The organism is Flavobacterium tructae (assembly GCF_001853485.1).
Taxonomy (GTDB): domain Bacteria; phylum Bacteroidota; class Bacteroidia; order Flavobacteriales; family Flavobacteriaceae; genus Flavobacterium; species Flavobacterium tructae.
In genome coordinates, this window is the sequence record NZ_MIKE01000023.1 from 173,014 (window position 1) to 288,356 (window position 115,343).

103 protein-coding genes, 1 other RNA gene and 1 riboswitch (2 of these 105 only partly in view) are annotated in these 115,343 nt (G+C 34.7%); of the genes, 65 read left to right on the plus strand and 39 right to left on the minus strand.

Annotated features, from left to right (window positions below):
* Together BHE19_RS11675 and BHE19_RS11680 are read left to right on the plus strand one after the other, a co-directional pair.
* On the plus strand, window positions 1-1,399 hold the 3' portion of the coding sequence (locus BHE19_RS11675) for an acyl-CoA dehydrogenase family protein (protein WP_017496105.1). 407 nt of this gene lie to the left of the window's left edge; only the last 1,399 of its 1,806 coding nucleotides appear in the window; its start codon lies beyond the left edge, outside the window; it ends in the stop codon at window positions 1,397-1,399.
* 228 nt (window positions 1,400-1,627) lie between these two features.
* The gene (locus BHE19_RS11680; RefSeq protein ID WP_070907269.1) at window positions 1,628-2,722 is read left to right on the plus strand and encodes a glycoside hydrolase family 18 protein; all 1,095 of its coding nucleotides are present in this window, start codon (window positions 1,628-1,630) and stop codon (window positions 2,720-2,722) included.
* Between the two features lie 74 nt (window positions 2,723-2,796).
* Here the strand turns inward: BHE19_RS11680 and BHE19_RS11685 are convergent, their stop codons facing one another.
* The 3 genes from BHE19_RS11685 to BHE19_RS11695 all read right to left on the minus strand — a co-directional run bounded on the left by BHE19_RS11685 (window position 2,797) and on the right by BHE19_RS11695 (window position 4,348).
* Window positions 2,797-3,285 (minus strand): hypothetical protein, encoded by a 489-nt coding sequence (locus tag BHE19_RS11685; protein WP_070907270.1) that lies wholly within the window; start codon window positions 3,283-3,285, stop codon window positions 2,797-2,799.
* Between the two features lie 73 nt (window positions 3,286-3,358).
* Complete coding sequence (locus BHE19_RS11690; RefSeq protein WP_017496108.1) at window positions 3,359-3,877, minus strand: DUF4251 domain-containing protein; 519 nt, start codon at window positions 3,875-3,877, stop codon at window positions 3,359-3,361.
* Window positions 3,878-3,910: 33 nt separating this feature from the next.
* The gene (locus tag BHE19_RS11695) at window positions 3,911-4,348 is read right to left on the minus strand and encodes an META domain-containing protein (RefSeq protein ID WP_026109947.1); all 438 of its coding nucleotides are present in this window, start codon (window positions 4,346-4,348) and stop codon (window positions 3,911-3,913) included.
* A 209-nt stretch (window positions 4,349-4,557) separates the two neighbouring features.
* Here BHE19_RS11695 and BHE19_RS11700 point away from each other — a divergent pair, with 209 nt between their 5' ends.
* Both BHE19_RS11700 and BHE19_RS11705 read left to right on the plus strand, forming a co-directional pair.
* Window positions 4,558-5,085, plus strand: coding sequence for a superoxide dismutase family protein (locus BHE19_RS11700; RefSeq protein ID WP_070907271.1), 528 nt, complete (start codon window positions 4,558-4,560; stop codon window positions 5,083-5,085).
* Window positions 5,086-5,201: 116 nt separating this feature from the next.
* On the plus strand, window positions 5,202-6,404 hold the full coding sequence (locus tag BHE19_RS11705; RefSeq protein ID WP_070907272.1) for an LETM1-related biofilm-associated protein: 1,203 nt from the start codon (window positions 5,202-5,204) through the stop codon (window positions 6,402-6,404).
* Between the two features lie 36 nt (window positions 6,405-6,440).
* Here the strand turns inward: BHE19_RS11705 and can are convergent, their stop codons facing one another.
* From can to BHE19_RS11725, 4 genes are all read right to left on the minus strand, one after another.
* Entirely contained in the window at window positions 6,441-7,076 is a 636-nt protein-coding gene (can, locus tag BHE19_RS11710; RefSeq protein ID WP_017496112.1) for a carbonate dehydratase, read from the minus strand.
* A 117-nt stretch (window positions 7,077-7,193) separates the two neighbouring features.
* Complete coding sequence (locus BHE19_RS11715; protein ID WP_070907273.1) at window positions 7,194-8,846, minus strand: SulP family inorganic anion transporter; 1,653 nt, start codon at window positions 8,844-8,846, stop codon at window positions 7,194-7,196.
* An 80-nt stretch (window positions 8,847-8,926) separates the two neighbouring features.
* The gene (locus BHE19_RS11720; RefSeq protein WP_070907274.1) at window positions 8,927-9,211 is read right to left on the minus strand and encodes a hypothetical protein; all 285 of its coding nucleotides are present in this window, start codon (window positions 9,209-9,211) and stop codon (window positions 8,927-8,929) included.
* A gap of 133 nt (window positions 9,212-9,344) precedes the next feature.
* Window positions 9,345-9,824 carry a Dps family protein gene (locus BHE19_RS11725; RefSeq protein ID WP_070907275.1) on the minus strand — a complete coding sequence of 160 codons (480 nt, stop codon included), beginning with the start codon at window positions 9,822-9,824 and terminating at the stop codon, window positions 9,345-9,347.
* 107 nt (window positions 9,825-9,931) lie between these two features.
* Here BHE19_RS11725 and BHE19_RS11730 point away from each other — a divergent pair, with 107 nt between their 5' ends.
* Window positions 9,932-10,876, plus strand: a complete 945-nt coding sequence (locus tag BHE19_RS11730; RefSeq protein WP_070907276.1) for a LysR substrate-binding domain-containing protein — start codon at window positions 9,932-9,934, stop codon at window positions 10,874-10,876.
* A gap of 34 nt (window positions 10,877-10,910) precedes the next feature.
* Here the strand turns inward: BHE19_RS11730 and BHE19_RS22955 are convergent, their stop codons facing one another.
* Both BHE19_RS22955 and mnmD read right to left on the minus strand, forming a co-directional pair.
* Window positions 10,911-11,108: a hypothetical protein gene (locus tag BHE19_RS22955; protein ID WP_017496117.1), complete on the minus strand. Its 198-nt coding sequence runs from the start codon at window positions 11,106-11,108 to the stop codon at window positions 10,911-10,913.
* A gap of 166 nt (window positions 11,109-11,274) precedes the next feature.
* Window positions 11,275-11,940, minus strand: a complete 666-nt coding sequence (gene mnmD, locus BHE19_RS11740; RefSeq protein WP_070907277.1) for a tRNA (5-methylaminomethyl-2-thiouridine)(34)-methyltransferase MnmD — start codon at window positions 11,938-11,940, stop codon at window positions 11,275-11,277.
* Between the two features lie 318 nt (window positions 11,941-12,258).
* Here mnmD and BHE19_RS11745 point away from each other — a divergent pair, with 318 nt between their 5' ends.
* Window positions 12,259-13,329, plus strand: coding sequence for a branched-chain amino acid aminotransferase (locus BHE19_RS11745; protein WP_070907278.1), 1,071 nt, complete (start codon window positions 12,259-12,261; stop codon window positions 13,327-13,329).
* A 62-nt stretch (window positions 13,330-13,391) separates the two neighbouring features.
* On the opposite strand, the gene BHE19_RS11750 is transcribed toward BHE19_RS11745, so the two are convergent.
* Entirely contained in the window at window positions 13,392-13,772 is a 381-nt protein-coding gene (locus tag BHE19_RS11750; RefSeq protein ID WP_017496120.1) for a pyrophosphohydrolase domain-containing protein, read from the minus strand.
* A gap of 430 nt (window positions 13,773-14,202) precedes the next feature.
* On the opposite strand from BHE19_RS11750, the gene BHE19_RS11760 reads away from it, so the two are divergent.
* The 4 genes from BHE19_RS11760 (at window position 14,203) to BHE19_RS11775 (ending at window position 16,863) form a co-directional block, all read left to right on the plus strand.
* Complete coding sequence (locus tag BHE19_RS11760) at window positions 14,203-15,336, plus strand: SRPBCC family protein (protein ID WP_026109949.1); 1,134 nt, start codon at window positions 14,203-14,205, stop codon at window positions 15,334-15,336.
* A gap of 61 nt (window positions 15,337-15,397) precedes the next feature.
* Window positions 15,398-15,940 (plus strand): RNA polymerase sigma factor, encoded by a 543-nt coding sequence (locus BHE19_RS11765; RefSeq protein ID WP_017496123.1) that lies wholly within the window; start codon window positions 15,398-15,400, stop codon window positions 15,938-15,940.
* 33 nt (window positions 15,941-15,973) lie between these two features.
* Entirely contained in the window at window positions 15,974-16,387 is a 414-nt protein-coding gene (locus tag BHE19_RS11770; protein WP_017496124.1) for a hypothetical protein, read from the plus strand.
* 17 nt (window positions 16,388-16,404) lie between these two features.
* Entirely contained in the window at window positions 16,405-16,863 is a 459-nt protein-coding gene (locus BHE19_RS11775) for a hypothetical protein (RefSeq protein WP_017496125.1), read from the plus strand.
* Window positions 16,864-16,928: 65 nt separating this feature from the next.
* Here the strand turns inward: BHE19_RS11775 and BHE19_RS11780 are convergent, their stop codons facing one another.
* Window positions 16,929-17,990 (minus strand): VPS10 domain-containing protein, encoded by a 1,062-nt coding sequence (locus BHE19_RS11780; RefSeq protein WP_070907279.1) that lies wholly within the window; start codon window positions 17,988-17,990, stop codon window positions 16,929-16,931.
* Window positions 17,991-18,107: 117 nt separating this feature from the next.
* Here BHE19_RS11780 and BHE19_RS11785 point away from each other — a divergent pair, with 117 nt between their 5' ends.
* The 3 genes from BHE19_RS11785 (at window position 18,108) to BHE19_RS11795 (ending at window position 22,790) form a co-directional block, all read left to right on the plus strand.
* Complete coding sequence (locus tag BHE19_RS11785; RefSeq protein WP_070907280.1) at window positions 18,108-19,319, plus strand: hypothetical protein; 1,212 nt, start codon at window positions 18,108-18,110, stop codon at window positions 19,317-19,319.
* Window positions 19,320-19,452: 133 nt separating this feature from the next.
* Window positions 19,453-21,426, plus strand: coding sequence for a KUP/HAK/KT family potassium transporter (locus BHE19_RS11790; RefSeq protein ID WP_017496128.1), 1,974 nt, complete (start codon window positions 19,453-19,455; stop codon window positions 21,424-21,426).
* Window positions 21,427-21,569: 143 nt separating this feature from the next.
* Window positions 21,570-22,790: an RsmB/NOP family class I SAM-dependent RNA methyltransferase gene (locus tag BHE19_RS11795; RefSeq protein ID WP_070907281.1), complete on the plus strand. Its 1,221-nt coding sequence runs from the start codon at window positions 21,570-21,572 to the stop codon at window positions 22,788-22,790.
* 81 nt (window positions 22,791-22,871) lie between these two features.
* Here BHE19_RS11795 and BHE19_RS11800 read toward each other — a convergent pair whose 3' ends face one another.
* Both BHE19_RS11800 and BHE19_RS11805 read right to left on the minus strand, forming a co-directional pair.
* On the minus strand, window positions 22,872-23,912 hold the full coding sequence (locus tag BHE19_RS11800) for an AMP-binding protein (protein ID WP_070907282.1): 1,041 nt from the start codon (window positions 23,910-23,912) through the stop codon (window positions 22,872-22,874).
* An 11-nt stretch (window positions 23,913-23,923) separates the two neighbouring features.
* Window positions 23,924-24,856, minus strand: coding sequence for a CPBP family intramembrane glutamic endopeptidase (locus tag BHE19_RS11805; protein WP_070907283.1), 933 nt, complete (start codon window positions 24,854-24,856; stop codon window positions 23,924-23,926).
* Window positions 24,857-24,969: 113 nt separating this feature from the next.
* On the opposite strand from BHE19_RS11805, the gene arsC reads away from it, so the two are divergent.
* Both arsC and BHE19_RS11815 read left to right on the plus strand, forming a co-directional pair.
* Window positions 24,970-25,320, plus strand: a complete 351-nt coding sequence (gene arsC, locus BHE19_RS11810) for an arsenate reductase (glutaredoxin) (protein WP_070907284.1) — start codon at window positions 24,970-24,972, stop codon at window positions 25,318-25,320.
* Window positions 25,321-25,409: 89 nt separating this feature from the next.
* Window positions 25,410-27,881 (plus strand): outer membrane beta-barrel family protein, encoded by a 2,472-nt coding sequence (locus BHE19_RS11815; RefSeq protein WP_070907285.1) that lies wholly within the window; start codon window positions 25,410-25,412, stop codon window positions 27,879-27,881.
* A gap of 492 nt (window positions 27,882-28,373) precedes the next feature.
* Here BHE19_RS11815 and BHE19_RS23030 read toward each other — a convergent pair whose 3' ends face one another.
* Window positions 28,374-28,499 carry a hypothetical protein gene (locus BHE19_RS23030; RefSeq protein WP_262487649.1) on the minus strand — a complete coding sequence of 42 codons (126 nt, stop codon included), beginning with the start codon at window positions 28,497-28,499 and terminating at the stop codon, window positions 28,374-28,376.
* A 68-nt stretch (window positions 28,500-28,567) separates the two neighbouring features.
* On the opposite strand from BHE19_RS23030, the gene fumC reads away from it, so the two are divergent.
* Window positions 28,568-29,953, plus strand: coding sequence for a class II fumarate hydratase (gene fumC, locus BHE19_RS11820; RefSeq protein ID WP_070907286.1), 1,386 nt, complete (start codon window positions 28,568-28,570; stop codon window positions 29,951-29,953).
* Between the two features lie 206 nt (window positions 29,954-30,159).
* Here fumC and BHE19_RS11825 read toward each other — a convergent pair whose 3' ends face one another.
* Window positions 30,160-31,362, minus strand: coding sequence for an NAD(P)-dependent oxidoreductase (locus tag BHE19_RS11825; RefSeq protein ID WP_070907287.1), 1,203 nt, complete (start codon window positions 31,360-31,362; stop codon window positions 30,160-30,162).
* A 240-nt stretch (window positions 31,363-31,602) separates the two neighbouring features.
* Here BHE19_RS11825 and BHE19_RS11830 point away from each other — a divergent pair, with 240 nt between their 5' ends.
* The 3 genes from BHE19_RS11830 (at window position 31,603) to BHE19_RS11840 (ending at window position 34,064) form a co-directional block, all read left to right on the plus strand.
* Window positions 31,603-32,805: a serine hydrolase domain-containing protein gene (locus BHE19_RS11830; RefSeq protein ID WP_017496138.1), complete on the plus strand. Its 1,203-nt coding sequence runs from the start codon at window positions 31,603-31,605 to the stop codon at window positions 32,803-32,805.
* 235 nt (window positions 32,806-33,040) lie between these two features.
* Window positions 33,041-33,437: a transfer-messenger RNA gene (gene ssrA / locus BHE19_RS11835) on the plus strand.
* 222 nt (window positions 33,438-33,659) lie between these two features.
* Window positions 33,660-34,064 (plus strand): helix-turn-helix domain-containing protein, encoded by a 405-nt coding sequence (locus tag BHE19_RS11840; protein WP_070907288.1) that lies wholly within the window; start codon window positions 33,660-33,662, stop codon window positions 34,062-34,064.
* A gap of 194 nt (window positions 34,065-34,258) precedes the next feature.
* On the opposite strand, the gene BHE19_RS11845 is transcribed toward BHE19_RS11840, so the two are convergent.
* Window positions 34,259-34,531, minus strand: a complete 273-nt coding sequence (locus BHE19_RS11845) for a hypothetical protein (RefSeq protein ID WP_070907289.1) — start codon at window positions 34,529-34,531, stop codon at window positions 34,259-34,261.
* Between the two features lie 193 nt (window positions 34,532-34,724).
* Here BHE19_RS11845 and BHE19_RS11850 point away from each other — a divergent pair, with 193 nt between their 5' ends.
* A complete protein-coding gene (locus tag BHE19_RS11850; protein ID WP_070907290.1) occupies window positions 34,725-35,462 on the plus strand; it encodes a hypothetical protein in 738 nt (245 codons plus the stop codon).
* A 367-nt stretch (window positions 35,463-35,829) separates the two neighbouring features.
* On the plus strand, window positions 35,830-37,536 hold the full coding sequence (locus BHE19_RS11855) for an amidohydrolase family protein (RefSeq protein WP_070907291.1): 1,707 nt from the start codon (window positions 35,830-35,832) through the stop codon (window positions 37,534-37,536).
* Between the two features lie 224 nt (window positions 37,537-37,760).
* Here the strand turns inward: BHE19_RS11855 and BHE19_RS11860 are convergent, their stop codons facing one another.
* The 7 genes from BHE19_RS11860 to BHE19_RS11890 form a co-directional block, all read right to left on the minus strand.
* Window positions 37,761-38,339: a DUF4833 domain-containing protein gene (locus tag BHE19_RS11860; protein WP_070907292.1), complete on the minus strand. Its 579-nt coding sequence runs from the start codon at window positions 38,337-38,339 to the stop codon at window positions 37,761-37,763.
* A 17-nt stretch (window positions 38,340-38,356) separates the two neighbouring features.
* Window positions 38,357-38,788 carry a GtrA family protein gene (locus tag BHE19_RS11865; protein WP_070907293.1) on the minus strand — a complete coding sequence of 144 codons (432 nt, stop codon included), beginning with the start codon at window positions 38,786-38,788 and terminating at the stop codon, window positions 38,357-38,359.
* Between the two features lies 1 nt (window position 38,789).
* Window positions 38,790-39,476, minus strand: a complete 687-nt coding sequence (locus tag BHE19_RS11870) for a CDP-alcohol phosphatidyltransferase family protein (protein ID WP_070907294.1) — start codon at window positions 39,474-39,476, stop codon at window positions 38,790-38,792.
* 153 nt (window positions 39,477-39,629) lie between these two features.
* A complete protein-coding gene (locus tag BHE19_RS11875) occupies window positions 39,630-40,436 on the minus strand; it encodes a phytanoyl-CoA dioxygenase family protein (RefSeq protein WP_070907295.1) in 807 nt (268 codons plus the stop codon).
* A 231-nt stretch (window positions 40,437-40,667) separates the two neighbouring features.
* A complete protein-coding gene (locus BHE19_RS11880) occupies window positions 40,668-41,456 on the minus strand; it encodes an SDR family NAD(P)-dependent oxidoreductase (protein WP_070907548.1) in 789 nt (262 codons plus the stop codon).
* Between the two features lie 252 nt (window positions 41,457-41,708).
* Window positions 41,709-42,692, minus strand: coding sequence for a hypothetical protein (locus tag BHE19_RS11885; RefSeq protein WP_070907296.1), 984 nt, complete (start codon window positions 42,690-42,692; stop codon window positions 41,709-41,711).
* Between the two features lie 247 nt (window positions 42,693-42,939).
* Complete coding sequence (locus BHE19_RS11890; protein ID WP_070907297.1) at window positions 42,940-43,770, minus strand: M57 family metalloprotease; 831 nt, start codon at window positions 43,768-43,770, stop codon at window positions 42,940-42,942.
* Between the two features lie 567 nt (window positions 43,771-44,337).
* Here BHE19_RS11890 and BHE19_RS11895 point away from each other — a divergent pair.
* Window positions 44,338-47,052, plus strand: coding sequence for a S8 family peptidase (locus BHE19_RS11895; protein WP_070907298.1), 2,715 nt, complete (start codon window positions 44,338-44,340; stop codon window positions 47,050-47,052).
* A gap of 335 nt (window positions 47,053-47,387) precedes the next feature.
* On the opposite strand, the gene BHE19_RS11900 is transcribed toward BHE19_RS11895, so the two are convergent.
* Window positions 47,388-49,586 carry an alpha-galactosidase gene (locus BHE19_RS11900; RefSeq protein WP_070907299.1) on the minus strand — a complete coding sequence of 733 codons (2,199 nt, stop codon included), beginning with the start codon at window positions 49,584-49,586 and terminating at the stop codon, window positions 47,388-47,390.
* Window positions 49,587-50,433: 847 nt separating this feature from the next.
* On the opposite strand from BHE19_RS11900, the gene BHE19_RS11910 reads away from it, so the two are divergent.
* On the plus strand, window positions 50,434-52,449 hold the full coding sequence (locus BHE19_RS11910) for a hypothetical protein (protein ID WP_070907301.1): 2,016 nt from the start codon (window positions 50,434-50,436) through the stop codon (window positions 52,447-52,449).
* Window positions 52,450-53,044: 595 nt separating this feature from the next.
* Here the strand turns inward: BHE19_RS11910 and BHE19_RS11915 are convergent.
* The 4 genes from BHE19_RS11915 to BHE19_RS11930 all read right to left on the minus strand — a co-directional run bounded on the left by BHE19_RS11915 (window position 53,045) and on the right by BHE19_RS11930 (window position 61,647).
* The gene (locus tag BHE19_RS11915) at window positions 53,045-53,689 is read right to left on the minus strand and encodes a hypothetical protein (protein ID WP_070907302.1); all 645 of its coding nucleotides are present in this window, start codon (window positions 53,687-53,689) and stop codon (window positions 53,045-53,047) included.
* Window positions 53,686-57,243 (minus strand): DUF6443 domain-containing protein, encoded by a 3,558-nt coding sequence (locus tag BHE19_RS11920; protein WP_070907303.1) that lies wholly within the window; start codon window positions 57,241-57,243, stop codon window positions 53,686-53,688. Before BHE19_RS11920 ends, BHE19_RS11915 begins: the two co-directional genes overlap by 4 nt.
* Window positions 57,244-57,255: 12 nt before the next feature.
* The gene (locus BHE19_RS11925) at window positions 57,256-60,489 is read right to left on the minus strand and encodes an RHS repeat domain-containing protein (protein WP_070907304.1); all 3,234 of its coding nucleotides are present in this window, start codon (window positions 60,487-60,489) and stop codon (window positions 57,256-57,258) included.
* A 198-nt stretch (window positions 60,490-60,687) separates the two neighbouring features.
* Complete coding sequence (locus tag BHE19_RS11930) at window positions 60,688-61,647, minus strand: autotransporter outer membrane beta-barrel domain-containing protein (protein ID WP_070907305.1); 960 nt, start codon at window positions 61,645-61,647, stop codon at window positions 60,688-60,690.
* Between the two features lie 376 nt (window positions 61,648-62,023).
* Between BHE19_RS11930 and BHE19_RS11935 the strand changes: the two genes are divergently transcribed.
* The 7 genes from BHE19_RS11935 to BHE19_RS11965 all read left to right on the plus strand — a co-directional run bounded on the left by BHE19_RS11935 (window position 62,024) and on the right by BHE19_RS11965 (window position 67,925).
* Entirely contained in the window at window positions 62,024-62,377 is a 354-nt protein-coding gene (locus BHE19_RS11935) for a hypothetical protein (RefSeq protein ID WP_083342528.1), read from the plus strand.
* A gap of 159 nt (window positions 62,378-62,536) precedes the next feature.
* Complete coding sequence (locus tag BHE19_RS11940; protein WP_070907306.1) at window positions 62,537-62,917, plus strand: heavy-metal-associated domain-containing protein; 381 nt, start codon at window positions 62,537-62,539, stop codon at window positions 62,915-62,917.
* Window positions 62,918-62,980: 63 nt separating this feature from the next.
* Window positions 62,981-63,469, plus strand: coding sequence for a TlpA family protein disulfide reductase (locus BHE19_RS11945; protein ID WP_233431376.1), 489 nt, complete (start codon window positions 62,981-62,983; stop codon window positions 63,467-63,469).
* Window position 63,470: 1 nt separating this feature from the next.
* On the plus strand, window positions 63,471-63,998 hold the full coding sequence (locus tag BHE19_RS11950; protein ID WP_123923531.1) for a heavy-metal-associated domain-containing protein: 528 nt from the start codon (window positions 63,471-63,473) through the stop codon (window positions 63,996-63,998).
* Window positions 63,999-64,000: 2 nt separating this feature from the next.
* Window positions 64,001-64,807, plus strand: coding sequence for a hypothetical protein (locus BHE19_RS11955; RefSeq protein ID WP_070907308.1), 807 nt, complete (start codon window positions 64,001-64,003; stop codon window positions 64,805-64,807).
* A gap of 48 nt (window positions 64,808-64,855) precedes the next feature.
* Window positions 64,856-66,829: a protein-disulfide reductase DsbD family protein gene (locus tag BHE19_RS11960; RefSeq protein WP_070907309.1), complete on the plus strand. Its 1,974-nt coding sequence runs from the start codon at window positions 64,856-64,858 to the stop codon at window positions 66,827-66,829.
* A gap of 349 nt (window positions 66,830-67,178) precedes the next feature.
* Window positions 67,179-67,925 (plus strand): HesA/MoeB/ThiF family protein, encoded by a 747-nt coding sequence (locus BHE19_RS11965; protein WP_070907310.1) that lies wholly within the window; start codon window positions 67,179-67,181, stop codon window positions 67,923-67,925.
* A 66-nt stretch (window positions 67,926-67,991) separates the two neighbouring features.
* On the opposite strand, the gene BHE19_RS11970 is transcribed toward BHE19_RS11965, so the two are convergent.
* On the minus strand, window positions 67,992-68,972 hold the full coding sequence (locus BHE19_RS11970; RefSeq protein WP_070907311.1) for a hypothetical protein: 981 nt from the start codon (window positions 68,970-68,972) through the stop codon (window positions 67,992-67,994).
* 25 nt (window positions 68,973-68,997) lie between these two features.
* The gene (locus BHE19_RS11975) at window positions 68,998-69,729 is read right to left on the minus strand and encodes a hypothetical protein (RefSeq protein WP_123923529.1); all 732 of its coding nucleotides are present in this window, start codon (window positions 69,727-69,729) and stop codon (window positions 68,998-69,000) included.
* Window positions 69,730-69,769: 40 nt separating this feature from the next.
* Here BHE19_RS11975 and BHE19_RS11980 point away from each other — a divergent pair, with 40 nt between their 5' ends.
* Window positions 69,770-70,066, plus strand: coding sequence for a JAB domain-containing protein (locus BHE19_RS11980; protein WP_083342529.1), 297 nt, complete (start codon window positions 69,770-69,772; stop codon window positions 70,064-70,066).
* A gap of 91 nt (window positions 70,067-70,157) precedes the next feature.
* On the opposite strand, the gene BHE19_RS11985 is transcribed toward BHE19_RS11980, so the two are convergent.
* Together BHE19_RS11985 and BHE19_RS11990 are read right to left on the minus strand one after the other, a co-directional pair.
* Window positions 70,158-71,075, minus strand: a complete 918-nt coding sequence (locus BHE19_RS11985; RefSeq protein ID WP_070907314.1) for a hypothetical protein — start codon at window positions 71,073-71,075, stop codon at window positions 70,158-70,160.
* Between the two features lie 54 nt (window positions 71,076-71,129).
* Window positions 71,130-75,248 carry a glycoside hydrolase family 108 protein gene (locus BHE19_RS11990; protein WP_070907315.1) on the minus strand — a complete coding sequence of 1,373 codons (4,119 nt, stop codon included), beginning with the start codon at window positions 75,246-75,248 and terminating at the stop codon, window positions 71,130-71,132.
* A 340-nt stretch (window positions 75,249-75,588) separates the two neighbouring features.
* Between BHE19_RS11990 and BHE19_RS11995 the strand changes: the two genes are divergently transcribed.
* The 11 genes from BHE19_RS11995 to BHE19_RS12045 all read left to right on the plus strand — a co-directional run bounded on the left by BHE19_RS11995 (window position 75,589) and on the right by BHE19_RS12045 (window position 85,751).
* Window positions 75,589-76,650: a hypothetical protein gene (locus BHE19_RS11995; RefSeq protein ID WP_070907316.1), complete on the plus strand. Its 1,062-nt coding sequence runs from the start codon at window positions 75,589-75,591 to the stop codon at window positions 76,648-76,650.
* Window positions 76,650-77,711 carry an NHL repeat-containing protein gene (locus tag BHE19_RS12000; RefSeq protein ID WP_070907317.1) on the plus strand — a complete coding sequence of 354 codons (1,062 nt, stop codon included), beginning with the start codon at window positions 76,650-76,652 and terminating at the stop codon, window positions 77,709-77,711. The genes BHE19_RS11995 and BHE19_RS12000 overlap by 1 nt, the downstream gene beginning before the upstream one ends.
* 98 nt (window positions 77,712-77,809) lie before the next feature.
* Complete coding sequence (locus BHE19_RS12005; RefSeq protein ID WP_070907318.1) at window positions 77,810-79,879, plus strand: hypothetical protein; 2,070 nt, start codon at window positions 77,810-77,812, stop codon at window positions 79,877-79,879.
* A gap of 384 nt (window positions 79,880-80,263) precedes the next feature.
* Entirely contained in the window at window positions 80,264-80,458 is a 195-nt protein-coding gene (locus BHE19_RS12010; RefSeq protein WP_070907319.1) for a hypothetical protein, read from the plus strand.
* A gap of 27 nt (window positions 80,459-80,485) precedes the next feature.
* Window positions 80,486-80,956 carry a hypothetical protein gene (locus tag BHE19_RS12015; RefSeq protein ID WP_070907320.1) on the plus strand — a complete coding sequence of 157 codons (471 nt, stop codon included), beginning with the start codon at window positions 80,486-80,488 and terminating at the stop codon, window positions 80,954-80,956.
* Window positions 80,957-80,970: 14 nt separating this feature from the next.
* Window positions 80,971-81,528, plus strand: a complete 558-nt coding sequence (locus BHE19_RS12020) for a DUF6046 domain-containing protein (protein WP_070907321.1) — start codon at window positions 80,971-80,973, stop codon at window positions 81,526-81,528.
* On the plus strand, window positions 81,521-82,819 hold the full coding sequence (locus BHE19_RS12025; protein WP_070907322.1) for a hypothetical protein: 1,299 nt from the start codon (window positions 81,521-81,523) through the stop codon (window positions 82,817-82,819). Before BHE19_RS12020 ends, BHE19_RS12025 begins: the two co-directional genes overlap by 8 nt.
* A gap of 12 nt (window positions 82,820-82,831) precedes the next feature.
* On the plus strand, window positions 82,832-83,764 hold the full coding sequence (locus tag BHE19_RS22895) for a hypothetical protein (protein ID WP_070907323.1): 933 nt from the start codon (window positions 82,832-82,834) through the stop codon (window positions 83,762-83,764).
* A 3-nt stretch (window positions 83,765-83,767) separates the two neighbouring features.
* Entirely contained in the window at window positions 83,768-84,412 is a 645-nt protein-coding gene (locus BHE19_RS12035; RefSeq protein WP_070907324.1) for a DUF4280 domain-containing protein, read from the plus strand.
* Complete coding sequence (locus BHE19_RS12040; protein WP_070907325.1) at window positions 84,403-85,293, plus strand: hypothetical protein; 891 nt, start codon at window positions 84,403-84,405, stop codon at window positions 85,291-85,293. The genes BHE19_RS12035 and BHE19_RS12040 overlap by 10 nt, the downstream gene beginning before the upstream one ends.
* A complete protein-coding gene (locus BHE19_RS12045; protein ID WP_070907326.1) occupies window positions 85,290-85,751 on the plus strand; it encodes a hypothetical protein in 462 nt (153 codons plus the stop codon). The genes BHE19_RS12040 and BHE19_RS12045 overlap by 4 nt, the downstream gene beginning before the upstream one ends.
* Window positions 85,752-85,803: 52 nt before the next feature.
* Here BHE19_RS12045 and BHE19_RS12050 read toward each other — a convergent pair whose 3' ends face one another.
* Window positions 85,804-86,625 (minus strand): XRE family transcriptional regulator, encoded by an 822-nt coding sequence (locus tag BHE19_RS12050; protein WP_233430780.1) that lies wholly within the window; start codon window positions 86,623-86,625, stop codon window positions 85,804-85,806.
* 263 nt (window positions 86,626-86,888) lie between these two features.
* Between BHE19_RS12050 and BHE19_RS12055 the strand changes: the two genes are divergently transcribed.
* The 21 genes from BHE19_RS12055 to BHE19_RS12160 all read left to right on the plus strand — a co-directional run bounded on the left by BHE19_RS12055 (window position 86,889) and on the right by BHE19_RS12160 (window position 103,541).
* Complete coding sequence (locus tag BHE19_RS12055; protein ID WP_017498029.1) at window positions 86,889-87,464, plus strand: hypothetical protein; 576 nt, start codon at window positions 86,889-86,891, stop codon at window positions 87,462-87,464.
* Window positions 87,465-87,560: 96 nt separating this feature from the next.
* Complete coding sequence (locus BHE19_RS12060; RefSeq protein ID WP_017498028.1) at window positions 87,561-87,740, plus strand: hypothetical protein; 180 nt, start codon at window positions 87,561-87,563, stop codon at window positions 87,738-87,740.
* A gap of 287 nt (window positions 87,741-88,027) precedes the next feature.
* Window positions 88,028-89,347, plus strand: coding sequence for a DUF2586 domain-containing protein (locus tag BHE19_RS12065; protein ID WP_070907328.1), 1,320 nt, complete (start codon window positions 88,028-88,030; stop codon window positions 89,345-89,347).
* Window positions 89,348-89,485: 138 nt separating this feature from the next.
* Complete coding sequence (locus BHE19_RS12070; protein WP_008461938.1) at window positions 89,486-89,911, plus strand: hypothetical protein; 426 nt, start codon at window positions 89,486-89,488, stop codon at window positions 89,909-89,911.
* 249 nt (window positions 89,912-90,160) lie between these two features.
* Window positions 90,161-90,505 carry a hypothetical protein gene (locus BHE19_RS12075; protein WP_070907550.1) on the plus strand — a complete coding sequence of 115 codons (345 nt, stop codon included), beginning with the start codon at window positions 90,161-90,163 and terminating at the stop codon, window positions 90,503-90,505.
* A 37-nt stretch (window positions 90,506-90,542) separates the two neighbouring features.
* On the plus strand, window positions 90,543-91,415 hold the full coding sequence (locus BHE19_RS12080; protein WP_070907329.1) for a hypothetical protein: 873 nt from the start codon (window positions 90,543-90,545) through the stop codon (window positions 91,413-91,415).
* A gap of 10 nt (window positions 91,416-91,425) precedes the next feature.
* Complete coding sequence (locus BHE19_RS12085) at window positions 91,426-91,923, plus strand: hypothetical protein (protein ID WP_070907330.1); 498 nt, start codon at window positions 91,426-91,428, stop codon at window positions 91,921-91,923.
* A 146-nt stretch (window positions 91,924-92,069) separates the two neighbouring features.
* Window positions 92,070-92,555 (plus strand): hypothetical protein, encoded by a 486-nt coding sequence (locus tag BHE19_RS12090; protein WP_070907331.1) that lies wholly within the window; start codon window positions 92,070-92,072, stop codon window positions 92,553-92,555.
* A gap of 196 nt (window positions 92,556-92,751) precedes the next feature.
* Window positions 92,752-93,063 (plus strand): hypothetical protein, encoded by a 312-nt coding sequence (locus tag BHE19_RS12095; RefSeq protein ID WP_017498022.1) that lies wholly within the window; start codon window positions 92,752-92,754, stop codon window positions 93,061-93,063.
* A 430-nt stretch (window positions 93,064-93,493) separates the two neighbouring features.
* Entirely contained in the window at window positions 93,494-93,799 is a 306-nt protein-coding gene (locus BHE19_RS12105) for a hypothetical protein (protein ID WP_070907333.1), read from the plus strand.
* 388 nt (window positions 93,800-94,187) lie between these two features.
* Window positions 94,188-94,670 (plus strand): M15 family metallopeptidase, encoded by a 483-nt coding sequence (locus BHE19_RS12110; RefSeq protein WP_070907334.1) that lies wholly within the window; start codon window positions 94,188-94,190, stop codon window positions 94,668-94,670.
* A gap of 5 nt (window positions 94,671-94,675) precedes the next feature.
* Window positions 94,676-95,146 carry a hypothetical protein gene (locus BHE19_RS12115; RefSeq protein ID WP_070907335.1) on the plus strand — a complete coding sequence of 157 codons (471 nt, stop codon included), beginning with the start codon at window positions 94,676-94,678 and terminating at the stop codon, window positions 95,144-95,146.
* Window positions 95,147-95,150: 4 nt separating this feature from the next.
* On the plus strand, window positions 95,151-95,483 hold the full coding sequence (locus tag BHE19_RS12120; protein ID WP_070907336.1) for a hypothetical protein: 333 nt from the start codon (window positions 95,151-95,153) through the stop codon (window positions 95,481-95,483).
* Window positions 95,484-95,707: 224 nt separating this feature from the next.
* Window positions 95,708-95,995 carry a hypothetical protein gene (locus BHE19_RS12125; RefSeq protein WP_070907337.1) on the plus strand — a complete coding sequence of 96 codons (288 nt, stop codon included), beginning with the start codon at window positions 95,708-95,710 and terminating at the stop codon, window positions 95,993-95,995.
* On the plus strand, window positions 95,982-96,284 hold the full coding sequence (locus tag BHE19_RS12130) for a hypothetical protein (RefSeq protein ID WP_017498015.1): 303 nt from the start codon (window positions 95,982-95,984) through the stop codon (window positions 96,282-96,284). Before BHE19_RS12125 ends, BHE19_RS12130 begins: the two co-directional genes overlap by 14 nt.
* Before the next feature lie 196 nt (window positions 96,285-96,480).
* Window positions 96,481-97,470: a hypothetical protein gene (locus tag BHE19_RS12135; RefSeq protein ID WP_070907338.1), complete on the plus strand. Its 990-nt coding sequence runs from the start codon at window positions 96,481-96,483 to the stop codon at window positions 97,468-97,470.
* Between the two features lie 15 nt (window positions 97,471-97,485).
* On the plus strand, window positions 97,486-98,151 hold the full coding sequence (locus BHE19_RS12140) for a hypothetical protein (protein ID WP_070907339.1): 666 nt from the start codon (window positions 97,486-97,488) through the stop codon (window positions 98,149-98,151).
* 84 nt (window positions 98,152-98,235) lie between these two features.
* Window positions 98,236-100,482 (plus strand): fibronectin type III domain-containing protein, encoded by a 2,247-nt coding sequence (locus BHE19_RS12145; protein ID WP_070907340.1) that lies wholly within the window; start codon window positions 98,236-98,238, stop codon window positions 100,480-100,482.
* Between the two features lie 74 nt (window positions 100,483-100,556).
* Complete coding sequence (locus tag BHE19_RS12150) at window positions 100,557-101,021, plus strand: hypothetical protein (RefSeq protein WP_070907341.1); 465 nt, start codon at window positions 100,557-100,559, stop codon at window positions 101,019-101,021.
* Window positions 101,022-101,036: 15 nt separating this feature from the next.
* On the plus strand, window positions 101,037-101,510 hold the full coding sequence (locus BHE19_RS12155) for a phage holin family protein (protein ID WP_233430781.1): 474 nt from the start codon (window positions 101,037-101,039) through the stop codon (window positions 101,508-101,510).
* Between the two features lie 42 nt (window positions 101,511-101,552).
* Entirely contained in the window at window positions 101,553-103,541 is a 1,989-nt protein-coding gene (locus BHE19_RS12160) for a hypothetical protein (protein WP_070907343.1), read from the plus strand.
* Between the two features lie 206 nt (window positions 103,542-103,747).
* Here BHE19_RS12160 and BHE19_RS12165 read toward each other — a convergent pair whose 3' ends face one another.
* From BHE19_RS12165 to BHE19_RS12180, 4 genes are all read right to left on the minus strand, one after another.
* Complete coding sequence (locus BHE19_RS12165; protein WP_070907344.1) at window positions 103,748-106,012, minus strand: T9SS type A sorting domain-containing protein; 2,265 nt, start codon at window positions 106,010-106,012, stop codon at window positions 103,748-103,750.
* A 24-nt stretch (window positions 106,013-106,036) separates the two neighbouring features.
* The gene (locus BHE19_RS12170; protein WP_070907345.1) at window positions 106,037-107,248 is read right to left on the minus strand and encodes a cell surface protein; all 1,212 of its coding nucleotides are present in this window, start codon (window positions 107,246-107,248) and stop codon (window positions 106,037-106,039) included.
* 110 nt (window positions 107,249-107,358) lie between these two features.
* Window positions 107,359-108,504, minus strand: coding sequence for a YncE family protein (locus tag BHE19_RS12175; RefSeq protein WP_070907346.1), 1,146 nt, complete (start codon window positions 108,502-108,504; stop codon window positions 107,359-107,361).
* Window positions 108,501-110,549, minus strand: coding sequence for a TonB-dependent receptor (locus tag BHE19_RS12180; RefSeq protein WP_070907347.1), 2,049 nt, complete (start codon window positions 110,547-110,549; stop codon window positions 108,501-108,503). The genes BHE19_RS12175 and BHE19_RS12180 overlap by 4 nt, the downstream gene beginning before the upstream one ends.
* Window positions 110,550-110,664: 115 nt before the next feature.
* Window positions 110,665-110,865: riboswitch (cobalamin riboswitch) on the minus strand.
* Window positions 110,866-111,307: 442 nt separating this feature from the next.
* Here BHE19_RS12180 and BHE19_RS12185 point away from each other — a divergent pair.
* Window positions 111,308-112,291: a beta-ketoacyl-ACP synthase III gene (locus BHE19_RS12185; RefSeq protein WP_070907348.1), complete on the plus strand. Its 984-nt coding sequence runs from the start codon at window positions 111,308-111,310 to the stop codon at window positions 112,289-112,291.
* Window positions 112,292-112,512: 221 nt separating this feature from the next.
* Here BHE19_RS12185 and BHE19_RS12190 read toward each other — a convergent pair whose 3' ends face one another.
* A complete protein-coding gene (locus BHE19_RS12190; protein ID WP_070907349.1) occupies window positions 112,513-113,880 on the minus strand; it encodes an amidohydrolase in 1,368 nt (455 codons plus the stop codon).
* Window positions 113,881-113,976: 96 nt separating this feature from the next.
* Window positions 113,977-114,849 (minus strand): AraC family transcriptional regulator, encoded by an 873-nt coding sequence (locus tag BHE19_RS12195; protein WP_070907350.1) that lies wholly within the window; start codon window positions 114,847-114,849, stop codon window positions 113,977-113,979.
* 403 nt (window positions 114,850-115,252) lie between these two features.
* Here BHE19_RS12195 and BHE19_RS12200 point away from each other — a divergent pair, with 403 nt between their 5' ends.
* Window positions 115,253-115,343, plus strand: the beginning of a protein-coding gene (locus BHE19_RS12200) for a glycoside hydrolase family 88 protein (protein WP_070907351.1). Its footprint extends 1,112 nt past the window's final position; the window shows 91 of its 1,203 coding nt (coding positions 1-91); its start codon is at window positions 115,253-115,255; its stop codon lies beyond the right edge, outside the window.

Sequence of the window (115,343 nt, forward strand, 5' to 3'; positions counted from 1 at the left end):
ATACGTTCCTAAATTGGCTTCAGGTGAATGGTTTGGAGCTTATTGCTTAACAGAGCCGGGAGCAGGATCTGATGCTAACTCAGGAAAAACGAAAGCAGTTTTATCTGAAGATGGAAAATACTACTCGATCACAGGACAAAAAATGTGGATTTCGAATGCAGGTTTCTGCAGCGTTTTCATCGTTTTTGCCCGTATTGGAGATGATAAAAACATTACTGGTTTCATCGTAGAAAATGATCCGTCAAACGGAATTTCTATGAATGAAGAAGAGCATAAATTAGGAATCCGTGCTTCTTCTACACGTCAGGTTTTCTTCAACGATACAAAAGTTCCTGTTGAAAACATGTTGTCTGAAAGAGGAAACGGTTTCAAAATTGCGATGAACGCTTTAAACGTAGGTCGTATTAAATTAGCTGCTGCTTGTTTAGATGCTCAACGTAGAGTTACTACTGGAGCTGTAAAATATGCTAACGAAAGAATTCAGTTTAATACTCCGATTTCAAGCTTCGGTGCTATCCGTTCTAAACTGGCTGAAATGGCAACTAATGCCTACGCAGGAGAAAGTGCTTCTTACCGTGCTGCAAAAGACATCGAAGACAGAATCGCTGCCCGTGAAGCAGAAGGAACTTCTCATCAGGAAGCTGAATTGAAAGGTGTTGAAGAATATGCTATCGAGTGTTCTATACTAAAAGTAGCTGTCTCTGAAGACGTTCAAAGCTGTTCAGATGAAGGAATTCAGATTTTTGGCGGAATGGGATTCTCTGAAGACACTCCAATGGAAAGCGCCTGGAGAGATGCTCGTATCGCACGTATCTACGAAGGAACAAATGAAATTAACAGAATGCTTTCAGTGGGTATGTTGATCAAAAAGGCTATGAAAGGTCATGTTGATTTATTAGGGCCAGCTATGAAAGTTCAGGAAGAATTAATGGGAATTCCATCTTTTGATACTCCTGATTTCTCTGAATTATTTGCGGAAGAAAAAGGAATCATCGCTAACCTGAAAAAAGTTTTCTTAATGGTTGCCGGAAGCGCTGTTCAAAAATACGGACCGGATTTAGATTCTCACCAACAATTATTGATGGCAGCTTCTAACATCTTAATCGAGATCTACATGGCTGAAAGTACTATTTTAAGAACTGAAAAATTAGCCAAAAAAGAAGGAGAAGCTAAAGTACAAGAGCAAATTGCAATGGCAAAATTATACTTATACAAAGCAGTAGATATCGTTAACCTAAATGGTAAAGAAGGAATCATTTCTTTTGCAGAAGGTGACGAACAACGTATGATGTTAATGGGACTTAAACGTTTCACAAAATACACAAACAATCCAAATGTAGTAGCCTTAAGAGAGGTTATTACTTCTAAATTAGTTGCAGAAAACGAATACTGCTTCTAATACAAAAATAGTTTTTAGCTTTTAATTTGTTTAAACCCGCACTAATCCGAAACAGTGCGGGTTTATTTATTTATTTTTTTGACTAAATCGAAGGAAGGAGCTTTCGCAATATTTTTGCAACGATTTGCAAAATATTCGTTAAAATTAACTCTTAGACCCCTATAGAATAGTTAAATATTGGCGGTATTACTTTATATTTAGCATTCTAAAAACTTTAAAAAACATAAAATGAAACAAATTAACCTGTTTGCCCTGATTCTATTGTGCAACTTTACCACAAGTACATTTGGGCAAAAAAGCAAAAAAATGGACATCATAGCCTATTATACAGGTGATGACAAGCTAATTAACGAATACGAAGTAAGTAAACTAAACCAAATCATTTTTAGTTTTTGCCATTTAAAAGAAGGGAAACTAAGTGTTGATTCTGCAAAAGATTCTACCACGATTAAACATTTGGTTTCATTAAAAGCATCCAATCCACAATTAAAAATTATTCTTTCACTTGGTGGCTGGGGAGGTTGCGAGCCTTGTTCTGCTGCATTTTCAACAGCCGAAGGAAGACTTACTTTTGCCAAATCAGTAAAAGAAGTAAGCCATTATTTTAAAGTAGACGGTTTAGATTTAGATTGGGAATATCCGGCAATTGAGGGACTGCCAGGACATTTGTTTCAGCCGGCTGACAAGCCAAATTTCACCGAACTAATCAAAATTTTACGTTCAACTTTAGGTAAAAAATACGAATTGAGCTTTGCTGCCGGAGGTTTTCAAAAAGCCTTAGACGAATCGATTGACTGGAAAAAAGTAATGCCTCTAGTAAACCGTGTAAACATTATGAGTTATGATTTAGTGAACGGATACTCAAAAGTTACCGGACACCATACGCCTTTATACAGCACTAATCCAAAAGAAGAATCTACAGACAGAGCGGTTGAATATTTATTGAAACTGGGAATTCCTGCTGAAAAACTAGTTATAGGAGGTGCTTTCTATACCAGAACCTGGAAAAATGTAGAAAACATCAACAATGGTTTGTATCAGTCAGGTGAGCATGTTCAGGGAGTTTCTTTTAAAGATTATAGCACTTTTTATACAGAAGCCAATGGATGGAAATACTTTTGGGATGAAAAAGCCAAAGCACCTCACTGGTACAATGAAAAAGAAAAAACATTTGCCACAGGAGACAATCTGGCGTCTATAAAAGCAAAAGCAGAATATGCGAAAGCTAAAAACTTAGGCGGAATTATGTTTTGGGAATTGCCTCTGGATGCCACACGTAACGGAATGGTCAATACAATTTACGACGTTAAAATCGCTAAATAAAAAACTTTAGATCATAAAAAAACGGCAGCTGTTCAAAAAATAGCTGCCGTTTTGCTTATCGTAAAAATTTAAAACTAAATTTTAACTTTACTCTTATCCAGTTCGCCTATAAAAGGAATTGTCTCCAGAATTTCTGCTCTGATTATCGTCTGCAAATACACTTCTAACTGAATGAACTTCGCAGCATTAATGGCACCTATCACTTTTTTGGCCTGCGTATAGGTTTTAGAATATAACTTTTCATATCCAATATGGTTTCTTAAAGTTCCCTTTGCCAGCTCATCGGCTTTTTCATCGGTAAGCGTTGCATAATTCACCGCATAATCATTAATCAATTGAAATTTAGTTTGCCCGAGACCCTTGCGATCCGCTTCATAACTATCATACACTTTTGCAAATGCTGCAGCCTGGCTATCGGATAAATTCATATACTCTTTTACGAGATCCCCTTTTGATTTTCCGTAAATACTTTGCACAACATCCACATCTTCTTTAAATGATGATTGAGCGTAAGAAGAAAATGAAGCAATGGCCACGATAAGAATAAGGCTTATTTTTTTCATAGTTCTGATTTTAAATTTGTTTTATCAATTCATCCGTTATAAAAAAATACTTCTAGATTCTAAAAAAGAAAGACTACTTATTCTCCACCGCTTTTGGCGCTCTAATTACGCCATCATAAGAAATGGACGCCCTATTGTTACTGTTGACTGAAAGCGTCGTACTTCCGTTATTGAAAATAGTGAAAAGCAAATTATATACATCATCTTTTCCCCTAACGGTAGTTCTTAAAATGTAACTTTTCTTTTTCTTTTCGACTTTAATATCTTCCGGTGCTCCTTCAAATTTTATTCCGCCGTCTCCCCCATACGCAACGTTGAATGCACGCCCAAAAAAAGGCAGATCACAAATAATTTTATCGCTGCTAAATCTTAAAAAATAAATATTATAATCCAGAATAATGAGCCTTCCTCCTTGCGGATTTAATTTCTGCGCTTCAAAATCGAACTTTTTAGAATCAATCAATGCTTCTGTTTCTTTCTGTTGCTGTAAATCTCTTTCTGCCCTTAGCTCCTTCTTCGTCTTATCCTGTGCAAAAACTGAAACATTCAAAAAACAGCACAGTAACAATAAAATGGATAATTTAGTCTTCATAAAGTGCAAATTTTAGATTAGAAAAGAAGAGTACTATTTTCTGGTAAATCGCATCAATGCAATGTCTCCTGAGATAAAATGAAGCGTTTTCCCTTCATCTGTAATATCATAGGATGTAATTTTAGGCAAAGTACCCATAAAAAGACGTTCCCCTTCCTGTGCTTGCGGACACATCTTTTTGGTTACAGCCATTGGGCCTGTCAGATCGATTTTATGACCAGTTACCACAAGTGCTCCGTTGAAAGAATTACATCCGTTATTTCCGGATACTCTTTTTTCAATTTGATTAAAATTAATAGTTGGCTTATTATTGGGATACAAAGCATCAAAATCAACACTTGAACCGGAGATATAATTAAGTTCCCAATTTCCTTCAAGTTTAGAAGCATCGCCCCCTTTTGCTCCTTTAGAGCAATTACAGGAAGTTAAAACAATTCCTAAAAAAACGAAAGATAAAATACTCTTGATCATAATATTTAAGATTAAGTTAAAAAATAAAACCCTTGATTTTCAAGTAAATAAACTCATAATTACACGAATTTACGTAATATTTTTGGGTTCATCAGCTAAAGTTGCTTTAAATTCCGATCAATAGTTTTAGTTTTTTTTAACGATCGGTACCAATCCATGTCAGTATTTTATGTTAATTTTACTTAAACTATAATAAAAAAGACTCTTCTATGAAAAAAATAATCGTTTCCTTCGCCATAATTACAGCTTTAATCATTGGCTGTAAAACCAGTACAAAATCAAATGATGCCAAAACCTTAAGGGTAGCTTTAGAGCCAAAAAGCAAAAGTACAGTAGCAGGAACAGCCACTTTTACCGAGAGAAAAGGAAAAGTAACTTTTGCTGCAAAAATAACGGGTTTACAGCCGGGAGTACATGCAATTCACATTCATGAAAAGGCAGATTGTAGTGCTGCAGACGGAAGTTCGGCCGGAGGACACTGGAATCCAACTTTTAAAAAACACGGAAAATGGGGTGTTGCCGAGTACCACAAAGGAGATATCGGAAACTTTACCGCTGATGCAAATGGTAACGGGACTATAACACTAACTACTGATGAATGGTGCATTGGCTGCGGAGATGAAAGCAAAGATATTCTGGGAAAAGGATTAATTGTTCATCAGGGATCTGATGATTTCACAACACAGCCTACAGGAAATGCGGGCGGAAGAGTTGCCTGTGCCGGAATCATTAAATAAAAAACATAAAACAGTAATAACCACTACATTTTCACAAAATCTAGTGGTTATTTCATTTTAAATTTACACTAAAACAAGAAAAAGATATAGCTTTGCAGCTATAAATTATAAAGTTAATGATTAACCCATCGGCACCAGGCTGGATAGATAAGTTTTTTAGCGAACAAAAGTTTTCAGAAGCTATTCCTTTTGAGACTGCTGAGTCGTTTTACCATAAAGTCAGAGAAACCGGTTTTATTTACGGTCACATCATCGCTATAGATTCTCAGATTCCAATCCCTATAAAAGGCTGGTTCAAAACCGAAATCTCCAAAGTAGCTTTATTGAATACTTTGTATGGTGTTTTTTGTTTGGAAAAAAGAAGCTCAGAGCCTAATAATTTTATTTCTGAAGTTCTAAAATTCTATAAGGAAATGAGCCCGGAAGGTTTTAATATATTTAAAATTCTGCTTCCAAAGGACACTCCTTCTCTTTCTTTAGAAAACATTATAGATCAGCGTGTTCAGACAAATGATAGCATAATCAGTAAAAACTTTTCGCATTTAGTAACCAATGCGCTTTTGTTTATTGATGTTCTGGCTTTCAGACAATATTTAGAACATGGGACAATTCCTGAAAAATACTTAAAACGAATCGAAGAAACCGTTATGGGCATTGTGGCTCTGGCTTTAAAAACCAAGACCATAAAATCTCAGCACGACGATTTACTGATTAAACTTTTTGAAGCTTCCATCCGATACTCAAAATTTTCAAAAGTTACCGTTGATACTTTAGAAACTTTACAATTGGACTATTACAACCATAAACTGGAACATTACTATTTCATTGATATGGCCGGAATGGCTTTGTGGAGCGATGGTGTTGTCGAAAATGAAGAGGCCTACTTTTTGTACTCTTTAGGATCAATGATGGGAATTTCTGATGATTTTGTAACTAAAAGCATTGAAACGACCAACACGTTTATCACTACTCACAAAAAGAAGATCCCTTATTTTAATTACTCCAATCCTGTAAAACATTTTTACGACCAAATGACCCATAGTGTGGTAAAACTGATTGTAAGAAACAAAAACAGATTAGTGAAGGAAATCATTCAAAGTAAGGAGTTAATGGTTCTGCTGGCTTATTCTACCACCAGAGATCTGGATGCTAAAGAAAAGAAAAAGGTAAAAAAACAACTTTTAGACATCTGTAAAACTATTCCGTCGCTCACCATATTTTTACTGCCCGGAGGAAGTTTATTACTACCGATTCTTATCAAATTTATTCCAACTTTACTCCCGTCTGCTTTTAATGAAAATCTGGACGAAAACGAATAAAAAAAATCGCCCTTTTGGGGCGATTTCTTTTTTATATTATAGATCTAACTGATAAACTTCATCAAGCTCCTCATTTGAGGCAATATTCACATTTAAATCGGTTACAAAACCGGAATTTAAACCGTAAACCCATCCGTGAAGCATCAAATCTTGTCCGTTTTTCCAGGCTCCCTGAACGATAGATGTTTTAGCTAAATTGTAAACCTGCTCTTTTGCATTGATTTCAACAAAAGCATTGAAACGTTCTGTTTCATCTTCAATTGAATTCAGGTACTTATCGTGTAGACGGTATTCATCTTTAATGTGACGAATCCAGTTGTCGATAATTCCAACAGACTGATTCCCCATAGCAGCTTTAACACCACCACAGCCGTAATGTCCGCAAACAATAACATGTTTTACTTTCAATACATTTACCGCATAATCTAAAACACTCAACATATTCATATCAGAGTGTACTACCATATTAGCAATATTACGGTGTACAAAAACTTCACCCGGTTTAGCTCCAATAATTTCATTTGCCGGAACACGACTGTCTGAACAGCCAATCCACAATAATGGCGGTGTTTGTCCTTTTGCAAGATCTGCAAAATAATTAGGATCTAATGCTAATGATTTTTCGACCCACTGTCTGTTATTTTCAAGTAACTGCTTATAAAACTCTCTCATTTTTTTGTTTTTTGTATGGTAATCCCGTTTGCTTAAATCTACTAAAAAAAAACTTCTCGTAAAGTTATCTAATTTTAATACTTCTCACAATCAAGAAATACCTTAATTAATTATAATTTATTTAAAATTCTCTTTTACCTTTTCTTTTTGAACTAAAGTTCTTTTCGCAACATCATAATAATGCTCTATCGATACATGATTATTAATGTCCGGTGAATTCTCAAGTTCATATGCTTTCTTGAATCCTTTAAGCTTTACTTTAATATTTTCGTCAATTGCTCGTGTCTCTTTAAACTCACGGATCAAATCTAAAACATCATGCGCAATATACTCTGTATCTGCAGCATTGATAATTACTTTAGAGTTTTCCGGAATTTCACTTAAAGTAGACTTAATCGCAGCCTTATTCAAGAATGAAACTTCCTGTGCTAAATCGATATGGATGACATCACCATCTTCGTATTCTTCTTTTTTGAAACTGTACGCTCTTTTCAGATTTCCTCTCAATACAAAAATAATACTGATCACAATTCCTAAAGCAACTCCTTTAAGTAAATCTGTTGCTACAACAAATACCAAAGTGGCAATAAACGGTACAAACTGATATTTTCCTTTTTCCCAAAAATGTTTGAAAGTGGCAGGTTTCGCCAGCTTATATCCTACTAAAATTAAAACGGTTGCCAAAGTTGCCAATGGTATTTTATTTAATAATGCCGGAATTGATAAAACACTAATTAGCAAAAGTACACCATGAATAATGGCCGACATTTTTGATTTTGCTCCTGCATTATTATTGGCAGATGATCTTACTACAACAGATGTCATCGGCAAACCACCTAAAAGTGAACTTACTACATTACCAATTCCCTGCGCTCTAAGCTCAACATTGGTATCGGTATAACGTTTTTGAACATCCATTCTGTCAGACGCCTCTATACACAACAACGTCTCAATAGAGGCAACTATCGCGATTGTAATCGCCACCACCCAAACTTGCGGGTTGGTAACCGCAGCAAAATTTGGCAAAATTATGATTGATTTAAACTCATCAAAAGATTTTGGAACCGGCAAAGAAACCAAATGCTCATTTGCAATTGCCAGTGAACTTCCTGTTGAAGTAAAAAACTCGTTTAAAATTATTCCGGTAATAACTGCAACAAGTGCTCCCGGAATTAATTTCATTCTTTTTAAGAAGGGAACTTTCTCCCATGAAATTAAAATCACTAAAGAAACAAGTGAAACCACAACCGCTCCTAAATGTATGTGATTTAAAACATCGAATAGAAAAGAAAAAGAGTTGCTTCCGTCATTTTGAATAAATGCCTGATCTCCTTCAAAATCGGCATCGTAACCAAAAGCATGTGGTAATTGTTTCAGAATAATAATAATTCCGATACCCGCCAACATCCCTTCAATAACGTTGGTAGGAAAATAATTGGAGATACTTCCGGCCTTTAGAAATCCTAATGCTAATTGAATTAATCCAGCAATAAAAACAGACATTAAAAACACATCGAATGCACCTAAATCTGTAATAGCGGTTAAAATGATGGCGGTCAGTCCTGCCGCCGGTCCGGAGACACTAATATGAGACTGGCTTAAGTAACCTACCACAATACCTCCAACAACACCTGCAATAATTCCCGAAAATAACGGTGCTCCGGAAGCCATTGCAATACCTAAACACAATGGAAGAGCCACCAAGAAAACCACTAAACCTGAAGCAAAATCAGATTTAAGGTTGGCAAAAAGATTGATTTTTTTTGTCATAGCACAATACTAAAAAAATTATTCATTAAAGACTTACTGCAATTATCAAAATGCAGTTCAATTCAAAATAATCGGAAGTATTATGCCAAGTTAGGAGGTGGAGCAAAAATGCTCGGAGAAATATTGTCTAATTTTACAATATTTTCAGACACAATGGTCTTTTTTTCAATATAAACTGGCATAACAACTTCATGTTGAAGTATTGCCGGATAAACAGCAGCCTTAAGTTCTTTATGTGAATGTTCCTCTTCAGAAAAACTGAAAAATATCGACGCATCGTTGCTTTTCTTCATTACCGTCACAATAGTTGGGGTAGATAAGAAGGCAATAAAGATGAATAATAATATGCGAGCGACTAATTTCATTGGAACAAAAATAGTGTTAAACAGCTAAAATCAAAGCGAGAGGCCAAAAAATTTAAACAAATTTAACAATCATAAAAAACAGAATGGTCAAACCCGACCATTCTGCTATAGTAATCAATTCAGAAACAACATATTAAAGTTCTTCTTCAAGCCATGCATTCATCATCCAAATTGTTTTTTCCTGCTCTGCAATGAAGTCACTCATCATCGAATTTGTTCCTTCATCATTAATTTCATCCGATTGTTTTAAAATTCCTCTTTCGATTTTCAATAAATCCGTTAAAGAATTTACAATTAAGTGAACCGCTTTTTCATCATTTGAAATATTTTTTCCGACAGCTAATTTGTTATTTTTAATGTAATCTTCAAAAGTATGTAAAGGAGTTCCGCCGATAGTTAAAACCCTTTCTGCAATCAAATCAATTTTCAACTGGGAATCTGTGTACAATTCTTCAAACTTTACATGCAAATCAAAAAAACGTTTCCCACGAATATTCCAATGCAACCCCCTTAAATTCTGGTAATATACCTGAAAATTTGACAACAGAACATTTAATTCTTTTACTAACAATTCTGACTCCTTTACCGGTAAACCTAAAATATTTGTTTTCATAGTTCTCATTTTATAATGTGATTACTACAAATTTAAAATAAGTTCTCCTAAAATAATATAAAAAAAAGTTATATTTTCTTATTTTTGCATCAAAAATTACTATCAAGATGACTATAACTCAATTGCAATATGTATTAGCTGTTGCCGAGCATAAAAATTTTACCCTTGCTGCCGAAAAATGTTTCGTTACCCAGCCTACACTGAGTATGCAGATTCAAAAAATCGAGGAAGAACTTAGTATTCAAATTTTTGACAGAAGCAAAAAACCCATTCAACTTACAGATATTGGTCAGAAAATCGTAAACCAGGCCAAGAATATTGTAAATGAAGCTGATCGTATTAAAGATATTGTAGAGCAGCAAAAAGGTTTTATTGGAGGAGAATTCCGTTTGGGAATTATTCCAACCATTATGCCAACACTTTTACCGATGTTTCTAAACAATTTCATTAAGAAATACCCAAAAGTAAAACTCTTAATTGAAGAGCTTAACACGGATGAAATTATCCTGAAGTTAAAAAATGGTCATTTGGATGCTGCTATTGCTGCAACTCCGCTTGAAGACGAAAAAATAAAAGAAATCGTCTTGTATTTTGAGCCTTTTGTGGCTTATATACCGGAACATCATGCCAGTTTTCAAAAAGAAGAAATTGAAGTTGCGGACTTAAACATTAATGAAATCCTGTTGCTTCAGGACGGGCACTGTTTTAGAGACGGAATTTTAAATTTGTGTAAAAATGCCAGCGACCTGGATCAGAATAATTTTCAGATACAAAGCGGAAGCTTCGAGACCCTGATAAAATTAGCCGACGAAGGTTTGGGTACAACGCTACTTCCGTACTTGCACACCTTAGACTTAAAAGATTCCGACAAACAAAAACTGCGTAACTTTAAGGAACCTAAACCCGCTCGTGAGGTAAGTTTGATTTACCCTAAGAGCGAATTAAAAATGCAGATCATTGATGCCCTAAGATCCACAATTGCGGGAGTTGTTAAAGGAGCAATTGTTTTTCAGAACGTTCAGATCATCAGTCCGCTACAACAAAAGAAATAAAAATAAAAAAGGAGCCAATTTGGCTCCTTTTCTTTTATACTTTAATTAGTAGTAGACTTTGCTTTAATTCTGGTTTTTCAATAATGAAATTTAATAACCATTCTTGTAATTGTTCCATTTCGTACGGTAACAGTGTTTTGATAGCTTTTTCTAATTCTTTGCAGAAAAGTATCGGGTCGAAACTCACTCTCTCAAGTATTGATTTCGTGTAATCAAACATCATTTTTGACATAATAAAATAAGATTTTTTGGGGTTATCTATATTTTTAAACTCGCAACAAATTTAAACAAATATCAATCACTAGTATTGATTTTAACTTATTATTTTAAAAACTTTAGCAGCGAATACGATTTCTTAATGCATATAAATCAATATAGAATCATTCTAAACAACTCATTTAAACCTTTTTAAAGGCTCTAAACATTTCTCTTTTTCCGGGAGGTCCTGCCAATTTTTCGACAGTAAATCCTACCTCAATCATACTTCTTTTAACAACTCCGCGAGCAGCATACGTTACCAAAACTCCATTGGGCTTTAAACTTTGGTACATTTTTCGAAAAATTTCGGTACTCCACAGCTCCGGCTGCACCCGATATCCGAAGGCATCAAAGTAAATCAAATCAAAAATTTCAAAATCATCAATTTCATCAAAAAATTGTTTCCTTTTGGTTAACCTGAAATCGGCACTGATAACCTCTTTCTGATTCCACTCGCACTCGTGCATTTTTTCGAAAACATCCTTATAATTGTCCGCCTCCAATTCAGCAACATAATTCATTTCAAGCACCTCTTTCGCATCAACCGGATAAGCTTCTACTCCAACATAATCAATTTGCTGCTGTTTTTGCATGGATTCCAAAAAAGTAATAAACGCATTCAACCCCGTTCCGAAACCTATTTCAAGAATACTTACCGGAGCAGCATCAAATAACGAAAGACCGTTTTTTATAAATACATGTTTGGCTTCCTGAATCGCTCCGTGTTTGGAATGGTAAGACTCATTCCATTCCTGCAAATGAATTGTAGTTGAGCCATCTAGCGTTTTAATTATTTCTCTTTTCACTTTATTTCGGAATTAGCAATCTTTCTCTATTGATATATCGGGCATTTTAAGTGCCAAATTTAGTCAAAACAAATGCGTAAAGCCTTAAAAAACGGTTCGTTTTTCATAAATTCTTTATAAAAATGTCTTAATTTTTTCACTTTATTATAAGATATATAAATCTCAGTTAAAGGGCATAAATAATGCAGTTTTACCAAGCAAATTATATATTTTTACTTAATTTTGCATTGAGAAAAATCTATCATTCACCAAATCATAGCTTTAGATTTTCTTTAATTATTAATGCTAATTACATAAAAAAAACTTTACATATTAATTATGAGTACAACTCAAACCAACAAAATTGAAATCAGAAAAGCAACTTCGTCAAAAATAAGCGGAGTAGACTTTCAAAATTTAAGCTTTGGTTCTGTTTTTACAGACCATTTATTCGAGTGTGATTTTAAAAATGGAGAATGGCAAAATCCTGTCATTAAGCCTTATGCTCCAATTTTAATGGATCCGTCTTCAAAAGTCTTCCACTACGGACAAGCCATTTTTGAAGGAATGAAAGCTTATAAAGATGACAATAATGATGTTTGGTTGTTCAGACCGGATGAAAACTTCAAACGTTTTAACAACTCAGCAGTTCGTATGGCTATGCCGGAAGTTCCTGAAGCTGTTTTTATGGACGGTTTGAATGAATTATTAAAAATTGATCAGGAATGGATTCAAAAAGGAAACGGAAGCAGTATGTACATCCGTCCTTTTATGATTGCAACCGGTGCCGGTGTTGTAGCAAATCCTTCTGACGAATATAAATTCATGATTTTACTTTCTCCTGCACAATCTTATTACGGAGGTGAAGTGAAAGTAATTATCGCTGAACATTACAGTAGAGCGGCAAACGGAGGAATTGGAGCTGCCAAAGCTGCCGGAAACTACGCTGCACAATTTTACCCAACCAATCTGGCCAACAAAGATGGTTTCCAACAGGTAATCTGGACAGATGATGCCACACACACTAAACTGGAAGAAGCGGGAACTATGAACGTTTTCTTCAGAATCAATGATACTTTATTAACCGCTCCAACAAGCGAAAGAATCTTAGACGGTATTACCAGAAAAAGTTTGATCGCTATCGCAGAAAAAGAAGGACTTAAAGTTGAAGTTCGTCCTGTTATTGTATCAGAATTGGTAGAAGCGGCTAAAAACGGATCTTTAAAAGAAATCTTCGGAGCAGGAACTGCTGCTGTAGTAAGTGTAATTAAAGGTTTCTCTTATCAGGATGTATATTACGAAATGGCACCTCTTGAGAATTCTTATGCTTCTTTATTAAAAGAAAAACTAACAAGTCTTCAAAACAAACTTTCTGAAGATACTTTTGGCTGGACTGTAAAAGTACAGTAAACAAAAGACACCTCTATATAAAACAAACCCGACAGGCTATAAAACCTGTCGGGTTTTTTATGCTAAAGCAATTTTGAAAAATCAGGCTTAAAGTAGTTTGGCCCTTTCATTACTTTTCCGTCTTCTCTGTAAATTGGCTTACCGTCCTCTCCTAATTTACTCATATTACTGCGTTGAATCTCATCAAAAACAGCTTCGATTTTGTCCTGCAAACCGTGTTCAATAATAGTTCCGCACAAAATATACATCATATCCCCCAAAGCATCAGCAATTTCAACTAAATCGTTATTCTGAACCGCCTCCAGATATTCTTCGTTTTCCTCTTTCATTAAATTATAACGAAGCAGTTTTTTTGTCTCTCCCAAATCAGCAATCGGTTCAAGGCTATGTCCTATTTTAAAAGCAGTATGAAACTCAGTCACCGCATCAAGTTGTTTCTTCATGATATTATTTTGATTAAATGAAATACCAAATTAGCAACAATTCGTATACAATTCTCTAAATTTGCCAAAAATTATTTTCAACTATGTTTAGTCAAGGACAATTAATATTCGGACTCTGTTTTTTTATTGCATTCGTAATCGTAATGATATTCGCTTATCGAAAAGATCTTGCCTTACACAAGGTTTTTTACAAAGGCAATTATAAAGTACTACTCGTATTTTTACTTTTTATTGCCATTTTATTTGTAATTAAATTTTTCTTCAAACGATAAGACCGAAAAGAAAGTTTTCGATTTCAAATAAAACCTTTTTGAGTACATTTTATTTGATTTTCTCTTCCGATAATGGTATAAAATGTACTTTTACCAAAGTGTTATTAGTGCGACTAGTAATAAATTTATAACTTTACGACTCCAAATAAACCACTACAATGAAGATTCTTAAATATTTATTCCTACTACTATTATTAAGCCTTGTTGCCCTTACCGTTTTTGTTGCCACACAAAAAGGAATCTTTTCTGTGGAAAGAAGCAAAGTGATCAATTCACCAAAAGCTACGGTATACAATTACCTTAATGATTTTAGAAATTATGAAGATTTTGAATCCTGGTCTGTTGAAGATCCTACGATGAAGATGACCTTTCCTAACAAAACAGTCGGAAACGGAGCTTCTTTTTATTGGACTGGATCTGAAGGAAATGGAAACGCAATTACTCTAAAAACAAAAGACGGAGAAAGCATACAGCAAAAAATGAAGTATGACGGAACCGAAGCCGATGTAAACTGGACTTTTAAAGATACGTTGGCCGGAAAAACAAAAGTAACCTGGAAAGCATCCGGAACGATGAGTTTTTTATTTAAAGTTTACGCTGCTCTAAACGGAGGCTCGGACAAAGTAATTGGAACTATCTACGAAAAAAGTCTTGCCAATATTGACAAAAACTTAGATTACGAAACAAAAACATACGCTATAAAAGTTAACGGACTAGTAAGAAAGACTGAAACTCCTTATATCAGACAAACCTTTACGAGTGAAATTGGAAAAGTTGGTAAAAATGCCAAAATCGTTATTCCGAAACTAATCGAATTCAGCAAAAATAATGGGTTAGCCACGAATGGAAAACCATTTATTATTTACCATACTTACGACATTACAACAGGACTGGCTAAAATTTCGATTTGCTTACCTACCAGCCGCGAAATCGTAACTACTTCCGGAAGCGATATTTCAGGAGGAAAACTAAACGGATTTGAAGCCGTAAAAACCACTTTAAAAGGTGATTATTCGCATCTTAACGAAGCTTTTAAAAAAACAACTACTTTTATCAACAACGAAAAAATCACACCTGATTTAAGCTGGTCACATCTTGAAATCCTGACCATGAGCAAACTGGATGTAAAAAGCCCGTCTAAATTAATGACTGAAATTTACTATCCAACAAAACCTAAAGTAGTTCCGGTCGCTAAAGTTCCTGTTTACAGACCAGCCACTACCGATCCGGCAGTAGCAAAACCTGTAGAAACACCTAAAAAGCCGGCAGAAGAAGAACAGTCAGAATTCTAAAATAATTTGGTTCATTAAACCTTTTGTTCAAAATTCATTCTAACACCATAAATAACGGAATTTGGCAGACGAGAAGGAATTTATTCAACAATTATTAAATCCTGCAACGCAAAATACCGCGTTTCAAAAGCTCGTATCTGATTATCAAAAACCGCTGTATTCCCATATTCGAAACATTGTATTAAATCATGATGATACAGATGATGTTTTACAGAATACTTTTGTAAAAGTCTTTCAGTATTTAAAAAACTTCAAGGGAGAAAGCAAGCTTTTTTCCTGGATGTATCGAATTGCAACCAACGAAGCTTTGACCTTTTTAAGTCAAAAAGCAAAACTGAACGGAATAACTTCCGAAGCACTACAAAATAAAGCCATCGACAATTTAAAAGCCGATGTTTATTTTGAAGGAGACGAAATTCAGATCAAACTTCAAAAAGCGATTGTAACCTTACCGGAAAAACAACAATTAGTTTTTAAAATGAAATATTTTGAAGAATTAAAATACGAAGAAATCGCTGAAATTCTGGGAACTTCAGTCGGCGCTCTGAAGGCATCCTATCATCACGCAGTAAAAAAAATTGAAATATATGTTACCTCAAATTAAACCTTTTGTAATAACAACTGTCTAATAGCTACTATGAAAACATTTAATTTAGAAAACGAACCGAAAATAAAAACCGGATTTAAAACTCCGGAGAATTATTTTGATACTTTTTCAACAAAGGTTTTACAGCAAATAAACGAAGAGAAAGAAGTAAAAGTAATACCGCTTTACAAGCGTAAAAAAGTACTTTCGATTGTGGCTGCCGCAGTTGTTTTTGCAGCTTTACTGATTCCTGTGATCAACCATTATAATACATCCAAAGATCTTGACGAAGACACTCTGGAAACCTACTTATCTTATCAGTCCAACTTAAATCAATACGATTTAATTCGTGAACTGGACACAAAAGACATTGATAAACTTGGTAAAAACGTTGCTCTTGAACAGGAAACTCTTGAAGACATCCTTGCCACCAACCCTAATATTGAAAATTTAATTTCAGAATAAAACTAAAATTTCAAAAGATGAAAATTAAAAATATACTTCCGATACTTCTATTCTTTATTACATTCTCCTTTTACGCACAGAATGACAAAACAGACGAAAAGCGGGAAAAGATTAAAGCTTACAAAGTTTCTTTTTTAACAACAGAATTGGAACTCACCTCCACAGAAGCCGAGAAATTCTGGCCCATTTACAATACATACGATGACAAACAATATGAATTGCGTCACGAAAAAATGAAAATGTATTTGCGTAAACTAGATGATGACAACATTAGTACCATGTCTGAAAAAGAAGCAGCTTCACTCCTGTCACAAATGGAAAGCGCAGACAAAGAATTATATACACTGAGAGACAAATACAACAGCAACTTAAAAAAGATCCTTTCTGCAAAGAAAATCTTAAAGCTTAAAAAATCAGAAGACGACTTTAACCGCAAACTATTAAAACAATATCGCGATAAAGCCGGAAAAAACTAGAATAGTTAAAAACAACAACAGCGAAAACCCCATATAATAACTTGCTTTATTATTTGGGGTTTTTATTATTTAAATCTAATTCTGATTACTTTATTATGGCCTGCTGCAATTGCAGTATTTCTATTCAAAAAACGAATGGTAAACAATTTTGTATCCGTCGATAATTGCGTCCAGTTCTCTCCTCCATTTTGCGAATACTGGATTCCTTCAGAACCTACACAAATAATTTCTTTACCATTTCCACCCGGAACGTATTGCACGCACGAAGCATATCCAAATCCCATACCCTGACCAATTAGCTGCCAGGTTTTTCCTCCGTCAGTAGTAAAAGCTTTATTGTCCTTTTTTTGTTCTGGAAATTCGTAATCACCACCAGCGATAAATCCGTGTTTTGAATCGTAAAAATCGGCTGTAAAAATACCGGTCATTGTTTTTCCCTGCACAATTGGTGTTTCAACTGCCTTCCAGGTTCTTCCTTTGTCCGGTGAATAAAAAACACGCGCCTTTTTTCCTCCCGAAACCAGCCAGGTATCATTTCCTTTTATTACTATATTTGAATTACTGGCTGCAAAAGCCGCTTCACCCTCTGCATTGGTTGGTAATTTATCCGATAAAATTTTGGTCCAGGTTTCACCCCCGTCACGTGTCACGATAATTGAAAAAGTATCTTCTGTAGGATCACCAATCGCAATTCCTTCTTTATCGTTCCAAAACTGCATACTATCGTAAAACACCTTCGAATTTACTTCTTTGTAAACTAATTTTACTTTCTGAGTTTTTTTAGACACCTGATAAAGCAATGCAGGATTTCCTACACTCAACAAAAAAATATTATTTGCATTCTGAGCAATACTTCTAAATTCCAAATTCAACGTATCGCGGTAAATATGATCTTCAAATTTTTCTTTTTTATCCAAATCATAAAACCCAAAACGGGAGTTATCAGCTCCATACCAAATTTTATTTTTATCGATTGAGATGGCTCTGATACTAATTTTATCCTGAAATAAAGTATCTATCTGAATTGATGTAAAACCCGTATTAAAAATCCCTTTACCATTATTATTCAAGGTTTTAAAAGACATTAACAAAATTAAAGCACCAAAAAAGAATATTACTTTTCTCATAAAATTAGTTTTTTAGCGCTAAAATACAATTATTTATAACACTTGAAATAAGTTTCGCTTTTTTTTCTGGCACAGTAATTGGATACCTCAAAATATTAATCATAATAAGATTTAAAAATGAAAACGAAACTACTTTTTATAGCCCTCCTGGCAATAGGTTTGAGTTCTGTACCGGTACAAAGCCAAACTACTGTTTACGCAAAAAGCTCAGACATAAGCGATAACTTAGATTTAAGAGCTGTTGCGTCTATTTTTGGAGAATCAGCTAATCTGCAAGATTTTGAGAGACGTTTGAACGACTCTAAATATCAAATTTCCAATCTTGATTTGAACGATGACAATCAGGTCGATTATTTACGTGTAATCGAATCTGTAGAAAACAGAACTCACGTTGTAATTATTCAGGCGGTTTTAGATCGTGATGTTTATCAGGACGTTGCCACCATTGATGTGGAAAGAGACAACTACAACAGAGTAAATGTACAGATCGTAGGGAACAGCTACTTGTATGGAGCCAACTACATTTACGAGCCTGTTTACAATGTAGCTCCGGTAATTTACACTTCATTTTGGGTAACCAATTACAGACCGTATTACTCTAGCTGGAGTTGGAATTACTATCCAAGATATTACTACGCCTGGAGACCTTACCCAATTTACAGATACAGAAACAACATTAATTTGTGTATTAATGTAAACAATAGCTACAACTATGTAAACACGAGAAGAAGTTACAGAGCTCCTGTTATCTATGAAACAAGACGCACGTACGGTTACGAAACCAGACGTCCTGATTATAGTTTTGCACAAAGAAATTCGAATGCTACTAACAGATATGATTTAGATCAAAGACGTGTTACCACCAGAGATTACGGAAGAAATCAAAATACATACACGACAAACAGATCCAATTCAGATAGAGTATCTACTACAGACAACAGAACCTCAACCAGAAATTATGGAGAGAACAGAACAACATCTGACAGAACTTATACTACAAACAGAACCTCTTCTAACAGCAGAGACAATTCAGGCATAAGCACAAATCCTGTAAGAGTTGAAAATACCGGCAGAAGAGATTACGGTCAAAACAATTCGAATGTTTCTAGACGAAATTCACAAAGCTATGGAACTACGGAAAGAGTTGCGACTCCTCAAAGAAATGAGTCTTCCAGAAGTTATTCAGAAAACAGAGGAAATTCAGAGAGACAGAGTTCGCAAAACACGCAACGTTACGAATCTCCAAGAGCAACTCAGGAATCCAGAGGCAGTGAACCACAAAGAGAGAGCGGTTCTAACGGAAGAAGTTACGGCGGTAGACGAATTTAATACCAAATTTCCAATCTTATATAAAATGAAAAGCACAATTTAACGATTGTGCTTTTTTTTATCTTTTTAGTTATAAGTGAGGTTAGTTTATTATAAAACGTTAAATTTGCAACCGTCTTTTATAAAAATATACATGAGCGCATCGCATAAAAACTTACATAGTAAGTTGTCTATAGGGGGTTTACTGATAACATTGGGAATTATTTATGGAGATATTGGTACTTCTCCATTGTATGTAATGAAAGCCATTCTTGGTGATTACGCCATTAATTCTGATATCGTTCTTGGTGGAATTTCATGCGTTTTCTGGACTTTGACTCTTCAGACTACAATAAAATATGTACTGATCACGTTAAGTGCCGACAATCATGGTGAGGGTGGAATTTTTGCCTTATATGCCCTGGTCAAAAAAACCAAAATCCAATGGCTTATTGTCCCCGCGATTATTGGAGGAAGTGCCTTATTAGCTGACGGGATTATTACCCCTCCAATTTCTATTTCTTCCGCTGTAGAGGGAATCCGGGCGTTTTATCCGACTATGCAAACGGAGACTATTGTTTATATTGTTATCGCAATTTTATTCATTCTTTTCACCATACAACAATTTGGAACCAAACTAGTTGGAAAGTTTTTTGCTCCAATGATGCTGATCTGGTTTGCTATGTTGGGAACTCTGGGAACAATTCAAATTCTAAAATTTCCTGAAGTAATTAAAGCGGTAAATCCGTATTATGCTTATCATTTATTATCCATTCACCCTGACGGTTTCTTTGTACTTGGTTTCGTGTTTTTATGTACGACAGGTGCCGAAGCTTTGTACTCTGACATGGGACATTGCGGAAGAAAAAACATCAGAATTAGCTGGGTATTCGTAAAAACTACTTTGGTTTTAAACTATTTCGGACAGGCTGCTTACTTAATCCATCATGAAGGAAGTACACTGCAACAACTAGGTGGAGAAAATGGAAATCCTTTTTATCTGATTATGCCACACTGGTTCCTTCCGTTCGGAATTGTGGTAGCTACTTTGGCAGCGGTAATCGCTTCTCAGGCACTTATCAGCGGATCATTTACTTTGATCAACGAGGCTATGCGACTGAACTTCTGGCCAAAAGTTAAAATTAAATACCCTACCGAAGTAAAAGGACAATTGTATATTCCATCGATCAACTGGTTATTGTTTTTTGGTTGCGTTGGAATTGTTTTACACTTTGAGAAATCAGGAAATATGGAGCATGCCTATGGTCTTGCCATTATTCTGTGTATGATCATGACGACCATTTTACTGAATTACTATCTCATCATGAAACGTGTAAAATTGTACCTGATGGTACCGTTAATCACTATCTATTTACTGATTGAGTTTAGTTTCCTGATTGCTAACATTACTAAATTTGCCGAAGGCGGTTACGTAACTTTAATTATTGCTATTGCTTTAATCTCTATCATGACGATATGGTACCTGGCTAAGAAAATCAACAAAAGCTACACCAAAATCATCAAAATTGATGACTATAAAAAGGTATTGATGGAACTAAGCGAAGACTTATCTATCCCAAAATACGCTACTCACCTGGTTTATATGACTAATGCTAATCGCGTTGATGAATTAGAAGAAAAAGTAATTTATTCTATTTTACAAAAGCGTCCAAAAAGAGCTGATATTTACTGGTTTGTACACGTAAACATTTTAACGGAACCGTACAAAACACAATACAAAGTTACCGAAATAGCTAAAGACGATATTTACAGAATCGATTTTAATTTAGGATTCAGAGAGCCTACAAAAATTAATTTAATGTTTAGAGAAGTAATTCGCGATATGGTAAAACGTGGCGAAGTAGACATCACCAGCCGTTACGAATCTTTAAACAAAAACAATATTATCGGAGACTTTAAATTTGTTTTATCAGAGAAATTCCTATCTAACGACAACGATCTAAGATGGCATGAAAACATTATCATGAGTTCTTATTTCTTCATTAAAAAACTGAGTTTATCTGAAGAAAGAGCTTTTGGTTTAGACAGTAGTTCCGTAAAAATTGAAAAATTCCCAATGGTGCTTCACGCTCCTGAAAATATTGGACTGACACGTATTACGAAATAAATCATTCCAAAATATAATTAACAAACACTCTTTTAAACTTTATTAGAGTGTTTTTTCTTTTAAAAAGAAGTTAAACGAACAATCAAAATTAAAAATTTAACTTTCAATCAATTAATAGTACCTTTGCAACTCAAATAATTAAAATGAGATTACACAGAAATTTAGTTTATACTACCATCGATTCTTTAAATGCTATTTTCAATGAAGGAGAATATGCAGACAAAGTGGTAGCCAGAGCCTTAAAAAAAGATAAACGTTGGGGAAGTTCCGACAGGAAGTTTGTTGCTGAAACGATATACGAAATTGTTCGCTGGAAGCGACTATATGCAGAAATTGCAGAAGTAAAAGAACCATACGACAGAGATAACTTATGGAGAATGTTTGCGGTTTGGGCAGTTTTGAGAGGATATCCTATTCCGGATTGGAGACAATTGGAAGGAACTCCTGAGAGAAAAATAAAAGGTCGTTTTGATGAGCTTTCTAAAATTAGAGCTTTAAAAGAATCTATTCCGGACTGGATGGATGAATTAGGAGTAAAAGAATTAGGAGAAAAAGTTTGGGCAAAAGAAATTGCTGCTCAAAATCAGCCGGCTAAAGTTATCTTAAGAACCAATACGCTTAAAGGCACCAAAGAAAACTTGAGAAACACGTTGATGGATTTAAATATTGAAACGGAATATTTAAAAGATCAGCCTGAAGCTTTAGTTTTAAAAGAAAGAGCCAACGTATTCTTAACGGATGCTTTTAAACAAGGACTTTTTGAAGTTCAGGATGCCAACTCGCAATTAGTAGCTGGTTTTCTGGATGTAAAACCTGGAATGCGTGTGGTAGATACCTGTGCAGGAGCGGGAGGAAAAACATTGCACATTGCTTCGTTAATGGAAAACAAAGGGCAGTTAATTGCAATGGATTTGTACGAAAGCAAACTGAAACAATTGAAATTAAGAGCCAAAAGAAATGGTGCTTTTAATATCGAATATCGCATAATTGACACTACAAAAGTGATCAAAAAATTACATGAAAAAGCAGACCGTGTTTTAATTGATGCACCTTGTAGTGGTTTGGGAGTTTTAAAAAGAAATCCTGACTCTAAATGGAAACTGCAACCAGAATTTATTGATAACATTCGAAAAGTACAGGCTGAAGTTCTGGAAAGCTATTCGAAAATTGTAAAACCGGGCGGTAAATTGGTCTATGCCACTTGCTCCGTTTTACCATCGGAAAATCAGGAACAGGTAGAGAAATTCTTAAAGACCGAAATCGGAAAGCAATTTACATTTATTAAAGATCGCAAAATACTAGCCTCAGAATCTGGATTTGATGGATTCTATATGGCTTTATTGGAAAGAAAAGCAACTAATTAATTTCTTTAAAATTCCAAAAGAATCAAATTCCAAATTCCAAACTGTACTGTTGGAATTTGGAATTTCTTTTTTGGAATTTTATTAAACTAAACTAGGCTTTCGCAACAGCTTCCCATTCTCATTTTCTTTAAACTTCGGAACAAAAACAATTTCCTTTGGTTTTTCATATTTGCCCAATACATCAAAAAAATCAGAAGCAAACTCTTGTTTTTCTCCTTCAATCACCAGAATTAGTTTTTCTCCTAAAGTAGTATCCGGAACTCCGGTTACAAAAAACCTGCTGTTTATCTTCCCTATCAGCTTACTTTCGATTTGTTCCGGAATTAACTTTACTCCTCCACTATTCACTACATTATCAATTCTTCCTAAAAATACAAACTGATTTTCATTAACCAGCTCCACCAGGTCATTTGTAACGATAGGTTCCTTAGAAACCGAAGCCAGATGAATTACCAAACAGTCACGATCATCCTTGTCGATTTTCACATTTGGAAGAATCGAGAATGCCTTTTCTCCTACTCTTTTGGCAGCGATATGTGTAATGGTTTCCGTCATCCCGTAGGTCTCGTAAATCTCGGTCTTTAGCGGAAGTAATTGCTCTTCAAGCGCACTATCGATCTTAGCCCCTCCAATGATAAGTTTCTTCACATTTTTCAATTCTTCAACAGAATTTTGAACCTGCAAAGGAACCATAGCAACAAAATCATATTTAGTTCTATTTAAAGCCAAAGGTGTTGTGCTTGGAGAAACAACATCAATATCCAACCCCAAAATCAGACTTCGAACCAACATCATTTTTCCGGCTATAAATTGTACAGGCAAACAAAGCAAGGCTTTATCACCGGGTTTTAATCCGAAAAAATCACCTGTTGCCAAAGCGGACTGAATCATCGCCTGTTTTTCGAGACGTACTAATTTCGGGAGTCCGGTCGTGCCGGAAGTTGTCATTTCAATAAATTCTTTTTTATCGAACCAATCCAGCAAAAACTCACCAATAGCTTTTTCGTATACATCTCCTTCTTTGATGTAACTGTAACCTATTCGGCATAAATCTTTCCCATTTAAATGATAACCATTTAACTTAAAGTAATTATGGACATTTTTATGTGTTAATTTTGACATGACTGTGTGTTTTAATTTAAAGATTCTACAACATTTATTTCCCCTGTTAATTTTTCTTTCCAGTTATTCCAATTGTACTTCTTACTAAAAATAAAAAGCAGAACAGGATAAACTACAGCCACCGGCAATAGTACATCTACACCGGCCGAAGGCTCTGATATATCAATAAAAAGTGAATGCGTTTGAAAAACCGACCAATCAGAGGTTACCAACAAAGCTCCGACCAGATTATTAGCAGCATGAAAACCCAATGCCAGTTCCATTCCCTCATCCATTAAGGTAATCACTCCTAAAAACAAACCGGTTCCAATATAATACACCATCACGATATACCCCATCTTTACAACTTCAGGATTAAAGACGTGCATCGAACCAAATATAACCGAAGTCATCAGTAAAGGAAACCACCTGTTTCGCGCTAAATTGGCAAATCCCTGCATGAGATACCCCCTAAAGACATATTCTTCGGTAGAGGTTTGTATCGGTATTAACACCGTTCCGATTATCACTAAAATTAAAAAAGGCACTAATTTAAAATTCCAAACAAAACTCTCAGGAGAACTAAAATACAATACCACAAAACTCAAAACAGAGAACAAAGACCATAATAAAAAAGAAAAAGCAACTCGTCTCCAATCTACTTCTGCTCTTGAAGTAGTAACGGATAAAAGAGTCTGACGGTGCATATATTTTACCACATAATAAATCCCAACAAAGGCGAAAGCAAAAGAAATCATTACCAGAAACAAGGTCAAATTGGGTTCAAACATTTTCATAACCGCTGCATCATTAGAGGGAAACCCCTTGCCGGAAATCCAACTCTTGTAAAACACCGCAAGAGAAAAAGGAATCTGACCGATAAAAGATGCTATAATAATTAAAACGGATCCTAAAAGATACAACCAGAACTTATTATGAGGTTTAATTCCTTGTTCTAAAAACATATTGATAATAATTTAAAAAATGAGAATTCGATTTAATAACTAAATCTTATTTTTGGCACTGCTAAAATACCTATTTCGGTTTAATTATCTTACAACATTTTAAATATAACAAAATGATACAAATTTATCACAACCCACGCTGCGGAAAATCAAGAAATTGCCTGGCTTTTATTGAAAATACAAAACAGGAATATCAAATTATCCCTTATTTGACCGAAACGCCGAACTTTAATGATTTAAAAAAACTTCTTGAAAAACTAAACCTTAAACCGCTGCAATTGGTTAGAATTAAGGAAAAAATCTGGATTGAAAATTACAAAGGAAAAGAACTGACCGATGACCAGATCATTGAAGCTATGGTCGAAAATCCTATTTTGATCGAGCGCCCGATTGTTGTAAAAGACGACAAAGCAATCATTGGCAGAGACCCTGAATTAGTAGCTTCTTTTTTAGATCAATTATAAAGAACCATATTAACAAATTTTTGTGATTTTTCTCTTTAAACCAAAAGTTACATTTGCCGTCTAAAGAACAAAAGAAACCAAAAATCACAATGAAGAAAATCAAATTTGCTGTATTACTTGTATGCCTGCTTACAAGTTTGTACAACTATGCACAACAGGCACCTCCTGCCAGAAACAAGGTAAAGGTTACCGGTAAAGTTCTCGAAAAAGTAAGCAAACAACCTCTTGAGTATGCTACCATTTCGATCACAGCCCCAAATGACACCAAAGTTATTGCTGGTGGAATCACCAATCCAAAAGGAGAGTTTGATGTGGCTATTGCCCCCGGTACTTACGATATAAAAGTTGAATTTATTTCGTTTAAACCTACTTTTATTAAAGGAAAAACAATTTCCGGAGACACTGCTTTAGGTGTTGTAAATTTATCAGAAGACGCTGCACAATTAAGTGAAGTTGTCGTTCGTGCCGAAAAATCAAGTGTCGAAATAAAACTGGACAAAAAGGTTTATAATGTCGGACAGGATATGATGGTTAAAGGCGGAACAGTAAGTGATGTTTTAGATAATGTTCCTTCTGTTTCTGTTGATTCTGAAGGAAACGTAAGCTTGCGAGGCAGTGACAATATCCGAATTTTAATTGACGGACGTCCTTCAAATGCGATCAATGTGGCCGAAGCTTTACGTCAGCTTCCAGCAGATGCTATTGACAAAGTAGAAGTAATCACCAATCCATCGGCACGTTATGACGCAGAGGGAGGATCAGGAATCATCAATATCATTCTTAAAAAAGGAAAAAATCAGGGGTTCAACGGAACTTTCATAGCTTCTACAGGACTTCCTGAAACTTATGGTTTGAGTGCCAACTTAAATTATAAAACCGAAAAACTCAACTATTTTACTACTGCGGGTTACAACTACAGAACCAATGAAGGTATGGGTTTAACCAATACTTCTTATTATAATGCTGATGGATCTCCAAAAGGTTATTTAGATGAAGATCGTGATACCAAAAGAATCCGAAACGGTTTTAATGCAAGAGCAGGTATGGAATGGACGGTTGCTCCTAATACTTTCTGGACAAATGCCATTAATTATCAAAAAAACTCGGGCGAGGATAAAGATTATATTAACTACAATAATTTTGACGCCGCTCACGCTTTTACAGGAATTACCAATCGTTTTAACAATGCCGATACCGGAAGCGAAAACGTAGAATTCACTTCGAACTTAATCAAAAATTTCAACGATAAAGGACACAAACTTACTGCCGATTTATCGGTTTCCAGAAATACAGACGATAGTGACGGGCTTATTACCGCTTTACCTACTTCTAATACCACGTTGAATGATCAGGTACAAAAACAAATATTACTTCAGACAGATTATGTTCTTCCATTAGGAAAAGGAAGTCAGTTTGAGGCGGGATACAAAGGAAGTTTTGGAGATTTAAACAACGAGTACAACGTTACAAATCTTTTAAATGGAGAATATGTTATCGATCCAAAAAAATCAAATACTTTAGAATACAAAGAGAACATCAATGCACTTTATGTACAGTATGGACTGAAAGTCAATAAATTCTCTTATTTATTTGGTTTACGTTGGGAAGACACTAATATTCAGGTGAACTTATTAGACAATAGTGTTTTTAACACCAAAAAATACAACAACTTGTTCCCAAGTGCTTTTGTTAGTTATGAAATTTCAGATCAGAGTAACTTCACTGCCAGTTACAGCAAACGTTTATCAAGACCGAGAGGACGTTTCATGAATCCGGCTCTTAATTATGCCAGTAACATTAATATTTTCCAGGGAAATCCTGACTTAGATCCATCGTTAACCGATAAATTTGATGTAGGATATATTAAAAGATGGGAAAAAGTAACCTTTAGTTCTTCAGCTTATTTCGAAAATACAAAAGATGTTTTCAGCTTTGTCAGAACTCCAAATGGAGATAAAGTAGACGGAATTCCAGTTATCCTAAGCCGTCCTATCAACTTAGGAAAAGAGCAAAAATATGGTTTCGAATTCACCTTCAATTACAGTCCGTATAAATGGTGGAAAATAAACAGTAACTTCAACCTTTACAATGTAAAAACAACCGGGGAGAACACTTATACAGACACAAACAATAAAGTGATTGTACAAAATCTGAACAATCAGGCCAACACCTGGTTTGCCAGAATTAGTTCAAAAGTTACATTGCCATACAAAATTGACTGGCAGTTAAGCGGTACCTACAATGGTTCACAAAAGACAGCACAGGGTAAAATTCTAGACCAATTTGGAATGAATACTGCTTTCAGTAAAGATGTATTGAAAGACAAAGCAACAATTGCGTTTAATATCAGTGACATTTTTAACTCAAGAATCATGAGATCGTATACTTACCTTCAAAATGACACCACTCTTGAAAGTCAAACATCTTACGGCGAAATGCAATTCCGTAAACGTCAATTCAATCTATCGTTTACGTACCGCTTCAACAAACCAAAAAGTGACAGAGAAAAACCGGGCGCACCTAAAAATGATGGTGACGGCGGAGGAGAATTCCCTGGATAATCTCATTTAAAATCCAAACTAAAAAATCCAAATTCCAATTAAGTTTTACAAAATTGAAATTTGGATTTTTTTTTGGAATTTGGAATTTGAATATTGTTTATTAAAATTTCATTTTTCAGCATAAAAAAAGGACTCGCAAAACGAGTCCTTTTTATTGAAATCAACTAAAATTTAAGCTGATTGTTCTTGCTTTTTCTTTGCTCTTTTCTCTTTGAACATTTCCCAGCTAGCACCCGTAACCCAATAAGATACGAAACCTACTAAGAAAAACATCAACCAAAACCCTATAGTTAGTATGGTCAAGAAAAGTAAAAAACCTAAGTACTGTGAAAATTCAAACATGTTTTCCGGAATTTTTGAATGTAAGGACAAATGTAAGCCTTATATTTTTCGTTACCAATAAAATCCAAATCAATTTTCTGGAAATAACATTTATGCTTATATTTATACTCATTTTAAATAAGCTTTTTTTTCTTATGGATAACCGCCATTTTACTGAACAATCTCATCCACAAGAACATGAGAATCTTCAGAAGCTAATTCCTGCTGTCCGCTATATCTTTTGTCCCGAACCCCGGCACAAAAGGATGCCGCTGCCATCAGGGCTAGTGCATTCATTTTCATAAGAAATTTCAGTTTTCAGGAAACATTTTACACTTTACAAATAACTTTTTACATACAACATAATGAAATACAGAATAGAAAAAGACACGATGGGTGAAGTACAGGTTCCGGCAGATAAATATTGGGGAGCACAAACGGAACGTTCCAGAAACAACTTCAAAATTGGTGCAGCAGGATCTATGCCACAGGAAATCATTGAAGGCTTTGCTTATCTTAAAAAAGCAGCCGCTTATGCCAATTACGATCTGGGCGTTTTACCAATCGAAAAAAGAGATGCTATAGCAGCAGTTTGTGACGAAATTCTTGAAGGAAAGCTAGACGATCAGTTTCCCCTTGTCATCTGGCAAACCGGTTCAGGAACTCAAAGCAATATGAATGTTAATGAAGTAATTGCCAATCGCGCACAAGTACTGAAAGGATTTAACATTGGAGAAGGCGAACAATTTATAAAAGCAAACGACGATGTAAATAAATCACAGTCTTCTAACGATACTTTTCCAACCGGAATGCATATTGCTGCTTACAAAATGATTGTGGAAACCACCATTCCGGGAGTTGAAAAACTGCACGCTACTTTGGTAAAAAAAGCAACCGAATTTAAGGATGTGGTAAAAATCGGTCGTACACATCTTATGGATGCTACCCCCCTAACTCTTGGACAGGAAATTTCAGGTTACGCCGCTCAATTGTCTTTTGGATTAAAAGCCCTGAAAAACACCTTGGCACATTTATCTGAAATCGCTTTAGGCGGAACTGCAGTTGGTACCGGATTGAATACTCCAAAAGGATATGATGTGAAAGTAGCCGAATATATTGCAAAATTTACGAATCATCCCTTTGTTACTGCCGAAAACAAATTTGAAGCTTTGGCTGCACACGATGCAATTGTGGAGACTCACGGGGCTTTAAAACAATTGGCAGTTGCTTTAAACAAAATTGCCAACGATGTGAGAATGTTAGCATCAGGACCACGTTCAGGAATTGGCGAAATTCATATTCCCGAAAACGAACCAGGATCGTCTATCATGCCCGGAAAAGTAAATCCAACCCAATGTGAAGCTTTAACCATGGTTTGCGCTCAAGTGATTGGAAACGACATGGCAATCGCTGTTGGCGGACTGCAAGGACACTATGAACTAAATGTTTTCAAACCGGTTATGGCAGCCAACTTCCTGCAATCGGCAAGATTATTAGGAGATGCCTGTGTTTCGTTTGATGAACATTGTGCACAGGGAATCGAACCCAACTACAAACGCATTAAAGAACTGGTAGACAATTCACTGATGTTGGTTACAGCTTTAAATACTAAAATAGGCTACTACAAAGCTGCCGAAATTGCTCAAACCGCTCACAAAAACGGAACTACACTTAAAGAGGAAGCCGTTCGTTTAGGATACGTTAGCCCGGAAGATTTTGATGCCTGGGTAAAACCGGAGGAGATGGTCTAGTTAATTATTAATTGTGAATTATTAATTGTGAACTGTTTCAATCTTTGAATATTACAATGTCACATATAAGAAAAAAGAGCTTTCTAAATTTTAGAAAGCTCTTTTTTTATAAAAATATGTTTGAAATACTCATTTATGACTCGCATTTCACAATTACCATTTTACATTCCACAATTAACAATCAACAATCAACCATTAACAATTAATTATTTCCCGTCTACATAATCCTGCAGGTAACTAAATCGTTCTGTTAGTTTTCCTTTCTCGGTTATTTTAGCACGTTTTAAGATTCCGTCTTTATCACCATTGAAGAAAGCCGGAATTACATGTTCCATAAATTGCTCTCCGAAACCTTCACTTGCATCTTTCGGAATTTCGCACGGTAAATTATCAACCGCCATCACTGCTACTGCTGCAGGATGAAAAAGATCCACTTCTATATCTTCTAAAGGAAAATAACCGTACAAAGGATCGGCAATTGTCGAAGATCTTAACGTGCAGGCAATTGGACCGTTAACATCACAAGAAATATCGGCAACTACTTTTAACTTACAGTCGTTCGCATTCAGCATTTCACGTGTTAAAATCATCGGTGCTCCCGTCGCATAAAAATGACCTGCGAAATAAATATCTGTTACTTTTGTAAATTTTTCAAAATCAGAAACATATTCCTCCGGATGCGCTACAAAATCTTTAAAATCAACCACCTGACCGTCAATACGCTTGTTGTATTCTAAAACATCTAACTGTACATAAACAGCCTGCGCATAATTTTTAGTCAGATAATTATCAACTGTTACCTCTTTTACTTTTATAGCATCCAAAATCTCTTTGGCACCACTCCCTACCTTACCCGTTCCGGTAATCACAAATTTCAAAGCGGGCATGGTAATACGCTTCAAATGTTTGATTAGAGCCTCTTTTCCGTCAAGTGTTTCTGCTTTTGGCAGCTTAAACAACTCAAACTTAATCCCAAAAGCACGAATTCCGTTGTAAACACCAACCATTCCTGCGTATCTTCCAAAACCAATTAAACGGCGGTTGTGAGCATCTACTATGGTTTCATGATCGTATAAATCAATATTTTTTTCCAAAATAGCCTGTAACAATTTTCGATTATAAGGCTGTTTCTTAATGGTATGCGAAAAGAAGAAGTAAGCCTTATTCGAAATCAAATTCTCAACCGGAACTTCTTTTACTCCAAATAATACATCACAATTAGAAACATCTTCCGTAACGGTGATTCCCATACTCTTATATTGTATATCCGAAAAAATCCTGATATCAGAACTTTCTACCTCAACTACTGCTTCGTGATAAAGCTGTTTGAGTTTTGTAAGTTCATTAGGAGCAAAAACAACTCTGCGATCCGGCGGGGTTTTTCTTTCTTTTATGATTCCAAATTTCATTTAAACGGGTTTAAAATAATTATTAATATAACTTTTTACATCTTATTTGTTTCAAATATAACAAATTTAGTTAAAATTTTGTTGAAAAAATACAATTTAGAATGTTTAAAAACCGTTAAAAGCTGACAAACAACCAAATAAATAAACAAAATCTTAATTTTTTGTTAAATCATGCTTTTGAAGCCTCTCAAAACAGCCAAACATAAATATTGAATTCTATATATTTGTTTTTAAAGAATGATGAAAATGAGCCTCCTTAAAAAAACAAATATACCACAAATACTTTTTCTGTTATTAGTTTTAAGTTCTTGTGGTAATGATAAAAAAACAACCGCCGATACTACCACTACAACAGAAGATACTTTACCGAAAATGAAACCGTTAGGTCCTGAAAAAAGAATTTCGCAGGCCTATATTAATTCAGTTGCAGGAAGAATAAATCACTTTTACAATAAAAACTGGCCCAACAATACAATGAACGGAAGTTTTTTGGTCGCCCGAAACGGTCAGATTATTTTTGAACGCTATAATGGTTTTGCCAATAAAAACGAAGGCACCAAAATAACCGCAGAAACTCCTGTTCAGATTGCTTCTGTAAGCAAGGTTCTGACTGCTACAGCTGTTTTAAAACTGGTTAATGCCGGTAAGATCGATTTAGATCAAAAGGTAAATACGATTCTAAAAACCTTTCCGTACGAAGACTGCACGATCCGAATGTTGCTCGACCATCGTACCGGAATGCGCAATTATGCCTATTTTACAGACAGAGACAAATCGGTTTGGGACAGGCACAATCAGCTTACCAATAAAGATATCCTGGACATTTTAGCCACCAAGAACATTGGTTTGGAATCCAGAACCGGAACGCGATTTAGTTATTGCAATACCAACTATGCGATGCTGGCTCTAATTATTGAAAAAATTACAGGCTTAACGTATAAAGAAGCCATGCACCAAATGATTTTCAAACCTTTGGGAATGAAACACACCTACGTTTTTGACGATGATAAAGACAGAAAGAAAATTGTTCCTTCTTATAAAGGTAATGGTGTAGAAATTGGTTTTGATTATCTGGACAATGTTTACGGGGACAAAAATATTTTTTCAACAGTGCGAGATTTATTAAAGTTTGACCGCGCCAGAAATTCACCTGATTTTTTAAAACCTGCCTTACTGAAACAAGTTTATACCGGATACAGTAATGAGCGTAAAGGAACCAAAAATTACGGATTAGGAATCAGAATGATCAATTGGGAAACCGGACAGAATTTTTATTTCCACAATGGCTGGTGGCATGGCAATACTTCTTCTTATATTACTTTAATGAAAGAACACGTGACCATTATTGCCTTGTCGAACAAAATGACCCGAAATACCTATGCGGTTCGCAAACTGGCACCAATTTTTGGAGATTACCCGTTTAACTTCAAGGACGAAGAATAATACAGTAGTCGAAAGTCAAAAGTCGTAAAGTCGAAAGTCTTAAAGACCTAAAGCAGTTGTCAATATTGGCTTTGATTTTTTTTAAACACCATCAATTGTGAGAAAACAAAAAGTAAGCATTTGACTTTAAAAACTTTACAACTTTCGACTTTCGACTAATACTGAATAATAAAATTTTCTGAAAAATTTATTACAAAGCTAACTGCAAATAGTATAAATTTGCAAACTCATTTTTGGGGTCGACTGGTTTTGACAGCAAGTCGAATTGAAAAGTAAGCACGTCGAGCATTGAGACCTTGCTCGTAAATATAAGATCTTACAATTTTACACGGCGAAAATAACTACGCTTTAGCTGCATAATCCGAATTATAGTAAGATTGCGCCACGTTCCTACAAGGTAGGAAAGCTGGATTCTCCTTGAAAGCCTTGGTTTGTGGCGGTCAGTACAGGGGAACCGTAAAAATAAACCTAGATTTCCATGAGCTTCGGGTGGATATCGAAATTAAGAAGATAAGTGTTGAGTGGTTGTTCCTGACCTAGCTTAACATCGAAAATCCAATCAGGAAATAAACGTGTAGAAAGCTCTTTAGTTGCTTGTTTGGACCCGGGTTCGATTCCCGGCGACTCCACAAAAAAATCGCAATAATCTAAACTTAGATCATTGCGATTTTTTGTTTATAAGGACTTTTCGAAGAGCGGGGATTCTATTCTTCCAGAAGAATAGTCTATTCTAAAAACAGACATAATATCTGACAAAAAAGAATGTTTTACTGGATATTTTTTTATCTTTGAAATTCAGGTTTTTTAATCAAAATCGGTTTATCTTTGAGCTTTTAGAAATATTGATACGCATTATGGAACAGAAAATACATCAGGGAAGAAACGTAAAACGCTTCAGAGAAATGCTCAACATCAAGCAGGAAGCATTAGCTTATGATCTGGGCTCAGACTGGAACCAAAAGAAAATTTCTATGCTGGAGCAAAAAGATGTAATTGAAGACAACCTGCTGAAACAAATTTCAACGGTATTAAAAATTCCTGTTGAAGCTTTTAAGAATTTTGATGAAGAACAGGCAGTAAATGTTATTTCTAATACTTTTGGCGATAATAGTATTGGATATCAAAAAAATGACAACCCTACTTTTAATCCTATAGAACAAGTACTAAAGATGCACGAAGAAAAGATTGCATTGTACGAGCGTATGTTGAAAGAGAAAGATGAAATGATGGCGAGACTTGAAAAATTGATTAAAAAATAATTATTTATAGATATATAATTTTACAAAGAGACTCGAAAGTCTCTTTTTTTGCATATAATCAAATAATTCCCCTGCTATTCTTTGTAATCGAACACCTTTCCATGGTTTCGGATGATTTTTTTTCAGAATCAATATAAGCTTTTAAATTTTCAGATATACTGATGTTGTGAAAGCTAAACTGCAAACCATCTATTTCAATAGGCACAAGGATTTTTATTCTTTGTATCGACGTAAAAATCGCAATCGAAGTCTTTTAAATCAATTTGCAACATATAATTGAGCAATCTTAAAACCTTTGGCTTTAACACCCCCATAATGAATAATAGTATCTTCCTTTCTTTGCTTCTATATTCTTTACTTTTAAGTGCTGCATTAATGAGGTTCATAGAATCAACTACATACAATAATTCGGCATTATTTTTTGGTAGTATTTTGAAGTATTCTTTTGCATGCTGTACTTGCTCCATACTAATATTTGATTAAAATTCTTCATTATTGGAATATTGAATTAAATCACCTAATTCATTTACCATATTGTATGTGCAATTTTGTGTTTAAAAAAAATCAATACTTTGCTTGTTAAATTTAAATCAAATAACTTATTTTTATCATTACTTATCTTACTAAAAGTCATTAAGTCTTTATCAAAACTTTTTTATTATGAAAACAAAACTACTTATTATTTTTTTATTTTATTCAGTTGTATTATCAGCGCAATTTCTTTATTTCAAAGAAACAGATGATAAAAATGACAAGACTCATCTATTAAAAAAATCAAATAATTTTTTGCAACTTAGTGCACCAGAAGAAGGTTTCAAATTATTTCAATCAAATGTATTCCAATTTCAATCAAATGAAGTAAATTTTTATACTGAATTAGTTTCTGATAAAATAGGAGCTTTTCGTGTTAGTTTAGGTTCTCACATAAATTCTGCCAAAGAAAATACAGTTGAAAAGCAAACAATTGCGTCTTTATTAAATGGTGGTGGTAATGGTGTTTTAAATGCTACTACTATCGTTGGATATTACAAAAGTAGTTGGGGTACATTTTGTTTAGCATTAAATCCTAAGCTTGGTTTTCAACTCCCTGCTCTCGGATCATTAAGCAATGAAGCTACATTTAATTTTCAATTAGGAGGTCAAATGTATATAGATATATTTGGTGGAAATGACAAACTTAAATTATTTAGTATTATAAGTGCATATGAAATAGTTGGTTCTAAAGATTTATATGAAAATCTAGATATTGAAAATAAACCTTTCTTTTTGTCTCAATTAAATTTTGGCATAATTGTTAAAAATCAATGGCGTATAATGGCAAGTTGTCCTTTGGCTTCAACATATGATAAATTTGTTAGACAACCTGTTTCAGTTGGCACTCAAATTATTATAGATTAAATGTTCTTGGTATTTGTGCAAACCTCGAAAAGCATTTATTATAGAATAACCTAATTGCGAATTTGAAATCCTTGCCCGCAATCCAAATCAAAAAAGCCATTCTTAACTAGATTGGTTTTTGGTTTTATCATTAATATTTAAACTATATAAAAGAAACAGGTAATAATCACACCATTTTGTAAAAAATAACAGTTTCATCATTCAAACTCAGTACTAATAGCCCAACGATAAAATCTAGCAACACTCTTAAAGCTTTTTTTAATCAAATTCATGTTAAAAAATATCAAACAATTTTCAAAAAAAAGCATATCTTATTGACTAACAATTAAATACACTTATCAAGCTAATTTTTAAATTTATATAATCAATGAGTCAAAGCAGAAGAAATTTCATAAAAACAACCAGTTTAGCTTCTATTATATTGGTTCCAGGTATTGGTTTTTTTGTTCAATCTTGTAATAATAAAGATAAAGGAGGCTCAAAAGACAAAGGCACTTCGAATCTAACGAGAGCTATCCCTATAAGACTAGTGGATGCCCATATTCACCTTTTTAATGCAAGATATTTACCGCTTAAAGCAATTATTGATAATGTACCAATACTAACATTAATAGCAGGACCTATTGCAAATTTATTATATGCACTGACAGACGATTTTGATAGTCAAGCTTCTTCATTTGTTCTTGAAGATGATACCCTTAAAACTATGCAACCTGACAAAATCATAGATTGGTTCATAGATAGAACATCAAGAAAGCTGGACTACGAAGCGAATAAAACGAAATCCGATAAAACTAATAAAAATCTAGAACAAAGTGAATTACTCAATTCAATTGCCGACTTAGCAAAAGAAATGGATAAGGAACAAAAAAGCATAAATTCATTTAATCAAAATGTTTTTCTGCAAAAATTTGCTGAGCAATATAGTCAAGCCAATGCAATAGTACCAGACAACGATGCAAAATTAAAATACAAAAAAATGTATAGTGACCCTGTGCGTTGGGCTTTAAAAAAATTATCTCTACCAAATGTTGATGCAGAACTTCAACAATATGTAGATTGTGATGGAATTCCTGTTATAAATTTTCTAGCTATTATGATGACAGATGAAGTCAAAATTTACCAACAAGCAACACGTGGTTATGGAGGCGCAAATTTAGCATTACAGATACATTATATGATGGATATGCAGGCTTCATACACTAACGGAAGAACTTATTATCCATTCCATCCCGTTCAGACGGCAAATATGATGCAACTTGTCAATAATTCAAAAGGAAAATTACTAGGTTTTACTGCTTTTAATCCCAAAAATAAAAATGCAATGGAATCTTTTAAAATGGGAATTGCTGCGGGAAACATTGGTGTCAAATTTTATCCACCTATGGACTACAAGCCTTTTGGTGATGACGATGCTGTTGTAAGAGAAAATGTCAAAGATTTTTTTACTTATTGCGAAACACATCAGATTCCAATATTTACCCATTGTACTCCTGTGGGCTTTCAAGCTAAAAAAGGTTCGGGATTGAATTCTGATCCAAAATATTGGGAAATGGTTTTAAAAGAGCATAAAAACCTAAGAATATGCTTTGGCCATGCTGGAGGTGGAGATCCTAAAGTCAAAGATCATGACTTTCATGGTTGGTATTCAACACCTAAACAATGGTCAAAAATCGACTGTTATGCAAAAAAAGTAGTTGAGCTTTGCGAAGAATATGAAAATGTATATTGTGAAATAGCACATTTAGGAAATATTATTAAAAAGGTCAAAGACCGCCAAAGATTTACCTATAATTTAATTGAAAATTTCAATCGTTCAGAACCACCTTGTAGACTTAAAGATAAGATTTGTTTTGGCACTGATTGGAATATGATAGGGATGATTAACGAACAGCAACATTATTATGATGTGCTAGTAGACATTTTTCAGCATCCCAAATTAATAGGCAATATTGACAATTTCTTTTCTGAAAACTTTATATCTTTTCTAAATATAAAAAAATTTATTTCTAATAATGAAAGTGATTACTTAACTCAAGAAAGTAGGAGTTATTTAGAAGGTCTATTAAATTAAATCAAATAAATTTATAATATTAATTGGAATAAAAACTTGATTACTCTGTTTTGCAAACTATACCTATTACAACAGTCAAGTCCAGAAGAATTAATTCTTGGTCATGAAAAAAAAGGATTCCAAAATAATATTCACGTTTCAAATACCACAGGCAACCCCTGCTCTCGAAAGTGTTCTTCTTTACGCTACGCATCTATGAGAACACTTCCGAGAACTAGGATATCTTATTTCAACAACATCCTTTCGGTAATGGTTTTATTGGAGAGAGCATCAATTCCGGTAACTTCGGCATACTTTACATTGGGTAGCCAGAAAGAACCTCCTTCAATGCGCACAAATATTTTTTCTACCTGTATTTTTTTCTGATTTACATTTGCAAAAACATGATATTTTTGATCCGCCTCTATCTTCTTTAAGGTTAAGGCCAACTTTTTATACGACACAAATTTAAACTCAAACTCTTCATTTTCCAGCGTTTTAGTTTCTATTCCGTACGCAAATTTGCGCTGTAAATAATTGAAATCTTTTTTTTCTCCTTTTTCAGCATATCGAATCCAATAGGCTTTTATAGGATTGCTTTTGTTTATTTTTCCATTTTCCTCGTAGTTTATGGCATAAATAGCCGTGTTTATATTGGGATCTCGCTGAATATAGAATAGCATATTATCTATATTCTTAGGTGTTGGAAAATTTAATGGCGATGGATTTTTGGATTGAGCCAATAGATTTCCTGAAATTATATGTACTAAGATCGTTATAACGATCAGTGATTTTGTAAAATCCTTAAAAGATAATTGATTCATAAAAAAACATTTATATACTAATTTGATTCGGCTATGTTCTGCTTTTTATTAGCTCTAAAAACCCAATATTTTATCAGCGGGTAATTAAATCCGTAAGAGACAAAACTATCTGTGATTAATCTTCCAATTCTATAATCGATTTGAAATACTTTCTGAAAAATAAGGGTACCAAATGATTTCAAGGAAATACTCCCTAATACCACCAACGCAAACTTAAAAAGCTGACCATTGATGCGGCTGCTATAACCCGATTGATTTTTAAATACCCAAAATCTATTGATGCTGAAATTGATAACTGCGCCAACGGTTCCGGAAATTAAAATAGAAAAGGCAAAATGCAATTGAAACACTTCTGTCAATAAAATCATTAAGCCATAATCGGTAATGCCCCCTAAAAATGCCGCGACTTGTGCTTGTAGAAAAGTAAAAATAGATTTTTTACTGAACATATCAGTCTTGGTTTTTATCTCTTAAATCACCCAATTTTAAAAGTCTTACACTATCTATAGTATTAATTACAAACAATATAATAGTAATTAAGCCTGCCAAATAGGTGATTGATCCATGAAATAAAATTTCTATAATTAAAATTAAAGCAATAATAAATCGAAGCTCGGTTGGGCCAACAAAACCGGAATCGATACTGTATTCATTTGTAATTTTATAGCGTAACTGACTGATGATGATAGACCAACCGTACAAGGCGACAAAAGCAAAGGCTACTATTTGTGTACCATTTTTAGCATAAATGTAGTAGCCAAAACCTATAAATACAATACCAATCCAATCGGCAATAATATCGAGTGCAAAACCGTACCAACGGCGTGGAATATTTCTATAATAGGCCAATCTTCCATCTAAAGAATCGCCTAACCAATTTATAATCAATCCGACAATAGCCAAAAGCAAATACCAATCGGTTAGGTAAGCACCTAAAACAAAGGCTAAAAAAATCAATCCCGAGCCAAGTGTACCAATTAAAGTGAGCACGTTTGGCGAAATGAATTCAGGTACCTTCGGAAGTAAAAATACAATCGTTAACTGTTCTGCTTTTTTTAAAATATTAGTCCGCTTACGGTCTGAAAATGCTCTTTGTACAATTGCAGTATACTCTTCAACTTGTGTTTCTTTTCCCATTAATAGCGCAATATTTGTAAGCCTGAGAGTATCGCTAATTCCAGTTTAACCATTTTTAATTTTACTTTTCTTGGCGTATTTTTAAAAAAATCGGCAGTTCTTTTTAGCTTACCTGATCTAACCAGATAACTAAATGCGAGGACAAACAGCATACTACTTAACAATTCCCGCAAAACGTTGATAAAAAACCGTTGGGCTATTCTCGTTTTTAGGAGCGTATTTCCCTGCTATTATTGGAACATAAATAACTCTCCTTCTACTCTCTTCGCCACGGATAGAGGATTCTGCCACTCTGTGCCACAAACGGCCATCATGAATGGTTAAATCTCCTGCCTCCGGAATGATGGAAACTTCCTCGGAATCGGCGTTATGATCTAAAAAGTATTTTTTGCGAAAAAGCATTTGGTAAATACTTTGCTTATGAGTACCCGGAATGATTTTAAGGCCTCCGTTTTCGGGTTTCAAAGTGCTTAAGTGAATGCCCACATTTAACATCGGGTTTAGTTTTGCACCATAAAAAATATCTCTCAAACCATCTGTATGCCAGCCCATTTTAGTAAACTTACTTTCCGGCCCATTGATATAATGATTGAAAACCATTCCGTCTTTTTCTTCGGTGCCTAACCTCGCGTCATCGCCTGCTAATTGCAGTAAACTATCAAATCTTGGATCCAATAAAAGACCGCTTAAGGTTTGGTGATGCTGATTGATAAAAGCAAAACGCTGCACAATAGGAGAACCATCCAAATCTTTTCCGTATTTAATTGGAACGCCATTTACTTTTTTAAGGTCATTGTCAATCCATTTTTGCTGTACTTGTTTCGAGGCATCGATAATTGATGAAACTGTTTCCGGATTTATAAATTTTTTGAAATGGATAAAGCCATATTCGTTAAAAAAGTCAATTTGCTCAGCAGTTAATTGTTCTGTAAGGGTAAAGGTTTTATAAGAAGATACCATGATAAATATATTTAATAAATGAAATAATAGTGTTTGTAATTTTATCTAAAAGATTAGCGACAGCAACAACAGCGACACATTCGCATGTTGTTTACTTGCATTCGTTCTTTCGGAAAACTAAACATATTTCTTTTATTAGACATACTCTATAGAATTAGTAGATATTAAAACGAAGGTAATAATAATTTATCTTTTGCAAAGCATATTTTCTTACTTTTTTTTGAAAAAAAATTAAATTTTATAAATTCCGGCGGCCGTTTTTTCGATAAATCCCTTTGGCAGCAAGCGGTTGGCGTACACCGAAATGATATTTGTAAAACCCGGAATAACTTCTGATTTTTTGCTGAACATGGCTTTTACAGCCATTTTTGCAACTTCATCAGGCTGCATATTGAACTTTTCAGCCATTTTATTAAAAGGATTTAAACCCGCTCTTGCAGCAAAACCGGTATCAACCGGACCCGGACTAAAACAAGTTACTGAAATTGAACTTTTACCGAGTTCGAAACGCAAGGCACGGGTAAACGATAAAACAAAAGCCTTTGTAGCGGAATAAACCGCCAGCGTAGGCACCGCCTGATAGGCAGCAGTACTCGAAATATTTAAAATGTAGGCTTGTTTTTCCTGTGAAAGTATCGGCACTAATAAATGCGAAAGTTCTACAATTACATTCATGTTAAGCTGCATCATGCCAAGCTGATCCGTCAGCGAAGACTCACTAAAATTGCCCCATACGCCATAACCGGCATTGTTAACTAAAACACCAACCGGATAATTATTCATTTTTATCCAATTGGTAACTGTTAGCGATGCACCAGCTAATGAAAGATCAATTGACAAAATTGGAGCGTTGATACCGTATTTCACCTGAAGATCATCAGAAAGTGCTTTTAATTCGTCTTCTCCTCTTGCCACTAGCAATAGCGGATAACCTTGTTTAGCCAATTCATAAACAATCGATTTTCCAATGCCTTTGCTGGCACCGGTTACTAAGGCATACGGTTTACTATTTTCGTTCATTTTATTCATTTAATTCTCAAATATAAAAATTAATTACTCCCAACGGATTAATTCTTACCTATTAACTCATAAGATAAAAAATACAATCCCCGCTTTCTCCAAAACTATTCTTTTGATATTCTGCCAACCTTCAAGGAAACCACTTGCAATTCAAAAATAGGTATCGGTTGTTCAATCGTAACTCCGATGGCTCCACAAAAAAAGGAAGATATTGAATACCTTCCTTTTTTAAATGTCCTTTTTTTCAATAACCTAAAGATGCTTTCTAACATAGTTGATAATATCCTTAATTATCTCGTCTACGGCATTTTCTTCAGGGCTAAATTTACTTCCGTCAAAATATCTGGCATCAGTACCATTTCCTGTTGGAGAGCAATGATGTACATCAATAGAGTTTCTCCAAAATTCAGCATGATTTTTCCACTCCTCCTTATTGACCAAAGCGGGTTCTGTAAACCAAAGATTCCATGACAAGGTATTTCCCGGCTGAAGCATATTTCCTGAACCAATATTAAAAGCTTTCATTATTAATTGGTTAAAATCATCAACTACTTTATCTTTTGTCAGCTTAATATCTCCAATTTCAACGGCAAGATAAGCGGTGGCAAATGCTTTACCCTCATGTAATGCAAACGGAGGATTTTCAAATTCAGGATTTAATCCGTGGATCACTTCAAAGATGGGCTGATCAGGATCATTTTGCTTGTGTGTAGTAACTCTTATGGCATTATCTTTATTCAAAGGAAACTTTGGAAAACTATATTCCAATAGCGGCCAAATCTCTTTTATCTTATCACCTTGTTGTTCATTAGGTGTCAGCCAAATTTTACCTTCAACAGTCATGTCTATGGCGATCTCTTTTGTTACTTCGTTCACCCAGCCTCTTTGTCCGGTAACCGTAACCTCAACATTGATACAAATTTCATCTTTAAGCCAGACTCCCTGTTGAGGGCAGATAACAGAATATACCCGACCTTCATCAGTATAACCTGCTCTGGAAATGTAAGGCGCAAATTGTTGGTAACATCTCCTTTTATTAGGACTGTCTTTTTGGGTTTCCCAACTAAACTCAGGCCATCTTACACCAAGTTGACGTTGTAAAAAACTAATATTATCCATATTACTCAACATCGGTAATGAGGAAAGATCCCGGGTTGGATACAACATAGGTGAACCTGCTGGTGGAAATCCACCAACCCATCCTATTGGAATGGGTGAATTTTCATTGTTTTGCATGATTTGTCGATTATTAGGGTTTAAGTAATAAATCTAGTACAAAATACAATCTTACAGCTACGTAGAATTACCCGTTTTACTTTTAATGTACTGTTTTAAATTATCCAAAAAAAGTCCGGATGGATACAAGGTATTTAATCCTCCTATCCATCATAAAAAAGTCTAAGCAGTTACTAAAAACAAAGTGAGGCTGCTCCAATTACGGAACAGCCTCGAATATTTTGCAAAGAACGCCTTAATTCAACTTCTAATATAGATAGTTCAGAGCAGTAATGTCATTACTATTGAAAGCTCCTGTTTCATTTGAGCTGAAACAAGCTCTCATGTATGAAGTTGAATCATATCCTGTAGGAGTTCCCGGAATATGAATTGCTCCAACACCAGCAGCTCCTTCGTTTGAATTTTGTCCACAGCTTTGACGGCTAAAATAGTCTGTATGACGTAAACCAATACAGTGACCAATTTCGTGTGCTGCTACGTGAGCATTTACATTCACAGAATAAGTATCTAATCCAGAATACAATGTAACTGAGTTATAAGGATTTCCTCCAGTAGGGAATCCGGCTACTCCACCGGCACCTCCGGATTGTCTTCTTACTACTATGTTTGCACCTGTAGTACTTGATCCGAAAGTTAGTGTAAAGTTAATTGTCAATCCTAAACTATTGTATCTGTTTACTGCTGCACGTAATCCGGCTTGCATATTAGCAGAAAGAGCTGTTGTACCTGTTCCGGTTAATCCAACAATTTTAATAGTTCTTGGAGCACCTACTAAATTAGTAGTACGGTATTGCTCTGAAGTGATACCTCCATGAAGATCCATTTGTTTCAATTGTGCATCAGTGATGATGATGTCACCTTCAACCAGGTAAGCATCTTCAGTGGTACCGTCTAATTTGGTATTTTTAATTACCTGAACATCATTAGTGTTCAATGCAAGTGAGTTAATTTTATCTAACACATCTTGTGATACTGTTAGAGCTTCTTTGTTTGGTTGAGTTACCTCATCCTCTTTATTACAAGACAATAGCGATAGCGCTATACACGACAAAAGTAAGGTTGTTTTAATTGTTTTCATTTAAAAGTGTTTTGGTTAGTTAAATAAGTTGATATTTTTAGGGTCTTTACAAAATATTACTACTTTATTGCCAAAACTACATAGATTTAGTATTAAAATACTTATAAAAACAATAATTTAACAAATTAAATGTATTTTGTTAAATTATTTTCCTATTTTTTATGCGGTAATCGCATAAAATTCACTATTAGCCCAATAAAAACAAGCAATCGATTACAAATCAACGTATTACCCTAAAACAATTCCTTCAAAATTATTAATTTTAGATTTCGTATACTTCGCGGGTGAAAACGAATCTGATAAACTTTCAACAGCTTTGAAATACAACTGAAAACTCTTAAAAGTGGACTTAACCTTCTAAAATCACGAATTCCGAACGAAATAAAAAGGAATAAAATTTTTACAAATATTTTGATAACTTTGATTTTTTAGCGGCGATATTTAATTCAATTAGAAGTGTTTAAAAAAGATTTCTATCTTAAACTAAAAAGTAATATATCGCTAAAAAAGGCGGTTTTGTCAAAATATTGATCAAAATGGCTGCAATTGCCCTAACACCTACAGTAAATGAAGATAAAAATTACGTTTTTCCTTTTTATAATAACGACAATCTGTTTGTCGCAAAACTCCAAAAAATGGGAACAATACTTAAAGAAAGAAAGTGATGGAACATTTGAAAAATACTCTCTTACCCCTATAGAAAATGCACATCGCAATCAGTATACTATTGTAAAAAAATTAGATGCTACCTATTGTATTGTTGAAAATAAAAGTTCAAAATACAATCGATCGTTGAAAGAGATACTTCCCGTTAATAATCTGTGGAAATTACCATCGGATTTTTCAAATCATCACGAACGCAAAAAATACATCATAGCCACTGATGCCATTGAATCATTGCTTGCTGATTTGAAGCTGGCGAACATTTCTGTTGTTAAAATACTTGATGATCATCTTGTAATCCTGGAAAGTGATTCCAAAACGATTCTTGATAAGGTTATTCCCTTGAGCAGCGTCACTGCTGTTTCACAAGAAGCGCTTCAACCTGAAAGCGAGTCTAAAATAGCAGATCAAAACTTTACACTCAATGCCATAAATAAAGCGCTTATTAATTTTCCTCTTCTCACAGGTGAAAATCAAATTGCCTCTATCAAAGATGAGCTTTTTGACCTAAAAGATGTTGATCTCTTCCTTAAACATATTCCTTCCTCAACACAGTCTTCGACGATATCAAGCCACGCAACTGCCATGGCCACTATAGTTTCGGGATTGGGGAATAGCTCTGTTTTAGGAAAAGGGGTCGCCATAAAAGCAAAATTGCAATCGTCTGACTTTTTGAATCTCTACCCCGACGAAATAGCAACTTTACAAGGTGCCACCACTCAAAATCATTCTTACGGTACAGTGATTGAGAATTTTTATGGTTCACTCGCAAATGCTTACGACAATCAATTGGCCTTAAATCCCGACTTGACTCATTGTTTTTCATCCGGTAATAAAGGATTGGAGGGCTATAAATCTATTACCGGTAATTTCAAACAATCTAAAAACAGTATTGCCTTTGGCTGTATAGATCAGAATGAGGTCATCCTGTCTTTTTCGTCAAAGGGCCCTGCTTATGATGGCAGAATAAAACCGGAGTTAGTCGCTTACAGCTCGCAAGGGACATCAAATTCTACTGCATTGGCCACAGGGATTATCACTCTTATGAAGCAACAGTATAAAACGATACATAATACTGCTTTGTCTAATGCCTTAACGAAGGCCATTCTAATTAATAGTGCAAAAGATTTGGGTAACCCCGGTCCTGATTTCACCTATGGTTATGGTAATATCAATGCTTATAAATGTCTGAAAACGATTAGTGAAAACAGATTTATAACCGATAAATTGGCTTCCGGTCAAACGAACTCACATACCATTACAGTTCCTGCTAATGCGAAAAACTTAAAAATAACATTAGTCTGGAACGACTTACCCGCAGCTATCAACAGTAATATAAGTTTGGTAAACGATTTAGATCTCGAAGTTATTTCGGCCGATCCTACTACTTTTTTACCCTGGGTTCTGAATCCTGAAAATCCTCAGCAACCTGCCACTAAAGGAAAAGATAAACTGAATACTATCGAACAGGTATCGATTGAAAACCCTACATCCGGATCCTATACTATTGCTGTTAACGGCGTATACGTCTCAAATGCTTCTCAGGATTACAGTATCGCCTATGAATATGAAACGAAAAATGGTTTTGAATGGAATTATCCAGTTGCTAATGATAATTTTCCTTATGATGGGAAAATAATTTCTCCTTTCAAATGGAGTTCTTCCTTTTCCGGTACCTCTGGTCAATTATCGATCAGTTATAATGATGGTCAAACCTGGGAAATTATAGCAAATAGTATCAATCTGGATAGTGAGCAGTTTAATTATACTCCTGCAGAGAAAAAATTCTCGAAAGCAAAACTGAAAATGACCATTGGCAATACAGATTACGTTTCGGATCCCTTTACGGTTTCTTATGATTTAAACATTAGAACCAGTTTAGTATGCGATGGCACAACAGAAATTAATTGGGACAAACCTGCGGATGTCGCTTCGTTTAAAATTTATCAATTGACAAATGACCGTTTAGAGTTTAAAGAACAAATAACGAACAACAATTATGTCTATACTGACGCGAAAATTTATACGGTTACTCCTGTGATAAATGATAGTGAAGGAATAAAAAGCGAGTCGACCTTACAGTATGATCAAAACTCAAATTGTTACTTCGAATTGGCTTCAGCGGAAATTTTCGAGGAGGATCAAATAAAGGTCAGTGCCAGTATTTTTAGCTTGTACAACATCAAAAGAATAGATTTAGTCAAGATTAATAATTCAGCCGAAAGTGTGATCAGTACTCTAAACGACATCCAATCAAAAACACTTTCTTTTCTGGATACAGCTCCAATAAAAGGCAATAATAAATATAAAATCAATATACTATTAGGGAGCAATACTACCGTAAGCTCCCAAATTATTGATGCTAACTATTTAGGTGATGATTTGTTTTTGATTTACCCAACCCTACTAAGCAAAAATGAAGAATTAAATATTGAAGCCAAAAAAGAGGAAGCTGCTACTTTTTATCTCTACAATGTTAGCGGACAAAATATTATTACTTCTTCGTTTCTTTCTAAAATCAATAGTATCAATTTAAAAAATACGCCTTCGGGAATTTATCTCTATAAAATAATAACAAGTTCCGGCGGGATACAAACCGGAAAGATTGCAGTTTTTTAAACTGCTTCCTTATAATCTATGATGCTTTTTTACATTTGATAGTTAAACCCGACAGGTTATAAAAACCTGTCGGGTTTAAATGTTTCTATGTCTAAGATTTTTTTTCACACGCAGATCTTACAGATTGCTTCGCCTGTTCGCTATCGCTCGAGTCTGCAGATTTTCGAATCTTTTTAATCCGCTAATCTGTGGCTATTACTTTTCAAAACACCCAACTGGTTATAATTATTCATTTGAAGCTATTTCCTTTCTGCTTCACTATTAAAATAAAAAAGCCCTTCAAAATGGAGATTTTCCATCGAAAGGCTTTTCGTCTATACAAAAAACTAATTTAACTACAATTCAGTAATTTCGAGAACAATGCTGGTTTCGACCTTAGACGAAGAAACCCGTAAACCAACATTCATTAAATAATCTCCCGTAAAAGATTCTCCGGATTCTTCGACTGATTTCTTTGCCTCGGGCATTAGGTTTATTTCTTCTACTTTATAAGTTTTATTTGGATCTAAACCTTGAAAACGAACCGGATTATATTGCGGATCATAAAGTGGATGAAGCGTGTAGGAGAACAAGACCGCTTTACTTTTCGACTCGTTCACATACATCAATACCGCACGGCTTTCCTCATAAGGAGAAATCATTCGGTACAGGTCACCGTGCCAAATTACCGGACTCAATCGTTTGTAATTAACTACGGCTTCCTGGCAATATTTCAATTCTTTTTCTTTCAGTTCTTTTACATTAATATCAAAACCTAATTTACCCATCATCGCCACATCTGTCTTGAATTTGATGGATTGATTTCCCCAGGAAGTTACATGGTTACAAATTGAAAAGGCCGGAAAAAACTGCGAATACCCCCATTGTATGAATACTCTGTTGAAAGGATCGGTATTGTCGCTTGCCCAGAACTCTGTAAAATATTGAAGTAATCCGTAATCGGTTCTGCCTCCTCCTCCGGCACAAAGCATCATGGGTAAATTTGGATATTTCGTTTTAATGCGGTCCAAAACTTTATACAAACCTCTGGTGTATTCAATAAACAAATGTGACTGCTGATTTTTCAGATAGGCAGAATAAGCATTAGTCATCATTCGGTTGCAATCCCATTTAAAGAAAGCTACCCCTTGTTTTGTCTGCATAATATCGTCTACTGTTTTGAATACGAAATCCTGCACCTGCGGATTACATAAATCTAAAACCAATTGGGTACGGTAATAACTTTCCGGTCGATTAGGCAATTTCAATACCCAATCCGGATGTTTCTCGTACAATTCACTTTTCGGATTCACCATTTCGGGTTCGATCCAAATTCCGAACTTTATTCCCGTTTTTTCAGCCTCCTGCATGAGGAAACCAATACCATTTGGCAGCTTTGTTTTGGTAGCCTGCCAATCTCCAAGTCCTGATTTATCACCACTTCTTGGATATTTATTTCCAAACCAGCCATCATCCAGTAAGAACATGTCAACGCCCAACGTTTTGGAATCGGCAAACATCTCGGTCAATTTTTTTTCATCAAAATTGAAGAAGGTTGTTTCCCAATTGTTCAATAAGGTCAGACGGGATTTTTCTCCATCTTTCACTCCGTATTTTTTGGCCCATGAATGCAGGTTTCTACTGGCCTGCCCCTTCCCTTTATTCGAAAAAGTATAAATAAAAGACGGCGTTGTAAATACTTTCCCGGGCTGAAGATTATACTCAGAAGCAAACGGATTGATTCCGGAACTGATTCGAAGCGAATTTTTATTGTCCAATTCAAAAGCAAACTTAAAATTTCCAGACCAGGCAATCGTTCCTGCCACAAGCTCACCCGAATTCTCATTGGCTTTAGCATTTAAAGACAGAAAGAAAACTGGCGTTTGATACATATCGGTACGAACCCCTAATTTCGAATCAATTACTTTGGTACCACTAGTTAGCTCACTTTCCTGCATGCGAGCTTCTTTAGCCCAATCTCCATGAAATTGAGTCAGCCAATAATGATCGGCATCAAAATGCAGCATCGATGACGCATAATTGTATAAGACAACCGATTTCTTTTCATTGTGTACAATTTCAGTCCATTGTTCTATTGTATTCTCGTTATAAAAAGCCTTATAATGCAGTGTAACTTCTACCGGATATACAGAATCTTTAAGTTTGATAATAGTTTCAGTCGTGTTAGCATCTAATTTTTGCGTACTATGGCTTACATAGTTTAATTCCAGAGAGGGATTACCGTCATTATGAGTCATTCGGATTGCGGATTCAAACAAATTCTCTGTTCCAAAAGTCGGGTAAGCCTGATGCCTTAAATTGACCAGCGGATTTCCGTCGTTAACGACAAATGTTTTGGTACTCTCTTTCGAAACCGCATTGTATCCAGAATTATCTCTTAGTTTCGTCCCTAAATAAGACTGATAAAGCAAACCGTTCTTTCCTACCTTTAAAATCAAAGCCGTATTTTGAGTTTCGATCTGAATTTGTTCCTCCTGCGCATTAACTTTACAAAACAGAAATGTAAAAACTAATAGAAATAGTATTTTTTTCATAAAAAGGGTTCGATAATAGTAAATGGTTGTTTCTTATGGTTGGTTTGTGGTATTCTTTATTTTATTCCTTTAATCTAAAGTGAGTTTCAAAAGTATAACAATCAAGCATCCGTACACACCGGTACCTACCAGTTTGTTCTGATCTATTCCAAAAAGCATTTTTCTTAAACAACATTATACCTATAATTATGATATTATATTACCCTGTTTTTATTCTATAAAAGACCATCACTATTAATAAAGTAAAAAATCTAATGAAATATCATTTTATATTCTTCAAAGCAAAACCTATATTTCTCCTAACTCAAAAAGCGGATTTTTCAAACCCGGAAAACAACCGCACAACAACAGTATTTTTAATCTTTTAACTTTACTATTTTCGGTCCTTTTTGTACTGTAAGCAACCTCAACTTTTTTCCTCACTGTTGAACAATCCGATTGGTTTCTATTTTCGTAAAACGTAAAAAATCCTTCATCGCAAACCAATCTTAACTTTTTAATACCTAATCCTATATTACCCACTTTACTTTTCCTGTTTGTCTCTGCTTTCTAAGCATCCTTAAAAAAAACCGGTAGGAACTGTTCCCTTAAAGAATATAACATTTATACTTTTGGGTTAAACAATAGCTATAAAACTATACTCCTAAATAATGAAAATTACCGTCAGTAGAAAAAAGATGACATCGAAAATTACCGAACAGTTGTTAATTCAGGACAAAAAGCAACTACGTCTTTAAAACAAAACCAATAAAAAATTTATCTAAAAACAACACAAACAAATACTACTAAAACGATAAATAACAAGCTGCTGGCGGTAATTATTCAACATCCATAAAAAACAATTCTAATGAAGAGATTCTTTGAGAAAAAACAAAAACACATTCTATTCGTCCTTGTCGCTTTTTGCTTCGTAGCAGGCAAAGCATTTTCGCAGGAAGACCGACGCTGGCTCATCAATCCGGACGGTACTATTTCCTGGCAGATCAACAACAATATTCCGCATGACGATCATATCGAAATGAGTGGCAAGAAGATTTCGGCCGTTCTGAGGTATGGTGTTGCAGCGGATGGTTCGTTCCATGCTACCCGTAGCTTGATATGGCCCATGCTCAGAACCATCCCTAATAATACTCATGCCAGTTTAACACGAAGGTTTGCACAGGACGGTTTTAATTTGGTCACCGTAAACTACAAACCGATTGTGGCAGAAAAAGTGACTTCACTAACTCTGGACGGAACCTTACTCGTTAAGAGTAAAGTCGGCAATACACTGGAATTGACCCGACAATTTTTCCCGTCGACAACTTTAGCCGGTTATTTTGAAATTTATACCCTTAAAAACATATCTGAAAAAACCTGTGCCGTAGAAATTCCAAAATCGAATACTGTTTATACCACAGATCCGGAAAAAGGAACGGAAGGCAGTTATACTTTACATGTTGACCTCGCTAATTCCGGCAGTTTTAATCTTAAGACCAATGAAGTCGTTCGTTTTTCTGTTTTCTACTCGGGTGTCAAAACAAACGAGCAGGTTCCTGTTGTAAATGCCGAAGAAGAAAAAGAAAAACGTACCCAATTCATTAATCAAATATGGAGTAAACTGATCTTAGAAACACCGGATCCTGTTTTAAATACTGAATTTGCTTTTGCTAAAATCAGAGCTTCCGAAAGTATTTTTGAAACCAAAGGCGGTCCAATGCACGGCCCCGGAGGAGAATCTTACTATGCTGCTATCTGGGCCAATGATCAGGCCGAATATATAGGTCCGTTCTTTCCTTTTTTAGGATATGAATATGGTAATCAAGCCTCCTTAAATGCTTATTTGCAATTTGCAAAATTTATGAACAAAGAATACCAGCCTATTCCGAGTTCGATTGTGGCCGAAGGCACTGATATTTGGGCCGGAGCCGGTGATCGTGGCGACGGAGCAATGATTGCTTACGGAGCCGCGCGTTATGCGCTTTCGAGAGGAAATACAAATGAAGCCAAACAATTATGGCCCCTGATCGAATGGTGCCTGGAGTATTGCCATAGAAAATTAAATTCGGATGGTATTGTAACATCCGATTCTGATGAGCTCGAAGGCCGTCTTCCTGCCGGAAAGGCCAATTTAAACACCTCTTCTTTATATTATGATGCTCTAAATTCTGCTGTTTATTTGGGCAAAGCTTTAGGAAAAAACGAAGCACAGCTTAAAACCTATAAAGCAGAAGCTGAAAAATTAAAGGCAGCTATTGAGAAGTATTTCGGGGCTAAAGTCGAAGGTTTTGAAACCTATAAATACTACAAAGAAAATGATATTCTAAGAGCCTGGATCTGTACCCCGCTGGCGATGGGTATTTACGACCGAAAAGAAGGAACAATTGAGGCCTTATTCTCACCAAGGTTATGGACAAAAGACGGTCTTGCCAGCATTGCGGGTGACAAAATTTTCTGGGACCGTTCGACTTTGTATGCCCTAAGAGGCGTTCTCGCTGCTGGTGAAACAGACAAAGCGCTGGATTTTCTGCACTATTATTCAAACCGTCGTTTGTTAGGAGATCATGTTCCCTACCCTGTAGAAGCCTATCCCGAAGGTGATCAGCGTCATCTTTCGGCAGAAAGCGGATTGTATTGCCGAATTTTCACCGAAGGATTATTTGGTATCCGACCTACAGCACTGAACTCGTTTGACTTCACGCCACGTCTTCCTAAATCCTGGCCCATGATGAAATTGCGCCACATCAATGCATTTGAACATGATTTTGATATTACAGTGGAAAGAGTCGATAAAAAACTAAAAATAACAATCTCTGAAGGCAGAAAAATAATAACCAAAAAAATTATTGAAGATGGAAGTACAATAAACATCAGTCTTCAATAAAGTAGAACCAAGATTAAAAACGAGTCTTTTTTAGCAGAACTTTCCTCTGTCCAAAGCTTTTAAAAACTCAAAACCTCGCCATCCAGCGAGGTTTTGCTTTTTTATACTTTAACGAAACTTGCAGGTGCGAAGTTGGCGAGATTAAAAGAACGCTTCGCATAACGAGCTAAGTTAATCAAGCATCTACTCAATAAATACTAACAAACTTTCAAAAGTGTAGCATTTTATCACTTTTTTCAAAAATATTTTTCTGGATGGCTAAATCAGTGTTCCTAAATGAGACACTGGTCAGGGAAATTTCAAAAATTGTGGAATTTTCGCTTAAAGCATCGATGGTAGTGGTTGAAGTTGATGTTCTTCTCATCATCATGGGAAAGTAACTTGATACTAAAAATCTCGATTTTTGGTATCAAAACAACCGATACAGTGAGGGAGGGCTTGTCAATTCTGATTACTAATTTTTCTAATTGCTACCCAGCAGAAACAGGATAATCTAAGCTCAAAATTAACATTTTTAGTACATTTAAAATTGCTATAAAAGCAAAAGCCACTCCGCAATGAAGTGGCTTTTGCTTTTATAGCAGATTATTAAAATTTACCAAATTATGCTCCAATAAATAACAGTATTTTTAGTTTTGTTTATTGCAACACCCTTTGAGAATCCATTTTCCCATCCTTTTGGCATTTGTGGATTAGGTTGTAATTCGAATTGTTTAAAATAATTTCCTGATTCTGCAGTTAAAACATAAATTTTGAAACTTTTATCTTTCCAGAAATCAACATTATTTGAAATCGAAAAATCGATGAAATTTGGAACAGGCAGTAGTTTTTTATAACATGGTTTGTCAATCAAAGAAGAATCTCTTATTTCTACCATTTCAAGACTATCTTTCGTTCTTTCAGTTTCAAATCTATTTACTATCAAAAGGCACAAATCTTTATTAGTGTAAACACTCTTGTAATTCTGAATAATTTTTTTCTCTAAGTCCTTTATACTTTTTGAGGATAAATTATATTCGAACAAAAATAATCCAACATCATTTTTTTCGGAATTTGTATTAGCAACTGCAAAGTTGTCAGACGAATTGAGTGTAGTGGGAAAATGATTAACCAAAGTAGAATCAAACTTGCTTTTTAATGTCAAATATCTTTGATTTGTTACATTATTAAAAGTTTTTCTATCATTACAACTATTTAAAGTAACGACTAATGCTACCAATAATACATTAATTTTTATCATTTTTTCATAGATTGAATTACACCTTGAGCAATTTGAATAAAAGTATCTAAAATTTTTAATCCAGTACCGTAATCAGTATGTTTATTTCCATAATACTCCGCCGTTTTTGCATTGTCCTGTCCTGCTGGTTTCGTTAAAGTGTAAGTGGTACTTCTTGCGGAACTCCATGAACTTTGTCCACTTGTTTCCGCTAACACTTTCTTCTCATTCATTTGTTCAGGTTTAGCATATGTAACTTTAGATTCACCAATTTGTGCCATGTCTGTAATTGTTGAAGTTATTTTTTCTTCACCAATAGCGCCTCCACTAACAAATTCTCTTTCCTTTATATTTACTTTTTCTGCTTTTTCATAACCTTGTTTCTTCATAAAAATTTCAGGATTTTCGACTTTGCTGGCTCCTAATTCCCTAATATTATTAGCTTTTTCATTATTATTTCCAAACATATTATCAGCACCAAGTCTATCATATTTTTTTGCATCTCCAGCTCCAATTTTATTTGCAGTTGCTTGTGTTAGTTTTGATTGACCTTCAACATGAACTACCGCGCCAGTTTCTCTATTAACAAACCAATCAGGAGGAGTTGCTATCATACCGTCTGGATCTATAAAATAGACCGGATTATTAAGAGCATATGTGTATGGATTAAATCTTCGAGATTTTTCTGCTAGTGGATCAATGTTCATCCAGCGACCAACTGCAGGATCATAATTACGTGCACCATAATCGTAGAGATTAAGCCCCAGTTCGTCTTGCAATTCTTTCGAATTATACTTGAACTTATTTTCTACACCAGTTTTAACATTATTATAACCTTCATGTTTTAACCCAAACGGATAATAATTGTTTTCTTCTTTAATGGCCAGTGTTTTATCATAACTCAAACGAACATTACCTAAATGATCTTTGTACTGGTAAATATATTTATAAGAACCTGCTGAAGGTTCTACGTAGCCTTCAACTGTTGGAAAAAACTTCAAAACACTATTGTCATACTGGTAACCGCCCAGATAATCTGTTTTTATAGCAGTTTTTCCGGTTTCGTTTACAATTTTCTGTAATTTTTGTCCCGCAGCATTGTAAATGTACTCAATATTTCCAGTGGTCGCAAAGGTTATTTTTTTGGGTAGATTTAAGTGGTTATAGGTAATAGCCGTAATGTTTTTATTGGCATCAGCAGTCATATTACCATTAGGATCATAGCTATAATCGTCAGTTGTGGCGGTGTTATCTTTAAAACCTATCGTTTTATTGCTAATGTCGATAACTTTCACCAACTGGTTGCTGTTATTGTTATTGGCATAAGTGTAGGCCAGATCATCAATCTGCTGGAGGGTTTCACTGTTTCCGTTACGGGTAAGTTTTACAATGTTTCCGTTTTTGTCGTATAATAAAGCTTCATTATAGGCATTGCTTAATGCTGTGGCTTTTTTGTAAGTACCTTCTTTTAAGCGGTTCAGATTGTCATATTTATATCCATAAGATCTTATCATCCCGGCAGGGTCAGAGTTGGTTGTCCAATGTGTTTCTGAAATGTTTCCATTGTACAGCGGTGTTGCTCCTACAGTAGGGGTGTTGTAATTGATCTTAAAAGCAAATAAATCTTTTGGATCGGTTCCCTGAACTAAAGCCCCTACTTTGTTGATTTCTTTAAGCCATCCGCGAATGTTGTAGGCATAATCTATTTTTTGAGTATTACCACCTACTTTCTTAATAATCAACTGCCCTAATTCGTCATAACTATTATCCAATAAGACTTCAACAGCACCGTTGTTTATTTGATGGGTCTGCGTGAGCAAACGATCTTGAGGCGAATACGTAAAAACCTCTTTTGTCATCAGTTCCGCATCAGTAGCGGCTCTTTTGTGTCGGGTAATGCTGTACTGTAATTGTCCTGAAAAAGGATCCAGCTTGCTGTCAGTATAGGTATAACCTCCTAAATAATTTTGTGTATAAGTTCTAACAGGTCTTGCCTTTGGCTCATAAAAAGTAGCCGTGGTTTCTCCTGCTGTACTGGTACTTGTAGTAAGTACTCTTGTCCAGGAAGCTGTTGTGAGCCCTTTTACCTCGTTTGTAGTTAAAGTAGTCTGTCCCTCTACAGTTGTTGGTATTGTAATACCCCCAGTTGGAAAGGTATAGTTGTCGTAATAATTAACGGTAAGAAGTTTGAATGCAACAGGTGCTACTACATTGGTATAATAAGCCGCAATACCATCCAGAGTTCCACTGCTTTGCTTGCTTTCGTTAATAGTGATAAGAGCAGGATTATTCTGAGCAGCTTGCAGGGTTGCTCTTCCGGCAGCAGTTGCAGCAGTAGCGCTCATCCATCCGGTATACACAGCCCTGTTAAAAACATCGTATTTGGTAATAATCCATCCCGGGGAAGTGATATCCGAAAAAGGAGAATTTACAGGTCCTGTGGCGACCACTCTATCGAGTTTGTCGTACACGATGAACTCCCATTGTTTACCCGGCAGTTTTTTCTCCACCAGTCTGTTACGGTGATCGTATTTGTACTGATAACAAAGATTGTCTAAAATTCCCTGAGTTCCAGGATCGATAACGGCACTAAAAGTACTTCCTGTCTGAGCATGAAATCCAGCTGACAATTGAATTGAGTTGGTTGCTTCTAGTGATAAAGAAGTTCCCGGAGTTACAACAGCTACAGAGGTAAGATTGGTCTGCATACCTGTAGAGGTACCTATCAGATCTACTGCTTTTGGAGGAATCACATAAGTAAGGTTGCCGTAACTATCATAAACATAATAGGTATCGTGTTTTTCGTTAGCACTTCCGGCCCCTACAGTGCCGTAGGTTCTTTTAAGAACAACCTGTCCTTCTTTGTTTTTAAACTCTACAGTTGAACCGTTTGTTTCAACAGGCGCAGCGGCAGTATTTTCGTCATAACTAACGGTTTTATACAACTGGTTAGGAGCATAATAGTTGTTATTAAAAAACGAAATAACATACAACCCTGATCCTGCATCCCAGGACGTATTGGCCTTAAAGAGCTTTACTTCTTCAACCCCGTTGGTTGGATAGCCCATTTTGATTTCGTGTCCGGATCCTAAACCCCAGTCATTTCCGGGAGCAGCTTGTCTGAGAACCCTATTCAGCGGAGAAGCTTCGAGGTCCTTTTTGCTATAAGGATTGGTAGTAGCTTCCATAGCGGGATTTCCAGTAACCGTTGGGTTAGGGCTTGCGTAATAGGACAAGACATTGGTCTCTGCGAGCGGATCAAAAGCCATGTTTGTATTGGCCGATTTAAAAGGCAGGTATTCTTCTGTCTGTCTTCCAAAACTGTCATATTTAATATGGGTAATGATGTCCTTACCGGTATTGGACTGCTGCCCGTCAATTTTCTGAACGGGTCTTCCGAGTCCGTCAAAATAAGTGGTGTTTTGAGCTGCTTGCACCGGTGTTGGATTTAGAGGTACTGTACCTTCTGTAAATCCTTGTTTATAAGTAGTGGTCTTGATATAATTTTGGGTTGTCGTCTGCCCAATTACCATAACAGGAAACAAAACCAAAAGGAGTTTAATTACTTTTTTCATGATGCTTCTGGTTTATTGTTTATAATTGTATTGGTTTTGTGAAAGGACCTTATCATTTTTGTCTTTGACAAATTGGAGTCTTCCAAAACTGTCATAGGTATAGGTAATTTTATCGCCTTTAGGATCAGTGATGGTACTTATTCCTACCAATGGAATATAAGTATAAGTAGTGATCATGGTAGCAGGAAGTACAGAACGCAGGTTGTTTATTGCGGTCAAATTGCTTTCATTAACAGTGTTTAAATCTGAAACTGCTAAAGCAGTGGCTATTTGCGTATTGGTCGCGTTTTCTATCTTGGCAATGGGCTGAGTTTTATTATACCCCCAGATAATCGATACCGGAGCACCATTTTCTATGGTATATTGCGTGATGTTACCCTTACCGTCATAATTGTTATAACTAACTTTCTTTTCTAACTGATTTAAACCAGCATTAGAGTTAGGAAATTTAGCCTCATAAACAAAGCCCGGAACCAATAGATTCCCCGCAGTCTTCGTGTATACTGTTTTTTGTTCTGATAATTTTGACGAGTTTCTAAATGTTTCTGTTTTCAATGGAACATTAATCATGTTTTTAGCAATTAACTCGGAAACATAGGGTTCATTTGCGATTTCTGAATCTAACGGATAGTAATATTTCGTTGCAATCGCTTCTTGGTTTGAGGAATTCGTATTTTGTTCCGATAACTGGAAATGATTCGGATTCTTATATAAATAGTTAGTTACTGTACTTAACGGATTTAGTCCATTTACATCATATTGTATTTCCTCTTTGGATTTTAAATAGTTCCAGTAAGAACTGTTTTTGTATTCCGTTACACTAACATTAGGAATCCCTGTTTCGTTAATCGTTCCAAAAATATCATAATACTTTCTGGTGTTATACGATTTTGACTCTTTAAGCAATAGGTTATCGTACTGATTGGTTGTCGTACTTACTATTTTATTAGTGGCACTAAAATAAGTGACCGTTTCCGGCAAGCCATTAACCAACAAACCGTAGTCTGTTGAGGAACCGGCTATCGGCAGCGTACCCCATATCTGATTAAAATTATTCTGATAAATTTTAAATTTATGTTCTTCACCTCCATTAATAAAAGTGTCATTACCATTTGAAACTGTCACATACTGATAGTTAACATTTGAACTTCCATTATCAAAAAGCGAAGCAATACTACCGGATGATATGTTTACAAATTTTCTTAAATAAAATGTTTCTACTGGTCCGTGAGAAGTAGGTATCATACAAGAGGTATTATCCAATGTTCTATCAACATAAAGAGGCATTTTCCCCGGATTTCCAGAAGATTTTGTTAAATCACTTTTAGCCGCATAAAGATATCTTTTGTAAATTGGGACTGAACCGTTATCGAAATAATCTTTAGTACTTTTTACCCGCATGCCTCCGGTAACTATGTTAGTTTGGATGTCATAAGGAGCCGATGCCATATAATTTACATTAAGAGTCGCTGTCGTGCAGGATCGCTGTGGCATTAGCAAAGAAAAATTGCCTAATGTTATTGATATTACGTAGGTTTGATTAGGCTTAGCCAGCAAAATAAATTCTTGTGGTTGTCCCGGGCTTAATTGTATGGAATTACCTAGGTTAAAAAGATCTCCATTAGACAATCTGTTACGAAAATCTTCATAACTCCCTGTAGCCGTATTTCTGGCTCGCACTGTAGCTCTGGTTTTACCGGCATCTCCATCAGGGCATTCATACATATTGAATGCAACAGCCGCATTTATTTTAATATCCTGATCACTTAAACTGGTTACAACAATCTCTTTAGTCGATGCACCTGAATTATCAATCGGGGCTCCTACTGTTGTTCTTTCGGGAATTATCGTTTTAGTTCCAAAATAATCATTGGGTTCATATTCAAATACCGTACTTCCTTTGGTAGGATAGATTACTTTATTCAGCATTCCTATTTTTGCAAAATCCGGATTCGGGTTTTTGTCTGCTCCTCCGTACTCTATATTATCAAATTCTAAGCCTGTCTTATTTGGAATAAGTTTAGTATTGTTCTTCCCATTGTAATACCCCCAATGATCCTGACTAAAGGATAATCGAGCTGGAAAACTATTCTTGTCCAAATATTCAAATTGATAATTTTTGCCTGGATCATTATATTGTATCTTATCCAGGAAAACTCTATTGTTTGGTGTAGTCGAATAGGTAAACTTAACTTTTTCAATTGCATCAATAGTATTCTTTTTTATGACTATTTCGCTTATTTTTTTATTCCCACTGGTAACATCTGCACTATTATTTTCTAAATAATTGAAATTAATTTCTCCATTAACACTATTATTACTTGTAATCGACGTTATTACCTGCCCGCTAATATCGATACGATGATCAAAAATTGGACTAAATGTTGGAGAATAAGTAAGCAAAGAACCAGTACAATCTAATTGTACATATGGAGATTGCATTGTAAGAGTCTGTGATTTAGAGGTAATATAACTATCTCTTTTAGGCGCATAATTAAAGTAAACCTCATCTCCTTTTGGATGAACTATTTTAGTAATATACCATGCCGATGTCGCAATGATAGGAAATGGTCTTCCTCCCGGTTCTTTTGGCATAAATGTAGTTTCTTTATTGCCAAAAAAATATTTAACTCCATCCGGAGTTGTTATAACAAAGGTATACGATTCGGCGTCGGCCAGTTTTTCTACTTTAACATTTTGAGCCGGCATCATAACCAATGAATTATCATGGTCATAAATAAATTTACCCGAATAACTTCCAAAATTAAAACTATACAAATCCGATTCACTATCAATTATATCGTTTTCTGCAATAAATTTAAAATAAGATTCTTTTTGTGCAGGAGTGAAATTATCATTTGGCGGAACAAAATCGGTTTGTCTTTTTTCGTCCGGTTCGTCTCTAATAATTCTTGAAATCACACCTCCAAAACTTAGATTCCAACCTTGCCCAACATTCGACGATATTTCATCCACTTTTACACCATTATTGCCATAAAACAAAGCGATGGGCACTTCTAAGTTTGTTGTTTTGTAGCTGTATAATGGAATATTTAAACTAGGAGAGCCTGTAAGCATCCCAACAGGGACATTACCATAATTTCCCAAATTATAAGCATTTGGCGAAGGCGGAATCATCTGCGGCAATAATTTTTGTGAATTATTTGTTACCTGAGCGGATAAATTATTGATAAAAAGGAATATGAAAGTATGAACTAATCCCTTCAATAGATATGTTTTTTTCATTTGATTTTTTTATAAAAATTATTACCACAAATCATTTTCATTATTTTTAAGATTATAGGCTCGAAAAAATAATCTTCAATAATTTGGATAAACTACAAACAAGCGATAGAGTTTAATTTGATTCGGTCTGACTTCAACAAATTTTGCAAATACAATAACAGGAGTACAGCACTAATTTTAATCGGGCAACCACTAAAACTAATTGCGATTATCTTTTTGTACAGCTAAAGCTTTTACCTCTGCTTTTAATGCTTCCATTTCTTTGTTTTGCTGAATTAGATACAATGTGACTTCTTCGATCTTCTTTAACAAATGCAGGTTCATTTCTGCCAAAAGCAATCCGTCTTTTTCAATTTCTTTTGCTGAAGGTATTTCTGGTAAATGGCTATTTTTTTTAATGTAATCTTCTACTTCTTGCAGCGTTCTTAGCCTGTAATCGTTCAAAAAAACATAATCAGGAACAGGAATGTTGGTGTTAATTCTGACTTCAGTGGCATGAATATCACCATTCACGGTTAATTTCGCATCTGGATTTTTGCTCCCTATACCTACATTTCCATTTGGAAGAATAGCAACTTTAGGATCATAGCCTGCAATTAAAAATAAGGCATGATTACTTTCTGTGCCTATAAACCCTCCACCACCAAACCATGAAGAATGAGAAAAAATACCTGTTTTATAAGTTGAATTGTCTACTGTTGCTAAAATCTTTGAATTATCTGCACCGGCTACATCTAACACTCTACTCCAACCCTGTACATTTGAAGGATTTGAAGTTCCAATCCCAACGTTACCTGTAAAAAAACCTCTGTTAGCATTAACGTCACCTGTTACAGTAATAGAATTACCTTGAATTGTACCACCAGAAGTAATAGCTCCGGAAGCAGTGATAGAAGCAGCCTTGAAAATATTCCCACGTATATTCCCATTTACGTCCAGACTTTCAGATGGATTATTTGTTCCAATTCCAACATTTAAATTTGTGGTTGTAGCATTTGCATTAACAGCCGCTCCTCCGCCTGCCCCTATATATAAACCGGGACTATTGTTCCCCCCACCAATAGGGCCATTACTTCCTTGCGTTCCTTTTACAACCTGTGCATTCATAGAAATTGCACCAACCAATAGAATTAAATAAGCGACATTCTTTTTTTTCATTTTTTTAATTTAAAAGATCCTTTAATACAGTACTTTGAATATTAGACAGCCTAAAAGAGCATAACAATACAGTCTGATATTCTATAAATAATTTTTCGAAATTAACCTTTGTTTACTTACAAATGTTATCCTCTTCCAATACTATATTAACCAAATTATACTTATACTTTCTATGCTAAAAAAAATACCAATCGGAACTAAAAAAATGATAAATCGGTAAAAAATTATGATACCCCTCTGTCCTCAAATTCTAATTTAAAAAGCCCCGTAGCTTCCTCTCAAAAAAGAAAATTCTGCAGCCTTACATTTTTTCTAAATTATTTACAAAAAAATTAACAAGCGAACCCGACAAATAAAAATATCTTTGCAAGCAACTATGACAAAAAAGTTTTACATATTGCTATTCGTTACACTTGGTTTCCTGATGGGACCAACGTTTACGTATGCGCATGGAACAAAAAAAGAAATGTCATGTTGCAAAAAAGAATCTGCAGCAAAAGATTGTTGCAGCAAAAAAGATTCGAAAGACAAAAAACATGGCTGTGATAAGAGCTGCATGGGGAATTCCTGTACGCCAACCAGTAACTGTGCATTCTCGCCAATGGCAATCTTTCAGGTAGAAAACCATTCTCTTTTTGGTTTTTCTGAAAAAAAACAAACTTACTTTTATTCCGAAATCTTTATTTCTTCAGATTTCCGTTCGATCTGGCTTCCACCTAAAATAAGCTAGATTTCTTTTGTGACGGCCAAAGGTCTGTCTTATCCAAAAGTCTTTTTAAGGCTTTAATTCAAAACTTTTTTTTAATCTTAATCTATTGTCAGAGATAGCTGTATTTGCTATAGTTTCTGCTGTGCTTTAAGATTAATTCATCCAAAAAAATTACATACAATGAACTCAACAACAAAATTATTGATGGCAATGTCTCTATTGCTATCAGTTACTTTCGCCAGCGCTCAAATTAAAAATAAAACCACTGAAAAAGTAAAAGTAAACGGTAACTGCAGCATGTGCAAAAAAGTGATCGAAACTGCCGCAAACGTTAATAAAGAAACCAAAGTAATCTGGAACGAAGACACCAAAATTGCTACTGTTACTTACGATTCTCAAAAGACGAATCTTGATGCCATTCTAAAACGCATAGCTGATGCAGGATACGATAATGAAAAATTTAAGGCTCCAAATGCGGTTTATGACGAACTACACGGATGTTGTCAATACGACAGAGAACCAAGCGATAAAAAACAAAGTACTTCATCGTCACATCATTAAAAACCATTTTGTTCGTAACCTTTTTATTTAATACCAATTACGAGCAAACATAAAAAAGAAATCATGTTCAAAATAAAAAATACAATCACACTATTCACCCTTGTAGCAGCTGTTTCTATAACAAATGCACAAATAAAAGTGGGAGACAGTTTTCCGGATGTTCAACTGCAAAACAATAAGAATACTGCAACCAAACTAAATTCTTTTAAAGGAAAAACGGTTTTAGTAGACTTCTGGGCATCCTGGTGTGCTCCTTGTCGACTGGCCAACAAAAAGCTGGTTAAAATGTACGATCAATACAAAGATCAGAATTTTGAAATCGTTGGAATATCAATCGATAACGACAAAACAAAATGGTTGAAAGCCATTGAAAAAGACAAGATGAAACATCAGCAATTAATTGATCCAAAAGGCTTTGAAGCCAAAACGGCTCTGACTTTCGGAGTTGAAGCGCTGCCTTCTGCTTTTCTTTTTGATGCATCAGGAAAACTAGTTGCCATCAATCCAACAGAAGCTCAAATAATTGCTCAAATTAAAAAAAACAAAAAATAAGATGAAAACCCTAAATATAAAATTCATAGCTCTTACACTTATCCTATTATTAACTGGTGTAAACTCGTACTCTCAAATTACAAAAGCCGAAATAATCGCAACAGGATTAACCTGTTCGATGTGTTCGAATGCCATAAACAAACAGTTGAAAGCTTTTACAGAAGTAGACAGTATCAGTACCGATTTAAATACCAATACGTTTACCGTTTATTTTAAAAAGGACAATTCATTGGAGCCTAAAGTCCTGAAAAAAGCAGTTGAAAAAGCCGGTTTTTTTGTTGGATCACTAGTTTTAACAGCAAAATTTCATGTAGATAAAATTGAGGACAATACCACTCTGAAAATCGATGATGCTACTTACACTTTTATCGATATTAAAAAACCTGTAGCACATGCCGAAGGGAAATACAGGGTTTTAGACAAAGGTTTTGTAACACAGAAAGAGTATAAAAAACTACTTAAATCGTATTCAAAGTATCCTGATTACGCTACAGAAAATGAGAATGATTATTATTTAAAAGCCCTTTAAAAATGAGATATTTATCCCTAATCTTCTTATTTCTGGTTTCTTATCAAATTGAAGCACAAGAATTATTTGTAGTAACCGAACCTGCCAGTAATGCTCCGGCGGGTTCTATCGGAGTTCGTGTTGGACAATCCTTAATGGAAAAGAAACTCGAAAGCGGTTCCATGTACAATTTAACCCCGGAAGTTACCTGGGGTATCAATAAAAACCTGATGGTTCGTACCTCAGCTTTTTTAAGCAATCAGGACAATGGACTGGGCCTTAAAGGCGGTGGATTTTATGCCAAATACCGATTCTTCTCGGCAGATGATTTGCAAAGTCATTTCAGGATGGCTGCCTTTGGACGATACAGTTACAATAACTCTTACTTTAATCAGGAAGTCATAGATCTGGCAAATGGAAATTCAGGTTACGAAGCCGGTTTGGTTGCCACACAGTTGCTTCATAAAGTAGCTATAAGTTCTTCTGTAAGCTATGTGCGTGCATTAAACAATCCCGATTACAGTTTTCCGGATATGCTGGGTAAAAATGCCATAAATTATACCTTCTCTGTGGGTAAATTAATGCATCCTAAAAAATACACCAGTTACAAACAGACGAACATTAATGCAATGTTGGAGTTTACCGGACAAACCATTACCGAAAATGGCAGATCGTACCTGGATGTAGTTCCTTCGATTCAGTTTATCATCAACAGTCAGGCGAGAATTGACCTGGCTTACAAAAAAGAGTTGTACAGTTCTATGCAGCGTATGGCGACCGATGGTGTTTTTCTGAAACTGGAATATACTTTTTTCAATGTAACGAAGTAAATAAATCCCATTACAACCGGAACAAATCGTTCTGATTAAACCTATAAAATGAAAAAAATAATTTATTTATTATTCCTGTTCTTTGCTTTTGCTAAAGTCCAGGCGCAGATTATAAATCCTGTGAAATGGGAAGCTTCGATTGAGAAAAAATCCAACTCGGAATATCAGCTTTCTTTTAAAGGAACTATCGAAAAAGACTGGCACGTCTATTCGCAATTCACTCCCGAAGATGGTCCGCTTCCGGCTGAATTCCTTTTTCATGATTCCAAAAGCAATTATGAACTTATTGGAAAAGCAACCGAAAGTGAAACCCACCGAAAGTTTAATGAAATCTTTGGTATAGATGAAATTTTCTTTTCGGACAAAGCTATGTTTACTCAATTAATCAAGCAGACCAATCCGAAAAAAGAAGTCATACAAGTAGAGCTTTCTTATCAGGTATGTAAAGAGAATTGTATTAGCGAAACCAAGTACTTTCAATTCAATCTCAAAACGCTTGAAGCGAAAGAAATTCAGGCAGCTGACATTACAAACGAGAAAACGAAGAAAACAACAGTAAATCCCACCATAGAAAAACAAACGGAACCTGAAAAAACAGATTCCAGTTTGTACATGATTTTCATTATTGCGTTCTTATCCGGTTTTGCTGCACTGCTTACCCCTTGTGTGTTTCCGATGATTCCCATGACGGTAAGTTTCTTTACCAAACAAAGTAAAACGAAAGCTAAAGGAATTAAAAATGCTATTATTTATGGCATTTCAATCATCCTGATTTATGTATTTCTGGGCTCCGTAATTACACTTATTTTTGGTGCAGATGCCTTAAACGCCTTATCTACCAATGTCTGGTTTAATATTATCTTTTTTATCTTACTGATTGTGTTCGCAGCCTCTTTCCTGGGTGCATTCGAAATCATGTTACCCAATTCATGGGCCAATAAAGTAGATCAGCAGGCAGATAAAGGCGGGATCATTGGAATCATTTTTATGGCATTGGCTCTGGCCATTGTTTCTTTTTCCTGCACGGGACCCATTATAGGAACTCTACTGGTTGAAGCAGCTTCTAAAGGCGGAATTGCACCGATTGTGGGAATGTTAGGTTTCTCATCGGCTTTGGCATTGCCTTTTATGCTATTTGCCCTGTTTCCGGGCTGGTTAAATACATTGCCAAAATCCGGTGGCTGGCTCAATACCGTAAAAGTATTTCTGGGCTTTCTTGAATTGGCTTTGGCCTTTAAATTTTTATCTAATGCCGATTTAGTGCTACAGCTGCACTGGTTTGAAAGAGAAATCTTCCTGGCCATTTGGATCGCTATATTTGGTACACTGGCTTTCTATTTATTTGGAAAAATAACCTTGCCACATGATTCTCCAACGGCATCCATTTCGGTAGGCCGTTTAGGAGTTGGATTAATCGTATTGACATTTACCATTTATCTGATTCCGGGATTGTGGGGTGCTCCCTTGAAATTAATCAGCGGATTCCCTCCTCCAATGACGTATAGCGAATCTCCGTATGGCGTGGGTGGAGCTGGAAAAAACACCTCATCCGCTGAGAAAACATTACCAGACGGTGCACACAAAGGTCCTCATAACATCACAGCTTTCACGGATTATGAAAAAGGGTTGGCCTACGCCAAAAGTGTAAACAAACCTATCCTTTTAGATTTTACCGGATTTGCCTGTGTGAATTGCCGAAAAATGGAAGATTATGTATGGTCTGATCCTCGTATTTTATCCATCTTAAACAATGATGTCGTTTTAATTTCTTTATATGTTGACGACAAAAGAGAATTACCTCTTGAAGAACAATATGTCTCTAAAGAAACCGGTAAAAAGATTACAACGATTGGAAATAAATGGAGTGATTTTCAAATTACACGTTACAAAGCAAATGCACAGCCTTACTATATTTTATTAGATACGAAAGAGCAAAAACTGAGCAAACCTGCTGGATACACTCCTGACATCACTGAATACGAGCAATGGCTGAAATCCGGTATTGCTAAGTTTCAAAAATAAGAGTACCATTTTTTTACATCTGTGCATTTTTTAAACGTTGTGCACAATCGTGGTCCGATTACGACCACAACAAAAGGAGATATTTAGGTATCTCCTTTTTTTATTATTACAGATCATCAAACTCTGAAACAGAAATTTTATTTCAATTCCCCTCACGAAGCTATAGTGCACGAACACATTTTAAAATCATAATTATTAAGTTTTTATGCTTCAATATTAATATTATTTTCGATACTTTAGCTTTGATACAGATTGGTAAATTAACAGTTTTGATAAACTCCAAGGATCCCTGTTACTCCCTTTTATCTCTATCAAAAAGATAAATTTTTAACGATTGTAAAAAATAAATATGGAAGAAAGGCACATCAGAAATAGGCTTTACATCAGCCCGGAAGAACAAGAATTAATAAAAAAAACTCCGATATTATTAGGCGGAGCAGGTATCGGAAGTGCTATTGCTGAATGTTTATTGCGATTAGGTTTTGAAACCTTAACCATCATCGATGGTGATGTTGTCGAATTGTCCAATTTAAACCGACAAAATTATACCGAACACAATATTGCACAACCCAAAGTAGAGGCGCTTAAAGAACGCTTACTGGCTATCAACAGTCAGGCAAAAATCACGATTCACAATTGTTTTTTAACACCTGAGAATGTTGGAAACTACATTACAGACCATAAAATTGCCATCAACGCTCTGGATTTTACTTCTGATGTTCCGCTTATATTCGATTCAATTTGTCAGCAAAAAAACATTCCGGTTTTACATCCCTACAACCTCGGATGGGGCGCATTGGTATTGGTCATTTCAAAAGATGAAGACTTAGAGGTTCTAAAAAAACCAGATGAAAAATTTAGCGAAGTGAATGTCGTCGATTATGTTTTAGAGTATATGCGCTATTGGGAAAATCCGCAAAAATGGCTCGAAGAAATTCTGGACAAATACAAAAAAGAAAACAAGAACCTGTCTCCTCCCCAACTCCCAATTGCATCTTGGCTGGTAGCAGGAATGTGCACCCACATTGCATTTGACATCGCCACCAACGCCCCCGTAAAAACATTCCCGGAGTTTTATCTGACTTCGCTTAAATAAGGAATTTCATCTTTGAAAAAATAAAGCTGCCGATTAGGGCAGCTTTATAAAATCTTAAAACATATTTTATTTCTTATCCAGTTTTATCCATTCGTGAAAAGTTCCTTCACCTCCGACTCCTTTGATGAAGTATTTATTCCCCTCTTTTTTTATTAAGTAAGTGGGATCTAATTTTATACATCGATCATCATTTCCATTGTAATATAATTCCAAAACATTATTTTCTTCTGTTCCTTTATAATCCCCTTCGCCAATAGAGTGTCCGTAAAAGGAATCTAACTTTAACGAAATTTTATCCTCCCTTATCGTAAAATTGTATGTTGAATGCCTCGTGCCTTCGGTTGTTAACTCCTCTTCAACAGTTGCCGAAAAATTACCCTGATAATTTTCATCAATTGCTTTAAGATTTTTTAATTTGTAGGACAACAACAATTCCGTATATAAATCAATTCCCTCTTTGGTTATTTTATTTGTTAAAAGCTTTTTTAGAAAAACCCATTTATTATTTTCATGAATATAAAAATAAGTACAGGCATTCTCTTTTAAATCAAAATCTCCTGATCCGTCCTTGTAGTATTTTGAGACCGCCTCTTTAGGTAAGAAACTAGCAACAATGTAATACTCATTTAATTTCTGTTTTAAAATTTGGCTTACTTTATCATTTATCTCTTTTGAAGTTTCGTCGCCTGTATTGATTTTAAATTCCGAAAAAAAACCTTTCTTATTATAAACAGACCAATAATCCTGAATCAAACTTGATTTTCCAATGTAATTCACATCAAAAAAACCCAAATCTTCAAGATCAAAAAAATAAACAGGGAACGTTGGACTATGATCCTGAAGACAATACCCATTTACCTTGTATTTTTCTTCTAAAAAATTGACAGGCGCAACTTTGAAATCAGATTCTCTATTACTAGTATATACTTTTTTATCAAGTTGTTCTCTCTTAACTTCATTCTTACTGGAAACAGTTTTAGTTTCTCGCTTACAACTAATTAATATCACTCCTAATAGCAAAGCCAATAGTTTTGTACAATTTCGCATATTCTATAATTAAACTATCTTTTTATCAATTAAAATTTTGCCCCTCACTTACCTTATTAACAGTATTTATAATTTTTTCCAACGAAAAATATTCCTTTTTAATTTTCTTATCATATTTAATTTCTGGCTGAGTTGTTTTACCTTTAAAGAAAATAACCGGCAAAAATTTCTGATTTTCAGGAACTAAAACATTTCCATCTATTTCTATATTATTAGCAACAGACGAAAGCAATTTATGATCAGAAACAACTATTTCTGAAATATCCCATGGATATCCATGAAAATAATTATTTGGTCTCTCCTTGTCAATTAAAATTGGAGTGAAATAAAGGAAAGGCTCCAATTTTTTATTTTTAATGTCATAAAAAGCATAGTCAATACCATCTTCTTCGCCTGAACATCTAAACAATTCCAATATATCATCCTTGTCCAGATTAATGAAAAATTTATAATTAATACTACCATAAAACTCGTTAACTAAGAATAATTTATAATTGGAAGTAATCCAATATTCTATATTTATATCTCTTTTTGAATCATATACTGTACAAATGAAATCTTTCTTTGAGTCATTATCAAAATCAATAGTTTCTGTAACAACATTTTCATATACATCAGGAATAAGACCTCTTAATTCTTTACTTATTACAACTTCCTGTGGTTTAATTAATTTAAGTTCATTTTTGACTTTTCCGTTTTCTTTATCTTTACAAGAAAACATAAATAGAGAAAGAAATAGGCATATCATTATTTTCATTTTTTTTTTATCTTTTTTCTCAAAAATAGTAATTTAAAAAATTCTACTTCTCAATCAGTCCAATAAAGTACTTGGAGTTTATGAAGTGACTTCGGGAGGAATACCTGGAGCATCTGTCGATCTTAGATTAGTATTTGTCACGGCACTCAAAGCAAATGCTTCGGCCGGAATTATGATACACAACCATCCATCAGGTAAAACACTTCCTTCTCCTGCCGACAAATTGATTACTCAAAAAGCCAAACACGCTGGTGCTCTTTTACACATTAAAGTAATCAATCATTTAATTGTTACCTCTGAAAGTTATTATTCCTTTGCAGATAAAGGCAGTTTATAGGTAACACTGTTTTTCAATTTATATGAAAAACAAAAGCTACCTCTAGCAGGTAGCTTTTGTTTTTTTATCATCCATTTTTCTCACCACCTACTTATTTTATGAGTAAGTTTTTATACGTTGGTTTCTCAGCTAAATCTTTATTCAAAATATAGCCTTTCCGAAAATTTACCCTATCATAAACATCAAGCCACGAATTATTGCCTGTTGATCCCTTTTCTACAGTATCGTTAATAATAACCCAGTCATTATATTTTAAATTTTCGACGACTTCTGACGATACATCTGGTGATGTATACATTGCAACCTTGTTTTTTGAAGAAACAAAACGAATTGGATTGTAATTTTTCCAATGTTTGTATTTCTCTTTTAGTTTAAAATAATAGGGCATTTTATAACAAACAGTATCTAAATTCTCGTCATTATCATCCTCACTCCATACCCCTTTGGTTAATACTGTAATGGAGTCTATACTCTTTTTATTTACAAATAAATATTTCTGACGCAAATCAAGATTTGCAAGGTAATCTCTCTTGGATTCTTCTTCTTTCCATGAAGGTAGAAATTCGAATTTCCAGACATCATCCTTTTTATTAATAAGTCCAAAATTAATTCTCGCATCCTTACCTTCAAATTCATCAAAAACAGCTATCTCATAATTGGAACTACTCTCGACTTTATAATTTTTAATCCGATACAATTGATTCCTAAAAGGATTAAACTCATTGTCATAAAAAATATTATCAATGGTCGCATCACTAATAAGAGATTTAACATTAAAATTAAGTGTTATATTCTGGTAATCTCCTTTTTTTCCCAAGAAGTAACAATACTTATTTTCATGAAGCATAAGATGGTAAACCTGACTTTCAAGTTCTTTTATCCTTTTATTACCTAAAACCTGACCCTTAGTATTTTCTCCTTTTTTAACACCTACAGTACCAACATCTTTTTGTTTCTTAACACAAGAAACAGCAACTAAAGAAAATAAAACAATAAGCAAATAACGCATACACAATATAATTAAATTTGAAGTAAATATAGTACATTTTTAAAATATAGTACCTTAATTTAATTGAATATGAAAGTGATCCGGGTTATCTGAAAAAACAATAATTATATCTTTATCATCCATTCTCCTTTGCAATTCTTTTTTTAATGCTTCACTTTTTAAATGATGATAGGCTTGATTGTAAACTTTGTTATATTCTGACTTACCATGTTTTAATTTTTCATCGTTTGGAAAAAAATTTCCTTGCTTAGGAAAGCCAAAACCATAATTACCTTTAGGTAAATGCTTTATAATTTCTAAAACCATTGTTTCAGCATTTGGCTTACTAAAATCAATTTTATCATTAGAATACGTACTAAGATTAATATCTATTGCACTAGCTTTATTTCCATGTTGTGACCCCCTTAAAGCTCCCGCTATTCGGTCTTTACCATTATTATTCCAAACCATAAAACTACCCAGTTTTAACTTATTCGGTTCTTTTGGATTGTAATTGTTATCAACCCAGTTTTTAACATTAGACTGAATTATTTTTAAGGCTGTTTCAATTATTGGTATATCGGTCAAGGTAGGGTCAAATTTATTTGGTTTAGCATTTCCTTTACCACTTCCTATTATGATTCCATCTCTAATCTTGATAAAAGTATCCTGACTGCCTCCAAGCCCTGATTCAAAAACCCCCGGTTTTCCTTCGGAATTAAATTCAACCAAATTTAATGCATGCGCTTCCAAAATTAGAGCAGCTATAGATGAATTTTTATCTTTAATTGGACTCTTTTTATATTCTTTCTTCAGCCAACTTTCTATTTTCTGAGTAATATTGTATTCCTCTCTTTTATATTTTAATTCGTTTAATCTATTTTCCCATCCTTTTTCGTACACCTTTTGTGTAGGATCCTTTTTAATAATGTCTTCAACAAATTTTCTCCTATTTTTATCTAATTTTTCATAAAATATTTTAGGATCAACCCGATTAATATTATTCACTGTACTTGTTCCAAAAACACCATCTGCTGAAACATTTAATGTTGCTTGAACTACTTTCGTAGCATTAGGAACTCCGGAATGTATTGCAAAATCAAAGATATAAGCCGCAATACTAGCATTATAAATTTCATCCCCATGAATTTTATTCCAAAACTCAATCTTATATATTTTTTTAGCCTCAGTATTAGAAAGATTTCTGTGCATTTCTACTGTTCCTGCTTCACCATTACCATATAGGTTATAAAAACTTTCATATGTCTTAAAAGTAATCCCTTTGTTCGTCTTACCACCTCTATCTTTTTTATCATCAACATAACCTCCTTCAACTTTAAAAACATGTATCATATTCTCGTCAAAATGGCTTTTGTAAGTCCCTGTATTGGCTGTATTTGTTACATTACTTACAACCATATTCAATCCTTTATAACCTAGATGCAAAGTAGAATGTCCTTCAATACCTACGAAGTAACTCATTTTTTCGCCAATTTTTGCACCCTTGCGACGTGTTATTTTAAAAGTCGCAGATGCATTACCTTCTGAATCTATTTTTACTTTACTTCTGTAGATTGGTATTTCATCGACTTTATGGGCTGTTAATACAATTTCTTTCCCTATCATGTTTTGCGTTTTAGCGACAATGGTTACATATCCACCGCTATAGCTAAGAGGAATTTCATCCTTTGCCGTGACTCTTTTTCCATCGTACTGAAAATAGGCAGCTGTTATGTTTGCACCCGTTACAACATTTAAAACTGCCGTATTTACACTGGCATTTTTCTTAAATGCATACAGTCTATTATTTTGTATCCCCATCAACTTGAAACTAATTTTCGCCGTTTTTCCTTCCTGAATCCCAAAACGTCTCTGAAAAGTATCATCAAAAGTTATAATCCTATTTATTTCTCCACTTTCATTCGTTGTCGTTTCATTATAATAAGAAGGCGCTTTACTGCCGTTTAAGTAAAAACTAATTCTTACTTTCTGATTGTCATAGCCCGGAATCTTCGCTTTTACATGATTTACTTCTCCCGAAAAACCAGAAGTTTCTTTTTTGTCATCATTACTATAAGCCCAATACGCCTCAGTGACTTGCGGACGCTGCACTTCCATTTTGTAGACAGCTTTAGCATCAACACCTTTTGCTATGTCACTAAAGGCTTCTATTGTGTAGTGCCCTTCTTTATCGGGCACAGATATCCCAAAAGATTCCCATTTATGAAGGTGCTTTCTTTTTGGAGTGTCTTTTTCAGTATACCAGATATCTCCTGACGTTAAATACGGATTATACTTAGAATCATAAACGATCCATTTTACATCCTGTTTTTCTTTATCTGTAGGAGGTATTTTAAAAGTTTTTGCTTCTAAAGTAAAAGTCTTATTTGAACCGCCCAATAAAAAGACATTTTTGTTTGATTCTCCTTTGATAGGACCAATACTGGTCACTTCATTTTTAATTGCTGAAACTTCAAATTCCTGCGTCAATGCATATTGATTCTTACTGATTATTTTAATCTTATAAGTTCCCAAATCGGGCATCAATACGCTAATATTTCCTGTTGAATCTAGTTCTTTTTCGTCTGAAATTATGGTTCCTTTATTATTAGTTTTAGTCTCTATTTGATAGTAAAGCTTTAATGGATTTAGTGATTTTACTTTAGGGTATTTCAAAGCTGTCTTAAATAAAACCTCTTTCGATGAAGGTCTCACCAATCGTTCTTTAACTATAGAAGGAGGTGTAATAACAATCTCCTGAGCCACTATTTTTACTTCTGTAAAAGCGAATGACTTTTTACTTTTTTTATTGTTGGCTCCGTACTCATCTCCATAGGCTTCAATTTTATAAGTGCCTGCTGTATCAAAATTATAACTAAAGGATGTCCCTTCATCTTCAAAAATAGTTTCTTCGTATTTTTTACCTTTCTTCTTTTTGTAAACAATCCAGTTAATACCATCATTTTTATTTCCATTTTGAACGATCAGGGTTTCGTCAAGGAAAAACTCCAAAGTTTCTCCTATAATAAATGAAGAAGTATTTGCATTTTTTATTTTGACCGCTCCTCTTTTTACTGCATTTCCCTGAACATCTTCATAACTTATTTCTTTTAAGAATACATAGACAGCCTCTTTTCCAATCTTACCATAAAGTCTATCTGCGCTTAAATTAGGATAAATTTTGGTTTTAGTGGTTATAGTAATTGTACCAGGTAAGTCATCCAGTCCCTCTACTTGTCTTAGCAATAAAAATAGCTCATTATATTGTTCGAAAAGATTAGCAACATTGGTGCTGTCTTTCTGTAATTCTTGTTGGATTATTTTCCAGCGTTTTTTACTTCCTTCGGAAATTTTCCCAAGCAAGATATTGGTATCAATGGCTTTAATCATTTTTTCACGAACGATTTCCCAATTAAAATTTGGGGTCGCTGTTACTGAATTTGACTGTTTTAGAGTGGCATACATTTCTGTAAATAATTCATGATTTGGTTTACCGTCAAAATCCTGAACAGACGCTCCTTTATTTTCATCAAAAGCCTTAGAAATTATAGTCCAATATTCTACTGCTGTTCTATCATTTGCAGCATTAGCCTGCTCTATTTTTTTCCTGATTGCTTCTTTAACAGCTTCCAGAGTGGGCTCACCATTTGTTTGCCATTTTTCCGGCATCGTCAGCATTTGCTGCGCCTCCACACCAGAATAAATCTGACTTGTTAAACCTTTACTTAAATTTAAAGTATCATCTTCAACTCTAAATATCGGAGAAGTAGTGTTAACTGATAGAACAGCACTCATCATTGTGCTGTCGATAGTATCAGCAACGCCTTCTCCGATTGAAGTATTAACATTTGTTGTTCCAAAAGGAATAGTTCCAGCCCCTCCTCTTATATCATCAAAAGTATGCCTCGCTTCTCCGAAAACCGAAGGAGTATTGTTTACCGATAATGCTGTGTTACTTCCTGTTTTAGCAATTGTATCGTTCACGCCCCCTTCGGCTGAGAAATTAGAGTTGTTGACAAAAGGATTTTGGCTCTCCTGCTCCTGCCATAATTGTTCTATATCCTTTTTCTGACTCATTTCTTTTGAAATTTTTGCCAGCTCTTTTATCATGACATTGGTTAAATGTTCAGCACTATTTATATCAGCACTATTTTGTATTAAAATATCGAAATTGTGAATTACGTTTTTACTCATCGGTAGCTATTTTTCAGAGTGTAAAAGTAGTCTCCTAGTTTATCATTTTAAAACTTCAAGACGTTTGTATTCAGTAGTTTCAGTAAGTTTCCATTCTACTGAAACTACTGAATAGAGAAGGTTATTTTTTCTTCTTTTAGTATTCTTCTGTTCTACTTTTACACCCTCAAAAAAATTAAATAATCCTATTTTGTATAGGGATTTGAAATTTTAAAATTTACTACTCACTCCTATTTAACATCATTAAAAACATGGAAAAAAGACCTAAAATACCGGATAAGAAAAGCTTGAAAAACTTCTTAAATCAGTCTTACTTACATCATTAAAAAAGAAAACAAACATGGCTATACAAGCGTTAAATACGATTAAAAACTGGTTTAAAACCGGCTTTAAACCAACACAAACACAATTCTGGGACACCTGGGATTCTTTTCGTCATAAAGACGAAAAAGTTCCTGTAAAAGATGTTGAAGGGATTGACGAATTACTTGCAGAAATTAAACCTACCCATATTAAAGCGGGTAACGGCATAACCATTAATGGATACGGTGATATAAATGATCCCTATATTATTAATTCTGGTTATCCTACAAATGGAATAACTTACACTGATAATCCATTTACAGCCTACTGTTTTATCTATCCAGACAGAGGTTTTCAATACTTTAAAGACAAATCATCTGGTAATGAAGGAAGATCTGCTAGAGCAACTTATTCAGATTCAAGTATAAAATATTTTCTACAGGGCGATGCTGAATGGCCCGAAAATAATAATACTGAACTAGAACTAAAATTTCCTAAACCTACCTCTAGTTATAGTACTTACACCATACCTATCTCATTTAATGGTCAATTCGCAGATACAAAGGGTAATATAAATTTAAATCGTACATTCTTAGAGAAACAGTCTGAAAAAACAGAAAACACCCAGTTTTACATAAAAGAAACTGATGGAACACAAAGCATGTTAAGCATAGAGAAGGCTGCTTATGAACACACTTATATATCAGATGCTGATAGCGGTAATTTAAATGCAGTTAAATATGACCGAAATACTTTAGTCCCTTCGGAAAATTCTATTCCCAGCTCAGCAGCAGTATCCAAAGCTATTCAGGAAAATATAGTAATTGATTCTCAAATTGAGGTAGGTACACATATGAGCATCCCTAATTCGTGGAACAAGCAAACAATTATATTCACCTCTAGCTGTACCATAACAATACCAGCAACATTACCAACAAATTTTTATTTTAATGCCATTACTATAGGTCAGGTAAATGTAACCTGGTCAATAACTTCACCATTCACATTTTTATTTGATGATCCAGGGGTTATTACAGAGAAAACTTATTTTAATTTTCTAAGGAGAGGCAATACAAACAGTATAATAATTGGTTTATAATGAGTTTAAATACATTTAATTTCGGAAAAACAAGGTTTCCTACCAAATTAGTCGGAAGTCCTTTTCAGGGGAGTGCTAAATTTGCAGGAGGGTGTTTAGCTCCAAATGGCAATATCTATTTTGCTCCCTATTTATCTTCTAGGATTTTAGAGTTTAACCCGAATTCTTATGAGACAAATTATGTAGGAAGTGTTTATAATGTAGCAGAGGGATGGCTTGGTGGGGTTTTAGCACCAAATGGCAAGATTTACTATGCTCCGCTATTAGGGTATCAAGTTATCGAATTTGATCCTGTAACAAAAACTTCTCATCTTATTGGAACTGTTTTTGGCGGTGGCTATAAATGGTATGGAGGAGTTTTAGCTTCAAATGGTAAAATTTACTATGCCCCTTATAATTCTGGAGAAATACTTGAAATAGATCCTGAGAAAGGGACAACAATACTTATCAATGCAAATATAACTTCATATGAAAACTATTCAGGTTGTGTTCTAGCGAAAAACGATAATATTTATATGATACCTGCAAGGGCTAATAGAATTTTAGAATTTAATCCCATAACAAAAACATCCAATTTTGTTGGAGAAACTTTACCTCCAACAATATTCAAATATGATGGGGGGACTTTGGCTCTAAATGGTAAAATTTACTTTTCTCCGAGAAGGCAGTCAAGGATACTAGAATTTGATCCAACAACAGGAACAACAACTCATATAGGACAGGATTTTGGTCAAACAAATCTAAATAAGTTTTCTTCTCCTACTCTGGCTCCTAATGGATTAATTTATTTCCCTTTTTCAGGAGAAAACAGAATACTTAGACTAAATCCCTCTACAGGACTAACTGATCTTATAGGAAAATCTATGATGCAACAGGGAAAATACTCTTCAAGCAAGCTGGCTCCGAATGGAAATATATATTTTATCATGGCATCAGCAAATAAAGTTTTAGAATTAAGCCACGTTATAGGCCCAGACTTATTAGGAAACGACAGATTTATCCCTGAAGATTTAAGCTTGCTGGCAACTTCAAACTATAACAAATACTATAACAAACATTAGTATCCCCTAAATAAGACAAAAATATCTTAGACACTTTTTTATCACTCTGCATATCTACCGCTTCGGGTAAAATTGCATATAATTAATTCAAATATATCATGCCAACAAATATCAACACCATTCTAAGCTGGTTCAAAACCGGCAAAAAACCCACTCAAAAACAATTTTCGGATACCTGGCAAAGCTTTTGGCATAAAGACGAACAGATTCCGCAGAGTTCTATTGAGAATCTGGCACAAACTTTAAATAATAAAACTGAAAGAACTCAATTTGAAGATCATAAAACGGATAAAACTGCTCATGAAACTTTATTTGCATCAAAAGAAAACATTGCTAATAAAAATATGGCACTTTCCTCATTATCAACCGATACTGATTACCCGTCTTCAAAAGCAGTTTATGATTTTGTAAATAATCTTATAAGGAGTGAAAATAATGTAAATACAGAAAAAATATTAAATCTGGTAGAATCCAATTCGTTGATCCCGGGCAATTATTATTTGATCAATGATTTTCAAACCATTTATACCATTAATGGATCAAACTCTGCACCAACACTATTTAAAAGACGAATAAATTCTTTTCCCGCAAAGTATGCTGCTCTCGATGTTGGTTATGACCTAAATTTAACTGTAGGTAAAACGGTTGTTATCACTAAACTTCCCAATGACTACACAGGGCCATTACTTGTTGGTTCAACAACAACCGTGACTACCGTTGCCTCACAAGGCTATTATTTTCGTTTTGCCAATGGAATGCAATCCATCATAGGATTAGAATTTGAATATTCGATGCCAAAATACTCCAATGGAATTGCTGACAATTTAACGGTAAATGACGTTAATGGGAATCCCGTAATACGCCCGGGAGGAGTATTAAATACTGAAGTTCACAATGGCACGGCATACATGGATATGTCAGCAGATGAAAATCTTAACGTTCCGTTAGAATCAATTATTTTAAAAGCAAAATCAACAAAAGAGTTCGAATTAGAGGGAAAATCAGTAACCTATCCTGACGATATTATTGAGTATAAACTACCTATAGAAGGAAGTGTCGCTAAAAAAGGAACAATTTTAAGAAGATACAACAAGGCTCTCAATATTGATCTTAAAATTGACTGGAGGGTACAGCGCTATCGCAGATGGAAAATTTCGGCTGATTCTATTTTAAAAACACTGAACCAAGATCAACCGGTAACTTCTTTAACAGGATTTGCAGGTGTTTATCAATTTACAGCAACTAAATCAACTACCGCAACACCCGAAAGATTCTATGTCGCCTACGATTTAGACTATAAATCTTTAACAATCGATGCCGATACAAAGATTGTTGATTTTACAATGGAAGTTAGCTCAAACATTCACGCTAAAGATTTTACGATTTTCAAATTAGATCAGAATCATCAGCCTGTTAATGTCAAAATGATGAAAGTTTCCGGGTTATTTGAGAATACAGTAATTCAGTATAATTTAGGAGAACTTAATTTTGACACGAATGTAGATGCCGAAACATTATCAAATACAACATTTGTATGCTCAGTAGTAATTACCGGAAATTCTAGCCAGATATCCAACAGCTTATTTTTAGATACCCTTTATAATATTAATTCAAAAATTGTAATTAATAACTTGAAATCATTATCTCAACTATCAATAGATGCATCATCTTTTTCTCAAATCAGTAATTCCGTAATCGGTGTTAATCTTAACAATTACAGTAGTGGGAGCAAACCTTCTGTTAGATGGATCAAAATCGAAAACATACAAAGTTCGTCCTTAAACAAGGTCCTTCTGGGTGGGGCATTACCATCTTATAATTTTAACAACTCAATAATTGAAAACAGTACTTTATATTTCTATAATAACTTACGTAATGAAGCTTCACCAATATATACCAATTATAGTAAATTAATATTCAACAACTGTTTAATATTTTCAATGTCCATTTTCAATAGGTCTAAACTAGGCAATACTATATTTAATGGCATCACAAGCAGTGTAAATTATATTTCCACCTCTGCATCAGGAAGAGATGTTTACATCAATTCAGTAGATTTAGATGAAATGAAAATCCAGATGAATAAATTTAATCATAAATTATTTTATGAGGAGCGAGATGCTTCAGACACTTTAAGCATTAAAACTTACGCTTCTCCTCTATTATAGGAGAAGAAAAAAAAAAATCTTAAAATATAATCATCTTTGTTTATCTCGAATTACATTCGAATAATAATGTTAAGCCTAAAAGAATAAAAAATCTCTTTTAGGCTTAACTCTTTTCATTCCGCCCTACTTTTTAAACTACCTCAATTTACTAAACATCTACATTTAAAGAAAACAGCTATCTACTGAAACTACTGAAAACGAGGAGCAGATTTTTCGTTTTCCGACTCCCAATGCCTTATTTTTACATCTGCTAATAAAATCGGTTAGCACTCTCAAAATCAATATAAAAACACCACTTACTTACGGGAATATCCTGAAAGTAACTACCTCATCTATTGAGAATATCTTAAACAGCAATACCAACCTTTAAACATCAAATCAATCATGAATTCTACATCCAGAGATTTAGGAGAAATACCTTCGGCACCAGACATGAGTAATTTTAAAAACCCTTTCGGGCAGCAACCCGAAGGCAACATTATTATTGGAAATTTTAACATTACTCCTTTAAATCCGCCACAAACCACTGAAAGTCTTACCGAAATCCTGAAAAGAGAAAGTACAGACAGTTCTATTTAAAACATCAAAATTCTTAAAATCAAAAAAATGTTAGACGAAACAGCAATCGAAAAACTAAAAGAAAAATATGGTAATGTATTAAAACTTACCTCTGATGATCAATCTATAACAGCATATTGCAAAAAACCATCTCTCACAACATTTCTTACTTATCAAAAACGATACAATGATGATCCGCATGATGCGATTTTGTTTCTGTTCAAAGAATGTGTACTTGAAAAAGAAAATTATGAGGATGAATTCATGCTTTCTGCAGGAAATTCAATCATCTCAATGATTCGGTCGGATAGTGAATTTACCATCAATGCAACACCTCAAAAAGACGAGTTTAAGAAATCCGCAGCACTTATCCGCCAAGCTTTTCAGGTAGATCCTTATCAATTACCTATGGATGAATTTTATAAATTAATCGAAGAAGCACTCTGGCTGCAGAAACACAACGAAACAAGACTCGAAAACACCTTTATTACAGCCTTCGCTAAAACATTCTCCAACTAAAAACTAAAAAAATAATGAAATTCAATTTTAATGTAAACGAAATCTTAGACTCAAAAGATACTGAATATACGGGTATTAACTATAACGAATCTGAATCGAAAGATTTTATTATCGATAAAACCGGAGGCGAATTTAATCTCAGAGTCTTTGCTCCCCTAATTTTTGAACCTCTGGTAAAGAATGATCTCAATCTGCCTAGTTTGCGTATAGATGCGGTAACAGTTAATTTAAATCGCTCAAAAGTTATTAGAAAAGAAGGAATAGAAGGCAGAGATTCAACCATTAAAGAACATATTACAAATGGTGATTTTAGTATTTCGATTGAAGGACTAATTGCCAACGAAAGTGGAGATGAATATCCAAAAGAGAAACTTTTCTTATTGAAACAATTTCTAAATGCTCCCTATGCTTTGAGGGCAACTCATGCCATTCTGAACCGATTTGGTATTTACGAACTGGTTATAGACTCCTACTCTATTCCTTCTATTTCCGGAACAAAAAACATTCAAAAATTCACGGCCAGCGCCACATCAGACGAAACTGTAGAACTAATAATCAGAGACAATGCTTAAACTAAATGCCAAAATTAAAGTTTATGAAACGGTGAGGCTCATCCCCAGTCCGAAATTTTATGAATTTACCTATGTCAAAAACATAGAAATCAATAGCTCCTATAAATCGTTAACCGACACCGCCACGATTGTTATGCCTCAAAAAGTATATACCGATACCAAAGGCTTTGATCAGAACTTATTTGCAAATGCAAGCGGTAAACAAAAAACAATTCATGATTTTTTTAAAGTTGAAAACTTCATAGAAATATTTTTAGGATACGACGGAGATTACAAACCGGCTTTTAGGGGTTATATTACAGGAGTACAATCCGATACCAATGCTACGATAACCTGTGAGGACTTAATGTATGCCTTCAAAAAAATAAAAGCAGTAGATAATACCGATGCTCAGGACAAAAATGACGCTTTGAATGTTGTAGCCACTAATCCAACCACCAATGTCGAAAACTTTAATCCAAAAACGTTTCTTGAAAAAAGAATCAAACCGCTAAATCTTCCATTGAAGATAGATGCTCTTGACGAAAATTTAGGAAATCTAATGATTAACAGAGGACAAACATTGGCTCAAGTTTTCGAAATGCTGAAAGATAAAGGAATCTACACCTACTTTAAAATGGAAGAAGCCCAACCTGTACTTACAATTACCAATAACCCGCAAAAACATACAACCGGAGAATTAAGTAGTTTTATCGATCGTAATTTTATTCAAAGTCCTTTGGCCGGGGCAATTGTAAAAAAACTAATCAATCAGGGACTTCAGCTTTTGAGTTCACAACTAAACAAAACGATTCAAGCCGCTTCCGGGAACTTTTTAGGGAAAGCACGTTTCAGATTTCGCTACAACATCATCGAAGATAAACTGGTGGTTGTAAAGGAATCAACAAAAAATACCCGTACACGAGTAGAAAAGTACTTCAAAAATTCAAACACTCCAATTTACATTGAATTAGGTGATCCGAACGGACAATTAGTAAAAACCCACGTATTGCACAGCGATAGTGAGGATTTACCTAAAGACGCCGTGAATTTCAAAAATACAACAACAAAAGTAACTTCAGAACTGTATCAATATGCCGCATTACGAGCAATGGAATCTAAGCCCAGCGGATTTGAAGGTTCCTTTCTCACTTTTGGAGAGCCGTTTGTTCGACCAACAGATAAAGTAATTCTGGAAAACGCTAAGGACAAAGAAAAAAATGGAGCCTTTCAGGTTGAAAAAGTCGTACGAACTTATGGTGAAAACGGTTATCGACAAAGAATTTACATTGGAAGAAGAGTAGAAGTTTAATAAAAATATATCATGGGAAATATAACCGATTTAATAAAAGATGTTGCCGGTAAGAATCAGATTATTGAAACTTTTGCGGCAAAAGTTATCGAAATAAATAATGAAATAGAATCATTTCACAATCCTGAAGACGCTTATACTGTAAACATTATGCGTGCCGATGGCGCCATTCTTAAAAATGTAAGGTTAAAAGCTTCTATTCAGGATTTGGAACAGGGAATTATCACCATTCCTAAAAAAGACAGCTGGGTTCTGGCTACTATTATAGACGGAGTTGAAACCCGAGCTTTTATCTCGCAATATTCAGAAGTCGATAGATTAATGGGAAGAATACAAGGAACAAATGAACCAAAATTACTTTTTGATTACAGCAGTGATGGCGAGCTACTACAAATTCGTTATGTAAAAACTGATTTGATAACGGAAACTAACGAAACAAAAATCATTGATGTAGCTAAAATCGAATTTAACAAAGATAGAAACTTTAAAGTAAGCTACTTTGATGACGATGAAAAACCACTAGCAATTACACATTTTACATCTGATAGCCTCATAACAACTTTTAATGCGATTAAAGACAAACAGGTAAAAGAATGTCTGGCATTAACTTTAAAAAAGAATGAGGCCTCTTTAAAATTAAATAATCAAGAGGGGAAAAAGCAAAGCACGATAACAATAGATCAGCATAAAATTTCCGGTCTTTTATTTAACGATCAAGAAGCTGAAAAATTAGTTTTTGAATTAAATAGCGAAAATGACAGTATCCAATTAAGAAAAAACGATAAAAATTTAATTGAACTGAAAGGAAAAACAGCCATTACTTTAAAAAGCGAAGGAGATATTAACATCGAAGCAAAAAACATAAATATTAAATCGACTGAAAAAATCAATATTAATGCCACGGGAGATACTATTATAAGCGGAGAAAAAGTAAAAATTAATTAAATTATGGCTACCCAATATGTATGTAATGGTGCCTTGTGTATCTGTGATCAAGGTGCTACAGGGGGCGTTTTGGACGTAAAATCTCAAAACAACATTTTTATTCAGGAAAAGTTAATGGCTACCGATAGTGACCTAACTTTCAAAATTCCTCTTTCCGGAATATGTGCAATAAATCAAAAAAACTGCAGTCCTGTTTTTCTAACTAAATGGGAAAATCCTGCAAATAATGTATTTGAAGGAGATAAAAAAGCTCTTGTAAAAACCTCAACCTTAGCATGCAACGTTGGAGGAGAGATTAGTATTACAAGTTCGCAACAAACTGAATCGAAAATTGTTATATTTGATAATTATTCAGCACCGGAAGTTATAAAACTAAGACAAATTGTCAGTGCTTCCTGGATGACCGGAGATTTAAAAAATAATATAAAAAATGCTTCCTATGATGAAAAAGTAGGTCTTCTAGTTAAAACTATTAACTATGAAGCTGGAGAAAGAATCACTATAATTGTAGATGAAAAAGAGGGCAAAGATATAAATCAAGGGAGTAGAGAAATTAGTTTAAGCGGGATAGTCAATGAAAATGGTTTTGCAGAGTTGAGAGAAATTATAAAAATCGAATCATCAAAACAAAATACAACATGGATATAACACTTCAGATAAAAGAAATTAATGGTAATACTAATTTTAAACAAGTTACTTTAAAAATTAGCAATACCGTAGAAGGAGATTTTTTTGATATGTCTGGAAATTATTTGGGTTCAACTAAACGAAGCAAAAAAGAAATTTATATTTTGGGGAGAGATTTTATAAAAAATCCCTACTCCAGAACCAATCTTCCTAAGGGTTTTTATGACAAACAAGTATCTTTTGATGGCAGAGGTAATATAGTAAATATCAAAGTTGGTGGTCAATATGGAACTATAATTACTGATTTGTCAATGGAAAACAAATTAAAAATCGCTGAAAAAATTTTTAATCATTATTACACTGAGGCCGGTTTTAGTTTGAATGAATTAAAATATAAAACAATTACAAATGCAGATGATTTAGACAGGCATTTAGATAAAGCTGAGATTCAAAGACGAAATAGTAAATACACAGAAGCTAGAAGATTCCAACTTGAAGGTACAGGATTTGCAATAACCAGAATTGGGGGATATACTGATTATTCAGAATATTTAAAAAAATTTGAAGGTGAAATAAGTATCTGTTATTCTCATCTTGGATCTAATTTTGACACTGGCTATGACATTATGAGTATCTGCGCACATGAACACAAGCACCTTGAAGATTGTATAAAAGATTTAAAGAATAACACAACGATAAATTCAGAGAATAGGGCATATACCCATCAAACTCTAGTTGACAAAAATTGGCCTTTTGTATCATTTCGATTTAAAGCTGGAATGTATTTTAATACTCCAGCAAGTTCAAACATGTATAAAGATGACTTTAAAAAAGCATTTGGAAAGCATGACGATTATCAAGAATTTATTGAATACGTACCTGGTAAAAATATCACTTTATGAAAAAAATACTTTTAATAAGCTTATTGGTTCTTTCGTGCAACACAAACAAAACCGCACAACCAATTGATTGCATTGAGAATATAGAGTACACTGAATTTTCCAATGAAAATCAACCTACTGTTATTTTAGATATCAAGATAAATGATTTATCCACTATTAAAAAGCTTGAAAATAAAAAACTTAGAGAGTTTATAATATATTCAATTAAAAAGGAAGATAGAAATTATTTTTTTTATGAAGTATGGAAAACTCCAATTAGAAAAGAGAATACCTTTTCTTTCATAATTAGAACAAATTACTTTTCTCAAAATATTTCAGATAAAGAAAAAAGAATTTGGAACAAGGATAATATTACAAAAGCATTAAGTGGTGATGTAGGTTTAATTTTCGACAAAGATACTATTCATGTCAAGCCTAGTAAGGATCGAGAAATAACAATTCAATTACTTAATGATTGAAAAACTAAAAAAGAGAAAATTTCAGATAATCTGAAATTTTCTCTTTTTTAGTTTAATTCAGCTTTTTTCTTAAGGTTTCCTCCATTTCATAGAATTTGCTTTCGAGATCATGAATTTTTTCATAGATATTAACAGGGTCGGGCATTTGTTTAGACGCATACATACTGGCGTACCAAACTTCCAGAATATCTTCGGCATAAATAGAATACATCGGGTAATTTCCGTCTCTGTTATCCGATTTAAGGATTAATTTTCCACTTTCCCTAATTCGGTTTAAAACCCTTTTTACTACTACCCCGTCATTCTTACTGATGATCACATAAATTCTTCCGTCTAAGATGTCATCAAAATTATCGACATATTTCCCAAAAAGATAATCCCCATCGTGTATGGTTGTCGACATCGAATTTCCTTTGATTTCAAAACACCTGTAGGTTCCGTTCTTTAGCATCGGCATACTGAACGAAGGCAGGGTTTCCATATACTCCGGATCTGAATAACCGTCCAGGTACCCCGCACGTGCTTTAACGCCAACAAAATTGATGTTTTCCTCTCCGTCTTCATTTACCGTTATAATTTTCGGCAAATTTAAACCAACCGCATCATTGGTTTTCTGAACAAAAATTTCATCGCTTGCTCCAAAAAAATACTCCGGATTTACATTGCAATGGGTAATAATACTTTGGAGTAAATCAAAACCAGGTTTTGTTCTTTTTCTTTCTCCATCAGATTGCAATCTTCCAATCGTGATACTATCTATTGTAGTACTGGTTACTCCTATTAACTTTGCGAATGAGTTATTGTTTAACTTCAATTCGTCTATAATACGTTTTATTTTAGCATGTATTTCCATGTTGTAGTTGTATTTGCTCATTATATGTAATATGTTTTAACACCTATACACATTCCACTATATGTTGCAAAACTAAATAATATAAAATGAATAATCGCATTTTTTAAACTTTTTTTCATATAACTACCGAATATAAAGACATTTGAGAGTTGTTTCCTATCGTATTGCTCGAATACAAAGTAAAAAAACACAAATCATATTACTGAAACTATTGCATTTTAAACCGTAATATGTTGTATTTATTAAAACATATGTTGTATATTTGTCAAAAAATAATCCATCATATGATTTTAAAAGATTTTTATAACGAGAAAAAAAACGCAATTCAATCAGAGTTTACTTCTGATGCTCCAACAGTACAACTTTATAGTGATGCTATTTTTAAAACATCAATCGAAACACCGATCGTAATGTTTAAATACGACAACATCAACTGGGAAACATCCTCTGAAAAAAACTATAAGGCCGATGTATCTTTTTGCCTGTATATTGTATTACCGGTAGATACTATTTCATCAACAAGTTACGCAAATGCATTTAATCTTGCACAGCGTATAGACAAAGCGGTATTATCTAAAAACAACAGTAATACGCATATTGATACCAATTCAACATTCAAAATAAGGGAAAAACAGTGTACAAACGAACATACCTATTGGAATAAAAATGATTATTTTATTTGGGAGATCACTTACAAAACCACATTGATCGAAAATACCTTAAAAAAGAAATACATCCTCTTTAATAACGGATTGAGTAACGAAGCTCTGGAAGACTTAGGATACAATTTAACATCTGATATCATCTCCATAAATCCGAACCAAGTTAAAGGCGCTATAGATTTAGATACCACTCCCTAAAATCTAGTCGGCAATTTAAGAAAGTTAATTCCAATCAGATCATTAAGCAGCACCTTACCAAAAACAAAATTAATCCTTACCCTTAAAACTCCACAAATGAAAAGAAGCAGAACACTATTAGACAAAAGAAGAGAATATGTTATTAATTATCTAAATAGAAATCAGGCTAAACAAATGAAAGTTGTGGTTTCGGAACTTTCGGATACTTTGTTCTTAACGGAGCGTACTATCTATACGATTATCAATGAAGGTCTTTCTTTGGAAGCCAGCGCTTAATAGACTGAAACTACTGGCTTTGACCATTCAAAAAATTGGAAAAACACCCTTTGAGCCTTAAATTTGTACTCGCCGGCAGACCACAAATTCACTTCTAATCTAAGATAACAAACCTACTTGTATTGACCTCCAAAAAGCATCTTTGCTACTTTTTGAGTCTTAGATTACGAATACTATTTTAAAAATAACAATTAACTAAAAACGAGAAGTTTAACAACTTGTCACAGGCCTCTTTTTGCCCTTTTTTAAGCAAAAAACAAATTTTAAACATTTAAACATTTTATATTATGAGTACATTAAACGATGTAGTAATTACCAAATTATCAGGCGGATTAGGAAGAAGAACTCCGGAGCAGGACATGGTTTCAGGATTACTTTTTGACGGAGTTTCGACTGAAAAATTAGCATTAGATCAAGTAAAACGTCTGGCTTCATTAGAAGATGCCGAAGCATTAGGAATTACAGCTGATTATGATGTAAACGGACAATCGGCCTACTACCAAATTCAACAATTTTTCAGAATGAATCCGTCCGGAGATTTATACATTATGGCCACCACAGCTCCTTCATATTCTGCTATCGTTGAAAAAGCAATGAATATGCAAGAGCAGGCAAATGGCAATATTCGTCAACTTGCAGTAATTTTTAGTGGTGAAACAGCATTTACGGAAACAAAAGCTGCAGTAACAAAAGCGAAAACTCAAACTGCTCTTGGCTATAAAGACTTTATGCCTTTTGAAATTATTCTGGAAGGAAAAGGATTTGTCGTTGATGACGCAAATGATTTAACCGAATTAGAGGCAGAAAATGTTTCTGTTGTAATTGCTATGGATGTTGAAAAAGCATTAGAAAAAAAACTAGTTCGAAAAGATACCGGAAAACCTTACGCTTTAGCCCCTAATGAAAGATTGGTTTTCGGAGAAGGTGAGGGTAATTATGTTGTAGAAAATGACCTGCATGAACCAAAAAGAGAAAATGGTCTTGCTATTGAATTCGTTTATAAAGATTCATACAAAAATACCGCAGCAGTTGGATTAGCATTAGGCGCCATTTCGAAAGCCAAAGTATCAGAGAACATCGCCTGGATCGAAAAATTCAATCTTACCGGTGAAGGTTTTTCTAAAGCAGGATTCATTGGGGACCAAAAAATCAAATCCCTTGCAGATTTAAGAACTTTAAACGAAAAAAGATACATCTTCACCCAAACACACACAGGTTTAGCCGGAATTTATTTCAACGACAGCCACACTTGCACGACAGGTACATCTGACTATGCTTATATCGAAAACAACCGTACGATCAACAAAGCAACCCGTTTGTTGCGTGCCGCTTTACTACCAAAATTAGCTTCACCGGTTTTAGTGGATATCGATGGTAAATTACCGCAATCGGTTTCAAAAAGTTTCGAAGGATTATGCAGAAGTGCCTTAGAGGGAATGGTAGCGAATCAGGAAGTATCTGCTTTTGATGTGTATGTAGATCCAAAACAAAACATTTTGGCGACTTCAGAATTAAAAGTGAAAGCCGAAATTACTCCAATTGGAACTGCCCGTAAAATTAAAGTTGATTTAGGATTCAAAAATCCTTTCGGAATCGATAAAGCATAATTTAAGCTTTTCTTATCTCTCAAAAACAATAAAATCTCCTCAGGATATTGTCGTCTTTCAATCGTCTCAAATAGTGATTGAATCCGATGATAGGCTTGGAGCGTTATCAGAATTATAAAATAAAAAATCAAGAAACATATGAATAAGTTACCCTTAATTAACGGACAACAACACAGCTGGTCATCAATTGAAGTAAGTATCGCAGGTAACATTGTTACCGGTATTACCGCTGTCAACTATAGTGACTCAGTATCAAAAGAAAACCACTACGGAGCCGGCGATATGCCTGTGCACAGAGGTAGAGGAAAGTACGAAGCAAAGGCTTCTATTACTTTATACAACTATGAGGTAGAAGCTATTCTGGCTGCTTTACCAAAAGGACAAAGATTACAGGATATTAATCCGTTCAGCATCATTGTAAGTTATTTGGATGACAGCAACGAAGTAATTACTCACACGGTAAGAAACTGTGAATTCAACTCCAATAGTAGAGGAATTAGTCAGGGAGATACTAAAATTGCGGTTTCTTTTGACTTAATCTGCTCTCATATCGAATGGAACTAACCATTACCAATATTCTTTAACCTTAATAATTCCTGTCTAAAAAACCGACTCAAAAGAGAAACCCAATCTTATAGCGTTATGCAGAAAAGAAGTTCAAAAGCAACATGATTTCTGTCCGCAAATTATTTCTACAGCTCTTCGCGAGTCCGTTTTCGGGCAGGTAATTATCTACTTCACAGGCTGCCTGAGCATTTTCATCCTGAAATGCAGCTCAGGCAGCTTTTTTTCAATCCAAAACAAGTTATCAAAATGGAAACAACCCACACCCAAACTGCCGATGTCCTGGACGGAAATATTACCCAGGCCCAGCTCAACCAATGGAAATACAAACATAAAAAAGTTGTTAAACTCACCATTGCCGATGATGACGAAACTACACTGTTTGCGTATTTCAGAAAACCCGATATGAGTATTCGTGCTGCCGTTTTACAAGCATCCAAAATGGATGAATTTAAAGCACTTGAAGTCCTTTTTAAAAACTGTTATCTCGGCGGCGATGCCAAAATCGAACAAGAAGACGATTTGCGTCTCAATATTACCACAGCCTTCTCTGATCATATCCAGCCAAAACCCGTTAAAGTCGAAATTTTGTAACATCTGCCCATTTGCCATACCATAAAATACTAAAAAAATGATCGTTAAAAACCATACCATTGAACTAAAAGATACCAGTGCTTCAGAAATGGCACGTTTTAGGCAAATTATGCTTGGCATTTGGAGTCAGCAGATTGAGGATGATGAAAATACTTCTAAAATGAATATGTTTATTGAAGAGTGGTCCAAAAAGAAAAAGAAAAAGAAGAAAACTAAAAAAGTCATCCCTATCTATAAGAACATCTACATAGCCTTAGACTATGACGGAACTCAAGTAGGCGATCAAAACCGAGAAATCGTGGAATTCACATCTATGGAAAAATCCGGATGGAAAGGAATTTATGCTTCTAATATTCGGGAAGCAAATACGCAATTAATTAACTATTTGAGAGGAACAATAGCAGATAATATCCTTTTAGAAACTCACGGCGGCCCAGAACGTTATTTGAACAAAAATGGAGAAGTACTTTCGGTAGGAACTTATATGTCTGCGGATAACAACAACCGTAGTCATATTGGAGAAAAAGATTTATCTAACAGCATTACCGGAACTAATACTAAAAATCAAGACGATGTCAACGCGCTTGTAAGTATAATAAAACAAATTAAGCCAAAAGGCAATTTCTATTTGCAAAGTTGCAATACTGCTGATAGTGATATTTTTTTTAACAATCTGCACACATTAACTGGAAACACTGTAAATTTGTATGGCAGTAATGAATTAACTTCAACAAGATTTGTATTAAATAAAAATAAAAAGGGTATAGCAAATTATACCCCAGCGAATCTTTTCGATAGAAATACTATTACAACACGAGGAGGAAAACTCTACCAAGCTGATCGCAAAGATGAACCTCCAATATTATTAAATAATATAAAAATTAACAAATCCGGAATCGTCTCATTTTAAAATTAATTGTATGAAATTATTGTTTTTTTACTTCATCGTTGTTTTATCTTCCTATTCACAAACTTCCTTCCACGGTATCTTAAAATCTCTTAATGGAGTTTCAGAAACTAATATTTCGGAATCCAATAGAGCTTCATTTTATTTAGGAAAAGATTCATTTGATAAATTTACATCAAACAAAATTTTAGATCTCTACAAAGATTCCAGTACAAAAGCAGAATATTGCATCATACCAATAAGTATATCCAGTGAGTTTAACATTTATGTTCAAATTCCCTCATTTATTCTCAAAGAAAAAAAGAATCTGGTAACCACAAATGTCTACGGTTCTTATTTGATTTTCGATAAAAAAGACAGTAAATTATACCGTATAGATTGTGAAAGTTCTTGTGGTTCCGTATACAAAAAGAATAAAAACGTTTTAATTACTAATAGCTCTTTTAATATGTTGATGCCTAGTGTTTTTATTCTCGATAAAGACCTAAAAAACTTAAAAAAAGTAATGTAAAACGATTTGAAATAGTCTCTTAATCCTCATTTTTCAAAGTCAAAAAAAACGAGTACTATTTATAATATTGCAAATATTGGCTTTTTTTATAGTTCAAACTCTAAATATAAATCTTTAGCCATCAATTTGAGATCATTTTTTAATCAATGACAGCTCGCAGTATGCCAAGCACAACATATATAAATTACGAAGAAAAAAAAGGATTTTGGATTGGCGAATTTACGTTTGAAATTATTTGTGCCTTTATTGTAACGGCATTTGAACAAATTACACTACAGGATAAACCAGATTGGTATTTAGAAATTTTTGAAGACTTTGACGAAATCAGAAAGGGACATCTACAAAGAAGAATGGTTCTTTTACTAGAAGATTATTTAGCATTCTTACCCGAAAAAGAAAATAAAATCATTGAAGTCTTTGAATTAGCAAAAAAACTAATACAAAATGAAGGAGAAAAGATACTTCCTGAAAAGCTCAATAAAATGCAAGATATAAAAGATTGGCCACAAACTGAAGTAGAATGGACAGGTCCTATATATACAGATGATATGATTCATGTTGTGGATATTATGATACTAATGCTTAAAAAAGAATGGACTGAACAGGACTATACAGTAGTCTTTAAATATTAAGTCTTTTACATATTATTAAAATCGAACTGTAAATTCAGTATCATTTGTTTTCTTATCTAACCTTCCTGAATTTAGAACAGTTTCAGTCTAATCATCTCTCAAGACTAATCTTTTACCTTTCTTTATTTAGCCGGATTTTTAATAAATTTATTCCTTTAATAGAAGATTTTTAAACCTTTACTGCTGAAAATAAATCATGACAACAGAAGAACAAATAATTGAAAAACTAAAAACATGGTTAACAAAAACAAAAGTCATATCGTATGATGAGCGTATCCCCTTGAATTGCTGGGATAAAGAATTAAAAGAATTGAGAGATGGAATAGCAAAAGAAGTTTACATAGTATCATTTAAAACAAAAAGCACCAATATAGAGTATAATGAAAAAGGCGAAGTAGTTTCTTTTTTCGAAGGAATGTATTGCTTTGCCTATTTTGATGCCGAAACGTTAGAACTGCTTTATATAATGAAAAAGGCGGGATATATTGAGGTTGACGGTTCTTATTAAGTAAAACCAATGCATTTTTTTAATTTTCCTCATTAATAAAACAATGAAAACTATAACAAAAGTTCTATTCTTTATTGGAGTTTTTCTTTTTCTCTTCAGCTATATTATTGATCCGTATAAAATCAATGAAGAAAGTTATATTGTAATTGATGGAGATACTGTCGCTTTCTTAAAAATGTTATACATAATTACATGCCTGCTTTTCGGATATTCATTTTACATATTTCTAAAAATTTTCAAAACTAAAACTTATACGATTTTTTCTTTTATTCTATTTGTGATCAATTTAACACTTTTGTGCAAAATGTTTTTCTATTTTGATTCATTTCTAGAATAAAATTCTAAAGAAAGCTTATTTATTCTTCTGAAGATAATTCAATCTTGACCAATGTATGATTCATAAATTGTGCATAAAACAATAAAATAATCTATGACCACAAAAGAACAAATAATTGAAAAACTAAAAAACTGGCTGGAGAAAACAAAGATTTCGTACGATAAAGATATTGGAATAAATTGCTGGAATAAAGAATTCAAAAAATTAAGAGATGGAAACGACAAAGAAATCTATATTGTAGATTTTCAAACAGAAGATAAAATCGAATATGATGAAAATGGTGAAATTATTTCATTATTTGAAGGCATGTCTTGCTTTGCTTATTTTGATGCCGAAACATTAGAACTGCTTTATATAATGAAAAAGGCGGGATATATTGAAGCTGACGGTTCTTATTAATACATTAAAAATTCAATTTTCAATCTATTAAGAACCCGTTCTCTAGACTAGAAAAACGGGTGTTTTTTTATCATTTATTTTCATTTTTGTCTACAAAACAAAGTACTAAAACGCATAACCACCTCCACTTAAATCACTGATTAACAAAGTTATAATATTTCCACAACACACCGTTTCAGAGTATTTCCACAGTGCTCTTGAGATTAAATTCTTTTCTCAAAAAACATAAAAAATACATCTTCAGAATTTATCCAACGATCCGTTTTTAATCGTAAATAAGTTTTAATACCAGTATCATTTTATCGATAAAAAATACTCTGACCATTTTTCTAAACAGTCGGGACAGGATTTTTATGCTCAAAATCTAAAATCATTAATACCAATACATATGGATCAAACTACAAAAAAACACATTGATTTATTACATCCTTCAGTCAGGGAAGAAATGGCCAAAATCATCGAAGAATGTAATCTGGCTTTAACCGGAAGGGCAAAAGTTCGCATTACACAAAGTCTCAGAACTTTTCAGGAGCAGGAGGATCTTTATGCTTTTGGCCGCACCAAACCCGGAAAAAAAGTAACGAACGCTAAAGGAGGCCAATCCATTCACAATTATGGCTTTGCAGTCGATATCTGTTTAATTATCGACGGCAAAACCGCTTCCTGGGATACCGTAAAAGACTGGGACAACGACCAAATTTCGGACTGGCAGGAATGTGTCGAAATTTTTAAAAAATACAACTGGAACTGGGGCGGAGACTGGAAAACTTTTAAAGATCTTCCACACTTTGACAAAAAAGGGTACAGCGATTGGAAGGTGCTTAGCAAATTAAAGCGTGACCGAAAAAACTATGTAATCTTATACAAATAACGCAGATGAAACCTTTCAAATTAAAACATACAGCCCTCCTATTTGTTCTGACTTTTACCATTACCTCCTGTACTTCCATAAAAACAGCCCCATTCGACCTTTATTCTTATCAAAAAACAATTGCAGTAAAAGTCGAAACTATTAAGCTAATGGAGAAAGCTACTACCCCATATACGGTTCATAAAGTCGAAATAAACGCTTTCTTCCTTGACATTGAAAAGTTGACTGAATATGAAAAAAATAAACCCCATAACGAAATCACTTTTTCGATGTGGAAAATGCTAAACGATAAAGAAAAGAATCTTTTGGCTGGTTTTTTCAAACGATGGGAAACGAAAGGAGTTTTATCTCCTGCTTTTATACAAGAATCCGAAAAACAAGTTTTGCAAGCTCTCGATTTACTGATTCAATACGAAGCCAAAAAAGATAAAGAGTCAAAAGATGCTCTTTTATATTTAATCAACAGCAATACCTGAAACGATGCATAACGATACATTACTAGACCAATTAAAAAGTAAACTCAAAATTATTATAACAGAAAGTTATAAGGATAACAAATTCGAACTGGAGAAAGATCTGAACACTTTTTTAGAAATCTCCAGAGAGAAATTGGAACGCTGGCTCTTTCTTTTCTCCTCCGGAAATCTAACCGAAGAAGATTTAGAATGGCTGTTAAAAAGTCAATTCAATTTAATGGAATTTCAAACGCTTCAAGCAACCGGAATATCAAAAATAAAACTGAATGCTATTAAAAACAACATTCTAAAAATGATTTTTAAAGTACTTTTTGATCTGGTTATCCCACGGGGTTAAATCTTTGCATTTCTTTAAAAAAATAAAAACCAAAACACTGAAAATCAACAACATAAACCCAATAATCAACTTACTGAAACTACTGATTCACAAGCCTCAAAATCTTGGTAAAAGACAAATTCGGGCGTATTTTTACAGTATCAAATAAAAGGGCATTTTTTGAGTATGGCGCGCAGATTCAAAGGAGCTATTCATTAACAAAAAAAAACAAAAAGTAACTACATATGAGAGATTTTATCATAGAAGATGACTTGTTAATCACCAATGGAGATTTCTCCATTAAAAATGCAGATCAGCAAAACATAGAACATCTATTGCTAAGTCAAAAAGGAAGTTATAAAGAGTTTCCTATTCTTGGAGTAGGAATAAAAAAATACATTAATAGCCCGGATGCAACCTCCAGGTTAAGACTGGAAAACGAAATAGACAAACAATTATCGTATGACAACTTTCACGTAAAAAAACTAGATGTCAACGATTTACAAAACATTAAAATCGATGGAAACTATTAAACCACAAGAAAATCAAAACATTTTTGATGTCTCTTTACAGGAATACGGAAGTATTGAAAAAGTATTCGACCTTTTAGACGACAACGACAGATTTAACCTTACAGAAGACCTTTCTGTTTATGAAGATTTAAAAATAGGCCGCGAAGCTTTCAAAAAAGATATTGTAGAATATTACAATACCCGAAACTTAAAGCCTGCCACAGCTATTACAGAAGAAGAACAGTATTTACTGGATAATTTCTCCGGAATCGATTATATGATTATTGAAGACGATTTTATCATTTATTAGCAACTTTTTTAGGCCATAACAATCTGAAAAACAGCACAAAAGTTCAGATTATCAAACAAAAAGACCTATTCATTTCTCCTTTTAGAAGTCTCTAAAAAAAAACTACTTCTCTGTAGTATTTACAAATAACATAAACAATTATCTCTAAGCATATTACACATGTCTTACAGGCTAAACTATTTCAAAAAATTAAAATATGGCACGTACAATTGCTGAAATACAGAACGAAATTCTGATTGAGAAAGGAAAGCAATCTTCCTTAAACAACTTAACAGATTCAAAAACTGCTATTTGGAAACTTTGGATCAACATAGTCGCCACCGCTATCTGGATTCACGAAAAAATAGTAGAAAAAAATGCGCTGATCTCAAGACCGCATACCTTAAACTGGTACAGAAGCCAAGCCTTAAATTTTCATTACGGACTTACTTCAACCTCTGATTCCAACAGCAAAATACCATTCCTCTGGAAAGATGGTTCGTATCAGTTTGACACTACAGGTCTTGACGAAACAGAAATCGAAAAATTAAAAATAATCAAACATTGCGCAGTAAGCGAAATTGATCTGGAAACAGTACTCGATCCTACACAAAAGAAAGACCGCGAAACTATTTTTTCGGACTACTTCCGTAACAAAGTGGGGGTAGTATTTTTAAAAGTAGCCACGGTAAAAGGCGATAAAATCTCGAGAATTGATGTTCCTAATGAACTCTACGCCTTCAAAGAATATATGGCAAAAATTAAAGATGCAGGAAACCATATTCATATCTCTTCTGATAACGGTGATATCCTAAAATTAAACTTAACCGTTTATGTTGATCCTTTGAACATCTATATTGATCCGGCAAATCCTGCAAATCCAAAAAATGGTTCATTGATTCTGAACGAAAAGATATTTCCTGTACAAGATGCTGTCAAAGAGCATTTAAAAAGTATTGAGTTTAATGGCGCTTTTGTAAAAACCTATTTTGTCGATGCTTTGCAGAATACGCCGGGCATTAAAATCCCAGTTGTAAATAAAGTCGAAACCAGCTGGGCTAAAAATCCAAATGACCAACTAAGCCCTCCTTTAGAAGATGTTACTAAAACGGAATACTTTATCCCTAACTCAGGCTATTTTGATCTGGATGCCCTAGAGATACAGGTAAATTATATTCCTTATACATTTTACCGAGACAAACAATAGCCTAATACCAATACTATGAATAAATACACTGTTTTAAAATGGGAAAAGCTACTATTATGGCTCATTCCGCCGGTTGTCAGAAAAAAAACGCATCTCGAATGGCTCAATGTTTTACTGGCTCCTCTTCGTACGATTTATGAAGAGATATTATACAAAATGCAGCATACAGGGCAGGTCATTTATCTGGAAAAAGTACTCAACGACGCTTTTAATCCCACAAAAAATTACGATCCCAACCTAAGTATGGAACAAAAGCGATTAGAAGAACTAATTTACATCGATGAATCTATCAAGCCCGCTATTCAATATGTCTATCTCCACAAAGAATACTACGAACCGGATATTACTTTGCCCGACAAAAAGGTAAAAAAAGGAGCTTTAATGATTCCGCAATTAAACATTTTTAATAATAATGAGCTTAAAAACAGAGACAACAAACCTGTTTATCTCGCACATCGCAAAGATTATACTAAAGTAAATTATGCCAATTTCAGGATATTTATACCTAAACACTTAATAAAAAGCGGAACTATAGAAATACTGCCTAATAAAGACGTAGAGTTGTCAAAAACTACCGCTATTCAGGTAACTGACACCGCATACCACAACTTACTCAATTTCTATAAACTGGCCGGAAAAAGCTACGAAAGCTATAGTTATGTACAGGAAATCATGGATTAAAAAATCGCTCCAAAAAACTATTGACGATTAACTAAATCAATGACATTAAAACAAATAAACAACATACGTTAAAACAAATAAAAAATGAAACAAATAAATTTTAGCCATGAAGGAGGTTTTCCTCTTGAACAGGAAACTTTAGAAAGACTTCAGAACGCCTACAGAACGGAGTTATTTGGAGCTTTAAAAGCGCATTTTGGCGTTGCAATCGGTGAAAATTGTATTATCGCCGAACCAACAGCCAATAGAGACGGTTGGGCTATAGTACATGATGAAAAGGATTTTTTAAAAGAAGGAGTTTTATATCCTATCCGAAATACGACTGTAACAAGCTATCTAAAAACAATTCGAACAGGCACAAACCTGGTTTACGGAACAGGAAGATCTCAAACTGCTTATTTTGATTTTGAAGCCGTGTATATTGAATTACCAGAATATACTGCTGGTAAAGCAACTCCTGAAATTGACACAGATGACCTAAAAGTAAGATATTATCAGTTGAAAGATTTTAGAACGATTAAAGATATTCCTGCTGTCGAACGTATTTTGAAAACACTTCAGGATCAAATTGATGCAAATAAAGAAAAAATTCTAAAAGCAACTGATGATATTGCAGAAATTAATAAATATTTTCCCGGTATCAAAACAGACGTTACTAATCTTAAGTCAGACGTCATCAATATTAAAAAAGAATATCTTCCTATAGACGGCTCAAAAGCCATGACCGGAAATCTAACGGTAGAGGGAAAAGTATATTTAAAGCAGACCGGCAAGGAAAATCCTGATGGTTCTATATTAGTACTGGACAGTTCAAATCAGGTTATTAAAAGCAATACCTTAATCAGTCGTTTACTTGAGCGTGTTGCAAAATTAGAAGAGAAAAAACCAGTTGAATCCCCCATACCAAAAGGAATGATTGCCATTTGGGGACGACCTGCTGCTGAAATTCCCGAAGGCTGGCAAGAATATGCTCCTTTGAGAGGAAGAATGCCTGTAGGATTTGATCTCACTCAGTCAGAATTCAATCGAATTGAAAAGCAAAGTGGTGAAAAAAATAAAACCTTACTAATTGAAGAAATGCCTCCACATAGTCATGGTTTACCTATTGATGGAGGTGGGACAACTGACATGCCAACATTAAGCGGCTCACGTAATAATGATGAAAAAATATCTGATGTTTATAAAACTGGTCCAAGTGGAGAAGGCAAAGCTTTCTCTCTTCTAAATCCTTATAGCGTAGTTCACTTCATCGAGTATACAGGGCTGCCAAGAGATACAACAAAACCAACGCCTCCAACAAATCTAACCGTAACAAAAGTTACCAGTTCAAGTATATCTCTAGGCTGGACAAAAGCCACTGACAATGTAGCGGTAACTGACTACTTAGTATCTATAGACGAGGGTGACTATATTTCACTAGGCGACGTTGATAAATATATTGCTACTAATTTAACTCCGGAAAAATCCTATACTTTTAAAGTTTTTGCAAAAGATGCCGCAGGAAATATTTCAGATGGCAGTGCAATTACTAAAGTTACTCCTAAGGCAATTCCTGTGCCAACCCTTTTACCCATTGAAATCCAAGGCAATGAGGTTGTTATTAAATGGAATCGTATAGAAAGTTACACCCCTATTAGTTATAGATTAATTAGACGAATAGCAGACAAAACTGATGATACTCCCGCAGAATTTGCTGACATAAAATCTACCAGTCAAACAGACTATTATGGTGGAAATCAGAAAGTATATACCTATTATTACAAAGTACAAGCATTAGGTGAAGATGGGAATGAGTCTCAATTTAGTGAAGAAACTAGTAAAATTGTACCCCCGTATGATCCTAACTGTTTCTATATAGAATCTCCTGTAACAATGGCATCAGGGCAAACCAAAAAGCTAAAAAATATTGTCATTGGTGATAAACTCCAGGGATTCTCCTTCCCAAATGAGATTGACGAGTCTGAGGGCGATTATATGACATGGAACGGAAAATTAAATGAAGCCGCCAAGGCGGAGGTAACTGTAACTGATAAAAGGACAAGTATCCAACCCAATTATTATGAAATTAAAACCCCAGATACCACAATTAAAGTTACTGGAGAACATCCACTTTTGGTAACTGAAGATGGTGAAAATCTAAAATGGACGCGTGCTAAAAATGTACAGCAAACGATGTTATTGATTGACAAACTCGGAAAAACCATACCTATTGAATCGATTGTATTCAAAGAAGAACCTCTTGAAGTAGCTCTTCTGGATGTCGAAAATGTAGACAATTATGTTATTTCAGGAATCGTTGCTCACAATACAAAAGTTGATCCACTAGAATAAACCTTATTACTCTTTTGGGGGAATATATCCCCCAAAAGATTCCTCATCTCTCCTTTTTAACCTAAACTAACGCTATGAAAATTGTAAAATTTATTTTTACCGCTTTGGCATTGCTGTGGCTTTTTATAACCATCCTGATCACGGCACAAGTAGCCATCCTTATACTACCAATCCTTTTTATTTCGAAAAAACATTACACCGAATGGATCCTCTTTACATTTGCCTTAATCTGCTCTTTTGGCGTTTACCCCATTTCTTTTATCTATGCCGCCATCAAATGGAAAGGCTTTCTAAATTATTTAAGAAAACTCAGCTTAAGTATTGATATCTCAGGAAATATGGTCGCCGGGGCCTTATTGAACGACAACTTTATTGCGAGCAATTCCGTCCATAAATTTGGCGTTGTTCAGGAAACGATCAGCGACAATTTAGGCGAAAACGAAAGAGACAATACCTTATCCGTTTTCGGAAAGAGATTTACCAACCTGCTTGGCGTAATTGATTTTGATCACGCCAAAAAGTCTATAGTAGAAGATTAATTCAACCCTAAACCTATGATGATGCATAGAATTACAGAATATTCAAATGAATTAAAATTATTGCTTTATGGAATTTTTATTTACCTGGAAATGGATGCAGAAATTGTGAAAGTGCTGTTTTATTTAATGGTATTGGATACTTTTTTAGGCATTGTCAAAACCATTGTATTGAATAATCCTTTTAGCTTTAAAAAACTGGCTCTGGGATTTGTATCCAAACTGGCCGTATTGTTGATTCCAACAGCTCTGGCCTTAATGAGCAAAGGACTCAATTACAACTTCAAATGGTTTGTCACCATTGTAATGGATTTACTGATCGTAAGCGATGGCATTTCAATCATCAGCAATATAATAGCGATAAAAACAAAAAAAGAAGTAGAGAATTTCGATGCCATGACTTTGATTTTGAAGTCGATCAGAAATCGTTTGATACAGCTTTTCAAGAGAATTTTGATTACAATTGACCCCAGATACCATGTTGAAGAATAATCCAATACACTTTTAAGCAGAAAAAAAATAAAACAAATTATAATGGCAACAAATATAAATACTATTCTGAGCTGGTTCAAAACCAGATCAAAGCCTACACAAAAGCAATTCCACGCTACATGGTTAAGCTTTTGGCATAAAGATGAGCAGATTCCACAGGCCTCTATTTCTAATTTGACCACAACTTTAGACGCAAAAACGGATCAATCTCAGTTTCACGCTCATATCACAGACGATAATGCTCATCTTGCAGCCTTTGAAAAAAAATTAGACAAAGGCGATTACAACGGAACAGCGCAACATTTAAAAAATGATATTGATTCTGTAGAACAAAATTTGCTTGAGAATTACTATACGATTCCAAAAATAGATAGTAAAATTTCTGAAAAACAAGATGTGCTAACCGATGTAAACTTTGGCACATTCCAAAACACATTAACAACAGTAAGCTCAATTTCTGACACTGATAAAATTCACTTTCTAGCTGGTAAATTAACCCGTATAATCTCGTGGACAAACTTTAAAAATTTGTTCAAAACAATAAACGGGAATTCCATTTTTGGTACTGGCGATGTAACTTTAGGAGACATGTCAACTGATACAGACCAATCTGTATCAGGAATCAAAACTTTTCTAAATGGAAAATTTGGTCTGAGAAATGTCGCTAATACTTTTTCTTCTTTCTTTACAAATATTAATACCGCTTCTAGAACATACACCTTACCTGACAAAAGTGGAACGATAGCATTGACATCTGATATGCCTACAAATATTGTAAATAATGGCATTCAAAATTTCCTGGGAAAATACAATAACAGTAACGGTATAGTTCCTTGTAGGATTAATGATGACGGTACGAGAATTGGGATTAATAATACAAAACCATACTCAAAAGATTTTGAATTCGGAAATAATGCCAATTTTGAACTTGGGGTTAGACAATCTGATACATATAATATCGGAAGAGATTTAATTGTCTCGGCTGGCAGGACTATAAATTTTGTCGAAAGCTCAGAATTTATCGCTTTAAATCAATCTTTTCGACCATGGTATCAAATGGCTGTAAATTCAAATACAGGAAATGTTTATGCTTGTGGCTACACACATGGTTTATACAAGCAAACGGCTGGATCGGGAGATTTTCATTCGATAGCTTTCACGGGTCAACTTTTACTAGGAGTAACAGTAAATTCTTCAAACAATGATGTCTATGCTTCTATTATAAATGGCGATATATATAAACAAACAGGTGGTATAGGGCCCTTCGAACCAATAGGAGCGGGAAATAGGCAATGGTGGAGTATTGCAGTAAATTCATCAAACAATGACGTGTATGCCGTTGTTTATGGAGGTGATATTTACAAACAGACGGGAGGTACAGGACCATTTGTCGCTGTAGGGGCAGGAAATAGAATATGGCATAGCATTGCGATAAATTCGTCAAACAATGATGTGTATGCTGTTGTAGTGGGTAGCGAAATTTTAAAACAGACGGGAGGTTCCGGTACATTTAATTCCTTAGGTCAACCTCCTAGAACTTGGAAAGCAATCACGGTTAACTCGATGACAAATGATGTTTTTGCCGCTGATGGTGGGGGTGATATATATAAACAAACAAATGGCACTGGAAATTTTATTGCACAAGGTCTAACAGCTAGAAACTGGAATGGTATAGCTGTACACTCAATTACAGGTGATATTTATGCTTCCGTTCATACTGAAGATATCTATAAACAAATAAACCAAGCAACAGGAAATCCTAATCTTGACGGTGGCATTCTAAAATTAAAAGCTGGTACTGGAAAGGGCTCTGGTGAAAGTCGTCAAGAATTTTACACTGGTCAAAAAACGATTTCCGGAACTAATATGCAAGCAGAAACATTACGATTTTACATAGACGAAAACGGATTTTTTGTTTATTTAACTCCTCCAATTTATACAAGTGATGCAGCCGCAGATGAGGACACTAATCTTCCTTCAGGCGCGTATTATAAAATAACCGGAGATCGCACGCTTTTTCAAAAACCTTAAACTTATTTTTTTTTTAGAATCCTCATTACGATTGACCCCAAATACTATGTAGAAGAATAGATTCAGAATATTCCGTACCTTTTTACAAAATCCATGAATATATTGCAACTATTAAAGTAACCGTTATAAATCAAAAACCCCTCTTACAAAACCGTAAGAGGGGCTATATCTATACATTTCACATTTTACATCTCACATTTCAAACCCTACTTCTTAATAAATTTCTGAACATAGTTTGCTTTATCAGTTACTATATTGATGATGTACATTCCTTTTGAAAAATCACTAACGTTAATCTGATTGTTATTGAATTGAGTGTTAATCGATTTACCCGAAATATCATAGACTGTTACATTCAACACTTCGTCTTCCGTTCTAATGTTCAATACATCTGAAACCGGGTTTGGATAAACTGCCAATTCTAATTTCGTAAACTCACCGATACCTAAATTGGTTGTTACATTTACTGTAATTGATTTTTCAACCAGTTTACCATTGGAATTAAAACGAATCACCACCGTTGCAGTACCCTGAGTTTTTGGAGTCAGAACCAATTCGTCATTCATATTTATTACAGCGGAAACCACCTCTGCATCACTAACTGATTTTACAGATTTCACGATCGCTGCCGACAAGTTATCAGTATCCGAGACAATGTTTTTTAAATCGATTACAGTTGGTTCTTTTACCGAAACTTCCGATGGCAGAGTATTGCTCACTACAGGTGCTTCATTATCCGGAAAAACAGTCGTTCCGGGAAACCAATAGTAATCGTCTAAAACTCTTGTCTGAATTAAATTTCCTGTACGATCAAAAGTATGAACCCAGTTTTTCTGAAAATGTGCTCCAAATCCGTTTTCTGTAGTATTGAGAATCAGCTCATCTGAAACCGGATCGATACGCAAGGCCGCACCATAGGGGATTTGTTTAAAAGCATCTGTCTGACCCGGAATCGTTGCAAAATTCTCATTAAAGGTTTTTGAAGTAATATCAAATTTTACAATTTTTGTTCCTGAAGTAAAAGAACTGATAGCGTTTATCCAAAACAAAGCATTTTCCTGAGTGCTATAAGTAAAACTCCCTGCATTCCAGGCTCCCCAAGAACCTAAGTATTTAGTTGTTGGAATTGCATATTCGATTACCGTAAAAGTTGTTGCATTAATATTTATTAGCTTTTGATCCTGAATTCCCCATACACTTCCGTCTTTGGCCTGAACTACAGAGTGGAATTTACCGGTAATAGTCTTAATCAAAGTATTAGTAGCAGGATCGATTATCAGCATTCCTCCACTTTGTGTTACTGCAAATACATACTGAGACGTACGAATCATATTGCCAACCTGTCCTGCAGTACCTGTGCCTGCTAATAAACTCCCTACCTTCAAATTGGCAATATCAAAAAGATAAATACCTTTTGAAGTACCGATATATCCTGTATTTTCATTAACTCCAACAAACGAACGTCCATCTGCTCCAATGTTTGCAAATCCGGCAATTTTTTTCATGGTTTTAGCATTGGCAACAACCAATCTTCCGCCTGGACTAAAATTTTGATCTCCTCCACTTGCTGCCTGTTTGGAAATAAAATAAAAATTATCTCCGTAAATTGTTCCATAACAAGTGGTCACGCCAAAGGTTTCATTGTTGTTCGCTATACTGTAAATTCGGTAATTAGTACTTCCGTCTTTATTAATAAAATTCACAGAACCATTGGTATGTCCGAACCAGTCTTCGTTTACCATAAAAAATCCATTCGTAAAATCTGTTGCTTCTGCATAAGGTACAACCGGAGTAAAAGTTCCGGCAATAGGAAGCACATTTTTAGACGGTGCATAATTCCAAACATCCCAGGAATCATTTTGCAGAATACGACCAGATGCCCCTGTAGTTACGGCAGTAAAATCAGCATCGGCAGGATTTTTCCCCCAATACGTCCATTCTCCATTTGTCCATCCGGATTGCCAGTGATCGTTTGTATCAATTGCTGTGTAGCTGTCAAAATCATAAGCAGCTGTATTCACAAAACCATTTGTTGGATAAAGAGGATAAGTATAATCTGTGCCTTTATAAAGTCCGATCGTTTTAATTCCATTCAGATCAAAACCCAATCCTCCTACCGAAGATCCTGTTTGTGTTCCTTTATACAAGAGAGCGAAAAAACGACGATCTACCTTTAGTATGGCTTTCAACATGTCTTCTCCTGTGGCGGTACCCTCCCATCTGAATCCCCAGACTAAAGCATCGGTATTTTTACCATCATTCCACTGCACCATAAATGCTGCCCGATTAGAGCCTGTGCCTATCCAATACTTAATATCATCAAAGGTTGTCACAGCAATCGTGTTTTTGGCAATTTTATTTTTCGCTGCTGTTTGTTTATTTTTATTTAGAATTGTGCCTTCCAATACTACCTGCCCACGCATAAAAACGACAGAAAAGAACATCAATAATAACAAGTAATTTTTCTTCATATTCAATTTAATTTTAATTTTTCATTATTTAAGATACAGGTCATAAGCTCCGGCAACATCTGTAGAAACTTCTCCCAGCCAGCCTGCTTCCTGATTGATTGCGGTATGTATTTTGACGAAATCTATTCCGGGAAGTTTTACGTATTTTCCGTTTTTGTCTACCGCCCAGGAAATGTCAATATTCGAACCTTCATCGCTATTGGGCGCATTATCGGCATAACCAAAATCAAATCCTGTGCCTACCCAATAGTTTCCGTTACCATTTTGATCATAAAAATTATCTTTAATTCGGGTTCCTTTCAAGGTATAAGAAGCCTCCGAAATCCATAGCGGATAATAGCTTTGTTCATGAAATCCATTTTTAGTTTTATATCCTGAATTCCCCTGACTGTCTTCCCATTTAATGTACTGCACATCCGTCTGCCAAAAATCCGGACCTGCAACAGCCGGTTTGTTAGGATCCGGTTTGAAATAAGTCACACTATAGTTCTTCACGGTAGTACTTTTAAAATATTCACTTCCGGCTATTTCGTACCATTCGTCCTCGTCAGGTTTCCCATTTTTATTTTTATCGTAAGCCACCAGAATAATTCCGGGTTCACAAGAACCTGAACGAGTTTCATTTGTGTCATTAGCCCAAAATGCATTTCCCAAAACTTTAAAATCACGGCCATTCATATTTGGAATCGTATGATCAAAACCAAATACAACATAGCCTCCAAATCCGCCTAGAGAAATCATGCTGGCATTAGAACCAACAAGTGACTTTTTTGCGGCATTGATCAAATTACTTTCGGTATTTCCCGGTGCGTATAAGGGAAGTTCATTGGTAAACTGGCCGACTCCGGGACGAAATTCCAGTACATTAGAGATGTACTTACTATAATTTCCGGTCTCTTTTGTTACGTTGATAATCGATTGGAATGTTTTTACAACACCATTGGTCTCCACTTTTAACGTTAAGGGGTAATTCTTTGCATATGGACTGATAAAATCCAGTTGAAGGCTTTCTGAGATCACTGAATCTTTAATACTCCAGGTTAATTTTGAATTACTATTTAATTTTAAATCAATATTGAGCACTTTAAAACGATCTATCGTATAGGATTCTTTTAATACTTCTCCCTGATTTTGATTTCCAGAATCATCTTCCCGATCGGTTCCACAGGAAATAAATCCCAGTAAGAGGGTTAATACTAGCGTACTCTTTAAAAGTGCAAAAGGGACTCTTTTCATATTTTTTTATTTTTATTCTTTAATGACACATGATTGCTGAGGTACAACAAAATAAATTTCCAGTGAGGTAACATCTAATTCTTCACTCTTCACTCTTTACTTTTCACAACTTACTTTTTAGTTATAAAAGCAATATGTGCCGGAATATTACCTGCCGTAGTTTTCCATTTTAATTTTCCTTCGGGAGTGAAACAGTAGATGTAACCTGTTACTACGTAATTTTGGGCATCGGTAATGTATATTTCTTTCGTTTCGGGATTTACCTGTAAACCGTAAGGAATCATGATATGTTTATCAGTGCCGTCTGTAATGATTTTATCGTTAATCACTTTTTTGGTCTTTGTATCTAATATTCCGTACGTAACCTTATTACTGTTGGTCAGATAGCTCCATGAAACACTGTAATAATAGAGCAAATCATCAACCAGACAGGTTGCCGAAACGGGAATATCAAGCTGCATTTTCTTTTCATCCGTCTTCGTATCAATCACAAAAAGATTAGACGGTGTGTTGTAATAATCACCTCTGGAACTCACATAAATATCACCTCTGCTGTCTACCTGCATGCTATGAAGGTTAATCCCCACATCTATCTTTTTTATTTCGGTAAAAGTTTCAAGATCGATAACGGATACGGTACGGTCATAATTAGGGACTTTGTAACCTCCTGAATTGGCTACATACAATTTTCCGTTATGTACCAACATTTGTTCCGGCTGATAACCAACGGTCACTTTACGTTTTATTTCTAAGGATGTCGTATCTATTTCGGCTACAAATCCAATTTCGGCATTTGGGTCAATGGCAACAGGGCCTGAATACGAACTTACGTAGGCTTTATTTTTGTAGAAAGTGACATATCGGCAATTCGGAATGTCTATTTTTTTGATTCGTTTTGCGGACCATTTGTCGATTACCTCAACCTTATTGGAGCAGTTGATCACCGCATACACTTTATTCCCATAAATTTTTATATCATTACCCACATCCCCCAGTTCTTTTACCACTGTTGGATTGCGTTCGGAGTAAATATCGGTGGTATAATTCCCGGTTCTGTAATTGAACACGTCAATACTGGCGCGGTTCATTCCCATATTACCTTCGTTTAAAAGATAAAATCCTTCTATTTTGCCATCGCTTCTGGGTGCGGCTACACTTTTATCTGAAGACGGAAAAATAGTTTCTTCTTCTCTACAGGAAACCAAAAGAAGAGCAACAAATAAACTAAGCAGGAATCGGGTACTTCTCTTTTTCATAGTGCAATACTGATTATAAATTTTAAAGTACGGCCCGGCATCGGATAGTTATAAATCACTTCGTACTGCTGATTCAGGACATTGTTCAATTCGATCGTTCCTTTTATTTTATACTGATGAAAGGAGAACATTTTCTGAACCGCCAAATCATGGGTGTACCAAGGCTGCACTTCATTAATTTTGATATTGTTTACATTTCCGTTGTAGCGTTTTCCTACATATATAAAACTGTAGTTAAAATTCCATGACTTATAATCTGCATTTAATATTCCGGATCCGCTGTGCCAGGGTGTGTAAGGAATCTGATCTCCGTAAGAGGATAATTCCAAACCGGCAAACTTGGTGTAATCTCTACTCTCTGAATACGTATAGGTTAAATGAGTAGTCAGATTTACTTTGCCGAAATGCATTTTCATATCCACAGCCGACTCTATTCCCTTTCCTTTCACCTGCCCGATATTAGTCATCATCCAGCGGAATAAATTTCCGGTTGGAGCGGCAATTATTTTATCTTTAGTATTGGTATAATATCCATCGACCTGAAGAGAAAACTGATCCAGAAAACCTTTCTCCACGGGTATATTGTAGGTAAATCCAAGGTCATATTGATTCATGTACTCGGGCCTTAAGGTACTGGAACCGACCATCGTATAATACAAATCATTAAAAGTGGGCATTCGGAACATACGTTTCGCAAAAGCTCTTACATTAAAATCATAGGCTTTAAAAGGAGTGTAACCCAAAAATATAGCAGGAGTAAATTCTGTTTTATCAGGAGCTTTGGCATTGTAACGTACTTCTTCCTGCACGTGCGTTCCTACAACGCTGCCCAGAACTTTAAAGCCATCCAGTCTGTAGGAACTTGCCAGGGCAAACAAAGCGGTGTAGCGCTCCGGATAAGAGAACAGGGTCTTTATCCCTTTTCTGGTTGCATTAAGGCGGTTGTACTGAAAATCAGTTGACAACGAAACGTCCCAAGTGGGTAAAATCTTGTACAGATTGACTGCTGAAAAATAATATTCCTGTTGGTAATAACTATCGTCAGATTGAGCGCCTTCGGTAACCACTTCACCCAGTACACTGGTGGTGTCTCTGGCTACATAATGAGTATAATCATAAGCATATTTTGCCTTAGCCTGAAATTTATATCTTTCGCTAAGATCTTTTATAAAAGTACCCTGCGCAAAAAAATTCTTGTCGTACTGTCTAAAACCATCCGAAAACTTATTTTCTACAATAGCTCCCGGTGCTCCTCTTTCGGAACCGTAATAATACACTTTCGCATCCCAAGTGCCGTTCTTCATTTTTCCGTACAGACCAGACTCGAAACGAAATGCTTCTATATCACTATTGTGTCTCGTTGCTGAGGTATCATAAGCCACAGTACCGTCGAGATTGTTTCTTTTGTATCTGAATTTGTATTCTCCGTTAGATTTTATGTATTCAGAACTGGCACTCCAGCTTACCTTATCACTTAATTTCTGCTCCAATCTAAAAGAAAGGTCATTGTAATTGATAGACATGGTTTTATAACGCAGTAAGAAATTGGTCTTTTTGTTATTCTCAAAAACAGGCCGTTTGGTGCGCAAATAGATAGTAGAAGCAGCTGCAAAATCTTTGGCCGACTGAAATATTTCACTCTTCTGACCATTGTACATGGTGAGAGATTCCATATCATCGAGAGAGTATTTTCCTAAATCTGTAACTCCGTTCTGTGCATTTCCCAACTGAATGCCGTCGTAAAAAACACCTACGTGATGCGTTCCCATGTTGCGTACATCCACCGTTTTAAGTCCGCCCAAACCACCGTAATCCTTGATTTGTACTCCGGCAAAATAACGAAGTGCATCGGCAACATTGTGGCTGGCTAAGTTTTCTAGCAGTACTCCTGAGAGGCTTTGTACGGGAATCACTTCCTGATAAGGTTTTGCTTTTAACAGTACTTCTTTCAAAACCCTCAGACTGTCCTTAGTAGTCTGCGAGCGAAGTACGACGGGAGCTAACAATACGAAAAGAAATAAAAGTAATTTTCTGGTCTTACACATCACTGATTTAATTAAATAAACTTCGGGATATGATCGTCAAAAAAGCAATAAGGCAGGATCCCGTTACAAAATAACAGGTCCGTTTATTGTTGTTCAACTTTATTCCACGAAAGTCTTAAACTATGTGATTCCGGCAGGTCTCCTGACTTGTTCCATCTTTAAACTGCCTTCTCATCCCGCAAAGCGGGACAATGGCATGAGTAACGTTAAAGACTTTTACAGAACTTACAGTAGCGGGTCTGTTCAGGATTTACACCTGATTCCCTTTTAACTGTTTTCTCTAAAGAAAAAACAGACCTTAATCTGGCCGTAAAGATAGAATTATCTTTATAAAAACAAGAGTTAATTAGTTCATATTACACTTTTGACAATGAATGAGACCAAATCTCATTCATTCATTAAAAGAATGCTATCTTAAACATTCTTCACTTTTTTAAACCTAACCGTAACAAAAAAGCATTTTTGCGACCAATAACAAGTTCAGTTGGATTGCTTTTTTATAAACATTGAAGAACTGAGACAAAATCATTCAAAACAGGAATTGATTTTATTAATAATGAAGTGAAACAGAAATATTAAAAGTAAATTAACAAATCCCGAGATTTTTGCGTCTTTATATTTGTTAAATTGCGCCCCTGTAAATGAAGATGCCCCTCGTACTACATATTCTTCGAAAAACTCTTGTAAAATGGACTGGAGAAAGGTTTTGGGCCGAAAGTCAAAATTAAAAGAACACTAAAAGAGAAACAAAAAATTCAATGAATACAACAAAGGCTTCCATTATTGCTATTGGAGGATATGTACCGGAAACGGTTTTAAGCAATACTGATTTAGAAAAAAGAATAGATACAACAGATGAGTGGATTACCTCTCGAACAGGCATAAAAGAAAGAAGAATATTGGATGACCCTACACTGGCAACCTCAGATATGGCTTCTTTCGCCATTAAAGATTTAATAAAAAATTATGATATAAATCCTCTGGATATTGATTGTCTTATACTCGCAACATCAACACCCGATCATATTCTTACTCCCGCTGCCAGTTTGGTATGCGAAAAAGCAGGGCTGAAAAGCGCCTGGGGATTTGACCTTAACGCTGCCTGCAGTGGTTTTTTATATGCACTTTCAGTAGGTGCAAGCTTTATTGAAAGCGGCAGATACAAAAATGTCATCGTAGTTGGTGCCGATAAAATGAGTTCGATCGTTAATTATGAAGACCGAAATAGCTGTATTTTATTTGGTGATGGCGCAGGTGCTGTACTTTTACAGCCTACTACAGACGGTCGTGGTATTCATCAAAACATTTTCAGAACAGACGGAACAGGTGCTGAATTCCTTTCTGTACGTGCCGGAGGTTCTCTTTTGGCAACAACAGAAGAAACCATTCAAAACAAACAGCATTTTGTACATCAGGAAGGAAGAACCGTTTTTAAACACGCTGTGCGAAACATGAGCGGTACTTCGAAAGAACTAATGGAAAAAGCTTCATTGACTCCGGATATGGTAGACTGGGTAATCCCTCATCAGGCTAACTTAAGAATCATTCAGGCAGTAAGTGAAGAAGTTGGTATTCCTATTGAGAAGTTTAAAGTAAACATTCAAAGATACGGTAACACTACAGCCGCAACCATCCCGTTATGTCTTTGGGATTTCAAAAACGATTTCAAAAAAGGAGATAATCTTGTTATTACGGCTTTTGGAGCAGGATTCTCCTGGGGCAGTATGTACATCAAATGGTAAATAGTATATAAAAAAATTACGCTAAATTCTTATGCTGAGGTAACTCATCATAAATTCAATATCGATTTCAAATAAAAAAACAATCAGGACAAAAAAATGTACTGATTGTTTTTTTGTTTGTAATTCAGATTAAATATAAAATCCAAACCATTATTCTTTCGCAGGCAACCGTATCTGTTCCGCACAGCTTATTGACGGTAAAAAATATAATTTCAAGTTTTTTACAAGCCGGTCATTTGCCCTGCTATCATTTTACCCTTAAAAAACACGCCTTCTCTTTTTGGCAAACGAGCTACCGCTTCGGCAGAACAGCTTGCTTTTACCAAAATAAAATGTGCATCATCCCCCGCTGCCGGCCATACGCGTACACCTGCATCGTTAAGCGGCAACACCTCGTTTGCGGTGGCAATGTGCAAAGCACGACTCAAATTGTATTCATCTGTCCAGCCATAAAGCTGTGCACATAATTTTGCTTTTTCCAACATATCACAAGTTCCAAAAGGCATCCAGTGGTCTACAATACTGTCAGTACCTGTCATCAGTTTCACGCCATACTTCTTTAAAGTCGGAATGGGCATGATGGTTTTTCCAATCGGCACTGTCGAAATAACTCCTATTCCAAGTGCTCCCATTTTTTCGGCTATTCCCTCTAAATCTTTCGGATCCATTCTGGCCAATGCAAAACCATGGCTGATATAAGTTTTTCCCTGTAATTGTTTGTTCTCTTCAGTTTTTTTGATAATGTATTCTATGGCTGATTTTCCTGAAGGCGGCGATTCGTGCAAATGAATATCGATTCCTTTATTGTGGTCTATCGCGATCTGGAACATGGTATCAAGCGATTTCTCCATATTTCCATCAACCGTTGTTGGATCAAGACCGCCAATAAAATCTACCCCCATTTTTGCGGCTTCTCTCAGTAAAGGTTCTGATTGCGAATATAAAATTCCGTGCTGCGGAAAAGCCACAATTTCCCATCCAAAACTGTCTTTATTATTATCTAAAGCCTTCAACAAATGCTCCAGACTTTTTAATCCGCTCACGGGGTCAATATTACACTGGCAACGGGCAAAATAACTCCCCTGACTTTTCATCAACTGAATAGCCTGCTCTGCTTTGTACTGAGAGTCGACAAGCAAATCCGGAATAATTTTCTGTTCCAGCGTAATCATATCTTTTACCGTAAATCCTTTTCTGGGAGCGGCATTCCATTTTCCGCCGTAAAAAGTTTTATCAATATGGATGTGCATGTCACGCAATCCCGGAAGCATCAAAAGACCTTTGGCGTCAACTTTTTTTAGTTTACCATCGGGTTTGTCGGTTGTAATATTTTTAATCTTCCCATCTGCAATATGTACATTGAACAAATTGGTTTTGGTCGCAATTACTTCTTTCTTTTCATTGTACTCAAAACCCTCCTCCAGTCTTACATTGGTTAAAATATATTCTTTCGTACTGGTCGCAATATACTCCGGTTCCTCAATAGAATGTGCCATTGCAGTATTGCTTATTCCGGAAAACAATGCGGCTCCAGTTGCTGCGGCTCCCATTCTTAAAAATTGCTTTCGGTTTATTTTGTTGTCGCTCATCGGTTAATAGTGTGATATATTTTTGAGAAACTGATTCTCAAAAAATAATGGTGAACTGCAAAATTCACTTAATTTTTTAAAACCGGAGCAGGAAGATTAATGATAAGAATGGTACAGATTATAATTTTCCTTAAAATCGGTCGGTGTTATTCCGATATACTTTTTAAACACTTTGGCAAAATAGCCATTATCGCTAAATCCTAACTGATAAGCAATCTCTTTTACAGATAAGTCAGTACTAATCAACAATCGTTTGGCTTCCAGAATAGTTCTTTCTTTTATAACATCGCCAGCCGATTTGTTCAGGAATTTTTGGGAAAGAATATTCAGATAATTAGAAGTCACATTTAACTCTCCAGCGTAAAAATTCACGGAGAATTGGGTTGTAAAGTGATCTTCAATCAGTGTCTTGAACTTTTTTATAATTTTTTCTGATTTGGCCGCAACATCATGATCCGGAAATTGCAAAACGTATTCCTTTTGCAGCAATTTAAACAGCAAGTGCAATCTCAACAGCACTATTTCTTTGGTCAATAGATCGTCTTTAACTAAATCTGATTCTATTTCCTCCAACTGGCTTTTAACATTCTGAAATCCATTCTTATCCAAGGAAAGGCAGAAGGGTGAACTCTGTCCGAAAAAAGGTAACTGCGACAAATTAGAAAAAACGGTCATGATCGCGGGAGAAATCATCAGCTGGAAACCATTGGTATTTACATCAAGCGACCAATTGTGTACCTGTCCGGCTCCCACAAAATGAATCTGATAATCTTCTACTCTCGTTTGTTTAAAATCTACACTATGAAATCCGGAACCGTTCTCTACGAAAAAAACGAGGTAGAAATCATGTTTATGAGGCTGCTCGAATTCGTTACGCCCTTTTACACTATGCCGAAACAGGGTGATACCAAACGTTTGCTCGCCAAGTATATTTAAAACAGACAAAGTGGGTATGGCATTTTTGCTCAAAGGAATCTATAGTGTTGGTTTACTATTTTCAAAATTATGCAATTAATCGATAGGTAAACTGTTGTGTTTATTTTTTTCACGCAGATTCAGGAGATTGGTCCACCTGTTTCCTATCGCTCAGGTTAGCAGATTTTTGCTAATCATTTTAATCCATTAATCTGTGGCTAATGCTTCAACACCTATAAACCTATTTTTTATGGCTTTGATAAAATTCAAAATCACATTTTACTCAGCCCCCTAAACCGAGCAGCTCAAAACCTTCATTAATTCTGTAAAAAACAGACTCTTTACACAAATTTGAAAGTTTTATGATAAAAACTGAAAGACGATTTTGAATCTCAAATCTAACTTCGCTTCATCAAAGCATTAGAACAAACAGATCATAAATCTAAAAGAGTACACAATGAAAAAAAACCTAGGCTTATTAGTAGCAGTCTTTGCTATTACCATAAACTCCTTTGCCAATCTCAAACCTGAAGATCCATCTTTAGTTT

Coding starts and splice junctions, on each gene's coding strand:
- BHE19_RS11680 (WP_070907269.1), top strand. CDS start 1,628: ATGAAACAAATTAACCTGTTTGCCCTGATTCTATTGTGCAACTTTACC.
- BHE19_RS11685 (WP_070907270.1), bottom strand. CDS start 3,285: ATGAAAAAAATAAGCCTTATTCTTATCGTGGCCATTGCTTCATTTTCT.
- BHE19_RS11690 (WP_017496108.1), bottom strand. CDS start 3,877: ATGAAGACTAAATTATCCATTTTATTGTTACTGTGCTGTTTTTTGAAT.
- BHE19_RS11695 (WP_026109947.1), bottom strand. CDS start 4,348: ATGATCAAGAGTATTTTATCTTTCGTTTTTTTAGGAATTGTTTTAACT.
- BHE19_RS11700 (WP_070907271.1), top strand. CDS start 4,558: ATGAAAAAAATAATCGTTTCCTTCGCCATAATTACAGCTTTAATCATT.
- BHE19_RS11705 (WP_070907272.1), top strand. CDS start 5,202: ATGATTAACCCATCGGCACCAGGCTGGATAGATAAGTTTTTTAGCGAA.
- can (WP_017496112.1), bottom strand. CDS start 7,076: ATGAGAGAGTTTTATAAGCAGTTACTTGAAAATAACAGACAGTGGGTC.
- BHE19_RS11715 (WP_070907273.1), bottom strand. CDS start 8,846: ATGACAAAAAAAATCAATCTTTTTGCCAACCTTAAATCTGATTTTGCT.
- BHE19_RS11720 (WP_070907274.1), bottom strand. CDS start 9,211: ATGAAATTAGTCGCTCGCATATTATTATTCATCTTTATTGCCTTCTTA.
- BHE19_RS11725 (WP_070907275.1), bottom strand. CDS start 9,824: ATGAAAACAAATATTTTAGGTTTACCGGTAAAGGAGTCAGAATTGTTA.
- BHE19_RS11730 (WP_070907276.1), top strand. CDS start 9,932: ATGACTATAACTCAATTGCAATATGTATTAGCTGTTGCCGAGCATAAA.
- BHE19_RS22955 (WP_017496117.1), bottom strand. CDS start 11,108: ATGTCAAAAATGATGTTTGATTACACGAAATCAATACTTGAGAGAGTG.
- BHE19_RS11745 (WP_070907278.1), top strand. CDS start 12,259: ATGAGTACAACTCAAACCAACAAAATTGAAATCAGAAAAGCAACTTCG.
- BHE19_RS11750 (WP_017496120.1), bottom strand. CDS start 13,772: ATGAAGAAACAACTTGATGCGGTGACTGAGTTTCATACTGCTTTTAAA.
- BHE19_RS11760 (WP_026109949.1), top strand. CDS start 14,203: ATGAAGATTCTTAAATATTTATTCCTACTACTATTATTAAGCCTTGTT.
- BHE19_RS11770 (WP_017496124.1), top strand. CDS start 15,974: ATGAAAACATTTAATTTAGAAAACGAACCGAAAATAAAAACCGGATTT.
- BHE19_RS11775 (WP_017496125.1), top strand. CDS start 16,405: ATGAAAATTAAAAATATACTTCCGATACTTCTATTCTTTATTACATTC.
- BHE19_RS11780 (WP_070907279.1), bottom strand. CDS start 17,990: ATGAGAAAAGTAATATTCTTTTTTGGTGCTTTAATTTTGTTAATGTCT.
- BHE19_RS11785 (WP_070907280.1), top strand. CDS start 18,108: ATGAAAACGAAACTACTTTTTATAGCCCTCCTGGCAATAGGTTTGAGT.
- BHE19_RS11790 (WP_017496128.1), top strand. CDS start 19,453: ATGAGCGCATCGCATAAAAACTTACATAGTAAGTTGTCTATAGGGGGT.
- BHE19_RS11795 (WP_070907281.1), top strand. CDS start 21,570: ATGAGATTACACAGAAATTTAGTTTATACTACCATCGATTCTTTAAAT.
- BHE19_RS11800 (WP_070907282.1), bottom strand. CDS start 23,912: ATGTCAAAATTAACACATAAAAATGTCCATAATTACTTTAAGTTAAAT.
- BHE19_RS11805 (WP_070907283.1), bottom strand. CDS start 24,856: ATGTTTTTAGAACAAGGAATTAAACCTCATAATAAGTTCTGGTTGTAT.
- arsC (WP_070907284.1), top strand. CDS start 24,970: ATGATACAAATTTATCACAACCCACGCTGCGGAAAATCAAGAAATTGC.
- BHE19_RS11815 (WP_070907285.1), top strand. CDS start 25,410: ATGAAGAAAATCAAATTTGCTGTATTACTTGTATGCCTGCTTACAAGT.
- BHE19_RS23030 (WP_262487649.1), bottom strand. CDS start 28,499: ATGAATGCACTAGCCCTGATGGCAGCGGCATCCTTTTGTGCCGGGGTT.
- fumC (WP_070907286.1), top strand. CDS start 28,568: ATGAAATACAGAATAGAAAAAGACACGATGGGTGAAGTACAGGTTCCG.
- BHE19_RS11825 (WP_070907287.1), bottom strand. CDS start 31,362: ATGAAATTTGGAATCATAAAAGAAAGAAAAACCCCGCCGGATCGCAGA.
- BHE19_RS11830 (WP_017496138.1), top strand. CDS start 31,603: ATGAAAATGAGCCTCCTTAAAAAAACAAATATACCACAAATACTTTTT.
- BHE19_RS11840 (WP_070907288.1), top strand. CDS start 33,660: ATGGAACAGAAAATACATCAGGGAAGAAACGTAAAACGCTTCAGAGAA.
- BHE19_RS11845 (WP_070907289.1), bottom strand. CDS start 34,531: ATGGAGCAAGTACAGCATGCAAAAGAATACTTCAAAATACTACCAAAA.
- BHE19_RS11850 (WP_070907290.1), top strand. CDS start 34,725: ATGAAAACAAAACTACTTATTATTTTTTTATTTTATTCAGTTGTATTA.
- BHE19_RS11855 (WP_070907291.1), top strand. CDS start 35,830: ATGAGTCAAAGCAGAAGAAATTTCATAAAAACAACCAGTTTAGCTTCT.
- BHE19_RS11860 (WP_070907292.1), bottom strand. CDS start 38,339: ATGAATCAATTATCTTTTAAGGATTTTACAAAATCACTGATCGTTATA.
- BHE19_RS11865 (WP_070907293.1), bottom strand. CDS start 38,788: ATGTTCAGTAAAAAATCTATTTTTACTTTTCTACAAGCACAAGTCGCG.
- BHE19_RS11870 (WP_070907294.1), bottom strand. CDS start 39,476: ATGGGAAAAGAAACACAAGTTGAAGAGTATACTGCAATTGTACAAAGA.
- BHE19_RS11875 (WP_070907295.1), bottom strand. CDS start 40,436: ATGGTATCTTCTTATAAAACCTTTACCCTTACAGAACAATTAACTGCT.
- BHE19_RS11880 (WP_070907548.1), bottom strand. CDS start 41,456: ATGAACGAAAATAGTAAACCGTATGCCTTAGTAACCGGTGCCAGCAAA.
- BHE19_RS11885 (WP_070907296.1), bottom strand. CDS start 42,692: ATGCAAAACAATGAAAATTCACCCATTCCAATAGGATGGGTTGGTGGA.
- BHE19_RS11890 (WP_070907297.1), bottom strand. CDS start 43,770: ATGAAAACAATTAAAACAACCTTACTTTTGTCGTGTATAGCGCTATCG.
- BHE19_RS11895 (WP_070907298.1), top strand. CDS start 44,338: ATGAAGATAAAAATTACGTTTTTCCTTTTTATAATAACGACAATCTGT.
- BHE19_RS11900 (WP_070907299.1), bottom strand. CDS start 49,586: ATGAAAAAAATACTATTTCTATTAGTTTTTACATTTCTGTTTTGTAAA.
- BHE19_RS11910 (WP_070907301.1), top strand. CDS start 50,434: ATGAAGAGATTCTTTGAGAAAAAACAAAAACACATTCTATTCGTCCTT.
- BHE19_RS11915 (WP_070907302.1), bottom strand. CDS start 53,689: ATGATAAAAATTAATGTATTATTGGTAGCATTAGTCGTTACTTTAAAT.
- BHE19_RS11920 (WP_070907303.1), bottom strand. CDS start 57,243: ATGAAAAAAGTAATTAAACTCCTTTTGGTTTTGTTTCCTGTTATGGTA.
- BHE19_RS11925 (WP_070907304.1), bottom strand. CDS start 60,489: ATGAAAAAAACATATCTATTGAAGGGATTAGTTCATACTTTCATATTC.
- BHE19_RS11930 (WP_070907305.1), bottom strand. CDS start 61,647: ATGAAAAAAAAGAATGTCGCTTATTTAATTCTATTGGTTGGTGCAATT.
- BHE19_RS11935 (WP_083342528.1), top strand. CDS start 62,024: ATGACAAAAAAGTTTTACATATTGCTATTCGTTACACTTGGTTTCCTG.
- BHE19_RS11940 (WP_070907306.1), top strand. CDS start 62,537: ATGAACTCAACAACAAAATTATTGATGGCAATGTCTCTATTGCTATCA.
- BHE19_RS11945 (WP_233431376.1), top strand. CDS start 62,981: ATGTTCAAAATAAAAAATACAATCACACTATTCACCCTTGTAGCAGCT.
- BHE19_RS11950 (WP_123923531.1), top strand. CDS start 63,471: ATGAAAACCCTAAATATAAAATTCATAGCTCTTACACTTATCCTATTA.
- BHE19_RS11955 (WP_070907308.1), top strand. CDS start 64,001: ATGAGATATTTATCCCTAATCTTCTTATTTCTGGTTTCTTATCAAATT.
- BHE19_RS11960 (WP_070907309.1), top strand. CDS start 64,856: ATGAAAAAAATAATTTATTTATTATTCCTGTTCTTTGCTTTTGCTAAA.
- BHE19_RS11965 (WP_070907310.1), top strand. CDS start 67,179: ATGGAAGAAAGGCACATCAGAAATAGGCTTTACATCAGCCCGGAAGAA.
- BHE19_RS11970 (WP_070907311.1), bottom strand. CDS start 68,972: ATGCGAAATTGTACAAAACTATTGGCTTTGCTATTAGGAGTGATATTA.
- BHE19_RS11975 (WP_123923529.1), bottom strand. CDS start 69,729: ATGAAAATAATGATATGCCTATTTCTTTCTCTATTTATGTTTTCTTGT.
- BHE19_RS11985 (WP_070907314.1), bottom strand. CDS start 71,075: ATGCGTTATTTGCTTATTGTTTTATTTTCTTTAGTTGCTGTTTCTTGT.
- BHE19_RS11990 (WP_070907315.1), bottom strand. CDS start 75,248: ATGAGTAAAAACGTAATTCACAATTTCGATATTTTAATACAAAATAGT.
- BHE19_RS11995 (WP_070907316.1), top strand. CDS start 75,589: ATGGCTATACAAGCGTTAAATACGATTAAAAACTGGTTTAAAACCGGC.
- BHE19_RS12000 (WP_070907317.1), top strand. CDS start 76,650: ATGAGTTTAAATACATTTAATTTCGGAAAAACAAGGTTTCCTACCAAA.
- BHE19_RS12005 (WP_070907318.1), top strand. CDS start 77,810: ATGCCAACAAATATCAACACCATTCTAAGCTGGTTCAAAACCGGCAAA.
- BHE19_RS12010 (WP_070907319.1), top strand. CDS start 80,264: ATGAATTCTACATCCAGAGATTTAGGAGAAATACCTTCGGCACCAGAC.
- BHE19_RS12015 (WP_070907320.1), top strand. CDS start 80,486: ATGTTAGACGAAACAGCAATCGAAAAACTAAAAGAAAAATATGGTAAT.
- BHE19_RS12020 (WP_070907321.1), top strand. CDS start 80,971: ATGAAATTCAATTTTAATGTAAACGAAATCTTAGACTCAAAAGATACT.
- BHE19_RS12025 (WP_070907322.1), top strand. CDS start 81,521: ATGCTTAAACTAAATGCCAAAATTAAAGTTTATGAAACGGTGAGGCTC.
- BHE19_RS22895 (WP_070907323.1), top strand. CDS start 82,832: ATGGGAAATATAACCGATTTAATAAAAGATGTTGCCGGTAAGAATCAG.
- BHE19_RS12035 (WP_070907324.1), top strand. CDS start 83,768: ATGGCTACCCAATATGTATGTAATGGTGCCTTGTGTATCTGTGATCAA.
- BHE19_RS12040 (WP_070907325.1), top strand. CDS start 84,403: ATGGATATAACACTTCAGATAAAAGAAATTAATGGTAATACTAATTTT.
- BHE19_RS12045 (WP_070907326.1), top strand. CDS start 85,290: ATGAAAAAAATACTTTTAATAAGCTTATTGGTTCTTTCGTGCAACACA.
- BHE19_RS12050 (WP_233430780.1), bottom strand. CDS start 86,625: ATGAGCAAATACAACTACAACATGGAAATACATGCTAAAATAAAACGT.
- BHE19_RS12055 (WP_017498029.1), top strand. CDS start 86,889: ATGATTTTAAAAGATTTTTATAACGAGAAAAAAAACGCAATTCAATCA.
- BHE19_RS12060 (WP_017498028.1), top strand. CDS start 87,561: ATGAAAAGAAGCAGAACACTATTAGACAAAAGAAGAGAATATGTTATT.
- BHE19_RS12065 (WP_070907328.1), top strand. CDS start 88,028: ATGAGTACATTAAACGATGTAGTAATTACCAAATTATCAGGCGGATTA.
- BHE19_RS12070 (WP_008461938.1), top strand. CDS start 89,486: ATGAATAAGTTACCCTTAATTAACGGACAACAACACAGCTGGTCATCA.
- BHE19_RS12075 (WP_070907550.1), top strand. CDS start 90,161: ATGGAAACAACCCACACCCAAACTGCCGATGTCCTGGACGGAAATATT.
- BHE19_RS12080 (WP_070907329.1), top strand. CDS start 90,543: ATGATCGTTAAAAACCATACCATTGAACTAAAAGATACCAGTGCTTCA.
- BHE19_RS12085 (WP_070907330.1), top strand. CDS start 91,426: ATGAAATTATTGTTTTTTTACTTCATCGTTGTTTTATCTTCCTATTCA.
- BHE19_RS12090 (WP_070907331.1), top strand. CDS start 92,070: ATGACAGCTCGCAGTATGCCAAGCACAACATATATAAATTACGAAGAA.
- BHE19_RS12095 (WP_017498022.1), top strand. CDS start 92,752: ATGACAACAGAAGAACAAATAATTGAAAAACTAAAAACATGGTTAACA.
- BHE19_RS12105 (WP_070907333.1), top strand. CDS start 93,494: ATGACCACAAAAGAACAAATAATTGAAAAACTAAAAAACTGGCTGGAG.
- BHE19_RS12110 (WP_070907334.1), top strand. CDS start 94,188: ATGGATCAAACTACAAAAAAACACATTGATTTATTACATCCTTCAGTC.
- BHE19_RS12115 (WP_070907335.1), top strand. CDS start 94,676: ATGAAACCTTTCAAATTAAAACATACAGCCCTCCTATTTGTTCTGACT.
- BHE19_RS12120 (WP_070907336.1), top strand. CDS start 95,151: ATGCATAACGATACATTACTAGACCAATTAAAAAGTAAACTCAAAATT.
- BHE19_RS12125 (WP_070907337.1), top strand. CDS start 95,708: ATGAGAGATTTTATCATAGAAGATGACTTGTTAATCACCAATGGAGAT.
- BHE19_RS12130 (WP_017498015.1), top strand. CDS start 95,982: ATGGAAACTATTAAACCACAAGAAAATCAAAACATTTTTGATGTCTCT.
- BHE19_RS12135 (WP_070907338.1), top strand. CDS start 96,481: ATGGCACGTACAATTGCTGAAATACAGAACGAAATTCTGATTGAGAAA.
- BHE19_RS12140 (WP_070907339.1), top strand. CDS start 97,486: ATGAATAAATACACTGTTTTAAAATGGGAAAAGCTACTATTATGGCTC.
- BHE19_RS12145 (WP_070907340.1), top strand. CDS start 98,236: ATGAAACAAATAAATTTTAGCCATGAAGGAGGTTTTCCTCTTGAACAG.
- BHE19_RS12150 (WP_070907341.1), top strand. CDS start 100,557: ATGAAAATTGTAAAATTTATTTTTACCGCTTTGGCATTGCTGTGGCTT.
- BHE19_RS12155 (WP_233430781.1), top strand. CDS start 101,037: ATGATGATGCATAGAATTACAGAATATTCAAATGAATTAAAATTATTG.
- BHE19_RS12160 (WP_070907343.1), top strand. CDS start 101,553: ATGGCAACAAATATAAATACTATTCTGAGCTGGTTCAAAACCAGATCA.
- BHE19_RS12165 (WP_070907344.1), bottom strand. CDS start 106,012: ATGAAGAAAAATTACTTGTTATTATTGATGTTCTTTTCTGTCGTTTTT.
- BHE19_RS12170 (WP_070907345.1), bottom strand. CDS start 107,248: ATGAAAAGAGTCCCTTTTGCACTTTTAAAGAGTACGCTAGTATTAACC.
- BHE19_RS12175 (WP_070907346.1), bottom strand. CDS start 108,504: ATGAAAAAGAGAAGTACCCGATTCCTGCTTAGTTTATTTGTTGCTCTT.
- BHE19_RS12180 (WP_070907347.1), bottom strand. CDS start 110,549: ATGTGTAAGACCAGAAAATTACTTTTATTTCTTTTCGTATTGTTAGCT.
- BHE19_RS12185 (WP_070907348.1), top strand. CDS start 111,308: ATGAATACAACAAAGGCTTCCATTATTGCTATTGGAGGATATGTACCG.
- BHE19_RS12190 (WP_070907349.1), bottom strand. CDS start 113,880: ATGAGCGACAACAAAATAAACCGAAAGCAATTTTTAAGAATGGGAGCC.